Annotated in this window: 94 protein-coding genes and 2 riboswitches (2 of these 96 cut by a window edge); of the genes, 53 read left to right on the forward strand and 41 right to left on the reverse strand. The window is 66.3% G+C overall.

The window, feature by feature from the left end; genetic code table 11:
• Nucleotides 1-1,077 carry the 3' portion of a methyl-accepting chemotaxis protein gene (locus tag NX773_RS06695; protein WP_307728441.1) on the forward strand. The gene continues 597 nt to the left of window position 1, outside the view, so the window shows 1,077 of its 1,674 coding nt (coding positions 598-1,674); the start codon falls outside the window, past its left edge; the stop codon is at nucleotides 1,075-1,077.
• A gap of 118 nt (nucleotides 1,078-1,195) precedes the next feature.
• Here the strand turns inward: NX773_RS06695 and gcvP are convergent, their stop codons facing one another.
• From gcvP to gcvT, 3 genes are all read right to left on the reverse strand, one after another.
• Nucleotides 1,196-4,087, reverse strand: a complete 2,892-nt coding sequence (gcvP, locus tag NX773_RS06700) for an aminomethyl-transferring glycine dehydrogenase (RefSeq protein ID WP_258855536.1) — start codon at nucleotides 4,085-4,087, stop codon at nucleotides 1,196-1,198.
• A 194-nt stretch (nucleotides 4,088-4,281) separates the two neighbouring features.
• The gene (gcvH, locus tag NX773_RS06705; protein ID WP_258820355.1) at nucleotides 4,282-4,665 is read right to left on the reverse strand and encodes a glycine cleavage system protein GcvH; all 384 of its coding nucleotides are present in this window, start codon (nucleotides 4,663-4,665) and stop codon (nucleotides 4,282-4,284) included.
• Between the two features lie 63 nt (nucleotides 4,666-4,728).
• Nucleotides 4,729-5,847 (reverse strand): glycine cleavage system aminomethyltransferase GcvT, encoded by a 1,119-nt coding sequence (gene gcvT, locus NX773_RS06710; protein ID WP_258855537.1) that lies wholly within the window; start codon nucleotides 5,845-5,847, stop codon nucleotides 4,729-4,731.
• Between the two features lie 65 nt (nucleotides 5,848-5,912).
• A riboswitch (glycine riboswitch) is annotated at nucleotides 5,913-6,009 on the reverse strand.
• Between the two features lie 18 nt (nucleotides 6,010-6,027).
• Nucleotides 6,028-6,113, reverse strand: a riboswitch (glycine riboswitch).
• A 149-nt stretch (nucleotides 6,114-6,262) separates the two neighbouring features.
• On the opposite strand from gcvT, the gene NX773_RS06715 reads away from it, so the two are divergent.
• Nucleotides 6,263-6,823 carry an ATP-dependent Clp protease proteolytic subunit gene (locus tag NX773_RS06715; RefSeq protein ID WP_258855538.1) on the forward strand — a complete coding sequence of 187 codons (561 nt, stop codon included), beginning with the start codon at nucleotides 6,263-6,265 and terminating at the stop codon, nucleotides 6,821-6,823.
• 128 nt (nucleotides 6,824-6,951) lie between these two features.
• On the opposite strand, the gene NX773_RS06720 is transcribed toward NX773_RS06715, so the two are convergent.
• Together NX773_RS06720 and NX773_RS06725 are read right to left on the reverse strand one after the other, a co-directional pair.
• Nucleotides 6,952-7,278 (reverse strand): hypothetical protein, encoded by a 327-nt coding sequence (locus NX773_RS06720; RefSeq protein WP_258855539.1) that lies wholly within the window; start codon nucleotides 7,276-7,278, stop codon nucleotides 6,952-6,954.
• A 194-nt stretch (nucleotides 7,279-7,472) separates the two neighbouring features.
• The gene (locus NX773_RS06725) at nucleotides 7,473-8,861 is read right to left on the reverse strand and encodes a methyl-accepting chemotaxis protein (protein ID WP_307728442.1); all 1,389 of its coding nucleotides are present in this window, start codon (nucleotides 8,859-8,861) and stop codon (nucleotides 7,473-7,475) included.
• 308 nt (nucleotides 8,862-9,169) lie between these two features.
• Between NX773_RS06725 and smc the strand changes: the two genes are divergently transcribed.
• From smc to NX773_RS06770, 9 genes are all read left to right on the forward strand, one after another.
• A complete protein-coding gene (gene smc / locus NX773_RS06730) occupies nucleotides 9,170-12,694 on the forward strand; it encodes a chromosome segregation protein SMC (protein WP_258855540.1) in 3,525 nt (1,174 codons plus the stop codon).
• A complete protein-coding gene (locus tag NX773_RS06735; protein WP_258855541.1) occupies nucleotides 12,691-13,815 on the forward strand; it encodes a cell division protein ZipA C-terminal FtsZ-binding domain-containing protein in 1,125 nt (374 codons plus the stop codon). Before smc ends, NX773_RS06735 begins: the two co-directional genes overlap by 4 nt.
• Nucleotides 13,816-13,825: 10 nt before the next feature.
• Entirely contained in the window at nucleotides 13,826-16,177 is a 2,352-nt protein-coding gene (gene ligA / locus NX773_RS06740) for an NAD-dependent DNA ligase LigA (protein WP_502572673.1), read from the forward strand.
• A gap of 19 nt (nucleotides 16,178-16,196) precedes the next feature.
• Entirely contained in the window at nucleotides 16,197-17,090 is an 894-nt protein-coding gene (gene galU, locus NX773_RS06745) for a UTP--glucose-1-phosphate uridylyltransferase GalU (RefSeq protein WP_258855542.1), read from the forward strand.
• Nucleotides 17,087-17,623 (forward strand): peptide deformylase, encoded by a 537-nt coding sequence (gene def / locus NX773_RS06750; protein WP_258855543.1) that lies wholly within the window; start codon nucleotides 17,087-17,089, stop codon nucleotides 17,621-17,623. Before galU ends, def begins: the two co-directional genes overlap by 4 nt.
• Nucleotides 17,620-18,111: a hypothetical protein gene (locus tag NX773_RS06755; RefSeq protein ID WP_258855544.1), complete on the forward strand. Its 492-nt coding sequence runs from the start codon at nucleotides 17,620-17,622 to the stop codon at nucleotides 18,109-18,111. Before def ends, NX773_RS06755 begins: the two co-directional genes overlap by 4 nt.
• A gap of 112 nt (nucleotides 18,112-18,223) precedes the next feature.
• The gene (locus tag NX773_RS06760) at nucleotides 18,224-18,643 is read left to right on the forward strand and encodes a polysaccharide deacetylase family protein (RefSeq protein WP_258855545.1); all 420 of its coding nucleotides are present in this window, start codon (nucleotides 18,224-18,226) and stop codon (nucleotides 18,641-18,643) included.
• Entirely contained in the window at nucleotides 18,644-20,110 is a 1,467-nt protein-coding gene (locus tag NX773_RS06765) for an ATPase domain-containing protein (RefSeq protein ID WP_258855546.1), read from the forward strand.
• Nucleotides 20,111-20,118: 8 nt separating this feature from the next.
• Entirely contained in the window at nucleotides 20,119-21,489 is a 1,371-nt protein-coding gene (locus NX773_RS06770) for a hybrid sensor histidine kinase/response regulator (protein WP_258855547.1), read from the forward strand.
• 2 nt (nucleotides 21,490-21,491) lie between these two features.
• Here NX773_RS06770 and NX773_RS06775 read toward each other — a convergent pair whose 3' ends face one another.
• From NX773_RS06775 to map, 8 genes are all read right to left on the reverse strand, one after another.
• Complete coding sequence (locus NX773_RS06775; RefSeq protein ID WP_258855548.1) at nucleotides 21,492-22,421, reverse strand: DMT family transporter; 930 nt, start codon at nucleotides 22,419-22,421, stop codon at nucleotides 21,492-21,494.
• Between the two features lie 267 nt (nucleotides 22,422-22,688).
• Complete coding sequence (locus tag NX773_RS06780; RefSeq protein WP_258855549.1) at nucleotides 22,689-24,443, reverse strand: DUF885 domain-containing protein; 1,755 nt, start codon at nucleotides 24,441-24,443, stop codon at nucleotides 22,689-22,691.
• A gap of 87 nt (nucleotides 24,444-24,530) precedes the next feature.
• Nucleotides 24,531-26,168 (reverse strand): M28 family peptidase, encoded by a 1,638-nt coding sequence (locus NX773_RS06785; protein WP_258855550.1) that lies wholly within the window; start codon nucleotides 26,166-26,168, stop codon nucleotides 24,531-24,533.
• Nucleotides 26,169-26,199: 31 nt separating this feature from the next.
• Nucleotides 26,200-27,411, reverse strand: coding sequence for a pyridoxal phosphate-dependent aminotransferase (locus tag NX773_RS06790; RefSeq protein WP_258855551.1), 1,212 nt, complete (start codon nucleotides 27,409-27,411; stop codon nucleotides 26,200-26,202).
• A gap of 58 nt (nucleotides 27,412-27,469) precedes the next feature.
• Nucleotides 27,470-30,403 carry an EAL domain-containing protein gene (locus tag NX773_RS06795; protein WP_258855552.1) on the reverse strand — a complete coding sequence of 978 codons (2,934 nt, stop codon included), beginning with the start codon at nucleotides 30,401-30,403 and terminating at the stop codon, nucleotides 27,470-27,472.
• Nucleotides 30,404-30,573: 170 nt separating this feature from the next.
• A complete protein-coding gene (locus tag NX773_RS06800) occupies nucleotides 30,574-31,320 on the reverse strand; it encodes a pseudouridine synthase (protein WP_258855553.1) in 747 nt (248 codons plus the stop codon).
• Nucleotides 31,321-31,339: 19 nt separating this feature from the next.
• A complete protein-coding gene (locus NX773_RS06805) occupies nucleotides 31,340-33,919 on the reverse strand; it encodes a [protein-PII] uridylyltransferase (protein WP_258855554.1) in 2,580 nt (859 codons plus the stop codon).
• Between the two features lies 1 nt (nucleotide 33,920).
• Nucleotides 33,921-34,742, reverse strand: coding sequence for a type I methionyl aminopeptidase (gene map / locus NX773_RS06810; protein WP_258855555.1), 822 nt, complete (start codon nucleotides 34,740-34,742; stop codon nucleotides 33,921-33,923).
• Between the two features lie 301 nt (nucleotides 34,743-35,043).
• Between map and rpsB the strand changes: the two genes are divergently transcribed.
• The 17 genes from rpsB to NX773_RS06895 all read left to right on the forward strand — a co-directional run bounded on the left by rpsB (nucleotide 35,044) and on the right by NX773_RS06895 (nucleotide 51,843).
• Nucleotides 35,044-35,790 carry a 30S ribosomal protein S2 gene (gene rpsB / locus NX773_RS06815; protein WP_258820335.1) on the forward strand — a complete coding sequence of 249 codons (747 nt, stop codon included), beginning with the start codon at nucleotides 35,044-35,046 and terminating at the stop codon, nucleotides 35,788-35,790.
• 132 nt (nucleotides 35,791-35,922) lie between these two features.
• Entirely contained in the window at nucleotides 35,923-36,831 is a 909-nt protein-coding gene (tsf, locus tag NX773_RS06820; protein ID WP_258855556.1) for a translation elongation factor Ts, read from the forward strand.
• Nucleotides 36,832-37,097: 266 nt separating this feature from the next.
• The gene (gene pyrH, locus NX773_RS06825) at nucleotides 37,098-37,814 is read left to right on the forward strand and encodes a UMP kinase (RefSeq protein ID WP_258820333.1); all 717 of its coding nucleotides are present in this window, start codon (nucleotides 37,098-37,100) and stop codon (nucleotides 37,812-37,814) included.
• A 34-nt stretch (nucleotides 37,815-37,848) separates the two neighbouring features.
• Complete coding sequence (frr, locus tag NX773_RS06830; protein WP_258855557.1) at nucleotides 37,849-38,409, forward strand: ribosome recycling factor; 561 nt, start codon at nucleotides 37,849-37,851, stop codon at nucleotides 38,407-38,409.
• 94 nt (nucleotides 38,410-38,503) lie between these two features.
• Nucleotides 38,504-39,253 (forward strand): polyprenyl diphosphate synthase, encoded by a 750-nt coding sequence (gene uppS / locus NX773_RS06835; protein WP_258855558.1) that lies wholly within the window; start codon nucleotides 38,504-38,506, stop codon nucleotides 39,251-39,253.
• Nucleotides 39,253-40,083 (forward strand): phosphatidate cytidylyltransferase, encoded by an 831-nt coding sequence (locus NX773_RS06840; RefSeq protein ID WP_258855559.1) that lies wholly within the window; start codon nucleotides 39,253-39,255, stop codon nucleotides 40,081-40,083. Before uppS ends, NX773_RS06840 begins: the two co-directional genes overlap by 1 nt.
• Before the next feature lie 13 nt (nucleotides 40,084-40,096).
• Nucleotides 40,097-41,275 (forward strand): 1-deoxy-D-xylulose-5-phosphate reductoisomerase, encoded by a 1,179-nt coding sequence (ispC, locus tag NX773_RS06845; protein ID WP_258855560.1) that lies wholly within the window; start codon nucleotides 40,097-40,099, stop codon nucleotides 41,273-41,275.
• Between the two features lie 4 nt (nucleotides 41,276-41,279).
• Nucleotides 41,280-42,620 (forward strand): RIP metalloprotease RseP, encoded by a 1,341-nt coding sequence (gene rseP / locus NX773_RS06850; protein WP_258855561.1) that lies wholly within the window; start codon nucleotides 41,280-41,282, stop codon nucleotides 42,618-42,620.
• Nucleotides 42,621-42,685: 65 nt separating this feature from the next.
• Nucleotides 42,686-45,019, forward strand: a complete 2,334-nt coding sequence (bamA, locus tag NX773_RS06855; protein ID WP_258855562.1) for an outer membrane protein assembly factor BamA — start codon at nucleotides 42,686-42,688, stop codon at nucleotides 45,017-45,019.
• A 38-nt stretch (nucleotides 45,020-45,057) separates the two neighbouring features.
• Entirely contained in the window at nucleotides 45,058-45,579 is a 522-nt protein-coding gene (locus NX773_RS06860) for an OmpH/Skp family outer membrane protein (RefSeq protein ID WP_258855563.1), read from the forward strand.
• A gap of 30 nt (nucleotides 45,580-45,609) precedes the next feature.
• The gene (lpxD, locus tag NX773_RS06865) at nucleotides 45,610-46,659 is read left to right on the forward strand and encodes a UDP-3-O-(3-hydroxymyristoyl)glucosamine N-acyltransferase (protein WP_258855564.1); all 1,050 of its coding nucleotides are present in this window, start codon (nucleotides 45,610-45,612) and stop codon (nucleotides 46,657-46,659) included.
• Entirely contained in the window at nucleotides 46,656-47,156 is a 501-nt protein-coding gene (gene fabZ / locus NX773_RS06870) for a 3-hydroxyacyl-ACP dehydratase FabZ (protein WP_258820324.1), read from the forward strand. The genes lpxD and fabZ overlap by 4 nt, the downstream gene beginning before the upstream one ends.
• Nucleotides 47,157-47,945 (forward strand): acyl-ACP--UDP-N-acetylglucosamine O-acyltransferase, encoded by a 789-nt coding sequence (gene lpxA / locus NX773_RS06875; RefSeq protein ID WP_258855565.1) that lies wholly within the window; start codon nucleotides 47,157-47,159, stop codon nucleotides 47,943-47,945.
• Nucleotides 47,929-49,089 carry a lipid-A-disaccharide synthase gene (gene lpxB, locus NX773_RS06880; protein WP_258855566.1) on the forward strand — a complete coding sequence of 387 codons (1,161 nt, stop codon included), beginning with the start codon at nucleotides 47,929-47,931 and terminating at the stop codon, nucleotides 49,087-49,089. Before lpxA ends, lpxB begins: the two co-directional genes overlap by 17 nt.
• A complete protein-coding gene (gene rnhB, locus NX773_RS06885; RefSeq protein ID WP_258855567.1) occupies nucleotides 49,086-49,733 on the forward strand; it encodes a ribonuclease HII in 648 nt (215 codons plus the stop codon). Before lpxB ends, rnhB begins: the two co-directional genes overlap by 4 nt.
• Before the next feature lie 75 nt (nucleotides 49,734-49,808).
• A complete protein-coding gene (locus NX773_RS06890; protein WP_258855568.1) occupies nucleotides 49,809-50,594 on the forward strand; it encodes a TrmH family RNA methyltransferase in 786 nt (261 codons plus the stop codon).
• A gap of 52 nt (nucleotides 50,595-50,646) precedes the next feature.
• A complete protein-coding gene (locus NX773_RS06895) occupies nucleotides 50,647-51,843 on the forward strand; it encodes an EAL domain-containing response regulator (RefSeq protein WP_258855569.1) in 1,197 nt (398 codons plus the stop codon).
• A 167-nt stretch (nucleotides 51,844-52,010) separates the two neighbouring features.
• On the opposite strand, the gene ppsR is transcribed toward NX773_RS06895, so the two are convergent.
• Nucleotides 52,011-52,859, reverse strand: a complete 849-nt coding sequence (ppsR, locus tag NX773_RS06900; RefSeq protein WP_258820318.1) for a posphoenolpyruvate synthetase regulatory kinase/phosphorylase PpsR — start codon at nucleotides 52,857-52,859, stop codon at nucleotides 52,011-52,013.
• Between the two features lie 184 nt (nucleotides 52,860-53,043).
• Between ppsR and ppsA the strand changes: the two genes are divergently transcribed.
• The 6 genes from ppsA (at nucleotide 53,044) to lepB (ending at nucleotide 59,092) form a co-directional block, all read left to right on the forward strand.
• On the forward strand, nucleotides 53,044-55,485 hold the full coding sequence (gene ppsA, locus NX773_RS06905) for a phosphoenolpyruvate synthase (RefSeq protein ID WP_258855570.1): 2,442 nt from the start codon (nucleotides 53,044-53,046) through the stop codon (nucleotides 55,483-55,485).
• A gap of 251 nt (nucleotides 55,486-55,736) precedes the next feature.
• Nucleotides 55,737-56,159 (forward strand): NfeD family protein, encoded by a 423-nt coding sequence (locus NX773_RS06910; protein ID WP_258855571.1) that lies wholly within the window; start codon nucleotides 55,737-55,739, stop codon nucleotides 56,157-56,159.
• Between the two features lie 39 nt (nucleotides 56,160-56,198).
• Nucleotides 56,199-57,119 (forward strand): SPFH domain-containing protein, encoded by a 921-nt coding sequence (locus NX773_RS06915; RefSeq protein WP_258855572.1) that lies wholly within the window; start codon nucleotides 56,199-56,201, stop codon nucleotides 57,117-57,119.
• Complete coding sequence (locus tag NX773_RS06920) at nucleotides 57,119-57,925, forward strand: SDR family oxidoreductase (protein ID WP_258855573.1); 807 nt, start codon at nucleotides 57,119-57,121, stop codon at nucleotides 57,923-57,925. Before NX773_RS06915 ends, NX773_RS06920 begins: the two co-directional genes overlap by 1 nt.
• A 29-nt stretch (nucleotides 57,926-57,954) precedes the next feature.
• A complete protein-coding gene (locus NX773_RS06925) occupies nucleotides 57,955-58,317 on the forward strand; it encodes a hypothetical protein (RefSeq protein ID WP_258855574.1) in 363 nt (120 codons plus the stop codon).
• 109 nt (nucleotides 58,318-58,426) lie between these two features.
• A complete protein-coding gene (gene lepB, locus NX773_RS06930; RefSeq protein ID WP_258855575.1) occupies nucleotides 58,427-59,092 on the forward strand; it encodes a signal peptidase I in 666 nt (221 codons plus the stop codon).
• Nucleotides 59,093-59,112: 20 nt separating this feature from the next.
• On the opposite strand, the gene NX773_RS06935 is transcribed toward lepB, so the two are convergent.
• The gene (locus tag NX773_RS06935) at nucleotides 59,113-60,204 is read right to left on the reverse strand and encodes a TIGR03118 family protein (RefSeq protein WP_258855576.1); all 1,092 of its coding nucleotides are present in this window, start codon (nucleotides 60,202-60,204) and stop codon (nucleotides 59,113-59,115) included.
• A 166-nt stretch (nucleotides 60,205-60,370) separates the two neighbouring features.
• On the opposite strand from NX773_RS06935, the gene NX773_RS06940 reads away from it, so the two are divergent.
• A complete protein-coding gene (locus tag NX773_RS06940) occupies nucleotides 60,371-61,573 on the forward strand; it encodes a multidrug effflux MFS transporter (protein WP_258855577.1) in 1,203 nt (400 codons plus the stop codon).
• Nucleotides 61,574-61,702: 129 nt separating this feature from the next.
• On the opposite strand, the gene smpB is transcribed toward NX773_RS06940, so the two are convergent.
• Nucleotides 61,703-62,152 (reverse strand): SsrA-binding protein SmpB, encoded by a 450-nt coding sequence (smpB, locus tag NX773_RS06945; protein ID WP_258855578.1) that lies wholly within the window; start codon nucleotides 62,150-62,152, stop codon nucleotides 61,703-61,705.
• 96 nt (nucleotides 62,153-62,248) lie between these two features.
• Here smpB and NX773_RS06950 point away from each other — a divergent pair, with 96 nt between their 5' ends.
• Both NX773_RS06950 and NX773_RS06955 read left to right on the forward strand, forming a co-directional pair.
• Nucleotides 62,249-62,680: a type II toxin-antitoxin system RatA family toxin gene (locus NX773_RS06950; protein WP_258855579.1), complete on the forward strand. Its 432-nt coding sequence runs from the start codon at nucleotides 62,249-62,251 to the stop codon at nucleotides 62,678-62,680.
• A complete protein-coding gene (locus NX773_RS06955; RefSeq protein WP_258855580.1) occupies nucleotides 62,673-62,972 on the forward strand; it encodes an RnfH family protein in 300 nt (99 codons plus the stop codon). Before NX773_RS06950 ends, NX773_RS06955 begins: the two co-directional genes overlap by 8 nt.
• Here the strand turns inward: NX773_RS06955 and NX773_RS06960 are convergent.
• Nucleotides 62,969-63,472 carry a DUF4124 domain-containing protein gene (locus tag NX773_RS06960; RefSeq protein ID WP_258855581.1) on the reverse strand — a complete coding sequence of 168 codons (504 nt, stop codon included), beginning with the start codon at nucleotides 63,470-63,472 and terminating at the stop codon, nucleotides 62,969-62,971. The two genes, NX773_RS06955 and NX773_RS06960, sit on opposite strands and share 4 nt — an antisense overlap.
• Nucleotides 63,473-63,646: 174 nt before the next feature.
• Here NX773_RS06960 and guaB point away from each other — a divergent pair, with 174 nt between their 5' ends.
• From guaB to NX773_RS06980, 4 genes are all read left to right on the forward strand, one after another.
• Nucleotides 63,647-65,107: an IMP dehydrogenase gene (gene guaB / locus NX773_RS06965; protein WP_258820305.1), complete on the forward strand. Its 1,461-nt coding sequence runs from the start codon at nucleotides 63,647-63,649 to the stop codon at nucleotides 65,105-65,107.
• Nucleotides 65,108-65,285: 178 nt separating this feature from the next.
• Nucleotides 65,286-66,896: a glutamine-hydrolyzing GMP synthase gene (gene guaA / locus NX773_RS06970; RefSeq protein ID WP_258855582.1), complete on the forward strand. Its 1,611-nt coding sequence runs from the start codon at nucleotides 65,286-65,288 to the stop codon at nucleotides 66,894-66,896.
• 62 nt (nucleotides 66,897-66,958) lie between these two features.
• Nucleotides 66,959-67,273 (forward strand): hypothetical protein, encoded by a 315-nt coding sequence (locus tag NX773_RS06975; RefSeq protein WP_307728443.1) that lies wholly within the window; start codon nucleotides 66,959-66,961, stop codon nucleotides 67,271-67,273.
• Between the two features lie 111 nt (nucleotides 67,274-67,384).
• On the forward strand, nucleotides 67,385-69,580 hold the full coding sequence (locus tag NX773_RS06980; protein WP_258855583.1) for an OsmC domain/YcaO domain-containing protein: 2,196 nt from the start codon (nucleotides 67,385-67,387) through the stop codon (nucleotides 69,578-69,580).
• 5 nt (nucleotides 69,581-69,585) lie between these two features.
• Here NX773_RS06980 and ftsZ read toward each other — a convergent pair whose 3' ends face one another.
• The gene (ftsZ, locus tag NX773_RS06985; protein ID WP_258855584.1) at nucleotides 69,586-70,761 is read right to left on the reverse strand and encodes a cell division protein FtsZ; all 1,176 of its coding nucleotides are present in this window, start codon (nucleotides 70,759-70,761) and stop codon (nucleotides 69,586-69,588) included.
• Nucleotides 70,762-71,118: 357 nt separating this feature from the next.
• Between ftsZ and NX773_RS06990 the strand changes: the two genes are divergently transcribed.
• A complete protein-coding gene (locus NX773_RS06990) occupies nucleotides 71,119-72,267 on the forward strand; it encodes an MGDG synthase family glycosyltransferase (protein ID WP_441295324.1) in 1,149 nt (382 codons plus the stop codon).
• Complete coding sequence (locus NX773_RS06995) at nucleotides 72,254-72,727, forward strand: hypothetical protein (protein ID WP_258855586.1); 474 nt, start codon at nucleotides 72,254-72,256, stop codon at nucleotides 72,725-72,727. Before NX773_RS06990 ends, NX773_RS06995 begins: the two co-directional genes overlap by 14 nt.
• Nucleotides 72,728-72,733: 6 nt before the next feature.
• On the opposite strand, the gene NX773_RS07000 is transcribed toward NX773_RS06995, so the two are convergent.
• The 3 genes from NX773_RS07000 to NX773_RS07010 all read right to left on the reverse strand — a co-directional run bounded on the left by NX773_RS07000 (nucleotide 72,734) and on the right by NX773_RS07010 (nucleotide 76,381).
• A complete protein-coding gene (locus tag NX773_RS07000) occupies nucleotides 72,734-73,417 on the reverse strand; it encodes an HAD family hydrolase (protein WP_258855587.1) in 684 nt (227 codons plus the stop codon).
• 102 nt (nucleotides 73,418-73,519) lie between these two features.
• A complete protein-coding gene (locus tag NX773_RS07005; RefSeq protein WP_258855588.1) occupies nucleotides 73,520-74,233 on the reverse strand; it encodes a tetratricopeptide repeat protein in 714 nt (237 codons plus the stop codon).
• A gap of 51 nt (nucleotides 74,234-74,284) precedes the next feature.
• Entirely contained in the window at nucleotides 74,285-76,381 is a 2,097-nt protein-coding gene (locus tag NX773_RS07010) for a bifunctional 2',3'-cyclic-nucleotide 2'-phosphodiesterase/3'-nucleotidase (RefSeq protein ID WP_258855589.1), read from the reverse strand.
• Nucleotides 76,382-76,612: 231 nt separating this feature from the next.
• Here NX773_RS07010 and ppk1 point away from each other — a divergent pair, with 231 nt between their 5' ends.
• Both ppk1 and NX773_RS07020 read left to right on the forward strand, forming a co-directional pair.
• A complete protein-coding gene (ppk1, locus tag NX773_RS07015) occupies nucleotides 76,613-78,634 on the forward strand; it encodes a polyphosphate kinase 1 (protein ID WP_258855590.1) in 2,022 nt (673 codons plus the stop codon).
• Nucleotides 78,635-78,652: 18 nt separating this feature from the next.
• Nucleotides 78,653-79,120 (forward strand): SixA phosphatase family protein, encoded by a 468-nt coding sequence (locus NX773_RS07020; protein WP_258855591.1) that lies wholly within the window; start codon nucleotides 78,653-78,655, stop codon nucleotides 79,118-79,120.
• On the opposite strand, the gene NX773_RS07025 is transcribed toward NX773_RS07020, so the two are convergent.
• A complete protein-coding gene (locus NX773_RS07025; RefSeq protein WP_258855592.1) occupies nucleotides 79,117-80,574 on the reverse strand; it encodes a Ppx/GppA phosphatase family protein in 1,458 nt (485 codons plus the stop codon). The two genes, NX773_RS07020 and NX773_RS07025, sit on opposite strands and share 4 nt — an antisense overlap.
• Before the next feature lie 424 nt (nucleotides 80,575-80,998).
• Between NX773_RS07025 and NX773_RS07030 the strand changes: the two genes are divergently transcribed.
• Nucleotides 80,999-82,174, forward strand: coding sequence for a GGDEF domain-containing protein (locus NX773_RS07030; RefSeq protein WP_258855593.1), 1,176 nt, complete (start codon nucleotides 80,999-81,001; stop codon nucleotides 82,172-82,174).
• A gap of 136 nt (nucleotides 82,175-82,310) precedes the next feature.
• On the forward strand, nucleotides 82,311-82,796 hold the full coding sequence (locus NX773_RS07035) for a universal stress protein (protein ID WP_258855594.1): 486 nt from the start codon (nucleotides 82,311-82,313) through the stop codon (nucleotides 82,794-82,796).
• 66 nt (nucleotides 82,797-82,862) lie between these two features.
• Here NX773_RS07035 and NX773_RS07040 read toward each other — a convergent pair whose 3' ends face one another.
• From NX773_RS07040 to NX773_RS07085, 10 genes are all read right to left on the reverse strand, one after another.
• Nucleotides 82,863-83,987: an ABC transporter permease gene (locus NX773_RS07040; protein ID WP_258855595.1), complete on the reverse strand. Its 1,125-nt coding sequence runs from the start codon at nucleotides 83,985-83,987 to the stop codon at nucleotides 82,863-82,865.
• A 1-nt stretch (nucleotide 83,988) separates the two neighbouring features.
• Complete coding sequence (rbbA, locus tag NX773_RS07045; protein WP_258855596.1) at nucleotides 83,989-86,730, reverse strand: ribosome-associated ATPase/putative transporter RbbA; 2,742 nt, start codon at nucleotides 86,728-86,730, stop codon at nucleotides 83,989-83,991.
• Complete coding sequence (locus tag NX773_RS07050) at nucleotides 86,727-87,797, reverse strand: HlyD family secretion protein (protein ID WP_258855597.1); 1,071 nt, start codon at nucleotides 87,795-87,797, stop codon at nucleotides 86,727-86,729. The genes rbbA and NX773_RS07050 overlap by 4 nt, the downstream gene beginning before the upstream one ends.
• Before the next feature lie 23 nt (nucleotides 87,798-87,820).
• Nucleotides 87,821-89,311 (reverse strand): efflux transporter outer membrane subunit, encoded by a 1,491-nt coding sequence (locus NX773_RS07055; RefSeq protein WP_258855598.1) that lies wholly within the window; start codon nucleotides 89,309-89,311, stop codon nucleotides 87,821-87,823.
• Between the two features lie 16 nt (nucleotides 89,312-89,327).
• A complete protein-coding gene (locus NX773_RS07060; RefSeq protein WP_258855599.1) occupies nucleotides 89,328-90,506 on the reverse strand; it encodes an acetate/propionate family kinase in 1,179 nt (392 codons plus the stop codon).
• Nucleotides 90,503-91,909, reverse strand: coding sequence for a bifunctional enoyl-CoA hydratase/phosphate acetyltransferase (locus tag NX773_RS07065; protein WP_258855600.1), 1,407 nt, complete (start codon nucleotides 91,907-91,909; stop codon nucleotides 90,503-90,505). The genes NX773_RS07060 and NX773_RS07065 overlap by 4 nt, the downstream gene beginning before the upstream one ends.
• Before the next feature lie 4 nt (nucleotides 91,910-91,913).
• Nucleotides 91,914-93,722, reverse strand: coding sequence for a PHA/PHB synthase family protein (locus NX773_RS07070; protein ID WP_258855601.1), 1,809 nt, complete (start codon nucleotides 93,720-93,722; stop codon nucleotides 91,914-91,916).
• 100 nt (nucleotides 93,723-93,822) lie between these two features.
• Complete coding sequence (purU, locus tag NX773_RS07075) at nucleotides 93,823-94,710, reverse strand: formyltetrahydrofolate deformylase (protein WP_258855602.1); 888 nt, start codon at nucleotides 94,708-94,710, stop codon at nucleotides 93,823-93,825.
• An 83-nt stretch (nucleotides 94,711-94,793) separates the two neighbouring features.
• Nucleotides 94,794-96,113 carry an amidohydrolase gene (locus NX773_RS07080; RefSeq protein WP_258855603.1) on the reverse strand — a complete coding sequence of 440 codons (1,320 nt, stop codon included), beginning with the start codon at nucleotides 96,111-96,113 and terminating at the stop codon, nucleotides 94,794-94,796.
• Nucleotides 96,114-96,192: 79 nt separating this feature from the next.
• On the reverse strand, nucleotides 96,193-97,425 hold the full coding sequence (locus NX773_RS07085; protein WP_258855604.1) for a family 1 glycosylhydrolase: 1,233 nt from the start codon (nucleotides 97,423-97,425) through the stop codon (nucleotides 96,193-96,195).
• A gap of 98 nt (nucleotides 97,426-97,523) precedes the next feature.
• On the opposite strand from NX773_RS07085, the gene NX773_RS07090 reads away from it, so the two are divergent.
• Both NX773_RS07090 and NX773_RS07095 read left to right on the forward strand, forming a co-directional pair.
• Nucleotides 97,524-98,324, forward strand: coding sequence for a ferritin-like domain-containing protein (locus tag NX773_RS07090; RefSeq protein WP_258855605.1), 801 nt, complete (start codon nucleotides 97,524-97,526; stop codon nucleotides 98,322-98,324).
• Nucleotides 98,325-98,356: 32 nt separating this feature from the next.
• Nucleotides 98,357-100,741 (forward strand): DNA polymerase II, encoded by a 2,385-nt coding sequence (locus tag NX773_RS07095; protein ID WP_258855606.1) that lies wholly within the window; start codon nucleotides 98,357-98,359, stop codon nucleotides 100,739-100,741.
• A 5-nt stretch (nucleotides 100,742-100,746) separates the two neighbouring features.
• On the opposite strand, the gene NX773_RS07100 is transcribed toward NX773_RS07095, so the two are convergent.
• From NX773_RS07100 to NX773_RS07115, 4 genes are all read right to left on the reverse strand, one after another.
• Complete coding sequence (locus NX773_RS07100) at nucleotides 100,747-101,454, reverse strand: hypothetical protein (protein WP_258855607.1); 708 nt, start codon at nucleotides 101,452-101,454, stop codon at nucleotides 100,747-100,749.
• A gap of 91 nt (nucleotides 101,455-101,545) precedes the next feature.
• Nucleotides 101,546-102,928, reverse strand: a complete 1,383-nt coding sequence (locus NX773_RS07105; RefSeq protein ID WP_258855608.1) for a phenylacetate--CoA ligase family protein — start codon at nucleotides 102,926-102,928, stop codon at nucleotides 101,546-101,548.
• Between the two features lie 54 nt (nucleotides 102,929-102,982).
• Nucleotides 102,983-105,445, reverse strand: coding sequence for an FG-GAP-like repeat-containing protein (locus NX773_RS07110; protein ID WP_258855609.1), 2,463 nt, complete (start codon nucleotides 105,443-105,445; stop codon nucleotides 102,983-102,985).
• A 2-nt stretch (nucleotides 105,446-105,447) separates the two neighbouring features.
• The gene (locus tag NX773_RS07115) at nucleotides 105,448-105,984 is read right to left on the reverse strand and encodes a hypothetical protein (protein WP_258855610.1); all 537 of its coding nucleotides are present in this window, start codon (nucleotides 105,982-105,984) and stop codon (nucleotides 105,448-105,450) included.
• Nucleotides 105,985-106,263: 279 nt separating this feature from the next.
• Here NX773_RS07115 and NX773_RS07120 point away from each other — a divergent pair, with 279 nt between their 5' ends.
• From NX773_RS07120 to NX773_RS07135, 4 genes are all read left to right on the forward strand, one after another.
• The gene (locus NX773_RS07120; protein ID WP_258855611.1) at nucleotides 106,264-109,566 is read left to right on the forward strand and encodes an nSTAND1 domain-containing NTPase; all 3,303 of its coding nucleotides are present in this window, start codon (nucleotides 106,264-106,266) and stop codon (nucleotides 109,564-109,566) included.
• Nucleotides 109,553-109,957: a DP-EP family protein gene (locus NX773_RS07125; RefSeq protein WP_258855613.1), complete on the forward strand. Its 405-nt coding sequence runs from the start codon at nucleotides 109,553-109,555 to the stop codon at nucleotides 109,955-109,957. The genes NX773_RS07120 and NX773_RS07125 overlap by 14 nt, the downstream gene beginning before the upstream one ends.
• A 71-nt stretch (nucleotides 109,958-110,028) precedes the next feature.
• Nucleotides 110,029-110,196: a hypothetical protein gene (locus NX773_RS07130; protein WP_258855615.1), complete on the forward strand. Its 168-nt coding sequence runs from the start codon at nucleotides 110,029-110,031 to the stop codon at nucleotides 110,194-110,196.
• A 1,177-nt stretch (nucleotides 110,197-111,373) separates the two neighbouring features.
• Complete coding sequence (locus tag NX773_RS07135) at nucleotides 111,374-112,345, forward strand: ribonuclease Z (RefSeq protein WP_258855617.1); 972 nt, start codon at nucleotides 111,374-111,376, stop codon at nucleotides 112,343-112,345.
• On the opposite strand, the gene NX773_RS07140 is transcribed toward NX773_RS07135, so the two are convergent.
• From NX773_RS07140 to NX773_RS07160, 5 genes are all read right to left on the reverse strand, one after another.
• Nucleotides 112,346-112,813: a hypothetical protein gene (locus NX773_RS07140; protein ID WP_258855618.1), complete on the reverse strand. Its 468-nt coding sequence runs from the start codon at nucleotides 112,811-112,813 to the stop codon at nucleotides 112,346-112,348.
• Nucleotides 112,814-112,869: 56 nt separating this feature from the next.
• Nucleotides 112,870-113,223, reverse strand: a complete 354-nt coding sequence (locus NX773_RS07145) for a hypothetical protein (protein WP_258855619.1) — start codon at nucleotides 113,221-113,223, stop codon at nucleotides 112,870-112,872.
• An 89-nt stretch (nucleotides 113,224-113,312) separates the two neighbouring features.
• Nucleotides 113,313-114,164: a metallophosphoesterase gene (locus NX773_RS07150; RefSeq protein WP_258855620.1), complete on the reverse strand. Its 852-nt coding sequence runs from the start codon at nucleotides 114,162-114,164 to the stop codon at nucleotides 113,313-113,315.
• Nucleotides 114,161-115,009, reverse strand: coding sequence for a MaoC/PaaZ C-terminal domain-containing protein (locus NX773_RS07155; RefSeq protein ID WP_258855621.1), 849 nt, complete (start codon nucleotides 115,007-115,009; stop codon nucleotides 114,161-114,163). Before NX773_RS07155 ends, NX773_RS07150 begins: the two co-directional genes overlap by 4 nt.
• Nucleotides 115,010-115,086: 77 nt before the next feature.
• Nucleotides 115,087-115,343, reverse strand: the 3' portion of a protein-coding gene (locus NX773_RS07160) for a hypothetical protein (RefSeq protein WP_258855622.1). Its footprint extends 148 nt past the window's final position; the window shows 257 of its 405 coding nt (coding positions 149-405); its start codon lies beyond the right edge, outside the window — the gene reads right to left on this strand; the stop codon is at nucleotides 115,087-115,089.

Here is a 115,343-nt window from a genome sequence, read left to right on the forward strand (position 1 = left end):
CTGTCGATCGCGCTGTCGCTGGCGATCACGATGGCGGTGCGGCGCTCGCTGCTGCACGAGATCCGCGGGATCGGGGCGGCGGCGATCGACCTGGCCAGCGGCGACCTGACGGTCAAGCAGCGCGTGTACGGAAACGACGAGATCGCCCAGACCTCGCGCACCCTGGACGCCAGCATCCGCAACCTGAACGGCACCTTGCGCACGATTCTGGAGTCGGCACGCACGATCGGCTCGGCCTCGCGCAACATCGCGCTGGGCGACCTGAACCTGTCGACCCGGGCGGTGTTCCGTGCCAGCTCGCTGGAGCAGGCGGCGTCCTCGATGCAGGAGCTTGCGGCCACGGTGAATCTCACGGCGGACAGCGCGCAGACGGCCAACCGGCTGGTGGAAAACGCCTCGACGGTGGCGCAGCAGGGCGGCAGCGTGGTGGACCAGCTGATGCACACGATGGAATCGGTCAAGGGCAGCTCGCGCCGGGTGGCGGAGCTGGTGGGTGCGATCGACGAAATCGCCAACGAGACCGGCACGCTGGCGCTGAACGCGGCGGTGGAGGCGGCGCGCGCGGGCGAGCACGGGCACGGCTTCGCGCAGGTGGCCAGCGACGTGCGCCAGCTGTCGCTGCGGGCCAGCGCGGCGGCGCATGAGATCCGCGCGCTGGCGGTGCAGTCGGTGGCGCAGATCGAGGGCGGCACCGCGTGGGCGGCCGAGGCCAGCCACCGGATGGCACACATCGCCAGCTCGGTGCAGCAGGTGGGCACCATCATCAGCCAGATCAGCAGCGCGAGCGTGGAGCAGGCCAGCGGCCTGTCGGAGGTGAACCAGGCGATCGTGCAGATGGATCAGATGACGCAGCGGAACTCGGCGCTGGTCGAGGAAGCGGCGGCGGCCGCGCGCACGCTGCAGATGCAGGCGCTGACTTTGTCGAAGGCGGTGTCGGCGTTCCGGCTCGATGAGGCGCTGGAGGAAAAGGGCGCCGCCGCCGGCAGCACGGACGAGGATGAGCCGCCGCCGGTGATCCACAACCGGCGGCGCACACCGGGGCATCCGCACTTGCGGCTGGCCTCGCGTCGGGACTAGAAAACCGTTAGCCGAAAAACCGTCGTCGCCGCGGAGGCGGGGACCCATAGATCGCGTGAATGCACGCTCAGCATGGGTCCCCGCCTGCGCGGGGACGACGGTTTGGAGCTAACGAAGATTACTCGTAATCGCTCACCGGCGCGCAGCCGCAGAACAGGTTGCGGTCGCCGTACACGTTGTCGGCACGGCCGACCGGCGGCCAGTACTTCTGCTTGCGCAGCGAGGCAACCGGGAACGCCGCCGCCTCGCGGCTGTAGGCATGCTTCCACTCGTCGGCCGTGATGACCTCGGCGGTGTGCGGCGCGCCCTTGAGCGGGTTGTCCATCTTGTCGTACTCGCCGCGCTCGACCTTGGTGATCTCGGCGTGGATCGTGATCATCGCCTCGATGAAGCGGTCCAGCTCGGCCTTGGACTCGGACTCGGTCGGCTCGATCATCAGCGTGCCCGGCACCGGGAAGCTCATGGTCGGGGCGTGGAAGCCGAAGTCCATCAGGCGCTTGGCCACGTCCTCGTTGCTGATGCCGGTCTTGTCCTGCAGCGGGCGCAGGTCGATGATGCACTCGTGCGCCACCAGGCCGTCGTGGCCGGTGTACAGCACCGGGTAGTGCGGCGCCAAACGGCGCGCCACGTAGTTGGCGTTCAGGATCGCCACTTCGGTGGCCGCGGTCAGCCCTGCGCCGCCCATCATCGCGATGTACATCCACGAGATCGGCAGGATCGAGGCCGAGCCGTAGGCCGCGGCGCTGACCGCGCCGATGCCGTCCTCGTTGCGCGCGTAGCCGGTCGAGCGGTGGTTCGGCAGGAACTGCGCCAGGTGCGCGCCCACGCCGATCGGGCCCACGCCCGGGCCGCCGCCGCCGTGCGGGATGCAGAAGGTCTTGTGCAGGTTCAGGTGGCTGACGTCACCGCCGAACGAACCCGGGGCCGCCACGCCGACCAGCGCATTCATGTTCGCGCCGTCGATGTACACCTGGCCGCCATGCGAATGGACGATGTCGCACAGTTCCTGGATGCCTTCCTCGAACACGCCGTGGGTGGACGGGTAGGTCACCATCACGCACGCCAGGTTGGCGCTGTGCTGCTCGGCCTTGGCCTTCAGGTCGGCCAGGTCCACGTTGCCGTTGGCGTCGCAGGCGGTCACCACCACCTGCATGCCGGCCATCGCGGCCGATGCCGGGTTGGTGCCGTGCGCCGACGATGGGATCAGGCAGATGTTGCGATGGCCTTCGCCGCGCGACTCGTGGTACTTCTTGATGACCAGCAGGCCCGCGTACTCGCCCTGCGAGCCGGCGTTCGGCTGCAGCGACACGGCGGCGTAGCCGGTGGCGGCGCACAGCATGTCTTCGAGCTGGCCGATCATCTCGCGGTAGCCGACGGTCTGCTCGTTCGGCGCGAACGGGTGGATGTTCGAGAACTCCGGCCAGGTCACCGGGATCATCTCGGACGTCGCGTTCAGCTTCATCGTGCACGAACCCAGCGGGATCATGGTGCGGTCCAGGGCCAGGTCCTTGTCGGCCAGCGAGCGCAGGTAGCGCAGCATCTCGGTCTCGGAGTGGTAGCGGTGGAAGGTCGGGTGCTGCAGGTAGGTGCTGGCGCGCGCGAGCTGGCCCGGGAACTGGTCGGCCATCTTGGCGTCGAGCGCGTCGATGTCAAGCGCCGGGGCGCCCGCCACGCCGGCCGCGAACACCTTGTAGAGCGCGGCGATGTCGTCACGGGTGATGGTCTCGTCGATCGACACGCCAACGTGGCCGGCGTCCACGCGGCGCAGGTTGAAGCCGTGCTCGATCGCGGTGGCGTGCAGTTCGGCGGCGCGGTCGGTCTTGACGGTCAGGGTGTCGAAGAAGGTGCCGTTGGCGAACTGGTAGCCCAGCTGCGACAGGGCAGCGGCCAGGACGCTTGTGAGGCGGTGTACGCGGCGCGCGATGCGCTCCAGGCCCTGCGGGCCGTGGTACACGGCGTACATCGAGGCCATCACGGCCAGCAGCACCTGCGCGGTGCAGATGTTCGAGGTGGCCTTTTCGCGACGGATGTGCTGCTCGCGGGTCTGCAGCGCCAGGCGATAGGCCTGGTTGCCCTGCGCGTCCACGGTCACGCCCACCAGGCGGCCCGGCATGCTGCGCTTGTATTCGTCGCGGGTTGCCATGTAGCCGGCGTGCGGGCCGCCGAAACCGAGCGGCACGCCGAAGCGCTGGCTGTTACCGACGACCACGTCGGCGCCCCATTCGCCCGGCGGCGTGAGCACGGCCAGGGCCAGCAGGTCGGCGGCCACCACCACCATTGCGCCGGCGGCATGCAGCTTCTCGACAGCGGCGCTGTAGTCGCGTACTTCGCCGTTCACGCCCGGGTACTGCAGCAGCACGCCGAAGCAGGTGTCGACCTCGCCCACCTTGTCGGCGGCGACCGTTTTCACTTCCACGCCCAGCGGCCGGGCGCGGGTCTGGACCACTTCCAGGGTCTGCGGCAGCACGTCGTCGGCCACGTAGAACACCTTCGATGCCGATTTGCCGACGCGCTGGATCAGCGTCATCGCTTCGGCGGCCGCGGTGCCTTCGTCCAGCATCGAGGCGTTGGCGATGCCCATGCCGGTCATGTCGGTGATCACCTGCTGGAAGTTCAGGATCGCTTCCAGTCGGCCTTGCGAGATCTCGGGCTGGTACGGGGTGTAGGCGGTGTACCAGGCAGGGTTTTCAAAGATGTTGCGCAGCACGACCGTCGGCGTATGGGTGCCGTAGTAGCCCTGGCCGATGACCGACTTCATGACCTTGTTCTTCGCGGCCAGGCCGCGCAGCTTGGCCAGCGCCGCTTCTTCCGGCATCGGATCGAGGAACTGGCCCAGCGCCAGCTCGCTCTTCTTGCGGATATTGGCCGGGACGATGGCATCGATCAGGGCAGCGCGCGAAGCGTAGCCGAGGGTCGAGAGCATGGCGGCCTGTTCGGTGTCGGACGGGCCGAGGTGGCGCGGGATGAAGCTGTCGCGCGCTTCAAGTTGGGTCAGGCTGGTGCGGGTCATGATAGGGGACGAAAACAAAATTGTGAGCCGTCGTCCCCGCGCAGGCGGGGACCCATACTGAGGTCGCTGGCCTGCGGCGGTCGGATGTTCGACGGCGCGATCGGTCTATGGGTCCCCGCCTGCGCGGGGACGACGGTCATACGTTGCTGATGCTTGAAACAACACCGGCGCCATCGAAGCGCCGGCCGTGTTCATTAATGGTTCTCGGTCACTTTGCCGTACGCTGCGGCGTCGAGCAGGCCGTTGACGGCATTCGCGTCGGCCGGCTTGAGCTTGAACAGCCAGGCGGCGTAGGCGTCGGCGTTGATCGAGTCCGGCGCGTCGGCGGCCGACTGGTTGACGGCGGTGACGGTGCCCGACACCGGGGCGTAGATGTCGCTTGCGGCCTTGACCGACTCGACCACGGCGGCGTCGTCACCGGCGGTGAACGACTTGCCGATCGCCGGCAGTTCGACGAACACGATGTCGCCCAGCGCGTCCTGCGCGTACTCGGTGATGCCGACGGTGAGGGTGCCGTCGGATTCGACGCGGACCCACTCGTGGGACTCGGTGTATTTCAGGTCGGCTGGGATGTTCATGTGTGGCTCCTGGTTGTTAGGTGTCGCAAAAGTATAAATTGTTTGTTCTTCGGGCCGGGCAAATCAGGCGGCCAGGATCTTGCCGTTGCGGACGAACGGCAGCTTGACCACCGAGGCGGCCAGCTTCTTGTCGCGGATCTCGACGTGCACGGTGTCGCCGACGTTCACGTCCAGCGGCACGCGCGCCAGCGCGATTGCCTGCTGCATGGTCGGGCTGAAGGTGCCGCTGGTGATTTCGCCGGTGTTGCCCGACGCTGCCACCACTTTCTGGTGGGCGCGCAGGATGCCGCCTTTTTCGCGCAGGATCAGGCCGACGAAGTTGGCGCGCTGGCCCATCTGCTGCAGCGCGGCCTTGCCGATGAAGTCGCGCTCGGACACCAGATCGATGGTCCAGGCCAGGCCCGCGTCGAGCGGGTTGACGGTTTCGTCCATGTCCTGGCCGTACAGGTTCATGCCGGCTTCCAGGCGCAGCGTGTCGCGCGCGCCCAGGCCAGCGGGCTTGATGCCGGCGGCGGCCAGCGCGTTCCACAGCGCCTCGACCTGCGATGCCGAAACACCGAGCTCGAAGCCGTCTTCGCCGGTGTAGCCGGTGCGCGCCACCATCACTTCGCCAAACTGCGTGTCCTTGACGATGACCGCGTTGAAGGGCTTGAGCGGCTCGGACGGCGCTTTGGTCGCCGGCAGCACTTCCCACACCTTGGCGCGGGCGTTCGGGCCCTGCACCGCGACCAGCGCGATCGGGTCATTGCCGTCCCGGCGCTGGGTGATGGTCAGGCCGCTGCCGGTGTCCAGGTTCTGCTTGTTGATCCAGGCGACGTCCTTCTCGGCGGTGCCGGCGTTGACGACCAGGCGGAACCAGTCCTCGCTGAAGAAGTACACGATCAGGTCGTCGATGACGAAGCCTTGCGGATTGAGCATGCACGAGTACAGGGCCTTGCCCGGCGCCTGCAGCTTGTCCACGTTGTTGGCCAGCAGGCCGCGCAGGAAGGCGCGCACGTTGGCGCCCTTGATGTCCACCACGCACATGTGCGACACGTCGAACATGCCCGCATCGGTACGCACCGCGTTGTGCTCCTCGATCTGCGAACCGTAGTTGACCGGCATGTCCCAGCCGCCGAAATCGACCATCTTGGCGCCGGCGGCGCGGTGTACGGAATTGAGCGGGGTCGCTTTGAGCGTCATGGAATCCTCAGGGCAGGTGAATAGGGTACATGCACGACACACCGCGCGATGCGGCCCGCGTGCCTTAGCGCCCCTCTGTCCTTGGTACCTGAGAGATAGCGGCTCGCTGCCGCCTGCCCCTTCGGTGGGCCGCGTTCGCGGCCGCTCTCCAGAGTTAAGCCGGCCGCGCGCTGCGCCGCCGTCCCTTGACCGGTCCTTTTGCCTGAGAGTTTTTGGGTGATGCCCCTTCGGCGGCCGCGTGCGCGACCCTCTCCCGGTCAAGACTGTGGAGGATATGCCAGCATGACCCTACTGTCAACTCGGAAAGCCGAGTTGCCGTGAGGTCAGTACCAGCGCACGAATGAGGACGGGCAAAACCGGCGTCGGGACGTCGTTTGTTAAACTACCGTCTAACACTTTTCGAGCAGGGAAAATGATGAGCGAAGAGCAAGCAAAGCAGTGCAAGGAAGGCTGGTACACCTTGTCCGGCGACGTCAACAGCGACATGGTGCACCGGGTGTTCGAGTCGGTGGCGATGATGACCGAGGATGGCATCGAACGGGCGCACATTTTGGTGCAGTCCAACGGCGGCTACGTCAGCGACGGGTTGTGCCTGTATAACTTCCTGGGCAATTCGCCGATCGAGTTCGTCATGTACAACGGCGGCGCGGTGGCGTCGATCGCCGTGATCATGTACCTGTCGGGCACGCGCCGTTACTGCAGCGAAACGGCGCGCTTCATGGTGCACAAGTCGCACGCCACGGCCTCGCCCGGTTCACGGCCGGACGCGCTCAATATCATCGTCGAGGGCCTGCGCGCCGACGATGCGCGCACCGAATCGATCCTGCGTAAGCACATCGAGCTCACGCCCGAGCAGTGGGGTATCCACCAGTATTCCGACCTGCACCTCAATTCGCGCGACGCCAAAATTGCCGGAATGGTGGACGACATCATGGATTTTGCGCCGCCAAAAGGGGCGGTGCTGCGCAATATCTGAACCGCTGGGTTATTTTCACGTAATCCGTGAAATAACCAGGGTTTGATTTATTGTTGAATTAACCCGGCAATAAAGATGTAAAAAGCCCGCCGAAGATTCGACGGGCTTTTTGCCAAGTAACGACCAGCTTAGCGCTTGTTGTCGTTCTTGTGGCTTTGACGGCCGGCTTCCGCATGCTGCTCGCGGGTGCCGCCACGCATGCCCGAGCCGGAGCCGCCGCCCGATTTCGAGCCGCCCGAGCCCGACTGGCTGTTGCCGTCGTTCTTGTGGCTCTGACGACCAGCCTCGGCGTGCTGCTCGCGGGTGCCGCCGCGCATGCCCGAGCCCGAGCCCGAGCCCGAGCCGGAGCCCGAGGAAGCCGACTGACGGTTGCCGTCATTCTTGTGGCTTTGGCGGCCGGCTTCCACGTGCTGCTCGTGAGTACCTCCCTGGGTGCCCTTGCTGTTCGAGTTCATGATCATTCCTTTCAAAAATGGAAAATGTCTTACTCGCCAATTTCTGCCGGCGAAAATAAATCGCCAGCAGTTTTCGGTGATCAAATGATGCGAGCCGAGCCGTTAAATCGGTATCGGATCATTTCTTGAACCCGTGTAGGACATTCTCTATCGATCACTCGCTCGTTATTAGAGGCAATTGATAACAGGAATAATTAAAACTCTTCCCAATCCGATTCCTGGATCGTCGCCTGGGCGGCGCCGTTGGCCCGGCGCCGCGGCGCAGCGCTACGGGCCGGACGCGGCCGCGTGCTGGCCTCGGCGGCTCCGGCGGATCGCGGACGGGCCGGCGCTTGCTGGACCGGCGCCTTGGCACCGGCAGGAGCTGCTTGCGTGGCCGGGACGGGGAGCCTGGCGCGGGCCGGCGCGGCCTGGCCGCCGAAGGCCGTCACCAGCCGGGTCAGCGTGTCGGCCTGCTCGCGCATGGATGCGGCGGCGGCGGCCGATTGCTCGACCAGCGCGGCGTTCTGCTGGGTCGCATGGTCCATCGCGGTGATGGCCTGGTTGACCTGGTCGATGCCGCTGGTCTGCTCGGCGCTGGCGTCGGCGATCTCGCCGATGATGTCGGTCACGCGCTTGACGCTGGCGACCACCTCGTTCATCGTGTTGCCGGCCTTGTCCGCCAGCTCCGTGCCGGCGTTGACCTTCTCCACGGAGTCGTCGATCAGTTCCTTGATCTCCTTGGCCGCCGCCGCCGAGCGCTGGGCCAGGCTGCGCACTTCCGAGGCCACCACGGCAAATCCGCGCCCCTGCTCGCCGGCGCGGGCCGCCTCGACCGCCGCGTTGAGCGCGAGGATGTTGGTCTGGAAGGCGATCCCGTCGATCACGCCGATGATCTCCGCGATGCGCTTGGACGATTCGTTGATCGAGGCCATGGTGCCGACCACTTCGGACACCACCGCGCCGCCCTTGACCGCCACTTCCGATGCCGACACGGCCAGCTTGCTGGCCTGGTGCGCGTGGTCGGCGTTCTGCTTGACGGTCGCGGTCAGCTCTTCCATCGACGAAGCGGTCTCCTCAAGCGACGCGGCCTGCTGCTCGGTGCGCGCCGACAGGTCCAGGCTGCCGTCGGCGATCTCGCCCGTGCCGCGCACCAGCGATTCGGCGCCGGTGCGCAGCTCTTGCATCATCGCCGCCAGCTTGTCGTTCAACTGCTGCAGGTGGCACAGCAGCGTGCCGGCATCCCCGCCCTGGTCGGTTTCCAGCGTGCCGCCGAGCTGGCCGCTGGCAAGCCGTCCCGCATACCGGGCCGCTTCGCGCAGGGTATTGGCAACCTGGGCCGCGAGCCACAATCCGAGCAGGGTGCTGACCACCAGCCCAAGGCCAATCGCAACGGCTGCGTAGACCTGGATGCCAACGATCTCGGCGTGCAACTGGTCTGGCGCATGCGCCGCGGCGCCGGCCCGGCCAGCCTGCAGCCCCAGATCCCCGATATTGGCTAGCTGCCCGATCAGCCAGGCCGAGAGCACGGCGCCCAGGCTGAACGCGAGCAGCACGCCGCCGCAGATCTTTATTTTGTTGTCAATTTTGCGGATCGATGTCATCGCAGGTTTCCTTCAGGTCGAGGAGGGGACCATGTTATGTTAAGGAAACGCGACTTCTTGCCATTGCGGCTAGTCAATGCGGTGGCTGGCACGCCGGGGAGCGCGCGCTTGGGCAAATCGGCCGCCTCAGGTATAGTCCGGTTCGCTTTGGTGTTCGGCCGGGCGGCACACGGCAGCGGGGGGGGCGGTCTAACGGGTCGTTCGAACGGGTCAGTTGAGAGGGGCTGCGCCCCTCTGTACTTGGCCGAAGAGCAAGCAACAGATGGTATGATAGGTCTTTTAACGATTCCCAGGCTGCCTTAGACAACGTGCGACTATCCTCCATTAAATTGTCGGGATTTAAGTCATTCGTCGATCCGACCAATTTCCAGGTGCCAGGCCAGCTGGTGGGCGTGGTCGGACCGAACGGATGCGGCAAGTCGAACATCATCGACGCCGTGCGCTGGGTGCTGGGCGAATCGAAGGCTTCCGAGCTGCGCGGCGAGTCGATGCAGGACGTGATCTTCAACGGCTCGACCCACCGCAAGCCGGCCGGGCGCGCCTCCGTCGAGCTGGTGTTCGACAACAGCGCCGGCAAGGCGTCCGGCCAGTGGGGCCAGTATGCCGAGATCGCGGTCAAGCGCACGCTCACGCGCGACGGCACTTCTTCGTATTTCATCAACGGCCAGCCGGTGCGCCGGCGCGACATCCAGGACATCTTCCTGGGCACCGGCCTGGGGCCGCGCGCCTACGCCATCATCGGCCAGGGCATGATTGCCCGTATCATCGAGTCGCGCCCGGAAGAGCTGCGGGTGTTCCTTGAAGAGGCGGCCGGCGTCTCGAAGTACAAGGAGCGCCGGCGCGAGACCGAGAACCGGCTCGCGGACACGCGCGAGAACCTGACGCGGGTCGAGGACATCCTGCGCGAGCTGAACGCCAACCTGGAAAAGCTGGAGGCGCAGGCTGCGGTGGCCAATCGTTTCCACCAGCTGCAGGCCGACCAGGAAGAAAAGCAGAAGCTGCTTTGGTTGCTGCGCAAGAACGAAGCGCAGGCCGAGCAGAAGCGCTATTTCGGCGAAGTGGAGGCGGCCCAGACCGCGCTGGAAGAGCAGACGGCCAAGCTGCGCCACGTCGAACTGGAGCTGGAGCAGATGCGCCAGGCCCACTACGCGGTGGGCGACCGCCTGCATCAGGCGCAGGGCGCGCTGTACCAGACCAATTCCGAAATCGGCAGCCTGGAAGCGCAGATCAAGTACGTGATCGAATCGCGCACGCGGCTGCAAAACCAGCTCGGCACGCTCGCGGCGCAGCGTGACCAGTGGCTGACGCAGGGCCAGGAGTTCCAGGAGCAGCTGGAAGAGGCCGAGATGCGCCTGGAGGAGTTGGCCGCGCGCGCGGAAGGCGCCCAGATCGCGGTGGAGGTGCACAACGAGCGCCTGCCCGAACTGGACGCGGTGTGGCGCGCGGCGCAGGACAAGACCAAGGAGTCGCGCGAGCGCATCATGCAGCTGCAGCAGCGCATCGAGCTGTCGTCGGCGCACCAGCGCAACGCCTCGAACATCCTGGCCAACCTGGCCGGCCGGCGCGAGCGCCTGCAGCAGGAAAAGAACGGGCTGAACCTGCCCGACAGCGCGCACCTGGAAAACCTGCGCATGCAGCTGGAGGAAAAGCAGCAGGCGCTGGAAGAACAGACCATGCTGCTGGAAGAAGCGGCCGAGCAGCAGCACCGGGTCGAGGAAGAACGCGCGGCCGCCCACCAGGCCGCGCAGCAAGAGACGGCAGCCAATGCGCAGCTGGAAGCGCGCCTGTCCGCGCTCAAGCAGCTGCAGGAGCGCGTACAAACCCAGGGCAAGGTGCAGCCGTGGCTGCAGAAACACGAGCTCGACAAGCTGCCCAAGCTGTGGCAAAAGCTGCAGATCGAGGACGGCTGGGAGACCGCGCTCGAATCGATCCTGCGCGAGCGCACCGGCGCGCTTGAAATGTCCAACATCGACTGGGCCAAAGCGTTTTTCAGCGACGCGCCGCCGGCGCGCCTGGCCTTGTACGCGCCGCTGCCCGCCGGGCCGCAAGCGGCGCAGGTGCCGGGGCTCAAGCCCTTTGCCGGCCTGCTCAAGCTGAACGACCCCGGCCTGCGCGGGCTGCTCAACGACTGGCTGCACAATGTGTTCGTGGCCGACGATGCGGCCGCCGCGTTTGCCGGGCGTTCGCAGCTGCCGGCCGGCGCTTGCTTCGTCACGCGCCAGGGCCATGTCATCGCGCAGTCGAGCGTGCGCTTTTATGCCGCCGACGCGGAGCAGGACGGCATGCTCGGCCGCCAGCACGAAATCGACAACATTTCGCGCCAGCTGCGCGCGCAGGCGCTGCTGGCGGACGAGGCGCGCGCACGCGCCGTACGCGCCGACGCGGCCGTGGCCGACCTGTCGCGCCGCCTGCAGGAAGCGCGCGCGAAGGTCACGGGCCTGACCCAGCAAGTGCATGCGCTGCAGATCGACGTGGTCAAGCAGAGCGAGATCGAGGCGCGCTTCAACCAGCGCAGCACCCAGATCGATAGCGACCTGGCCGAGATCGCCGCGCACGAGGCGGAGCAAAAGCAGATCCAGGCCGAGGCCGAAGCCGAGTTCGAACAGCTGGATATGGAGCTGGCCGAGCTGCAGGGCGCGCACGAGGACCGCCAGACCGAGTTCCTGCAGAAGGAACAGGCGCTGACCGACGCGCGCGACAAGCTGCGCGAGCTCGAACGCAGCGCGCAGGAGGCCGCGTTCGCCGAGCGTTCGCAACGCAGCCGCATCGAGGAACTGCGGCGCAACATCGCCACCGCCAGCCAGCAGGCCGCGCAGGTCGCCGCCAGCATCGAGTCGGGCAAACAGGAACTGGAAGCGCTCGAATCGGGCAGCGCCAACGAGGGCCTGCAGGAACTGCTGGAGCGCCGCACGCAGCAGGAAAAGGCGCTGTCCGAGGCGCGCCACGAACTGGACCAGATCACGCAGCAGCTGCGCCAGGCCGAAGAGTCGCGCATGGCGGCCGAACGCAGCCTGCAGCCGCAGCGCGACAAGATCACTGAAATGCAGCTCAAGGAGCAGGCCGCGCGCCTGAACCAGGAGCAGTTTGCCGAGGCATTGGCGGCAACCGGCGCGGTCGAGGCCGAGCTGCTTGAGAAGCTCAACCCGGACATGAAGCCGTCCTGGCTGCAGGGCGAGGTGACGCGCCTGACCAATGCGATTTCGGCGCTGGGCGCGGTCAACCTGGCCGCGGTCGACGAACTGGCCCAGGCCACCGAGCGCAAGCGCTTTCTCGACTCGCAGAACGCCGACCTGCAGGAGGCCATCGCCACGCTCGAGGATGCGATCGCGCGCATCGACAAGGAGACGCGCGACCTGCTGCAGGACACCTTCGATCGCGTCAACCAGCACTTCTCCGAGCTGTTCCCGATCCTGTTCGGCGGCGGCCAGGCCAAGCTGGTGATGACCGGCGACGAGATCCTGGACGCTGGCGTGCAGGTGATGGCCCAGCCGCCGGGCAAGAAGAACGCCACCATCCACCTGCTGTCCGGCGGCGAGAAGGCGCTGACCGCGACGGCACTGGTGTTCTCGATGTTCCGCCTGAACCCGGCGCCGTTCTGCCTGCTCGACGAGGTGGACGCGCCGCTCGACGACGCCAATACCGAGCGTTTCTGCCGCATGGTCAAGCGCATGTCGGACCAGACCCAGTTCCTCTTCATCTCGCACAACAAGATCGCGATGGAGATGGCCAACCAATTGATTGGTGTGACGATGCAGGAGCAAGGTGTATCGCGCATCGTGGCGGTGGACATGGAGTCCGCCGCGAACTTCGCACAAGAGGCACAAGCAGCATGACTGATTTTCAAATGAGCCTGATCGCGGCTGGCGGCGTGTTCGTCGTTGGCGTCATTAGCTACAACAAATGGCAGGAGTACAAGGCCAGGAAGAGCGTGGAGCGGGCGTTCTCGTCCGACCACGACGACGTGCTGATGCGCGCGGACGGCACCTTGACGTCGCGCCAGGAGCCGGTGCTCGACCTGGGCGTGGCCCCGGCAGGCGAGGGCGTGGTGCTCGAGCCTTCGCTGGGCACCGCCGGTATCGCCGACGAGGCGGCGCCCGCCGCTCCGGCGGCGCCGGTGCACCTGCCTGGCGCGGCGCCCGATACGCCCCCGGCCGAACTGGCCGAAAGCCTGGTGGACCCGCTGATCGACTGCCTGATCCCGCTCGCGCTGGAGCTGCCGGCGCGCGGCGACAAGCTGCTGCCGGTGCTGCAAAAGCTGCGCCGCATCGGCAACAAGCCGGTGCACTTCATCGGTTTGCACGTGAACGGCGACTGGGAGCCGATCGTGCACGGCGGCGTGTACACCAAGCTGCAGGCCGGCGTGCAGATGGCCACCCGCACCACTTCGCTCAACGAACTCGAATACTCCGAGCTGGTCACGCGCCTGCGCCCGCTGGCCGACGAGATCGGCGCCGAGCCCGAGCTGCCCGACATGATCGAAGCGGTGGGCGAGGCGCGCAACCTGCACAAGTTCGTGGCCGGTCACGACGCCCAGTTGGGCGTGAACCTGCGCTCGAACGGCGCGCCGTGGGCCATGGCCACGCTGATCGGGGCGCTGGAGAACCAGGGCTTCGACGTGCGCCCCGATGGCCGCTTTGCGATGCCGGACGGCGAGGGCGGCGTGCTGTTCACGCTGTCCACCAACGTCACCCTCGGCTCGGACACCACGTCCAAGCTCACCCTGCTGCTGGACGTGCCCTGCGTGGCCCCGGCCCGCGACGGCTTCGGCAAGATGGTGGCGTGTGCCAAGGCGCTGGTGCAGCGCCTGGACGCGACCATCGTGGACGACTACGACCAGCCGCTGCTCGATGCGGCGCTGGACGAGATCAGCGGGCAGGTGCAGGAGTTCTACCAGGAGATGGAAGCGGCCGACATCCCGGCCGGTTCGACGCGCGCGCTGCGCCTGTTCAGCTGAGGAAGCTGGCGTGCACAAGGAAGACGACAAGAAGCGCATGGCGTGGCTGGTCGAGGAGCTGAACCGCCACATCTACAACTACCATGTGCTCGACGCGCCGACGATTCCCGACGCCGAGTACGACCGGCTGTTCCGCGAACTGCAGGAACTGGAAGCGAAGCATCCGGACGCGGTGTCGGTCGATACGCCGACCTCGCGCGTGGGCGCGGCGCCGATCCCGGAATTTTCCCAGGTGACGCATGCGCTGCCGATGCTGTCGCTGAACAACGGCTTTTCGGACGAGGACATCGACAACTTCGACCGCCGCGTGCGCGACGGCCTGGGCCGGGCCCAGGTTGCGTATGCCGCCGAACTGAAGTTCGACGGGCTGGCGATCAGTCTGCGCTACGAGGATGGGGTGCTGCTGCAGGCCGCCACCCGCGGCGACGGCTACACCGGCGAGGACGTCACGGCCAACATCCGCACCGTGAAGGTGATCCCGCTGCGCCTGCACGGCCGCAGCGTGCCCGATGTGCTGGAAGTGCGCGGCGAGGTCCTGATGTTCAAGCAGGACTTCGAACGCCTGAACCAGCGCCAGCGCGACGCCGGCCAGAGGGAATTCGCCAATCCGCGCAACGCCGCCGCCGGCAGCCTGCGCCAGCTCGACGCCCGCGTCACGGCCCAGCGCAGCCTGCGCTTCTTCGCCTATGGCATCGGCGTGCTCGAAGGCGCCGACATGCCGCAGTCGCACTCGGCGGTGCTGGACTGGTTCGAGCAACTGGGGCTGCCGGTGTCGAAGGAGCGCGCCGTGGTCAACGGCTGCGAAGGGCTGCTCGGCTACTACCGGGCGATCGGAGAAAAGCGCAAGTCGCTGCCCTACGAGATCGACGGCGTGGTGTACAAGGTGAACAGCCTGGCCGACCAGGCCCGGCTCGGCTTCGTGTCGCGCGCGCCGCGCTTTGCGCTGGCCCACAAGTTCCCGGCCGAAGAGGCGCTGACGCTGGTGCAGGCGATCGACGTGCAAGTGGGCCGCACCGGGGCGATCACGCCGGTGGCGCGGCTGGTGCCGGTGTCGGTCGGCGGCGTGACCGTGACCAACGCCACCTTGCACAACGAGGACGAGGTGCGCCGCAAGGACGTGCGCGTGGGCGACACGGTGGTGGTGCGCCGCGCCGGCGACGTGATCCCCGAGGTGCTGTCGGTGGTGCTGGAACGCCGTCCGCACCCGGCGCCCGCGGTCTATGCCTTGCCGAAGGCGTGCCCGGTGTGCGGTTCGCACGTGGTGCGCGAAGAGGGCGAGGCGGTGGCGCGCTGCTCCGGCGGGCTGACCTGCGCGGCGCAGCGCAAGGAAGCGATCCGGCACTTTGCGGGCCGCCGCATGATGGACATCGAAGGCCTGGGCGACCGCTACATCGACAGCCTGGTCGAGTGCGAGCTGATTCACGGGGTGGCCGACCTGTACCGCCTGACGCTGGACGACCTGCTGGCCATGAAGCGCGCCGCCGACGAGCGGGACGGCACCACGCCCGAGACGGTCAAGCAGGGCAAGATCGCCACCAAGTGGGCCGACAACCTGCTGGCCGCGATCGAGGCCAGCAAGCGGCCGCCGCTCGAGCGCCTGCTGTTCGCGCTGGGCATCCGCCACGTCGGCGAGTCCACCGCCAAGACCCTGGCCGACTGGCTGGGAAGCCTGGCGCTGGTGCGGCGCGCGCCGGCCGCGCTGCTGCGGGTGCTGCCGGACATCGGCGGCACCGTGGCCGAGGCGATTGCCGACTTTTTCGCCGAACCGAAAAACCAGCAGGCGCTCGACGCGCTGCTTGAGGCGGGGGTGGAGCCGCAGGGTGAGCACCCGCCGAAGGCGCAGCTGCGCGAGCGCCTGGACGAGGTCACGCTGCTGGCCGCGCTCGACATTCCCAAGATGACCGAACCGCGCGCGCGCCAGCTGCTGCAGGACGGGCGTACGCTGGACGATCTTGCGCACCTGAAGATTTTCAGCGTGTTCGGCCTGCCCGACGCGCTGGTCGAATCGCTCGAGCTCTGGATGGCTACCCCGGGCAAGCGCCAGTTGCTGCAGGCCACAGCCGGGCTGCGGCGCGAACTGCTTGCCCAATTGCCGCTGCAAGCGGCGGCAGGCGACGAGGGCCCGCTGGCCGGCAAGACCTTTGTGCTCACAGGGACGCTGCCGACCCTGTCGCGCGACGAAGCCGGCGCGATGATCGAGGCGGCGGGCGGCAAGGTGTCCGGCTCGGTGTCGAAGAAGACCAGCTTCGTGGTCGCCGGCGCGGAGGCGGGCAGCAAGCTCGCCAAGGCCGAGCAGCTCGGTGTGCCGGTGCTCGACGAGGACGCGCTGCGCGCCATGCTCGCCCAAGGCGAAGAACAATGAAAGAAAAAGGACAACACCAATGACGACAATCAGGAAGGCCGTATTTCCGGTCGCCGGCCTGGGCAGCCGCTTTCTGCCCGCCACCAAGGCCCAGCCGAAGGAAATGCTGCCGATCGTGGACAAGCCGCTGATCCAGTATGCGGTCGAGGAGGCGGTCGCGGCCGGCATCACCGAGATGATCTTCATCACCGGCCGCAACAAGCGCGCCATCGAAGACCATTTCGACAAGGCCTACGAGCTCGAGTCCGAGCTGGAGGCGCACGGCAAGCAGGCGCTGCTCGACGTGGTGCGCGGCGTGATCCCCAAGAACATCACCTGCATCTATATCCGCCAGTCCGAGCCGCTGGGCCTGGGCCACGCGGTGCTGTGCGCGCGCCCGGTCGTGGGCAACGAACCGTTTGCGGTGCTGCTGGCGGACGACTTCATGGATACCGACGCCGGCAACAAGCCGGTGCTGGCGCAGATGACCGAGCTGTACGAGTACGAGCGCTGCAGCCTGCTGGCCGTGCAGGACGTGCCGCGCGAGCACACGCGCCAGTACGGCATCGTCAGCGCCTCGGCCTATCGTCCCGACCTCGAAGTGGTGTCGGGCATCGTCGAAAAGCCGCAGCCGGAGCTGGCGCCGTCTACGCTGGCGGTGGTGGGCCGCTACGTGCTGTCGGGCGCGATCTTCAATCACCTGGAGCACCTGGGCCGTGGCGCCGGCGGCGAAATCCAGCTTACCGATGGCATCGCCGCGCTGATGGCGCAGGAGCGCGTGCTGGCCTACCGCTATTGCGGACAGCGGTATGATTGCGGCTCCAAGCTCGGATACTTGAAGGCGACCGCCGCCATCGGTCTCAAGCACGCGGAAACTGCCGAGGGATTCCGGGCCTTCCTCGACCAGCTGCAAAAGGAGCAGGGCCGGCCATGACTGTCCGCGAGATCCTGAAGATGGGCGACCCGCGCCTGACGCGCGTGTCCGACAAGGTCGCCAGGTTCGGCACGCCCGAGCTGCACGCGCTGGTCGCTGACATGTTCGAGACCATGCACGCGGCCAATGGGGCCGGGCTGGCCGCGCCGCAGATCGGCATCAATCTGCAGCTCGTGATCTTCGGGTTCAAGCACAACCAGCGCTATCCCGATGCGCCCGAGGTGCCCGAGACGGTGCTGATCAACCCGGTGCTGCGGCCGCTGTCGGACGAGATGGAAGAGGGCTTCGAGGGCTGCCTGTCGGTGCCCGGCCTGCGCGGCAGCGTGCCGCGCTACACGCGGCTGCATTACGAGGGCTTCGACCAGCACGGCAACTGGATCAGCCGCGACGCCGAGGGCTTTCACGCGCGCGTCGTGCAGCATGAGGTGGACCACCTGCTGGGCATCCTGTACCCGATGCGGATCAAGGACTTTTCCCGCTTCGGCTTTACCGACGTGCTGTTCCCCGACCAGGCGCCAGGAGACGACGATTGAACCGATTGCTTGAGCGCGGCGCGGCCGCCTTGTTGTGCATCCTGGCCCCGCTGGCGCATGCGGGCGAGCCGTTCACCGCAATCGAGGCCGAACCGAAGAGCGAGGTCTGGCTCGACAGCGGTTTTCTCACCGGGCACTTCAACCGCGACAAGGACCTGAACGGCGCCAACCGCGGGCTGGGCGCCGAGTATCGCTTCAGCGGCACGGCCTCGGCGGCGGCGGGCCGCTTCTACAACAGCGATCGCGCCTGGTCGAGCTATGCGGGCGTGATCTGGCAGCCCCTGGCGGTGGGCCCGGTGCGCCTGGGCGCGGCACTGGCGCTCTTCAATGGCTATCCGCACATGCGCGATGGCGGCTGGTTTCCGGCCGCGGTGCCCACCGCAACCGTCGAGTACCAGCGGGTTGGCGTGAACGTCGGCTTTGTTCCCAGCTACAAAGACCGGCTCTACGGAGGCATTTCGGTGCAGCTCAAGCTGAGGCTGTGGTAAGTCCTGTAATGTAAATTGTTTCTTTTTTGTCGTTCAAGCATAACAATCGGGCTATAATCGCCCGACTGTGTGGCCTATGGCTGCCCGGCCGTACCATCTATTCTTTCCCCACATGGACAAACACGACGACAAGCGGCAGCAACTGCTCGTTGCAATGACGGCGAGCTGCGGCGCGAGCACCCGCGATGGCACGCTCTCGCTGCTGCAACCATGGTCGCGCCTTGCGCGCCACCTCAGCCCGCTCATCGGGGAGAGCGGCTTCTGCGCCCTGTTCGGCAGGGCGGCACGGCTCGTATCGGCGCGCTTCGACTGGGTCGCCGGTCCCTCTTTCAAGACGATCGAGTCGCTGCTTGGGGCGCTGGGCGAGCGCCTGGCCAGCGTCGGCGCCGAGCAGGCGCGCGCCGCCAACACGGCCCTACTCGACACTTTCACCCGGCTGCTCGCCGACCTCATTGGCGAAGCGTTGACGATCCGCCTTTTACACTCGGCTGCGCTAAGCACGGGTGAGCAGAATGCACAGGAGCAGAAGTAAATGACCGACAAAGTAATGCTGCGAACCTTGAACACAGGCGTGCCCGGTCTCGATCTGCTGCTCGGCGGGGGACTGATCGAGTTCTCTTTCAACCTGATCGCGGGCTCGCCCGGCTGCGGCAAGACCACGCTGGCGCACCAGATCATGTTCTCGCTGGCCGGTCCCGACTGCCGCGCGCTGTTCTTCACCGTGCTCGGCGAGCCGCCGCTCAAGATGCTGCGCTACCAGCAGCAGTTCGGTTTCTTCGACCTGGACAAGGTCGGCAGCTCGATCCGCTACATCAACCTGGCCGAGGACCTGCGCGCAGGTGACTTCTCCGGCGTGCTGGAACGGATCATGAAGGAGGTGGAGGACTTTTCGCCGTCGCTGGTGTTCGTCGACTCGTTCCGCTCGGTGGTGCAGACTGCCAAGGGCGGGCTGGAAGGCGTGGCCGACCTGCAGGCTTTCGTCCAGGAGCTGGGTACGCGCATGACGAGCTGGCAGGCCACCACCTTCCTGATCGGGGAATACACCCAGTCCGATGCCGAGGCCAACCCGATCATGACGGTGGCCGACGGCATGATCGCGCTGTCCCAGTGGCAGGAACAGAACTCGGTGGTGCGCAAGATCCGCGTGGTGAAGATGCGCGGCCAGGCCCACATGGCGGGCTGGCATCCGCTGCGCATTACCGACGACGGTTTGCGCATCTATCCGCGCCTGCTGCCGCCGCTGGCCGACGACCGCGTACCCGGCGCTTGCATCGAGCGCGAGCCACGCCGCATCTCGACCGGTGTGCCGGACCTCGACCAGCTGCTGTGCGGCGGCCTGCCACAGGGGCACACCGCGCTGGTGGTCGGCCCGACCGGAACCGGCAAGACCATCCTTGGCACCCGCTTCCTGCAGGAGGGCGTGCAGCAGGGCGAGAAAGGCGTGGCCATGCTGTTCGAAAAGGGCACCGCCCGCCTGCGCAATGCACAGCTGGCGGAAATGGTCCAGGCGGGGCAGGTGCGCGTGATCGAAAGCCGCTCGCTCGACCTGACCGTGGAGGAGCTGCTCGACGACCTGGTCTGCGCCATCGCCGAGACCGGCGCCACGCGCGTGGTGATCGATTCGCTGTCCGAGTTCGGGCTGTACCTGGCGCCGGAGGTGCGCGGCGACTTCCGGCGCGCCGTGTTCCGCGTGCTGGCCTCGCTGGCCAAGGGCGGCGTGACCGCAATCGTCACTGTCGGCATGGAAGACCGCTTTACCGACATGCGTTTTTCGTTTGATGACATCTCGTTCCTCACCGATGCGGTGATCGCCATGCGCTACGCGGAAGTCGAGGGGCGCTTGTGCAAGCTCGTCTCGGTGGTCAAGGTGCGCGGCAGCGCGCACAGCAACGAGCTGCGCGAATACCGCATCACCGACCAGGGCATCGAGATCGGCGTGCGCCCTGGCTACACCGGGCTGCTGTCAGGCTCGCCAACCAGGACCGGCGACGGCCATTGAGAGAAGGCATGGGACACGTGAACGACGAAGACTCCGGCTCGCAACAGCGCGTCCCTGCCGGCTCCAGAGGGGAGCCACCGCAATCGCATGCCGCGCTGCGCGCGCAGGTCGAATCGCTCCAGCAGGAGCTGGCAGTCTTGCGCGTGGTGGCGCGCGAAAAGGCGGAACTGGAACTGACGGCCGCCCAGCTGCGCGAGGCGAACCAGAACCTGGTGCTGGCCACCGTCACCGCCCAGAGCGGGCGCGACGATGCCGAGGAAGCCAACCGGCGCCAGACCGAGTTCCTGGCCATGCTCGCGCACGAGTTGCGCAATCCGCTCGCGCCGATCGGCACCGCGGCCGCGCTGCTGCCGCGCACTGCCGGCGACGATGCCAGGGCGCTGGAGCTGGCACAGGTAATCGGCCGCCAGGTCGCGCACATGGCTCACCTGCTGGACGACCTGCTGGATGCGGCGCGCATCAGCAGCGGCAAGATCACGCTGTCGCTGCAGAGCGTGCGGCTGGATCAGGTGATCGAGCAGGCCGTGGAAACGGTGGCCCCGCGCGTGCGCGAGCGCGCGCAGGAGCTCGCGCTGACGCTGCCGCGCGAGCCGCTGGTGCTGCACGGGGACAGGGTCAGGCTGACCCAGGTCTTCACCAACCTGCTGTCCAACGCCTCCAAATACACTCCCGAGGGCGGCACGATCCGGCTAACTGCCGTGGCCGATGCCGAGCAGGCGGTGGTCACGGTGCAGGACAACGGCACGGGCATCGCGCCCGGGTTCATGCCGCACGTGTTCGACCTGTTCACGCAAGGGCCGCGCGCGCTGGCGCGCACGGAGGGCGGCCTGGGCGTGGGCCTGAACGTGGTGCGCAACCTGGTCGGCATGCACGGCGGCCGGATCGACGCCTACAGCGCGGGGGAAGGGGAGGGCAGCCTGTTCACGGTGACGCTGCCGCTGCCCGAAGGCACGCTCGCGCCGCCGCGCGAGGCGCGCACCGTGCGGCGTGGGCGCGCTGCGCCGCTGCGCCTGCTGCTGGTGGAGGACAACCGTGACGCCTGCGAGACGCTGAGCCACCTGTTGGCGCTGGAAGGGCATGAGGTGCAAGTGGCTTACGACGGCAAGGCCGGGCTGGCCGCAGCCACCGGCGGCGAGTTCGACGCGCTGCTGTGCGACATCGGACTGCCAGGCCTGGACGGGCTGGAACTGATCGCGTGCCTGCGCCGCGCGCGCGGCGGCAAGCCGCTCTACGCGGTTGCGCTGTCCGGCTACTGCCAGGCCGAGGACCGCAGCCGCGCGCTGGCCGCGGGTTTTGACGAGTATTGCGTCAAGCCGGTGAACACCGAGGCCTTGCTCGGCCTGCTGGGATCGCGCGGGCGCGCGGCGGCTCCCGGCTGACCTCAGGCGGGAGCCGCCGCCGGGGTGCGGTGGGCCGCGGTGCACGACAGCACCCCCGCCACCAGCAGCGCCACCGCCGCCAGCTCCGCCGGCGCGGGCGCGCGCCCTTCCCAGATAAAGCCGTACAAGAGCGCAAACAGCGTCTCGAACAAAATCATCTGCCCGGTCATCGTCAGCGGCAGCAGGCGGCTGGCGCGGTTCCAGAAGGCGTTGCCGAGCACCGAGGCGCAGATCGCCACGCCGGTCACGATGGCGCCGAAATACAGCCATTCGTTGGCGCCGTGCGCGCGCGGCGCCAATGCGAAGGCAGGGACGGCGAGCAGCAGCGATTCGGCGCCGGTGACCACGCCGGTCAGCAGGCTCCATTCATGCGACGTCACATGGTCCAGCCGCCCGAGCCAGCGGCTGTTCTGTACCGCGTACACGGTCCACGAAGCCAGCGCGCCCAGCGCGCACAGCAGGCCTTCGAGCGAGCCTTCGCTTGACGCTTGCAGCGAGTGCCAGCCGATGCACACCATGCCGGCGGAGGACAGCATCAGCGAGGGCAGCAGGCGCGCAAACGGCACCGCGCCGTGCTCGCGGCTGGCGACGATGGTCACCGTCACCGGCAAAAAGCCGACGATCAGCGAGGTCATCGCAATGCCGCCGGTCTGCACGGCGCGCGCCAGCAGCACGAAGTACAGGATGTTGCCCCAGAAGCTGAGCCAGGCAAGGGCGCGCCATTCGGTGCGGGTCAACACGCGCGCCAGGCGCGGCCATGCGGGAGCGATGAGCGCCACCGACAGCAGGCCGTAGGCGAGGTAGCGGCCGGCCGACAGCTGCAACGGGGTAAAGCCTTTTGCCAGTGCGGGCGCAAGGAAAACCAGGCCCCAGAATGCGCCGGCCACGGCGCCGCAGCCGATGCCGAGCCAGGTGTTTTTTGAAACTGTCACGTACGCGAATCTCCAGAAATCGCCGGTCTGTCCTCACCTGGCGAAATCGTGTTGAGATCTGCTGCAGTTCGGCCTGTAACGCGGGCTGGCAAAAAGTGTATCAGAGGGCGCGCACGTTTGCTGGCCGCGGATCAGGCACTTGGGGCGCCGGCTACCGTGCCACGGACACGCCGGCGTTCCCTGGTACCGCGGGCCGAGCTCCTCGCCAGTGAACTGCACCTTGCGCACGTTGATCGAGCCGGGCTGGCCGAGGATCCTGAGCATGGACTACCTCTGCTGCGTATAGGGGCTCTTGCCGCCTTGCGCGATGAAGGTGTCGATGCGCGCTTCCAGCACCGGCAGCGGCACGGAGCCCAGCTGCAGCACCGTGTCGTGGAAGTTGCGGATGTCGAACTTCGGTCCCAGCGCCTGTTCGGCCTTCGCGCGCGCCTTCTGGATCGCCATCTCGCCCAGGTAGTACGACAGGGCCTGGCCCGGCCACGATATGTAGCGGTCCACTTCGGTCTCGATCTCGTGGTCGGCCAGTGCGGTGTTCTCGTGCATGTAGGCTTGCGCCTGTTCGCGCGTCCACCCCTTGGCGTGGATGCCGGTGTCCACCACCAGGCGCGCGGCGCGCCAGGCCTGGTAGCTCAGCATGCCGAAGGTCTCGTAGGCGTTCTCGTAGATGCCCATCTCCACGCCCAGGCGTTCGGTGTACAGCGCCCAACCTTCGCCAAAGGCCGAGATGTAGGCGCGCCGGAACGGCGGCAGGCCTTTCTGCTCCAGCGCCACCGGCATCTGGAACGCGTGGCCCGGCGCCGATTCGTGCAGCGTCAGCGCGGGCAGGGAATACAGCGCACGCGCCGGCAGGTTGTAGGTGTTGACGAGATAAACGCCGGGGCCGCCGCGGCCGGCAGTGTAGTAGGGCGCCTGGTCCGGCGGCACCGGCACGATCGCAAAGCGCTTGCGCGGCAGGTAGCCGAAGTACTGCTCGGCCTTGCCGTCGAATTTCTTGGCGACCCAGGCGGCGCGCATCAACAGCTCCTCCGGGGTCTTGGCGTAGAACTGCGGGTCGGTGCGCAGGAACGACAGGAAGGCCGCAAAGTCGCCCTTGAATCCGGTGGCGCGGATCGTTTGCTCCATCTCGGCGCGGATTTTGGCCATCTCGGACAGGCCGATCTGGTGGATCTGGTCCGCGGTCAGCGAGGTGGTCGTGTATTCCACGATCTTGGATTGGTAGTAGGCCTTCCCGTCCGGCAGGCTCTCGGCCGCGAGGGCGGTGCGCGCATGGGGCATGTACTCCTCGCGCATGAAGGCGAGCATGCGGCGATAGGCCGGTTGCACGTCGTCGCGGATCGCGGCGGCGGCGTCAAGGCGCAACTGCTCCTGCTCGGCCGCCGGGATCGAGGCCGGCATTGCTTTGAACGGGGCGTAGAAGATGGTGTCCTGCGGCGTCTTCGCTTCGGCAACTGTCGCCAGCGGCGCGTCGCGTCCCGCCAGCGTCACCTTGGGCGGGGTGAAACCGCGCGCCAGGCCGGCGCGCATGTTCGCGGCTTCTTCGCCGAAATAGCGCGGGAATTCGTGGAGCTGGCTGATGTAGTTGCGGTACTCCTGGGCGCTCTTGAGCGGGTTGCGCGTCATGTAGGCCAGGTTGGTCCAGAAGCTGCTGTCGGCGTTGACCGGCTGCTCGTACTCGCGAAACCGCAGCGCCTCGGCCAGCGCCGCTATCTGGGCGCGGTACACCGCATAGTTGACGCGCTCACCCTCCGACAGGTCGGCCGGACGGATCGCATCGAGCTGCTTGAGCACCCCGGTCCAGTAGGCGAGCCGCTCCTGTTGCGAGCGCGCGTCCACGTGGGGCAGGGTGGGCTGCACGCCGGTGGAGTCTTCCGAGCGGGCCAGGCGCTGGGACTGGCGCCACTTCCATTCGGCGGTGTAGATCGACTTGAACCGTGCGTCGGCGTCGGTTGCGGCATGCACCGGCAGCGTGGCCGCCGACAGCACGCCAGCCGCGAACAGCGCGGCGAGCAGCTTCTTTTCCATTGTCCCCTTCCGTGCCGCACCGCGGCGAGTGATTGTTCGGACAATTGTTGCCCGGCCGGGCAAAAGAAGCAAGCCGCCGCGTGTCGGTCAGCGCTTCACACGCGCCAGCGGGTCGTTCGCGTTCCAGGTCGGCATCGCCGGCGCGTTGGCAACGGCGTAGCCCAGGTTGAGCGTGAACTGCGCCTGCTGCACCATGCCCGACAGGTCCCACTTCGGGTTGTATTCGTCGGTGATCTGGTGGTAGCGCTTGGTGAAGCCGACCATCTCTTCGTGCGAATGGCCCTGGTCGTGCGCGAACTCGAAGCTGCCGTCGCCCGAGAACACGGCCGAACCGACGTTAAACGCGGGCACGCCAGCCTTGGCGAACGCGAAGTGGTCGGCGCGGAAGTAGGCGCCGCCCAGGTCCGGCACCGGCGGCGCCAGCTTCAGCCCCATCGCCTTGGCCACTTGCGCGGCGGAGGCGTGGAGCGAACTGCGTTCGCTGCCGGGCACCCCGATGTCGCGGGTCTTGCCGACGAAGTTCATGCTGTCCAGGTTCAGGTCGGCGGCGGTTTTCGCCAGCGGCCACAAGGGATGCTGGACGTAGCCGTGCGCGCCGATCAGGCCCTGCTCCTCGGCGCAGGGCCACAGGAAGATCTGGGTGCGGCGCGCCGGATGGGCAGCTGCGGCCTGCGCCATCGCCAGCAGCGCGGCCGCGCCCGAGGCGTTGTCGATCGCGCCGTTCCAGATGTGATCCGGCTTGCCGTTGCCGGTGTCGATGCCCAGGTGGTCCCAGTGCGCCGAATAGACCACCGCCTGGTCCTTGAGTTTGGGGTCGGTACCCGGCACGATGCCGGCCACGTTGTACTCGTCCACGTTGCGCACCGCGCTTCTCACGTGCACGCGCGCGCTTGCGCCCAGTTCGACCGGTTTGAAGCCACGCACCTCGGCCTGCGCGCGCAGTGTGTCCAGGTCCTTGCCGGCGGCGGCGAACAGGGCGCGCGCCGCATCTTCGTGGATCCAGCCCTGCAGCGCATTGCCCGGGCCGGCCAGGTGGAACTGCTCGTGCGAGAAGCCGTTGGCCGGCACGCTCCACGGGTACGAGGCGGAAGCGTCGGTGTGGATCAGCAGGATGCCGGCCGCGCCCTGGCGCACCGCCTCTTCGAACTTGTACATCCAGCGGCCGTACCAGGTCAGCGACTTGCCGCCGAAGCGGTTGGGCTCGGCGGCGGTCGGCTGCGGGTCGTTGACCATTGCAACGAGCAGCTTGCCCTTGACGTCCGCGCCGGCGAAGTCGTTCCAGTGTTCTTCGTCCGCGTGGATCCCGTAGCCGACGAACACCACCGGCGCCTCGAAACTGGTCTCGTTCTGGCCGTTGGCGTTGCCGAACACGACCTCGGTGCCCAGGGCCGGCGCGAGCGTCTTGCCGCCGACCGAGAAGCTCACCGCGCTGCCCGGCAGCGTCTTTTCGCCGACCATGGCAACCTTCTGGCGATAGCTGTCGCCGTTGGCCGGTTTCAGGCCGACCGCCGCCGCCTGCGTCTCGAGGTAGCGCACCGCGAGTTCGCCGCCGCGCTGCCCGGTGCCGCGGCCTTCGAGCAGGTCGTCCGCCAGGAAGGCCAGGTGGGCGCGCAGCGGCGCCTCGGCCACCACGGGCTGGCTGGACGCCGGCGCGGCGAAAGCGGGCAGGGACAGCGCCAGCGCGCAGGCGGTGGCGGACAGGCGAAGCGGGAGCAAGCGGGTCATGCGTTACCTTTGTTGTTGTGGATGTGGGAAATCAGCGACTCAGCACCCGGGCCAGCCGGTCCACGGCTTCCTGGATGCGTTCGTATTTGGTGGCGTACGAAAAGCGTACGTGCTTGCGCGGCGCGGCAAAGCCGAAGTCGTCGCCCGGCACGATCGCAACGTGGGTGTCGTTCAGCACCGACCATGCGAACGCGGTGCTGTCGCCGGCGTCCTTGTGCGCCAGCTTGTCGATTTCGGCGTACACGTAAAAGCCGCCGTCGGGCATGACCGGCACGCCGAAGCCCAGTTCGCGCAGCGCCGGCACGAAATAGTCGCGGCGGCGCTTGAGCTCCAGCCGGCGCGCTTCGCAGATGGCGAGCGCTTCTTGCGAAAAACACGCCAGCGCCGCGTATTGGGCGATGGCGGACGGGCAGATGAACAGGTTCTGCGCCAGTTTTTCCAGCACCGGCACCAGGGCCTCCGGCACCACCAGCCAGCCCAGGCGCCAGCCGGTCATGTGGAAGTACTTGGAGAAGCTGTTGACGGTGATGACGTCGTCGCCATAGGACAGGGCGCTGACGGGCGCGCCGTCGAAGCACAGGCCCGAATACAGCTCGTCCACCACCGAAAAGCCGCCGCGCGCGCGCACGGCCTGGATGATCTCTTGCAGCTGCGCCGGGGTCATCGAGGTGCCGGTCGGGTTGGATGGCGAGGCGACCACCACCCCGCGGGTGCGCGCATTCCAGTGCTCGGCCACCTGAGCCGCGCTGAGCTGGTAGCGCGCGTCGGCGCCGCACGGCAGCAGCACCGGCTTGCCGCCGAAGGCCGACACGAAGTGGCGGTTGCAGGGATAGCAGGGGTCGGGCATCAGCACCTCGTCGCCCTCGTTGACCAGCGCGGCGCAGGCCAGCAGCAGCGCGGCCGAGGCGCCGGCCGTCACCACGATGCGGCGCGGGTCGATCGACACGCCGTAGGCGCTGGCGTAGTGCCCGGCGATCGCCTCGCGCAGGGCGGGCAGGCCAAGCGAGACCGTGTATTGGGTGTGGCCGGCGCGGATCGCTTCGATCGCGGCCTGCGCCACCGGCTCGGGCGCGGTGAAATCCGGTTCGCCCACGCTCATGCTGATGATGTCGGCGCCCGCGTGTTTCAGGTCGGCCGCGGCCTTGACCATTTCCATCACGCGGAAGGGCTCGATCGCGTCCACGCGCTGGGCCAGCTGCAGCGCGCGGGCGGCCTGCAGTTCAGGGTTGTTCGGTGCGTTCATTGGGTCTTGCTGGATTGGGAATCCTGCCATCTTAACCGAAGCGGGTAGGCGCCGCAGCTCACGCGGCAGCGGCGCTGCCGTCGGCCGCGCCGTGCCCGGCTTCGTCGCTGGCCACCAGGCGCATGGGCGGTGCGGCCAGCAGCGCGCGATCGATCAGCTGCCCGCGCGCCAGCAGGGCGGTGCACTCGGCTGCCGGCAGCGGGCGGCTGGCATAGTAGCCCTGGATCTGGTCGCAGGCGTAGCCGTGCAGGGTACGCGCCTGCTCCAGGGTCTCCACGCCTTCGGCCACCACCTTCAGGCTCAGGTGGTGGGCAAGGCTGATGACGGCTTGGGTGATGGCGGCGTCGTCGCCGTCCTCGGGCAGGTCGCGCACGAAGGCACGGTCGATCTTGAGCGTGTCGAGCGGGAAGCGCTTCAGGTAGGCCAGGCTGGAATAGCCGGTGCCGAAGTCGTCGATCGACAAGTGCATGCCGAGGCGCTTGATCGCGGCCAGCGTGGCCGCCGCGCTTTCCGGATCGGCCATCAGCAAGGATTCGGTGAGTTCGAATTCGAGCAGCTGCGGGTTGGCGCCGGAAGCGCCGACGATGCGCTCGATCACCTGCGCCAGGTCGGCTTGCTGGAACTGGCGCGCCGACAGGTTGATCGCCACCGGCACCGGGGCCGCGCCCTCGCGTTCCCACAGCAGCAGCTGGCGGCACACCTGGCCGATGATCCATTCGCCCACTGGGATGATGATGCCGGTGTCCTCGAGGATGCCGATGAATTCGAGCGGCGGCACCAGGCCGCGCACCGGGTGCTGCCAGCGCAGCAGCGCCTCGAAGCCGGCCAGCTTGCCGGTGGCCAGGCTCACCTTGGGCTGGTAGTGCAGCACGAACTCTTCGCGCCGCAGCGCTTCGCGCAGCTCGGCTTCGGTGCGCAGGCGCCGGGTCGCGTCCTCGTTCATCACCGGCATGTAGAACGAATGGGTGTTGCGGCCCGCCTTCTTGGCGCTGTACATCGCGTTGTCGGCGTTGCGGATCAGGGCCTCGGCCGCCTCGCCGTCGCCCGGCCAGGTGGCAATGCCCACGCTGGCGGTCGCGTACACCTGCTGGCCCTGCACGCGGTAGGGCCGGCCCAGGGACTCGACGATGGCGGCGGCCACGGCGCGGCTCTCGCGGCGCTGGGCCGCGGCCGGCAGCACCACGGCGAACTCGTCGCCGCCCAGGCGGCCGACCACGTCGCCCGCGCGCACGCAGTCGAGCAGGCGGCGCGCGGCCTGCACCAGCAGTTCGTCGCCGGCGGTGTGGCCCAGCGTGTCGTTGACGTCCTTGAAGCGGTCCAGGTCGATCAGCAGCACCGCGCAGCTGTCGGCGCGGCTCTTGGCGCGCGCGATCGAGTCGTCCAGGAAGCGCGTCAGGCGCCGCCGGTTGGGCAGGCTGGTCAACTGGTCGTACTGGTCGAGGAAGGTCAGGCGGCTCTTGGCCTCGTGGCGCTCGAGCGCGGTCGCCACCAGCGTCGCGATGCTCTTCAGGAAATCGGTTTCCACCGGCGTAAAGGTGCGCTCGCCGATGTCGTACACGCCGATTGCGCCGAACAGGCGCGTGCCGCGGAAGATCGCCACGTCCAGCCCGCAGCCGACCACGCTGGAGGCGCGCAGCGGCGCCGACCATGGCAGCAGGCCGGGCTGTCCCTGCGTGCGGACGGCGGCCTGGCAGTCGTACACGGTGCCGTTCATCTGCGACGGCCAGCCCGCGACCGCGCGTGCGATCGCCACATTGCGTTCGGTGTCCGCTTCCAGCAGCACCGCAAAGCGCGTGTTCAGGCCCTGGGCGGCGGTGGCCGCGGCCTGCGCGAACAGTTCGTCCAGCATCGAGGCGTGCAACGCCTTCTGCCCCAGCGCCGCGATCAGGGTCTGGCGCCGCGCGTTGTCCAGGATCGCTTGTTCAAAGTCCTTGCGCGCGGTGATGTCGATGTCGATGCAGATGTACTTTTCGACCGCCTTGTCCGCGCCCAGAATCGGCACCACGGTGCGGAACCACTGGGTTTCGCCCTGCGCGCCGGATACCGTCACCTCGCCGGTCCAGACCAGGGGCGAGGGCACCCATGGCAGGCCGCTGGCATTGGCCGGGCGCCCGATGGTGGCCAGTTCCATCCCGGCCAGCGCCTCGCGCGCGATCCCGCAGCAGCGCACGAACTGCTCGTTGGCGTCCACGATGCGGCCCAGCTTGTCCACCTCGCACATGCTGGCCACCTGGTCCATCGCGCGCTTGTGCTCGAGCAGCGTGTGCATCAGGTGCGCGATGCGCTCGCCATACTGGTTGCGCAGGCTGGCGGTGGTGCGGTTGATGGCGTGGATCGCGTCCTGGATCTCGACCGGCGCATCGTCCAGCAGCGGCGCCTCGGCCGTCACTTCGCCAGCCGATACTTCGTTCTCGAAGTGCTGCAGGCGCTGCAGGTTGGCGAGCCAGCGGCGCAGCGTCGAGCGCATCAGGAGGTAGCAGGCCAGCGCAAACGCGGCCACCAGCGCGGCGGTCTGCACCGCCACGTCCCACAGCTGCGCGGCGATCGCCGCTGCGTCGATGGCCAGGCCCAGCACGCCGATGCTCTGCCCGCCAGCCTCGACCTTGCGCACCACGTCGGGCATCCTGCGGTCGATGGCGTGCACCAGCCACGCGGGCGCGCCCGGCCCTTTGGCCGGCGGCGCGGCGAGGACGGTCATGCCGTGCGGCCCGCGAAACGCGGCGCTCTTGAGCGGCGAGCCTGCCAGCGCCAGGTGCATCACCTGCTCGACGCGGGTGGCGTCGCCTTCCAGGCTCTCATGGGCGATGGCTTGCGCGGTGATGTCGGCGATGGTGTTGGCCGCCTGGTCGGTGTCGGCAAGGCGCTGGCTGAACTGGTAGCGGTAGAACATCCCGAGGCCGAACAGCAGGAACACCAGCATGCACAGCCCGAACATGGCAAATACCCGGCCGCTGAGGGAGCGTGGCAGGAACTTGTGCGGGAATAGGGTCATGGGAAGTCGCCCCGGTGCCGCGCTATCGGCCCGGGCGGAGTATTGCTACATTTGTTGCAACAATATAACACATTCTCACGTGCATCCCGCCCCGGCCGCAGCCAGAATCCCCCAAAATACGACGGTCTGTGGCGTGCGCCTTTACAAGACTTGACAGTTCACGCGGGCGTTCAGAACTGCTCATCCGGCGCCAGGTAGCGCCACTGGCCGGGCGGCAACTCGCCCAGCTTGACGCGGCCGATGCGCACGCGCTTCAGGCCCACGACCTTCAGCCCGACCATCTCGCACATGCGGCGGATCTGACGCTTCTTGCCTTCGCGCAGGGTAAAGCTGAGCTGGTCATCGTTCTGCCAGCGCACCTTGGCCGGCAGCAGCGGTTTGCCGTCCATCCACAGGCCATGGTTGAGCTTTTTCAGGTCGGCATCGGGCAGGCGGCCCGGCTTGGTGTACTGGACCCGCACCAGGTATTCCTTCTCGATCGAGGTGTCCTCGCCGATCAGCTTTTTCGCGATGCGGCCGTCCTGGGTCAGCACCAGCAGGCCTACCGAGTCGATGTCCAGGCGCCCGGCCGGGACCAGGCTTTTCAGCTGCGCCGGGTGGAACTGCTCGGGCGAAGGGTCGGCGCTCCAGCGGTTCTCCGGCTTGACCAGCACCACGGCCGGCTTGTAGCCGTCCTCGGCCTGGCCGCTGACGTAGCCGACCGGCTTGTGCAGCAGAACGGTCACGCGCCGGGCCTGCTGGGCCTGGGCCTGGCGCTCCACCGTGATGCGCTGCGACGGCAGCACCTTGCTGCCCAGTTCCGACACCACCTGGCCGTCCACCCGCACCCAGCCGCGGGCGATCCATTCGTCGGCCTCGCGGCGCGAGCACAGGCCAAGTTCGGACATGCGTTTGGAAAGGCGGAGTGGTTCAGTCATCGGTTCTTGCAGGGGAAGGTTAAATCTTGAGTGCTTCGAGCAGGTCGGTCTCGAGCTGCACCTGGGTGCGCGGGTTGGACAGGGCTGCGCCGTCGATCAGGAACACGTCCTCGACGCGCTCGCCGAGGGTCATGATCTTGGCCGTGTGCAGGTTGATACGGTAGCGCGTGAGCACCAGCGCGACCGAATACAGCAGGCCGGTGCGGTCGTTGGCCGCGATCGACAGCACGTAATACTGGCCGCGCTCGTCCGGGCGCAGCTCCACGGTCGGCTGGATCGGGAAGGTCCGCGACAGGCGCGACAGGCGGCCACGCACCGGCGCGCCCAGCGGGCTCTGGCGCGTGAGCAGCTCGGTCAGCTCGTGCTCGATCAGGTTGATGATGTCGCGGTAGCTGCCGGCGAAGGTCTGCTCGGTCACCAGGAAGGTGTCCAGCGCGTACCTGGTGCGCGTGGTGTGGATCTTGGCGTCCAGGATCGAGAAGTTCTTGCGGTCGAAGTAGCTGCAGATGCGCGCGAACAGGTCGGGCTGGTCCTTGCAGTACACCGTCACCTGCAGCCCTTCGCCGATCGGCGCCAGGCGGCACTTGACCACCGGGCGCGCGCTGTCCACCTTGTCGTGCAGCGCGCGCGTCTGCCATGCGATGTCGGAAGCGTCGTGGCGCAGGAAGTAGGCCACGTCGAGCTGGTCCCACAGCTGTTCGTGCGCGGTGGCCGACAGGCCGAACAGGCGCAGCGTGGCCAGCGCCTCTTGCTGGCGCGCGCGCAGCTCGCGGTCCGCGCTCGGCGGCTCGCCGCCCAGCACGCGCAGCGTGATCTTGTACAGGTCTTCCAGCAGCTTGGCCTTCCAGGCGTTCCACACCTTCGGGCTGGTGCCGCGGATGTCGGCCACCGTCAGCAGGTACAGCGCCGAGAGGTGGCGCTCGTCCTTCACCAGCGCGGCGAACGCGGCGATCACGTCCGGGTCGGACAGGTCCTGCTTCTGCGCCACCTGCGACATCGTCAGGTGATGCTCGACCAGGAACAGCACCAGCTCGGTGTCCTGCTCCGACAGGCCATGCTCGAGGCAGAACCGGGCGGCGTCCACGCGCCCGAGGGTAGAGTGGTCGCCCCCGCGGCCCTTGGCGATGTCGTGAAACAGCGCGGCCACGTACAGCAGCCAGCGGTCGCGGAAGTTGGCGATCAGCTGGCTGCAGAACGGGTATTCGTGCGCGTGCTCGGGCATGGTGAAGCGGCGCAGGTTACGCACCACCATCATGATGTGCTGGTCCACCGTGTAGGCGTGGAACAGGTCATGCTGCATCTGGCCGATGATGTTGCGGAAGGTCGGCAGGTAGCGCCCCAGAATGCCCAGGTCGTTCATGCGCCGCAGCGCGTGCACCAGCCCCTGCGGCGCCTGCAGGATGCGCAGGAACAGGCGGCGGTGCGCGGGATCGGCGCGGAACGCCTCGTCGATCTGCTTGCGCGCGTGCCACAGCGCGCGCGTGGTGCGCGCGGTCATGCCCTTGATGTCGGGGCGCTCGGTCATCACCACGAAGATCTCGAGCACGGCCGACGGGTTGGCCTGGAAGGTATCGTCGCGCACGATGTCGATGAAGCCGTTCACCTCGTTAAAGCGCGGGTTGACCGGCATCGGCACCGTCGGCTGCGGGAACAGGCGCGCCTCGATGTTCTGCAGCAGGATGGTGTTGAGCTGGGTGACGGTCTTGGCGGCCCAGTAGTAGCGCTGCATCAGAAATTCGCTGGCGCGGCGGGCGTCCGCCCCGTCGGAGTTGGTCAGGCCAAAGGTCTCGGCGATCGCGGTCTGCACGTCGAACAGCAGGCGGTCTTCGCGGCGCCCGGTCTGCAGGTGCAGGCGCACGCGGATGTCCTTGAACGCGCGCTCCTTTTCCATCAGCTGGCGCGCTTCCTCGCGCGTGATCAGGCCGCGCGTGGCCAGCTGGCCCCACGAGTTGGCCAGGCCCGCCGCCTTGGCCACCCACAGGATCACCTGCAGGTCGCGCAGCGCGCCCGGGCTCTCCTTGCAATTGGGTTCGAGCGCGAATGCGGTGTATTCGTACTTGGCGTGGCGCAGCCGCATTTCGGCGGTTTTGGCCTGGAAAAAGGCCTGCGGGTCCATCGCCTCGCGGTAGCGCCGCTGCAGCTGCGCGAACAAGGCCTGGCTGCCGGTGACCAGGCGCGCTTCCAGCAGGCTGGTTTGCACCGTGATGTCGGCCTCGGACTCGACCATGCATTCGTCCACGGTGCGGATGCTGTGGCCGATTTCCAGTCCCAGGTCCCAGAGCAGCTGCACCAGTCCCTCGACGCGCGCCTGGGTCAGGGCGTCCAGCGGCGCGCCCAGCAGGATCAGGACATCGACGTCGGAGTAGGGGAACAGTTCGCCGCGGCCGTAGCCGCCCACGCCCACCAGCGCCGTGTCGGCTGGCAGCCCGGCGGCCTGCCAGGCCTCGGCCAGCACCGCGTCCACCACGCGGCGCAGGCCGCGCAGCAGCTTTTCGGGCTTGCCGTCATGGCGGAACTCGGCGATGACGTGCTGGCGCTCTGCCTTCAGCTTTTGCTTGAGCCGGGGTCGCGCCTGGTCGAGCAGCGCGGCGACTGGCATGTCAGGCCGCCGCTTGTGCCTTGGGCTGGACGATGGCCGGCGGCGGCGGGGTGCCGGCCGACTTGGTCAGGATTTCGTAGCCGGTTTCGGTCACCAGCACCGTGTGCTCCCACTGGGCGGACAGGCTGCGGTCCTTGGTCTTGATGGTCCAGCCGTCCGGCATTTCGCGGATCTCGCGGCGGCCGGCGTTGATCATCGGCTCGATCGTGAAGATCATGCCCGTTTCCAGCTTTTCGTGGGTGCCCGGGCGGCCGTAGTGCAGCACCTGCGGCTCTTCGTGGAACACGCGGCCGATGCCGTGGCCGCAGAACTCGCGCACCACGCTGTAGCCGTTCTTTTCGGCGTGCTGCTGGATCGCGTGGCCGATGTCGCCCAGGTGGATGCCCGGCTTGACCATCGAGATGCCGATCCACATGCACTCATAGGTCACGTCGGACAGGCGGCGCGCCAGGATCGACGGCTCGCCGACGAAGAACATGCGGCTGGTGTCGCCATGGAAGCCGTCCTTGATGACGGTGATGTCGATGTTGAGCGCGTCGCCGTTCTTGAGCACCTTGTCGCCCGGGATGCCGTGGCAGATCACGTCGTTGACCGAGGTGCAGATCGCTTTCGGGTACGGGGTGTAGCCCGGCGGCGCGTAGTTCAGCGGGGCCGGCACCGTGCCCTGCACGTTGACCATGTACTCGTGGCACAGGCGGTCGAGTTCGCCCGTGGTCACGCCCGGCTTGATGAAGGGCGTGATGTAGTCGAGCACTTCGGAGGCCAGGCGGCCGGCCACGCGCATGCCTTCGATTTCTTCCGGGGTTTTGATGGAAATGGGCATAGGGGTCACAATCAGGAAAAGGAAAGGCACGGCCGCGCGCCGGGGGGCCGCACCGTGCTAAAAATTCATGCCATTATACGGCATCTTGTCCGCGGCTGCCCCGGGGCGCGGCTGGCGGCCGGGGCAGGGGCGCGCGCATGCTTGAAAAAGACCCCGAATCCGGCTAGAATCTCGGGTTGCTTGATTTCACTTCGAGCAACGCCCTCAAAAGCGTCTTTTTATCAAATCGCGAACAGCGTCCGACAAAGGGTGCCTGCAAAGGTGACTGGGCCTGTTCAAGACTTAACCCTGGAGAAATTCAATGTCCGTTACTATGCGCGAAATGCTGGAAGCCGGTGTTCACTTCGGCCACCAGACCCGTTTCTGGAACCCGAAGATGGCCCCGTTCATCTTTGGTCATCGCAACAAAATCCACATCATCAACCTGGAAAAAACCATGGCGATGTACCAGGATGCGATGAAAACCATCAAGCAGATCGCTGCCAACCGCGGCACCATCCTGCTGGTGGGCACCAAGCGCCAGGCCCGCGACATCATCGCCGCTGAAGCGCAACGCGCCGGCGTGCCCTATGTTGACCAGCGCTGGCTGGGCGGCATGCTGACCAACTTCAAGACCATCAAGACCTCGATCAAGCGCCTGAAAGACATGGAAGCTGCCATCGAGTCGGGCGAAGTCGACAAAATGTCGAAGAAAGAAGCCCTGATGTTCAACCGCGAGCTGGACAAGCTGCAAAAGTCGATCGGCGGCATCAAGGACCTGAACGGCGTGCCGGACGCGATCTTCGTCGTGGACGTCGGCTACCACAAGGGCGCCGTCACCGAAGCCGGCAAGCTGGGCATCCCGGTCATCGGCGTGGTTGACACCAACCACTCGCCGGAAGGCGTGACCCACGTGATCCCGGGCAACGACGACTCGTCGAAGGCGATCACCCTGTACGCACGCGGCGTGGCCGATGCGATCCTGGAAGGCCGTGCCAACGCGACCAACGAAGTGGTCGAGATGGTCAAGGGCGGCGACGAATTCGTCGAAGTTTCCGAGCAAGCATAATTGCAGGGCAGGCCGCGCGCCTGCCCACTGACCGAAGGGGGGCCTTGCCTCCCCTTTTTTTAAGCAGAACAAACGCGGCACGCGCCCCGATGCGCGATCCGCACCCTGGATTCTAATTTAGGAGAAAACAACATGGCAGCGATTACTGCAGCGATGGTTGGCGAACTGCGCGCCAAGACCGACGCCCCGATGATGGAATGCAAAAAAGCACTGACCGAAGCCGAAGGCGACATGGCGCGTGCCGAAGAGATCCTGCGCGTCAAGCTGGGCGGCAAGGCATCGAAGGCCGCCGCCCGCATCACCGCTGAAGGCGTGGTGGCCGCTTACATCGCCGGCAACATCGGCGCGCTGGTCGAAATCAACAGCGAAACCGACTTCGTCGCCAAGAACGAAGAGTTCCTGGCCATGGCCAACCTGGCTGCCAAGCTGGTCGCCGAGAACAACCCGGCCGACGTCGCTGCCCTGGCTGCCCTGCCGGTGGACGGCAAGACCTTCGACGACGTGCGCACCGCGCTGATCGGTAAAATCGGCGAGAATATGACCGTGCGCCGCTTCAAGCGTTTCGACACCAGCGCCAAGCTGGCTTCGTACCTGCACGGCGCGCGCATCGGCGTGATCGTCGAGTTCGAAGGCGCCGACGACCAGGTCGGCAAGGACGTGGCGATGCACATCGCCGCCATGAAGCCGGTCTCGCTGTCGTCGGATCAAGTGCCGGCCGAGCTGATCGAGAAAGAGCGTTCGGTTGCCCAGCTCAAAGCCCAGGAAGACGCCGACAAGGCCGTCGCCGAAGGCAAGCAGCCGCAATCGGCCGAGATCGTCGCCAAGCGTATCGACGGTTCGGTGCAGAAGTTCCTGAAAGAAGTGTCGCTGCTGAACCAGGCATTCGTGAAGAACGACAAGCAGTCGGTCGAGCAAATGCTGAAAGCGGCCAACGCGAACGTCAAATCGTTCGTGATGTACGTGGTAGGCGAGGGCATCGAAAAGAAAGTCGACGACTTCGCAGCAGAAGTCGCAGCACAGATGGCTGCTTCCAAGCAGTAAAATGGAAAACGGGCCGCGAGGCCCGTTTTTTTGACCCGTGGCCCTGGGGCCGTCGTTCCCGCGCAGGCGGGAACCCATGCTGAGTATGCCGCCCTGTGGCTGGCGCGAATACTGCAGATGGTCTATGGGTCCCCGCCTGTGCGGGGACGCCGGAGCGGCAGGCGCGGGCCAAGGCAATACACTCCACCTGCGCCCGCCGCAGGTGAGGCCGCCGCCAGCGGCCAGACCCGAATTTCGTAACAACACATTAAGGAGAGCGCACCATCATGACCAAACCCGCCTATCAACGAGTCCTCCTTAAACTGTCCGGCGAAGCGCTGATGGGCGACGACCCGTTCGGCATCAATCGCGCCACCATCGAGCGCATGGTCGCCGACGTGGCCGAAGTGGCAAACATGGGGGTGCAGTTGGCGGTCGTGATCGGCGGTGGCAACATCTTCCGCGGCGTGGCGCCCGGCGCGCAAGGCATGGACCGCGCCACCGCCGACTACATGGGCATGCTGGCCACCGTGATGAACGCGCTGGCCCTGGCCGACGCCATGCGCCAGCAGGGCATCACCGCGCGCGTCATGAGCGCGATCGCCATCGAGCAGGTGGTCGAGCCCTACGTGCGCCCGAAAGCGCTGCAGTATCTGGAAGAAGGCAAGGTCGTCGTGTTCGCCGCAGGCACCGGCAACCCCTTCTTCACCACCGACACCGCGGCCGCGTTGCGCGGCTCGGAAATCTCCGCCGAAATTGTTTTGAAGGCAACCAAGGTCGATGGCGTATATACTGCCGATCCGAAGAAGGATCCGCACGCTACCCGCTATGAATCGATTTCGTTCGACGAGGCGATCTCGAAGAACCTGCAGGTGATGGATGCGACCGCGTTCGCCCTGTGCCGCGACCAGAAGCTGCCGATCAAGGTGTTTTCCATCGTCAAACCTGGTGCGCTCAAGCGCGTGATCATGGGCGAAGACGAAGGTACACTGGTACACGTTTAACAGAAAATTTAAGTTTAGAACTCAGGAGAGCAGCATGTCTGTAGCTGACGTGAAGAAGAACGCCCAGGATCGGATGAACAAGTCGATCGAGACCCTGAAGAATGACCTGGCGAAGGTCCGCACCGGCCGCGCCCATACCGGCATCCTCGACCACGTGATGGTGGACTACTACGGTTCGCCGACCCCGCTGTCGGGCGTGGCCAACCTGACCCTGCTGGACGCGCGCACGATCGGCGTGCAGCCGTGGGAAAAGAAGATGCTGGCCGTCATCGAAAAAGCGATCCGCGAATCGGACCTGGGCCTGAACCCGTCGTCGTTCGGCGAGATGATCCGCGTGCCGACCCCGCCGCTGACCGAAGAGCGCCGCAAGGAAATGGTCAAGCTGTGCAAGTCGGAAGCGGAAGACGCCAAGATCGCCGTGCGTAACATTCGCCGCGACGCCAACGAACAGCTCAAGAAAATGGTCAAAGACAAGGCGATCTCGGAAGACGAGGAACGTCGCTCCCAGGACGAGATCCAGAAGCTGACCGACAAATTCGTGGCCGATATCGACAAGCTCGTTGGGGAAAAAGAAAAAGAAGTCCTGACCGTATAATCCTGGCGCCTCGCGCGTCCGCAGCGGACCGGCCTGGCCAGTATGGCCCGCCCGGTCCGTCCTTTCTTTTTGTATCGCCTCCGGGTCCCGATATATGATTTTCAAAAGTTCGACGACCGCAGTTCCCGACACGCCGCTGGTGCCGCGCCACGTCGCCATCATCATGGATGGCAACGGGCGCTGGGCAACCAAGCGGCTGTTGCCGCGCGTGGCGGGCCACGTCAAGGGCGTGGAAGCGGTGCGCACCGTGGTCGAGGCGTGCGTGGAGCGGGGCATCGAGTACCTGACCCTGTTCGCGTTCTCGTCCGAAAACTGGCGCCGCCCGCAGGAGGAAGTGTCGCTGTTGATGCGCCTGTTCGTCACCGCGCTCGAGCGTGAGGTGTCGAAGATGCACGCCAACAATATCCGCCTGAAGGTGGTGGGCGACCTGTCGCGCTTCGACCCCAAGCTGCAGGAGATGATCGCCGGCGCCATGCGCAAGACCGCCAACAACACGCGCCTGACGGTGACCGTGTGCGCCAACTACGGCGGCCGCTGGGACATCATGCAGGCAACCGGCAAGATGGTCGCGGCCAATCCCGGCGCCACCGACTTTACCGAAGAGATGCTGGCGCCGCACCTGGCCATGGCCTACGCGCCCGAGCCCGACCTGTTCATCCGCACCGGCGGCGAGGAGCGCATCTCCAACTTCCTGCTGTGGCAGCTGGCGTACTCCGAGCTGTATTTCACCGACACCTTCTGGCCGGATTTCGACAGCCAGTCGCTCGACGCGGCGATCGCGTCCTACCAGAGCCGCGAGCGCCGTTTCGGCCGCACCGGCGAACAAGTGGCAAAGAAAAGCTGATGCTGAAAACCCGGGTCATCACGGCGGTCGTGCTGCTGGCAGTGCTGCTGCCCATCCTGTACTTCAACAGCTACACGGCGTTCGCCGTGGTGGCCACGGTATTTTTCGGCGCGGCGATCTGGGAAGCCTTCCGGCTGTTTAACCCTGCCTCCAACAGCGCACTGGTGGTGGCCGGTTTCTGGACCGCGGCGTTTGCCTACGGCTTCTTCGTGCAGGGGCCCGGCAACCTGACCTTCTGGTTCGCCATCAGCGTGCTGATCTGGCTGCTGCGGCTGGCGCCTTCGCTCAAGATCGGCCTGCCGCCGCTCGATGCCGGCGGCAACACGCTGCTGTCGGTCACCTACGCGATCGCCATCGTCGGCTGCTTTGCCGCGATCGTCGCGCTGTTCCAGCATTCGCCGCTGTACCTGCTGTCGGTGATGGCGCTGGTCTGGATCGCCGACATCGGCGCCTACTTTGCCGGCAAGGCGTTCGGCAGGCGCAAGCTGGCGCCGTCCATCTCGCCCGGCAAGTCGTGGGAAGGCGCGGTCGGCGGCGGCATCGCGGTGCTGGTCATCGCCTCGCTCACCGTGCTGTTCGGCGGCCAGGCGCTGGCCGACACCTTCGCCGCGCGCACCGTGGCCCGGCTGGGCTGGGCCGCGCTGCTGGCGGTACTCATCCTCATCGTCGCCGCCAGTGTGGTGGGCGACCTGTTCGAATCACAGCTCAAGCGCCGCGCTGGCATGAAGGACAGCAGCAACCTGCTGCCCGGCCACGGCGGGGTGCTGGACCGGATCGATGCACTGATCCCGGTATTGCCATTGGCGGCGTTGATCGGCGCCTGGCTCTAAAAGGAGCTTCACAATGCAACGCATCACCATTCTCGGCGCCACCGGCTCGATCGGCGCCTCGACACTCGACGTGCTCGCGCGTCACCCCGAAAAATACCAGGTCCATGCGCTCACCGCGCACGGCCGCGTGGACGAACTGGCCGCGCAGTGCCGCGCGTTCCGTCCGGCGCGCGCGGTGGTCGGCACGGCCGAAGCCGCGCAGCGCCTGGCGCAGCTGATCGCCGACCTGCCCACCAGCGTCGAATACGGCGCGCAGGCGCTGTGCGACGTCGCCGCCAGCCCGGACACCGACACCGTGATGGCGGCCATCGTCGGCGGCGCCGGCCTGGCGCCCACGCTGGCCGCCGCGCGCGCGGGCAAGAAGGTCCTGCTCGCGAACAAGGAGGCGCTGGTCATGTCCGGCCAGCTGTTCATGGACGCGGTCAAGGAGCACAAGGCCACGCTGCTGCCGATCGACAGCGAACACAATGCGATCTTCCAGTCGCTGCCGCAGTCGTACGCGCGCCAGCCGGGCGACTCGGGTGTCGCGCGCATCCTGCTCACCGCTTCCGGCGGCCCGTTCCTGAACCGCGCCGTCGACACGCTCGAAGACGTGACGCCCGAGGAAGCGTGCAAGCACCCGAACTGGGTCATGGGCCGCAAGATCTCGGTGGACTCGGCGACCATGATGAACAAGGGCCTGGAAGTGATAGAGGCGCACTGGCTGTTCGGCGCGCCGGCCGAGATGATCGAGGTCGTGATCCACCCGCAATCGGTGATCCACTCGATGGTCTCGTACGTTGACGGTTCCGTGGTTGCACAGCTGGGCAACCCGGACATGCGCACTCCGATCGCGCACGCGCTGGCGTTCCCCGAGCGGATCGAGTCGGGCGTTGGCCAGCTCGACCTGACCCGGATGGCTTCGCTGCAGTTCCACCGTCCCGACTACCAGCGCTTCCCGTGCCTGGCGCTCGCCTTCGAAGCGCTGCGCGACGGCGGCACGGCGCCGGCGCTGCTCAATGCCGCCAACGAAGTGGCGGTGCAGGCCTTCCTCGACCGCCGCATCGGTTTTCGTGACATCGACCGCGTGATCGGCCGCGTGATGGACGAGATCGCGCATGGCGCAGCCGCGTCGATCGAAGCCGTGATGGAACAGGATGCGCGCGCCCGTGCCGCTGCCGAGCGCGTGGTTGCGGGTCTTGCGAGGGCTTGATGCCATGAACCTCATTTATACCGTACTGGCCTTCCTGCTGGCCCTGGGCCCCCTGGTGGTGTTCCACGAGCTGGGGCACTACGCCGTCGCCCGCCTGTGCGGCGTGAAGGTGCTGCGTTTCTCGGTCGGCATGGGCAAGATCGTCTGGATGCGCCGCTTCGGCCGCGACCAGACCGAATGGGCGCTGTCGGCGCTCCCGATCGGCGGCTACGTCAAGATGCTCGACAAGCGCGACCCGTCCACCGCGCCGCGCGACGAGGCGGAGCTGGCGCGCGAATTCACGTCGCAAAGCGCGGCCAAGCGCATGGCCATCATCGCCGCCGGGCCGCTGGCCAACTTCCTGCTGGCGATCGTGCTGTTTGCCGCGCTGTTCATGCATGGCGTGCAGGAGCCGAGCGCGCGCCTGTACGTGAACCCGAACGCCAGCGCGGCGTACCAGGCCGGCATGCGCGCCGGCGACACCGTCACCGCGGTCAACGGCGATCCGGTGCGCTCGCTGTCCGAGCTGCGCTGGGAAATCCTCAACGCCGCCGTGGACAAGCGCGAGGCGCAGCTCGAACTGCGCGGCGCCGGCGGCGGCAGCTACCGCGCCACCATCCCGGCCGCCGCGATGGCCAAACTGGACGTGGACAACGACGTGCTGGGCGCATTGGGCATGGACATGTGGCGCCCGCCCGCGATGCTGGGCGAGGTGGTGGCAGGCGGCGCGGCCGCCAAAGCCGGCCTGCGCAAGGGCGACCTGGTCACCGCCATCGACGGCAAGGCAGTTTCCGACTGGATTGCGCTGACCCAGGTGGTGCGCCAGTCCGCGGGCCGTGTGCTGCGCCTGTCCGTTACCCGCGATGGCGTGCCGATGGAAGTGGCGGTAACGCCCGACCGCGACGAGGCATCGGGGCGCGGCATGATCAAGGCCATGGTGGGCGTGCAGCCGGAGATCGTGACCGTCGCCTACGGGCCGCTTTCGGCGCTGCGCCACGCGGCCAGCGAAACCTGGGGGCAGGCCACCATGATGCTCAAGATGATCGGCAAGATGATCACCGGCGAAGTCTCGTGGAAGAACGTGGCCGGCCCGATCACCATTGCCGATGCCGCGGGCCAGAGCGCACATGCCGGATTGTCGGTCTTCTTGCGCTTTATCGCCTTCATCAGCATCAGTCTGGGTGTAATGAATCTGTTACCAATTCCGGTTCTGGATGGTGGCCATTTGCTGTATTATTCGCTGGAAGTTTTGACAGGGCGCCCCGTGCCCGAACGGATCGGAGAGATGGTCCAACGCGCGGGGGTAGGCCTGCTGTTCATGCTGATGGCGCTCGCCGTTTTCAACGACCTTGCGCGGCTGCTGTAGGGCTGCACCAGCGCAGGCGTTAGAATACGCCGTTTGTCCGATGACTGACCCATTGAATAACCCCAATGAAATTACAATCGAATAGTTTTGCCCCGCCGTTCATCCGCCGCAGCCTCATTGGCGCCGCCGTGCTGGCCGTGTGCGCCAGCCAGGCGCAAGCCGCCGCCCCGTTCAAGGTCAAGGACATCCGGGTCGAAGGCATCCAGCGGACGGAAGCGGGCACCGTGTTCAGCTATCTGCCGGTGCGCGTGGGCGAAACCTTCGATGACGACAAGGCCACCGCCGCCATCAAGGCGCTGTATGCGACCGGCTTCTTCAAGGACGTGCGCCTGGAAGAGGAAAACGGCGTGCTGGTGGTGCTGGTCGAGGAGCGCCCGGCGATCGCTTCGGTGGACTTCACCGGCACCAAGGAATTCGAAAAGGACATGCTGGTCAAGGCGCTCAAGGAAATCGGCGTGGGCGAGACCAAGATCTTCGACAAGGCCTCCGTGGACCGCGCGGAGCAGGAGCTCAAGCGCCAGTACCTGTCGCACGGCCTGTATGGCGTGAAGATCACCACCACCGTCACCCCGATCGAGCGCAATCGCGTGAACATCATGTTCAACGTGGACGAGGGCGACGTCGCCAAGATCCGGCAGATCAACATCGTCGGCAACAAGGCCTTCAGCGACAAGCAGCTGCGCGAGCTGCTGCAGCTGTCCACCTCCGGCTGGTTCACCTGGTACTCCAAGGCCGACCAGTACTCCAAGACCAAGCTGACCGGCGACATCGAAGCCATCAAGTCCTGGTACCTGGATCACGGCTATCTCGAGGCCAACGTCGAATCGACCCAGGTCGCGATCACGCCGGACAAGAAGGACATCTACCTGACCATCAACATCACCGAAGGCGAGAAGTACACCGTCTCCAGCGTGAAGCTCGATGGCGAGATGTTCGGCCGCGAGGAAGAGCTGCGCCAGCTGATCCTGCTGCGCCCGGGCCAGACCTATTCCGGCGCCGCGCAAGAGGCGTCGAACAAGCGCATCGCCGCGCGCCTGGGCACCTTTGGCTATGCCTTCGCCAACGTGACCGCCAACCCCGAGATCGACCGCGCCAAGCGCCAGGTGGCCTTCACCTTCTTCGTCGATCCGGGCAAGCGCGCCTACGTGCGCCACATGACCATTTCGGGCAACACCACCACCCGTGACGAAGTGATCCGCCGCGAATTCCGCCAGTTCGAAAGCTCGTGGTACAACGCGGACAAGGTCAAGCTCTCGCGCGATCGCGTGGACCGCCTCGGCTACTTCAAGGACGTCAAGGTCGACACGCCCGAATCGCAGGGCACCTCGGACCAGGTGGACGTGAACTTCGAGGTCACCGAAAAGCCGACCGGTAACTTCATGATCGGCGGCGCGTTCTCGCAGGCCGAAAAGTTCACCTTCACGGCCTCGGTGCAGCAGCAGAACTTCGCCGGCAGCGGCAACACGGTCGGCGTCGAACTGAATACGTCGAAGTACAACCGCACGATCGCCTTCTCGCAAACCAACCCGTACTTCACCGACGACGGCATCTCGCGCGCGTTCCAGCTGTACCTGCGCACTTCGCGTCCGCCGGCGGCCTACGTCGGCTCGTTCACCGTGCGCCAGCAGGGCGGCAACATCACCTTCGGCGTGCCGTTCTCCGACACCGACACCGTGTTCTTCGGCATCGGCGCTGAAAAGACCCTGATCGAGACCGACGAGACCAGCCCGCCGCTGTACCAGCAGTTCGTGGCCCAGAACGGCGGCCCGGCAAGCGGCGTGGGCACGGCTCGCACCTACGCGATCCCGCTGACCGTTGCGTGGGGCCGCGATTCGCGCGACAGCGCCATCACCCCGACCACCGGCCGCTACCAGCGCGCCAACCTCGAGGTGGACGCGATCGGCGACTCCAAGTACTACCGCGCGATCTACGAACACCAGTGGTACCGGCCCCTCACGCGCTGGATGACGCTGGCCCTGCGTGGCGAGGCCGACTACGGCCACGGCATCGGCGGCCACCCGTACCCGATCTTCAAGAACTTCTATGCGGGCGGCATCGGCTCGGTGCGCGGCTATGAAAGCTCGACGCTGGGCGTGGTCGACCAGTTCAACAACCCGCTGGGCGGCACCAAACGCGTGATCGGCAACGCCGAGCTGCAGTTCCCGTTCCCGGGCAGCGGCACCGACCGCAGCCTGCGCTGGTTCGTGTTCGCCGACGGCGGCCAGGTGTGGCAGGAGAAAACCAAGCCGCGCTTTAACGAGCTGCGCTACTCGGCCGGTATCGGCCTGTCGTGGATTTCCCCGGTCGGCCCGCTCAAGTTGAGTTATGCTAAACCCTTGAACTCGCTGCCGGGCGACCGCCTGGAGCGCTTCCAGTTCCAGATGGGTACCGGCTTCTGATCCGACGGCACCGTCTGATCCTACGTTTGCGGAGAACTATGTTGAAAAAATCGATTGCCTCGCTGCCCAGGAGCCTCGTGTTCGCGGCGTTGTGCGCGTGCTCGCTGGCCCAGGCGCAAACCGCGGTCGCCCCGAGCCGCATCGGTGTCGTGTTCACCGAGCGCCTGATGACCGAGTCCAAGATGGCGAAGGCGGCCGACGCCAAGATCCAGGCCGAATTCTCCAAGCGCCAGAAGGCCAACGAAGAGATGGTGGGCAAGCTCAAGGCCGCGTCCGAGAAGTTCGACGCCGATGCCCCGCGCATGAGCGACCTCGAACGGACCAAGCGCTCGCGCGAGCTGTTCGACATGGAAAAGGACGTGCAGCGCATGCAGCGCGAGTTCCAGGAGGACCTCCTGCAGCGCAAGAACGAGGAGCGTGCCGCGATCGCCCAGCGTGCCTACAAGCTGATCGAACAGATCGCCGAGCAGGAACACCTGGACGTGGTGCTGCAGGAAACCGCGTGGTCGAGCCCGCGCGTGGACATCACCGACAAGATCCTCAAGCTGCTCGACAAATAATACGATTTACACTGAATTGGAATAACCAGGATGGGCACTCGACTGGCTGAATTGGTCGAACGCTTCGGTGGGCATTTGGCGGGTGACCCGAATATCGAGGTGACCGGCATCGCGCCGCTCTCGGACGCGGGCGCTACGCACATCAGCTTTCTCTCGAACAGCAAACTGCGCGCACTGGCCGCGCAGAGCAACGCCGCGGCGCTGATCCTCTCGCCGCTGGACGACCCGACCGTGGCCGCCACCTACACCGGTGCGCGCATCGTCACCAGCAACCCGTACGCCTACTTCGCCCGCGCGGCGCAGTATTTCGTTGCGCTCGAGGCGATCGAGCCCGAGCCGGGCATCCACCCGAGCGCGGTGGTCGCCGCGAGCGCCAAGGTCGATCCGTCGGCGCACGTCGGCCCGCACGCCACGGTCGAGGAGGGCGCGGTCATCAAGGCCGGCGCCGTCATCGATGCCGGCTGCTTCATCGGGCGCGAGGCCGAGGTGGGCGAGGACACGCACCTGTTCGCCAACGTCACCTTCCATGCGCGCTGCAAGATCGGCGCGCGCGGCATCATCCACTCCGGCGCCGTCATCGGCGCGGACGGCTTCGGCTTTGCCAACGAGGCCGGCGTGTACATCAAGATCCCGCAGACCGGGCGCGTGCTGATCGGCGATGACGTCGAGATCGGCGCCAACACCTCGGTGGACCGCGGCGCGCTGGCCGACACGGTGCTGGAAGACGGCGTCAAGCTGGACAACCAGATCCAGATCGGCCACAACTGCCACATCGGCGCGCACACCGCCATGGCCGGTTGCGTGGGCGTGGCCGGCAGCGCCAGGATCGGCAAACACTGCACCTTTGGTGGCGCCGCGATGGTGCTGGGGCACCTGGAGATCGCCGACAACGTGCATATCTCGTCGGGCACCATGGTGTCGCGCTCGGTGCTCGAACCCGGGCAGTACACCGGCTTTTACCCGCTGGCCAAGAACGCCGAATGGGAAAAGAGCGCGGCCATCGTGCGCAACCTGGCGTCGATGCGCGAGAAGATCCGCACGCTGGAAAAAACGATTAAAAAACTCACAGAAGACAAATGACCACTACCGAAAGCAAGACTCTCGACATCAACCAGATCAAGGAATACCTGCCGCACCGCTACCCGATGCTGCTGGTGGACCGCGTGGTCGACTTTGAACTGGGCAAGCGCATCACCGCGATCAAGAACGTGACCGCCAACGAGGAGTTCTTCAACGGCCACTTCCCGCACAAGCCGGTGATGCCGGGCGTGCTGATGATCGAGGCGATGGCGCAGACCGCGGCCATTCTCTCGTTCATGACCATGAACGTGAAGCCGGACGCCAATTCGGTGGTCTACTTCGCCGGCATCGACGGCGCGCGCTTCAAGCGTCCGGTGGAGCCGGGCGACCAGCTCAAGATGGATGTCGAGATCCTGCGCGTGGCGCGCGGCATCTGGAAGTACAAGGCCGTGGGCAGCGTGGACGGCAAGGTTGCGCTGGAAGCGGAACTGATGTGCACCATCCGCGGCGCCGCCGAAACCCAGATGGCGCGCCCTGAACAGCCGGCGGGACAGTAAATGACCAGGATTCACCCGAGCGCGATCGTCGATCCCAAGGCGGAGCTGGACAGCTCGGTCGAAGTCGGCCCGTATTCGATCATCGGCCCGCACGTGCGCATCGACGCGGGCACGGTGGTGGGCCCACACGTGGTCATCGAAGGCCACACCACGATCGGCCGCGATAACAAGTTTTTCCAGTTCTCCTCCATCGGCGCCGCGCCGCAGGACAAGAAGTGGAATGGCGAGCCGACGCGGCTGGAGATCGGCAACGGCAACACGATCCGCGAGTTCGTCACCTTCAACCTGGGCACGGCGCAGGACAAGGGCGTCACGCGGCTTGGCGACGACAACTGGATCTCGGCCTACGTGCACCTGGCGCACGACTGCCAGGTGGGCAGCCACACGATTTTCTCGAACAACGCGCAGCTGGCCGGCCACGTCGAGGTGGGCGACTGGGCGATCTTGTCGGGCTATTGCGGCGTGCACCAGTTCTGCAAGATCGGCGCCCACGCCTTCATCGGTATGTACACCAGCCTGACGCAGGACGTGCCGCCGTTCGTCATGGTCGCCGGTAACCCGGCTGCGGCCAAGGGCATCAACGTCGAGGGCCTGAAGCGGCGAGGCTTTACGCGCGAGCAGATCGACGGCATTCGCGCCGCCTACAAGTCGATCTACCGCGCCGGCCTGACGCTGGAAGAAGCCAAGGCAGCGCTCGAAGAGCAGGAAGCGGCTTCGCTCGAGGCGGCGCCGCACGTGCGCGCGATGCGCGGTTTCCTCGACGCGGCGGCCCGTGGCATCGTCCGCTGACATCTCGCTGGCACTCGTCGCCGGCGAGGTCTCCGGCGACATGCTCGCAGGCCGCCTGATGGCCGGCCTGCGGCCACATCTTCCCAACGCACGCTTCTCCGGCATCGGCGGCCCGCGCATGATCGAGCAGGGCTTGGTATCGAGCGTGCCGATGGACACGCTCACCGTGCGCGGCCTGTTCGAGGTCATTCCGCGCTACCGCGAAATCAAGGGCATCCAGAACAAGCTGCGCGACCAGCTGATCGCCGAGCGCCCGGCCGCCTTCATCGGCGCCGACTACCCGGGCTTCAATCTTGGCCTGGAAGAGCAACTGCGCGCCGCCGGCATCCCCACCGTGCACTTCGTGAGCCCGCAGATCTGGGCCTGGCGCGGCGGGCGCATCAAGAAGATCAAGCGCGCCGTCTCGCACATGCTCGTGATCTTCCCGTTCGAGGAGCAGATCTACCGCGACGCAGGCGTGCCCGTGACTTACATCGGTCATCCGCTGGCGGAGATGATCCCGCTGCAGCCGGACGTGGCGGGGGCGCGGCGCTCGCTTGGACTGGCCGGCGACGCGCGCGTGGTCACCGTCATGCCCGGCAGCCGGATGGGCGAGATCAAATACCTCACCGAACCGTTCATGCGCGCAGTGCGCATCCTGGCCCAGCGCGACCCGCAGCTCAAGTTCGTGATGCCGATGGCGGGCGAACGGCAAAAGGCCCTGTTCACCGAACTGGCGGCCAAGGCGGGCCTGTCCGACGTGCCGGTCCAGCTCGTGGACGGCCAATCGCACACGGCCATTGCGGCTGCCGACGCGGTGCTGGTTGCCTCCGGCACGGCCACGCTGGAAGTGGCGCTGTTCAAGAAGCCGATGGTGATCGCGTATAAAGTGTTCGAAGCGTCGTGGCAGATCATGCGTCACATGGGCTACATGCCGTGGATCGGGCTGCCGAACATCTTGTCGCGCGAGTTCGTCGTTCCCGAGTTCCTGCAACACGCCGCCAGGCCCGAAGCGCTGGCCGACGCCGTGTGGCGGCAGCTGGAGGACACGGCCGGCCGCGAGCGGCTGGCGCAGCGCTTCACCGACATGCACCACAGCCTGCTCAGGAACAGCGCGGCCGAGAGCGCCGAAGCGGTCCTGCGGGTGATTGGCAAAGCAACATGAGCAAGAAGAAGATCAATTTCTACCCCGGCCTGCCGCCCCGGCTGCGCCCGTTCACGCTGGACGACGTCGTGTGCGGCGTGGACGAAGCGGGCAGGGGGCCGCTGGCCGGCCCGGTGTTTGCGGCGGCCGTCATCCTCGACCCCGCGCGCCCGATCGAGGGCCTGAAAGACTCCAAGCAGCTGACCGAAGCACGCCGCAACGAGCTGGCGCCGCAGATCAAGGAATGCGCGCTGGCGTGGGCGATTGCCGAGTGCTCGCACCAGGAGATCGACAGCCTGAACATCCTGCAGGCGACCATGCTGGCCATGCGCCGCGCGGTCGAGGCGCTGGCCACCGTGCCGACCATTGCCCTCATCGACGGCAACCGCTGCCCGCCGCTCTCGATCAAGGCCCATGCCATCGTCGAAGGCGACGACAAGGTGCATGCGATTTCGGCCGCCTCGATCCTGGCCAAGACCGCGCGCGACGCGGCGCTGGTGGCGCTGCACGAGGTGTACCCGCAATACGGCTTCGACCAGCACAAGGGCTACTCGACCCCGCTGCACCTGGAGCGCCTGCGCGAGCACGGCCCGTGCCCGGTGCACCGCCGCTCGTTCGCTCCGGTGCGCGCGCTGATGGAGCCAGATCTGTTCGATAGCCTGTGATGCCTACCATGGCCACCACCCCGTCATCCCGGCTTTCGCCGGGACGACGTGCGGACCATTGATGATGACTCAATCATGAAAACCATCACCTCGCGCGACAACGCGTTCTACAAGGAGCTGAAGGCGCTCGCGACCAGCTCGCAGGCGCGGCGCAAGGCCGGCCAGAGCCTGCTGGACGGCGTGCACCTGTGCCAGGCCTGGCTCGACCTGCGCGGCGCGCCAGTGCACTGCGTGGTGTCCGAAGGCGTGCTGGCCAACCCCGAAGTCGATGCCGTGGTGCGCCGCTGCGAGAACCTGCGCGCACCCGTCACCGTGTTTCCGGATGCGCTGTTCGCGGCCATCAGCCAGGTCGAGCACGGCATCAACCTCGCCTTCATCGTGGCCACGCCGCGTCCGGCGCAGCCCGGCGCGCTGATGCAGTCGGCCGTGCTGCTGGACGGCGTGCAGGACCCCGGCAACGTCGGCTCGATTCTGCGCAGCGCCGCGGCGGCCGGCATCAAACAGGTTTTCTGCAGCGCCGGCACCGCGTTCTGCTGGTCGCCCAAGGTGCTGCGCGCCGCGATGGGCGCCCACTTCGTGCTCGAAATCTTCGAGAACGTGGACCTGCCGCAGCTGGTGCGCGACGCGCGCGTGCCGGTGCTGGCCACCAGCGGCTACGCCGCCGAGCGCCTGTACTGCCTGGACCTGAAGCGCGACGTCGCCTGGGTACTTGGGCACGAGGGGCAGGGCGTCAGCGCCGAGGTGCTGGAACTGGCCACGCACCGGGTCGCGGTGCCGCATGCCGGCAAGGTCGAGTCGCTCAACGTGGCCGCCTGCGCCGCCGTGTGCTTTTTCGAACAACTGCGCCAGAACCAAAGCTAGACGGCAGCTTGCTGCTCGGGTTACTCTTGCGCCTAGGCAATCTGGAGCATCGATGGATATCGCGCATTTGCATTTTCTGGTAGCGGAAGCAGACCCGGCGCAGCGCGCGGCGCTGAAGGACATGCTCGGCCATCTCGGCGCGAGCCGGGTGACCGATGCGCCCGATGGGCACACGGCGCTGCGTTTCTTCCAGGGCGGCTTTTCGCCGGCGGCGGACGTCGCGATCATCGACCTGGACCTGCCGGGCATGGACGGCCTGGAGCTGATCCGCAACCTGGCCGGTCTGGACTGCCACACCAGCGTGATCATGACCGGCAAGCAGCCGCCGGCGCTGATGTTCTCGGTGGAGACGCTGGCCCAGGTGTACGGACTGGAACTGCTCGGCGCCATCGCCAAGCCGGTCACCCAGGCCAAGCTCAAGACGCTGCTGGACAACTACACGCCGCCCGCGCCGCCGGCCGAGGCGGCGGGCGGTCCGCGCTTTACGTTCACGGACATCGGCGTGGGCCTGCAGCGGCGCGAATTCGAACCCTTCTTCCAGCCCAAGATCGAGCTGGCGACCGGGCAGGTCAAGGGCCTGGAAGTGTTCGCGCGCTGGCGCCACCCGGAGCACGGCGTGCTCACGCCTTCGTCGTTCATCCACGCGCTGGAAGAGAACAACCGCATCGATTTCCTCGACTGGAGCATGATCGAGCTGTCGCTGGAACGCTGCCGCAAGCTGCACGACCAGGGTATCCCGATTTCCATTTCGATCAACCTGGCGCCGGAAACGGTCGCGCACCCGGCCTTCATTCGCCAGGTGAGCGCAGCGCTCGGCCGCCACCGCCTGCTCCCGGATTACCTGACCTTCGAAATGCCGGAATCGTCGGTGCTCACCAGTGACCCGGACTTCATCGAACGGCTGGTGCGGCTGCGCATGATGGGCTTTGGCCTGGCGATCGACGACTACGGCACCGGCCGTTCGAACCTGCAGCTGCTGGCGCGCATACCGTTCTCCGAGCTGAAAATCGACCGCAGCTTCGTCGATGGCGCGTCCAAAAAGCGCCCGCTGGGCACGGTGCTCAAGTCCTGCCTGGGCCTGGCTCATAACCTGGACCGCATGTCGGTGGCCGTGGGCGTGGAAACGCGCCAGGACTGGGACTTCCTGCAAGGGCTCGGCTGCACCTATGCGCAGGGCTACCACATTGCCAACCCCATGGAAGCGTCGGCCTTCCCGGGGTGGCTGGAAGACTGGCGGCATTTCTTCTGACAGGCGGAGCCCGTGCGAGCGTAGCGTGGGCAGCTCGTTCGGCCGGGCACTGCCCAGCCTCACCCCACGCGTTCGAATACTGCGGGCATGAGCGACCATCCAATGATCGTTGGACGCGTGGGCAGGAAACCTGCCCACCCTACGTTCCTACGATGCTCGCGCGCCGCTCAGGAGTTGTTCCGATCCGGCTTGATCTCCTGCAGGATCGTGGTCGCGATCTCCTCGATCGACTTGGTGGTCGAGGACAGCCAGCGTATCCCCTCGCGCTGCATCATCTGCTCGGCCTCGTTGATCTCGTAGCGGCAATTCTGCAGCGATGCGTATTTACTCCCTGCGCGCCGCTCGTTCCGGATCTGCGACAGGCGTTCCGGCGATATCGTCAGCCCGAACAGCTTGTGCCTGAACTCCGGCAGCGCCGACGGCAACCTGCCGCGTTCAAAGTCGTCCGGAATCAAGGGGTAATTGGCCGCCTTCAGACCATATTGCATGGCCAGATACAGGCTGGTCGGCGTCTTGCCGGAGCGCGACACGCCCACCAGGATCACGTCGGCCTCGGCCAGGTTCTTGTGCGACTGCCCGTCATCGTGCGCCAGCGAAAAGTTGATCGCCTCGATGCGGTTCTTGTACTCCTCGGTGTCCACCGTGTTGTGGATACGCCCGATCGTATGGGTCGATTTGACGCCAAGCTCCTGCTCCATCGGCGCCACGAAGGTCTGGAACAGGTCCATGTGCATGCCATTGGCGGCCCGGATGATCGCCGACAGCTTGGGCGTGACCAGGGTCGAGAACACAATCGGTCTCTGCTGGTCTACCGAAAAGACCTCGTTGATGCGGCGCGCAGCGTCGTGCGCCTTGTCGATGCTGTCGATGAACGGCAGACGGATTTGCCGGAACCGCATCTCGAACTGGCTCAACACTGCGTGGCCGAATGTTTCTGCTGTGATACCGGTTCCGTCCGATACAAAAAAGACAGTTCTGGTGGACGTGGGGAGCGCTTGGGGGGTATCGGCCGTCATTTTCAAAATTTTGTTTGTTCAATGCGCACCAAATCTCCAGACTTGTGCGCTGTAAATCCTAGCTGCCCGGAGTACAATGCTGGGCAACGGTTTTTGCATTGTGCTGCACGACGCGAAGAATAACAAGAAAACACCGTCGTTCGGCCAGGCACGAAAGATTTCCATCATCATAAGGTGTTTAACCATGACTAACTTGTCAAATGCAGCACTGCAAGTGCCGCAGGCGGCGGACGGCAGCAACGTCTACGTCGCCTCGTTCGAGGACCTGCGCATGACCGACGTCGAGTCGGTCGGCGGCAAAAATGCGTCCCTGGGCGAGATGATCAGCCAGCTGGCGCATGCCGGCGTGCGTGTGCCGGGCGGCTTTGCCACCACGGCGGCGGCTTTCCGCGACTTCCTCGGCCACAGCGTCGATGGCGGCGCATCGCTGGCCGACCGCATCGCCAAGCGCCTGGAAAACCTGAACGTGGACGACGTGCGCGCGCTGGCTGCGGCCGGCGCCGAAATCCGCCAGTGGATCGTCGACACCCCGTTCCAGCCGCGCCTGGAGCAGGAAATCCGCGCCTTCTACGACCGCCTGGTGGCCGGTTCGACGACCGAAATGTCGTTCGCCGTCCGTTCGTCGGCCACCGCCGAAGACCTGCCGGACGCCTCGTTCGCGGGCCAGCAGGAGACCTTCCTGAACGTGGTGGGCATCGACAACGTGCTCGAAGCGATGAAGCACGTGTTCGCTTCGCTGTACAACGACCGCGCGATCTCGTACCGCGTGCACAAGGGCTTCACCCACGCCGAAGTGGCGCTGTCGGCCGGCGTGCAGCGCATGGTGCGCTCCGACCTGGGCGCCTCGGGCGTGATGTTCACGATCGACACCGAGTCGGGCTTCAAGGACGTGGTGTTCATCACCTCGAGCTATGGCCTGGGCGAGACCGTGGTGCAGGGCGCGGTCAACCCGGACGAGTTCTACGTGCACAAGCCGATGCTCGCGCAGGGCAAGTGCCCGGTCATCCGCCGCAACCTGGGCTCCAAGCTCATCAAGATGGAATTCACGCCGGAAGCCAAGGCCGGCCGCTCGGTCAAGACCGTGGACGTGCCCATCGAGCAGCGCAACCGCTACTCGCTCAAGGACGACGAGATCATCGAACTGGCCAAGTACGCGGTCATCATCGAGAACCACTACGGCCGTCCGATGGACATCGAGTGGGGCAAGGACGGCCGCGACGGCAAGCTGTACATCCTGCAGGCGCGTCCGGAAACCGTGAAGTCGCAGCAGAAGGCCGGCGACGCGCAGCAGCGCTTCACCCTCAAGGGCAAGGGCACCGTGCTCGCTTCGGGCCGCGCGATCGGCCAGAAGATCGGCGCAGGCCCCGTGCGCGTGATCCACGACCCGTCCGAAATGGAACGCGTCCAGCCGGGCGACGTGCTGGTGGCCGACATGACCGACCCGAACTGGGAGCCGGTGATGAAGCGCGCTTCGGCCATCGTCACCAACCGCGGCGGCCGTACCTGCCACGCGGCGATCATTGCGCGTGAGCTGGGCGTGCCGGCAGTCGTGGGCTGCGGCGACGCCACCGAAACGCTCAAGGACGGCACTTTTGTCACCGTCTCGTGCGCCGAAGGCGACGAGGGCAAGATCTACGACGGCCTGCTGGAAACCGAGGTGACCGAGGTCTCGCGCGGCGAACTGCCGCCGCTCAAATCGAAGATCATGCTCAACGTCGGCAACCCGCAGCTCGCGTTCGACTTCCAGTCGGTGCCGAACGCCGGTGTGGGCCTGGCGCGCCTCGAGTTCATCATCAACAACAACATCGGCGTGCACCCGAAGGCCATCCTCGAGTACCCGAACATCGACCCGGACCTGAAGAAGGCCGTGGAATCGGTGGCGCGTGGCCACGCATCGCCGCGCGCGTTCTACGTGGACAAGCTGGCCGAAGGCGTGGCGACCATCGCCGCCGCGTTCTGGCCGAAGACCGTCATCGTGCGCCTGTCCGACTTCAAGTCGAACGAGTACAAGAAGCTGATCGGCGGCTCGCGCTACGAGCCGGACGAAGAAAACCCGATGCTGGGCTTCCGCGGCGCCGCCCGCTACCTGGCCGAGGACTTTGCCGAGTCGTTCGAGATGGAATGCGCCGCGATGAAGCGCGTGCGTAACGACATGGGCCTGACCAACGTCGAGCTGATGGTGCCGTTCGTGCGTACGCTGGGCCAGGCCGAGAAGGTGGTCGAGCTGCTGGCCAAGAATGGCCTCAAGCGCGGCGAGAACGGCCTGCGCCTGATCATGATGTGCGAGGTTCCCTCGAATGCGATCCTGGCCGAGCAGTTCCTGCAGCATTTCGACGGCTTCTCGATCGGCTCGAACGACCTGACCCAGCTGACCCTGGGCCTGGACCGCGACTCCGGCATGGAGCTCCTGGCCAAGGACTTCGACGAGCGCGATCCGGCGGTCAAGGCAATGCTGTCGATGGCGATCAAGGCTTGCCTGGCACAGGGCAAGTACATCGGCATCTGCGGGCAGGGCCCGTCCGACAACCCGGACTTCGCGGTCTGGCTGATGGAGCAGGGCATCGAGTCGATGTCGCTGAACCCGGACTCCGTGATCGACACCTGGCAGACGCTGGCCAAGCTGTAAGGCTTGTCCCGGCCCGCTACTTAAAGTCCGTCATTCCGGCTCCCGCCGGAACGACGGCGGGGCGAGCTCAATGGTGAACAAACAACGAATCGGTTGACTCCCAGCCAAAAGGCGTTACACTGGCTGCGTGAAAGTTGTTTGATATAAAAACATCATAAAAAGCATAGCCCATCGTAGCGAAAACCCTCGTAGCCCTTGCGGGCCGCGGGGGTTTTTGTCTTTGAGGGGTGCCTCAACAGTGGGAGGTTGTAATGTCTGATTGGATGAACTGGTTGGTAGCGGCGGGCGTAGTCGTGATCCTGGAGCTGTTCTCGGGCACGTTCTACCTCTTGATGATTGCAATTGGCCTCGTGTTCGGGGCGCTGGCCGCGCTGGTGGGCGGATCGATACCGATGCAGGCGATTATCGCCGGCGTCATTGGCGTGCTGGCCACGGGCCTGTTGCAACGCAGCCGTTTCGGCAAGCCTGCCAAGGCCAATGCCTCGCGCGACCATAACGTCAATCTCGACATCGGCCAGCGCGTGAGCGTGCCCGAATGGGAGGGCGGCAAGGCCCGCGTCATGTACCGCGGCGCGCTGTGGGATGTCGAACTGGGGCAGGGTGCATCGGCGCATCCCGGCGAGTTCAAGATCGTCGAGGTCCAGGGCAGCCGCCTGATCGTCTCCAATCCATAAGAAAACCATATAAATAATAATCATCCATAAGGGAGTCCCATGGAAATCTCGTTCGGAACGGTCGCGCTGGTCATCTTCATCATTGCGCTTGTCTTCGTCTTCAAGACCATCCAGGTGGTGCCGCAGCAGCACGCGTGGGTGGTCGAGCGACTCGGCAAATACCATGCGACGCTGGCGCCGGGCCTGAACATCGTGGTGCCGTTCATCGACCGCATCGCGTACAAGCACATCCTCAAGGAGATCCCGCTCGACGTGCCGCCGCAGGTCTGCATCACCAAGGACAACACGCAGCTGCAGGTGGACGGCATCCTGTACTTCCAGGTGACCGACCCGATGCGCGCTTCGTACGGCGCCTCCAACTACATTCAGGCCATCACCCAGCTGGCCCAGACCACGCTGCGCTCGGTGATCGGCCGCATGGAGCTGGACAAGACGTTCGAAGAGCGCGAGCACATCAACACCACCATCGTGAACGCGATCGACGAGTCGGCCGCGAACTGGGGCGTCAAGGTGCTGCGCTACGAGATCAAGGACCTGACGCCGCCGGCCGAGATCCTGCATGCGATGCAGGCCCAGATCACCGCCGAGCGCGAGAAGCGCGCGCGCATTGCCGCTTCCGAAGGCCGCCGCCAGGAACAGATCAACATTGCCGACGGTGAGAAGAACGCCGCCATCGCGCGCTCGGAGGGCGAGAAACAGTCGGCCATCAACCGCGCGCAAGGTGAGGCGGCGGCCATCGTCGCGCTGGCCGATGCAAGCGCCACCGCGCTGCGCCAGGTGGGCGCTGCGATCCGCGAGCCGGGCGGCGCGGACGCGGTGAACCTGCGCGTGGCCGAGGAGTACGTGAACGCGTTCGGCAACCTGGCCAAGACCAACAACGCGATCATCGTGCCGGCCAACATGGGCGACATGAGCACGCTCATCGCCAGCGCAATGCAGATCGTGAAGGCGCAGAAGTAATGCAGGTGGTGGTCGTCACCGGCGGCTCGGACGGCATAGGCGCCGAGATCGCGCGCCAGCTCGCCGCCCGCCACCGCAGCGACGTGGCGCTGGTGCTGGCTGCCCGCAATCCCGAGCAGCTGGCCGCCGTCGCGCGCGAGTGCGAACAACTGGGCGCGCAGGCGCTCGCGGTGCCAACCGACGTGTCGGTGCGCGCACAGTGCCAGCAGCTCATCGCCGCCACCGTCGAGCGCTTCGGCACGATCGACGTCCTGGTCAATAACGCCGGCCGCTCGGCGCACGCCTTATTCGAGGACGTGGCGGACCTGGGTTGGTACGAGGACCTGATGCGCGTGAACCTGTGGGGCAGCGTGTGGTGCACCCAGGCCGCGCTGCCGTACCTGAAGGCCGCGCGCGGACGCATCGTGGCCGTGTCTTCGCTCGCGGGGCTGCTCGGCGTGCCAGGCCGCACGGCGTACAGCGCCACCAAGTTCGCGATGGCCGGGTTCTTCGAAGCCTTGCGCGCCGAGCTCAAGGGCGCGGGGGTGAGCGTGACGGTCGCCTATCCGGGCGTGGTCGCGACGCGCATCCGACATCGCGGCTTTAACGCGGCCGGCCAGGCGCTGGGCGAAAGCCTGCTCAAGGAAGAGGGCGCGATGACGGCAGGGCAAGCCGCGCGACTGATCATCGACGGCATGCAGCAGCGCCGGCGCGAGGTCGTGATGACGGCCAAGGGTAAACTGGGCCGCTTCATCAAGCTCGTGGCGCCTGGCCTGGTTGAGCGCATGGCGCTTGCGGCCCTCAAGAACGACGCCCGGCCGCGCTGACCGCGCCGGGCATGCACGCATCAATTCGTATGACTCAACGACGCATCCTTGCCGCCATCCTGCTCGTGATGGTATTCGACGGTTTTCTCGACGCGACCTATACGTGGCGGGGCGGTTCGCAGCCGCTGGCATGGAGCGCGCCGCTCACGCTGGTCGTCAGCTTCCTCACCTTCGTTTGGTACCGCCGTGACAGCGATCAGTACGGCTACCGCCGCAGTCTCGGCCTGAACATCGCCATTATCCTGCTCACGCCGGTCGCGATGCCTTACTACCTGCTGCGTAGCCGGCCCTCCGGCCAAAAGCTGCGCGCACTGCTCAAGTGTGTTGGCTTTGCGGTGCTGATCGTGCTGTCGGCGGCGCTGGGCATGGTGCTGAGCGGCCACCCGCTCTGAGGCTTCAGCCGACACCGTGCCGGCAGAGGTCGGGCGATTGCCGTTTAAGCATCCTTAAAGAATGCTCGCGTATAAAGACACCCATACCAACTCAACAGGGAGTCCTGCGATGAAAGACTGGGTCCGCGACAACAAGAGCTTCTTGATGACGCTGTGCCTGATCGGCGTGTTCCGCTCGGCGGTCGCGGAGATCAACGCCATTCCGTCCGGCTCGATGCGGCCCAATCTGCTCGAAGGCGACGTGGTGCTGGTCAACCGCACCGCGTACAACCTGAAGGTGCCGCTCACCGACAAGGTGCTGGCCCGGCTGGGCGATCCGGCCTGTGGCGACGTGGTCACCTTCCATTCGCCCAAGGATGGCGAACGCCTGATCAAGCGCGTGATCGCGCTGCCGGGCGACGTGGTCGAGATGCGCAACGAGCGCCTGATCATCAACGGAAAGGCGGCCGGTTACGAGGTGCAGGGCGTGGCGCGCGAGTCGATCGGCGGCGGCCAGGTCGATGCGGTGCGGCTGGACGAGACCCTGGGCGGCAAGCACCACAGCATCCAGCTCCTGCCCGAGATCGATGCCGCGCGCAGCTTCGGCCCGGTGACGATCCCGCAGGACCAGTATCTCGTGTTGGGCGACAACCGCGACAACAGCGCCGACTCGCGCTACATCGGCCTGGTGCCGCGCGAACTGTTGATCGGCCGCGCCGAGCGTGTGCTGGTCTCGGCCGATTACCTGGGCAACTGGCTGCCGCGCCCGGGCCGCTTCGGCATGTCGCTGCGTTGAAGGACCCGGGCGCCGGCCCGCTAGTCGTGGCCGTGCTCGCCGGGCGCCACGTCGATGCGGCCGTACAGCCCGTGCTGCTCGTCCTGCGGGCCGGACGCAAAGAACAGCGTGTTGGTCGGCTGCTGCTGCACGCCGTTGCCGAAGGCGATCCCCCACAGGCCGTCGATGCGGATCGGCCTTCTGTGCTCATCGAGCAGCCGGCCTTCCCAGTGGCCGGTGTCCAGATCGTAGGCATTGATGATGCCGTTGCCGAAGTTCCCCACCAGTAGCCGGTTGCCGAAATGGCCGAAGCTCGCCGGCGCCAGCGCCATGCCCCATGGCGCATTCAGTTCGCCGCGCGAAATCAGGCGCCGCACGAAGTGGCCCTGCGGGTCGAACACGCTCACGAAGCCGAAGCCCGGCCCGGGCACGTCGTCCTCGGCGTCGGCGTCCTGCTTGGCATAGCTCACGTAGATATCGCCGGCGATGGCCTGGATGCCGAACGGCGCGTAGCCGGACGGGATGGCCGGATCGCGGAACGCGCCCGGCCCCAGCAGGATCGGGTTGAACGCGCCGTCGTACACGTCGACCTTGTTATTGTGGAAGTCGGTCGCGTAGAGCAGGGGACTGCCGCCGTTGCCGCTCAACGCCAGCCCCTTGTAGATGGCGCCGACATTGTTGATGACTCGGATCGCGGTGGTCGGCTCCACGTTTGGCGCCCATGCCGAAATGCCGCCGTCCTCGCTGGCGAAGATGAAGCGTGCCGGGCCCGATACGCGGTCGTGCGTGACCACGAATTCCGGCCCGCCGTAGAACACGATTCCGGTCGGGTTGCCGGTCTTGTTGCCCGGGGCCGGCGGAATGGTCACCACCAGCGGCTGCTTGTTGCCGTTGCCGTCGTACAGCGTCGACACGCCGGTGCCGTTGTCGGCCACCCAGGCCACGGCGAATGGATTGAACGCCAGCCCCCACGCGTTGACCAGTTGCGGGTCGTGGTGCTCGGCGGGAATCGCAACGGTGTCGGAAACGAGGTTGCGCTGGTGGTAGCGGCCCTGCGTGGCGCAGCCGGCAGTCATTGCAACGACGGCGCACGTGCCAAGTGCCAAGGCGAGCCTGCGATGGATGATGTTCATGGTTAAGTCCTCCTGAGCGTGTTCAGACGAGCACATCAGTACTGATCTTCGTACGCCCGGACCGCGTCGCGTTGAGCGAACCCAATGGCGGCCTCAGGTGGAATTGAGCGAATGCCGCTACAATCGCGGATTGCTTTCGAGGAATTTACCCAGAGGACAAGGCTGTATGCATAAGATCCTGACGGTGGTGCTGGCATGCCTGGGCATGGTCGGCGCGCTCGCGATCGACACCTATTTGCCGTCGATGCCGGCGATCGGCCGCGTGTTTGGCGTCGGCCCCGTTGCCGTGCAGCAGACACTGAGCGTGTTCGTGTTCTGCTTCGCGTTCATGATGCTGTTTTACGGCACGCTGTCGGACTCGTTCGGGCGGCGCCCGGTGCTGCTCGCCGCGTTGTCGGTGTACGTGCTGGCCTCGATCGGTGCGGCCTGCGCGCCCACCTTCGGCTGGCTGCTGGCGTGCCGCGCGCTGCAGGGGCTGGCCGCCGGTTCCGGTTCGGTGATCGGCCAGGCGATCGTGCAGGACCGCTTTGCCGGGCCGCAGGCGCAGAAGATGATGTCGCACATCATGATGGTGTTCGGCCTGGCGCCCGCCATCGCGCCGGTGCTGGGCGGCTGGCTGCACGTGACCTTTGGCTGGCGCGCGACCTTCGTGTTCCTGGCCGCGTTCGGCGCGCTGATGGTGGTGCTGTGCCTGCGCCTGGTGCCGGAGAGCCTGCCGGTCGAGAAGCGCCACGCCTTCCACCCGGTCGCCATCGCGCGCAACTACCTGATGGTGCTGCGCCACACGCGCTTCGTGCTGCTGTCGCTGTCGGTGGGCCTGGCCTTTGGCGGGCTGTCGCTGTACATCGGCTCGGCGGCCAACTTTGTGATGGAGATCCTGCACCTGCCGGAGACCGCGTTCGCTTGGCTGTTCATCCCGCTGATCGGCGGCTCGGTGATCGGCTCGGCCTGGGGCGGCAAGCGCGCCGGCAGGTTCACGCCCGAACGCATGAAGGGGATCGGCTATGGCGCGATGGCGCTGGCCTGCGTGCACAATGTCGGCTACACGGCGCTGTTCCCGGCCGCGATCCCGTGGGCGGTGCTGCCGCTGGCGCTGTTCACGTTCGGCCTGGCGGTGGCCGCGCCGGCGCTGCAGGTGATGGCGCTGGGACTGTTCCCGCACCACCGCGGGCTGGCCTCGTCGATGCTGTCGTTCATCCAGATGATGTCGTTCGCGCTGGTGTCCGGCCTGGTCGCGCCGCTGCTGTTCGACAGCGCACTTAACCTGGCATGCGGAGTGACGGTGGGGCTGGTGCTGAGCTTTGTGAGCTGGCAGGTGAGCTTGAAATTGAAGGATGAGCAGCCGGCGCCGGCCCTGGAGACTACCTAAGCACGTCGTTCCCGCGCAGGCGGGAACCCATGCTGAGCTTGAGAAAGATGCACACAGGCCGCGAGTCGGCACACTCGGCATGGGTCCCCGCCTGCGCGGGGACGACGGCGCTTACTTGCGTGGTATGAATCACCGCTTGTGGGTTTTCAGCGCCTTTTCCACTTCGCGCTTGGCGTCGCGGTCCTTCTCGGTGGCGCGCTTGTCGTGCTGTTTCTTGCCCTTGGCCAAGCCGATCTCGCACTTCACCCGTCCCGCCTTGAAGTGCAGGTTCAGCGGCACCAGCGTGTAGCCGGCGCGCTCGACCTTGCCGACCAGCTTGTCGATCTCGGCCTTGTGCAACAGGAGCTTGCGCGTGCGCAGCACTTCGGCATTGCTCCATGCGGACGTGGTACCCAACGGGCTGATGTGCGCGCCGAACAGGAACAGCTCGCCGCCGCGCACGACCACGTACGCTTCCTTGATCTGTACCCGGCCCTCGCGGATCGCCTTGACTTCCCAACCTTCCAGCACCAGGCCGGCCTCGTAGCGGTCCTCGATGAAGTAGTCGAAAAAGGCTTTTTTATTGTCAACAATGCTCATGAAATAGCTAAATGGCGCGGGTCGGTTAAACTAACGTTGTCGCGCGCGCAGAGGCGCACATGGCAACATCCCAACATCATAACAAACGGTTGACCAATGGCAGTAGTACACAAGTCAGTTTTCCTCGGATACAGCGCCGAACAGATGTTTGACCTGGTGGCAAAGGTCGAAGATTATCCCAAGTTCCTGCCCTGGTGCGGTGGCGTCAAGCTGATCGAACGAAGCGACGACAAGCTGGTGGCCTGCCTGCAGATCAATTTCCACGGCGTCAAGCAAAGCTTCACCACCTCCAACCACAACGAGCGCCCGACGCTGATGAAGATGCACCTGGTCGATGGCCCGTTCCGCATGCTCGAGGGCACCTGGAACTTCAAGGCGCTGCGCGCGGACGCGTGCAAGATCGAGTTCGACCTGCACTACGAATTTTCCAGCGCGCTCCTGGAACAGCTGATCGGGCCGGTGTTCGGCATGATCGCCAACAGCATGGTCGATTCGTTCTGCAAGCGCGCGGAGACGGTTTATGGCTGAGGCGGTGCAAGTGTACCTGTGTTACGCCACGCCCGTGCGCGAATACGTCCGCACGATGAAGGTCGAGCCCGGCACGACAATCGGCCAGGCGATCGAGCAGAGCGGGGTGCTGCAAGAGTTCCCGGAAATTAACCTGTCCACCGCGGCAGTCGGCGTGTACGCGAAAAAGAAGACGCTCGACACGGTGCTGCGCGAGCGCGACCGCGTCGAGATCTACCGGCCGCTGGTGGCCGACCCGAAGGACTCGCGCCGCCGCCGCGCCGCCAAGAAGGACGCGGCGCCCAAGGCCTAGCGGCAGTCCGCCAGGATGGCGTCAACCTCGGCTGCGCGCCTGGCGCGCTCGTCGTCGCCCAGGTACCGGCGCTCGCCGTCGGCCCCGGTATCGACCACGCGAATGCCCGAATCGAGCATGGCCTTGTAGCGGCGCGCGTTGTCGCAGCTTTGCGCCTTGGCCTTCGCCTTGGCGGCATCCGCTGCCGCTTTTTCCTCCTGCTTGGCGCGCTCCTGGGCGCGCTTGCGGTAATCCGCTTCGCGGTCGGCCAGCGTGGGCGCGGCGTCGGCTTTCGGGCCCGCTTGCGGCGGCTGCGTTTCGCCCGGCGGCGCCTCGTCGGCCCGCTTGCCCGGCGCCTTCAACACCTTGGCCGCGGGGACGGTGGCTGGCGGCGGACGGTCCGAGTAGTGGCGCACGCCTTTTTCGTCGATCCACGCGTACTGGGCGTGGGCGAGGCTGGCGGCGAGCAGGGTGCCCGCAGCCATCAGGCCCGGCAGGGCGGCGCGGAGTGTCTTGGTCATGGCGGTTTCCTTCGAGAACTACGGGGATTTCGCCATGAAACGATGCCGCTGTCAATTGCGCACGAGCTCCCGCTTGAAGGCAAAAATAACCGCCGGGCGGGCTTTTCGCAGCAATTTCGCGACGCAATCCGTGACTTTCTGTATAATTCACTTTTGCGCCTATAGGAAAATGCTATGCGTCTAATCCAAAAAGCACTCACGTTCGATGACGTGCTGCTTGTCCCGGCCTACTCGAATGTTCTTCCGGCCAACACCTCCCTCCGCACCAAGCTGACCCGGAATATCTCGCTGAACATTCCGTTGCTGTCCGCCGCCATGGACACCGTCACCGAAGCACGCCTCGCGATCGCGATGGCGCAAGAGGGCGGCATCGGCATCATCCACAAGAACCTGAGCCCGAAGGACCAGGCGCGCGAAGTGGCCCGCGTCAAGCGTTTCGAGGCCGGCGTGCTGCGCGACCCGATCACGATTCCGCCGGACATGAAGATCCGCGAAGTGCTGCACCTGGCGGCACAGCACGGCATCAGCGGCTTCCCGGTGGTCGAGGGCAAGAAGGTGGTGGGCATCATCACCAACCGCGACCTGCGCTTTGAAGAGGACCTGGACGCGGAAGCACGCGCCAAGATGACGCCGCGCGAAAAGCTGGTGTACGTCAAGGAAGAGGCGGACACGGCCGAAGCCAAGCGCCTGATGAACAAGCACCGCCTCGAGCGCGTGCTGGTGGTCAACGACGAATTCGAGCTGCGCGGCCTGATCACTGTGAAGGACATCCTCAAGTCGCACGAGCACCCGCTGGCATCGAAAGACGCACGCGGCCAGCTGCTGGTGGGCGCCGCGGTGGGCGTGGGCCCGCGCGACGAGGAGCGCATCGACCTGCTGGTGAAAGCCGGCGTGGACGTGCTGGTGGTGGACACCGCGCACGGCCACTCGCAAGGCATCCTGAACCGCGTGAAATGGATCAAGGATAACTATCCGGGCGTGGACGTCATCGGCGGTAACATCGCCACTGCGGCCGCCGCCCTGGCGCTCGTTGAACACGGCGCGGACGCGGTCAAGGTCGGCATCGGCCCGGGCTCGATCTGCACCACCCGTATCGTGGCCGGCGTGGGCGTGCCGCAGATCACCGCGATCGCCAACGTGTCCGAGGCGCTCAAGGGCACCGGCGTGCCATGCATCGCCGACGGCGGCATCCGCTTCTCGGGCGACATCTCCAAGGCACTGGCAGCAGGCGCGCACACCGTGATGATGGGTTCGATGTTTGCCGGCACCGAAGAGGCGCCGGGCGAAGTCATCCTGTACCAGGGCCGCAGCTACAAGGGCTACCGCGGCATGGGCAGCCTGGGCGCAATGGCCGAAGGCTCGGCCGACCGCTACTTCCAGGAATCGCAGTCCAAGGCCGAGAAGTTCGTGCCGGAAGGCATCGAAGGGCGCGTGGCCTACAAGGGCTCGGTGCTGGCGATCATCTACCAGCTGGTCGGCGGCGTGCGCCAGTCGATGGGCTACTGCGGCTGCGGCACGATCGAAGAGCTGCGCGAGAAAGCCGAGTTCGTCGAGATCACCTCGGCGGGCATGCGCGAATCGCATGTGCACGACGTGACCATCACCAAGGAAGCGCCGAACTACCGTTCGGAATAAACACGACTGCGGCGCTGATGCGCCGCGTTTCGTATCGTTCGTAGGGTGGGCAGGTTTCCTGCCCACGCGTCCAACTGGCTCCCGCAAATCGCGTAGCCTTGCATCTGGCGCTTGAACGCGTGGGCAGGAGACCTGCCCACCCTACGAGACCCGGATTAGCCACTATTTTCAGCACCCCATGCACTCCAAAATCCTCATCCTCGATTTCGGTTCCCAGGTCACCCAGCTGATCGCGCGCCGCGTGCGCGACGCCGGCGTGTTCTCCGAAGTGTTCCCGCACGACGTCAGCGACGACTTCATCCGCAGCTATGGCGCGGCCGGCGTCATCCTGTCCGGCAGCCACAACTCCACGCTGGAAGGCGAATCGCCGCGCGCGCCGCAGGCCGTGTTCGAGCTGGGCGTGCCCGTGCTGGGCATCTGCTACGGCATGCAGACCATGGCCATGCAGCTGGGCGGCAAGGTCGAAAACGGCAAGGTGCGCGAATTCGGCTACGCCGAAGTGCGCGCGCGCGGCCATACCAAACTCCTGAACGGCATCAACGACTTCGTCACCGACGAAGGCCACGGCATGCTCAAGGTCTGGATGAGCCACGGCGACAAGGTGCTGGAAATGCCGCCGGGCTTCAAGCTGATGGGCTCGACCGACAGCTGCCCGGTCGCGGCCATGGCCGACGAAGACCGCGGCTTCTACGCGCTGCAGTTCCACCCCGAAGTGACCCACACCACCCAGGGCGAGGCGATCATCGGCCGCTTCGTGCACGAGATCTGCGGCTGCAAGTCGGACTGGAACATGCCGGACTACATCGGCGAAGCGGTCGAGAAGATCCGCGCGCAAGTGGGCAGCGATGAGGTGATCCTCGGCCTGTCCGGCGGCGTCGATTCGAGCGTGGCCGCGGCGCTGATCCACCGTGCCATCGGCGACCAGCTGACTTGCGTGTTCGTGGACCACGGCCTGCTGCGCAAGGACGAAGGCAAGATGGTCATGGACATGTTCTCCAAGAACCTGGGCGTGAAGGTGCTGCACATCGATGCTTCGGAGCAGTTCATGGGCCACCTGGCCGGCGTGACCGACCCCGAGCAAAAGCGCAAGATCATCGGCCGTGAATTCGTCGAGGTGTTCCAGGAGCAGGCAAAGAATCTGTCGAAGGCGCGCTGGCTGGCACAGGGCACCATTTACCCGGACGTGATCGAATCGGCCGGCAAGGGCAAGAAGGGCCAGACCATCAAGAGCCACCACAACGTGGGCGGCCTGCCAGAGACGCTGAACCTGAAGCTGCTGGAACCGCTGCGCGAGCTGTTCAAGGATGAAGTGCGCAAGCTGGGCGTGGCGCTGGGCCTGCCGCACGCAATGGTGTACCGCCACCCGTTCCCGGGCCCGGGCCTGGGCGTGCGCATCCTGGGCGAAGTAAAGCGCGAGTATGCCGACCTGCTGCGCGAAGCGGATGCGATCTTCATCGAAGAACTGCGCAACACCCCGTTCGAAGCACCGATGGTGCCCGGCATCGACGCAGGCAAGGCGCCGGTGAACTGGTACGAGGCGACCAGCCAGGCGTTTGCCGTGTTCCTGCCGGTGAAGTCGGTGGGCGTGATGGGCGACGGCCGCACGTACGACTACGTGGTCGCGCTGCGCGCTGTGCAGACGCTGGACTTCATGACCGCGCAGTGGGCGCACCTGCCGCACGATCTGCTGGGGCGCGTGTCGAACCGCATCATCAACGAGGTGCGGGGGCTCAACCGGGTGGTGTACGACATCTCGGGTAAGCCGCCAGCGACGATCGAGTGGGAGTGAGCGGCGTTCGGTAACCAGCTCAATCCAAAGGTAGTTCAGCAGGCCGTTGATCATCCCGCCAAATGATCAACGGCTTTTTTGATTTCATGCCACCCGCGGTGACCTGTCCGCTGGGACAGCGCCGAATATTCACGAACCAAGAGGAAGCAATGACTATATTCGCCATGCCCGTATTCGATGCCACCGTCATCTACGACGGCAAGGAACTCTTCAAGGGCCGCGGCGCCGCCAGCATGTGGGCTGAGAAGCTCGCCAGCGAAATCGGCAGCAACGTCACGGTGGAAAAAATAGGCACTGGTTGGGCCTTGTGCGGGCGTGTGGATGATCTCGATTGCAAGTGGGGCATCCACGGCCAGCGGCTCAAGCGCCTGGACTGAGTCCGGCGCAGCAAGCATGTCGACGCCATCGCCCGGCAGCCTATGCCGCGTGGCTGAAACCACCGATAATAGAGGGCTGTATCCTTTTGCGCAGCGGTTTGGAATTCCCCCATGGAAATTAAGGTTAACTTTCTTGACAAGCTACGTCTTGAAGCCAGGTTCGATGACTTCACGGTGATAGCCGACCAGCCTATCCGCTACAAGGGCGACGGCTCGGCGCCTGGTCCGTTCGACTACTTTCTGGCCTCATCAGCCTTGTGTGCGGCTTACTTCGTCAAGTTGTACTGCGATACCCGCAATATCCCGACCGACAATATCCGCCTGTCGCAAAATAATATCGTCGACCCGGAGAATCGCTACCAGCAGATCTTCAAGATCCAGGTCGAGCTGCCGCCGGATATCTCCGACAAGGACCGCCAGGGCATCCTGCGCTCGATCGACCGCTGTACCGTGAAAAAAGTGGTGCAGACCGGGCCCGAGTTCGTGATCGAAGAGGTGGAAAATCTGGATGCGGATGCGCAGGCCCTGCTGACCTTGGAGCCTGCTGCCGGCGCGAGCACCTATATCCCAGGCAAGGATCTGCCCCTGGAGCAGACCATCGCGAATATGTCGGGCTTGCTGGCCGACCTCGGCATCAAGATTGAAATCGCTTCGTGGCGCAATATCGTTCCCAATGTGTGGTCGCTGCATATCCGCGATGCGCACTCGCCGATGTGTTTTACCAACGGCAAGGGTGCGACCAAGGAAAGCGCGTTGGCATCGGCTCTTGGCGAGTACATCGAACGCGTGAGCAACAACCACTTCTATGCCGGCGTCTTCTGGGGCGAGGAGATCGCCAATGCGCCGTTCGTGCATTACCCGGACGAGCGCTGGTTCAAGCCCGGCCCCGGCGATGCGCTGCCGGCCGGGATCCTGGATGCATACTGCCTGGAGATCTACGATCCGGAGGGCGAGTTGCGCGGCTCTCATCTTATCGACACCAATTCGGGCAACGCAGACCGGGGTATCGTGTGTCTTCCGTACGTGCGGCAGTCGGATGGCCAGGTCGTGTATTTCCCGTCCAACCTGATCGAAAACCTGTACGCCAGCAACGGCATGAGCGCTGGTAACACGCTGGCCGAAGCGCAGGTGCAATGCTTGTCCGAAATTTTTGAACGGGCGGTCAAGCGCGAGATTATCGAAGGCGAAATCGCATTGCCTGACGTGCCTCACGAGGTGCTGGCGAAATATCCCGGCATCCTGGCCGGAATCCGGGGCCTGGAAGAGCAGGGCTTCCCGGTGTTGGTCAAGGATGCATCGCTGGGTGGAACCTATCCGGTGATGTGCGTCACCCTGATGAATCCGCGCACAGGCGGTGTATTTGCCTCGTTTGGGGCGCACCCCAGCTTCGAGGTGGCCCTGGAACGGAGCCTGACGGAATTGCTGCAAGGGCGCAGTTTCGAAGGGCTGAACGACCTGCCCCAGCCCACCTTCGCAAGCGAGGCCGTGACGGAACCAAACAATTTCGTCGAGCACTTCATTGATTCCAGCGGCGTCATCTCGTGGCGCTTTTTCAGTGCCAAAGCGGATTTCGATTTCGTCGAATGGGATTTCACCGGCGAGGGCGAGAATTCCAACGCGGAGGAAGCCGCGACCCTGCTCGGCATCCTCGACGAAATGGGCAAAGAGGTCTACATGGCGGTGTACGATCAACTGGGCGCGACGGCCTGCCGGATCCTGGTGCCCGGATATTCGGAAGTCTATCCGGTCGAAGATCTCGTCTGGGATAACACCAACAAGTCGCTGTTGTTCCGCGCCGATATCCTGAACCTGCATCGCCTTGACGATGCCGCACTGGCAGCGTTGCTGGAGCGCCTCGAGAACAACGAGCTGGATGAGTACTCCGACATCGCCACGCTGATCGGCATTAAATTCGACGAGAATACGGAATGGGGGCAGTTGACCGTTCTCGAGTTGAAGCTGCTGATTCACCTCGCGTTGCAGCAATTGGAGGAGGCCCACGAACTGGTCGGGGCCTTCCTGCAGTACAACGACAATACCGTCGAGCGCCGGCTGTTTTATCAGGCGCTGAACGTGGTACTGGAGGTGATGCTCGACGACGACCTCGAGCTGGACGATTACGTGGTCAATTTCCGCCGCATGTACGGCAACGCGCGGATGGACGCGGCGCTGGGCTCGGTGGACGGCAGTGTGCGCTTCTTCGGACTGACGCCGACGAGCATGCGGCTGGATGGGCTCGACAAGCATCATCGTCTGATGGACAGCTACAGGAAGCTCCACAGGGCGCGCTCCGCCGCGACCGTGTAACGCCGTCAGCTCCGCTGCGCATCCTCGTTGCCGGGCGAGGCAGGCTCGCGCGGCGCCGCTCCCGCTTCCGGGGCCTGTTGCATCGGCGCTGGCCGGGCAGGGGCCAGGGAAGCGGGTTGACGCAGCACTGATTGTACTTGCGTCTCCCGCAGCCCGCCGCCGCGGCTCTGATTTGCCGAGCCCGGCACCGAGCGCGACATCAACGGCCGCTTCACGCCGGCAGCGAAGTCGCTGGGCCGGTTCAATCCGGTAGCCACCACGGTCACGCGCATGGCGCCGCCCAGACTTTCGTCGAAGACCGCGCCGAATTTGATGATGGCGTCGTCGCTGGTCTGTGCGCAGATCGTGTTCATCACCAGCTTGGTTTCACGCAGCTTCAGCGTTTCCTCAGATGCGGCGATGTTGACCAGCAGGCCGCGCGCGACGCGAAGGCTTGAGCCATCGAGCAGCGGGCACGAGATCGCCTCTTCGGCCGCCTTGACGGCGCGGTCCTCGCCGGAGTGTTGGGCGGAACCCATCATCGCCATGCCTGTCTGGCGCATTACCGTGCGGATGTCCTCGAAATCGACGTTGATCATCCCGGGCACGGAGATGATTTCCGCGATGCCGGTCACGGCCTTGCTCAGCACCTCGTCAGCGGCGGCGAACGCCTGCTTGTGCGTGATATCGTCACCCAGTACTTCCTCAAGCCGGCTATTGAGGATGATGACGAGCGAGTCCACGCATCTGGCCAAGGTCGCAATGCCTTCTTCGGCCACGCGCCTGCGCCGCGGGCCCTCGAATTCGAAGGGCTTCGATACCACGCCCACAGTGAGGATGCCCAGCTCGCGCGCCACCTCGGCGACCACGGGCGCGGCTCCGGTGCCGGTGCCGCCACCCATGCCGGCGGTAAGGAACACCATGTCGGCGCCCTTGAGCGCGTCGGCGATCACGGTGCGCTCGCGCATGGCGCTTTCACGCCCGACGATCGGGTCGCTGCCGGCGCCAAGGCCGCTTTCGCCAAGCTGGATGCGCTTTTCGGTCTGGGTGTTCGACAGCGCCTGCGCGTCCGTATTCGCGCTGATTAATTCAAAGGCGGACAGTCCGGAGGACGCCATATGGTTGATGGCGTTGCCGCCGGCACCGCCTACGCCGACGATTTTGATCGTCGGCTTCAGTGGGGGATTTTGTGCTTCGGACAAGGAAAACTCCGTTTGAAGTAAGGGCGCCCGGGCAGCCGTGATGCTGGCACCAGGCGCGCTGGCGACTACTGAGCCCATTAGACTACTTGCTGAGGCGCGCACGCGAAAGGTTGTAAACGTTACAATCGAAAGCATTTGTAAGAGCACGTGCAATCGCCGCGAAAGCCTGGCGGCGCAGCCGCTCAAGCTGCCCAGCTCAGGTCAATCCTTGTCCTGATTTGACTGCATCGGATCCTCGGGCAGCGCCGGCGGTTTGGTGTGCGCCGGGCGGCTGGACGCTGTCCGCCGTCACCGGGTTGACACATTCACGCTGTACAGTCAAACGCGTGTAAACAAGCGCGGGCTTCCGCCTTCCGGATGGCGCAGAAAAAGCTTCTACTGTTAAGTGCTTCGGCCGGGGCGGGGCACATGCGCGCGGCCGAAGCCTTGCGGGCCTACGCCTGCGAGGCTGACAGCCGGATCGACGCGGCGCACCTGGACGCGCTGGCCTTCGTCAAGCCGCACCTGCGCAAGGTGTATGCCGACATCTACCTGTCGCTGGTCCGACGCGCGCCATCGGTCTGGAGCCAGTTGTACCGGCTGACGAACGAGGCCAGTCCGGGCGGCTGGCCCCACCGCGTCCGGCGCCGGATCGAGGAAAACGCCAGCCGGGGACTGGTCCGTAAGATCGTCGCGATGGCGCCCGACATGATCGTGTGCACGCATTTCATGCCGGCCGAGCTCCTGTCGCGGCAGCTCGCCGCAGGCGGCCTTGAATGTCCCGTGTGGGTGCAAGTGACCGATTTCGACCTGCACCGGATGTGGGTGCACCCCAACGTCACGGGGTACTTTGCGCCCAATGACGAGGTGGCCGCCCGGCTGCGGGCGAGCGGCGTCGCGCGCGATGCGATCCACGTGACCGGGATACCGATCATGCCAGCCTTCTCCCGCCCGCTCGATCGCAACGCCTGCGCGCGCGAGATCGGGCTCGACCCGGACATGCAGACCGTGCTGCTGATGGGCGGCGGCGCCGGGCTCGGTGGACTGTGCGCGATCGCGCGGCAATTGCTTGGCTTGCCCTGGAACCTGCAGGTGATTGCCATGGCCGGCAAGAACGCTGCCGAACTGGCCGCGCTGGAAGCGCTCGCGGCGCAGTATCCCGGGCGGCTGGCGCCGCAAGGCTACACCGACCGGGTCGAGCGGCTGATGGCGTGTTCCGACCTGGCCGTGACCAAACCGGGCGGCGCCACCACGGCCGAATGCCTGGCGATGGGCTTGCCGATGGTGCTGGTTGCGCCGATCCCCGGACAGGAGGACCGCAACGCCAACTACCTGCTCGAACACGGAGCGGCGCTGCGCGCGTATGACGCGGCGGCGCTGGATTACCGCATCCTGCGCCTGCTGCGGGACCGCGCGGCGCTGGAGACCATGCGCCGCAGGGCCCGGGCCCTGGGCCGGCCGCACGCGGGGGCCGCGGCGACCGCCGCCATGTTAAGAAAGTCGAACCCAGAATATGTTCTTCGCTGATGCCGCGCTCGCGGCCCAAGTCTTGCTGCCGCTGGGCGCGGTCGCCGTACTCGCCTGGCTGTTCGCGAATGCCGAAATCCATATCGAAGGCGATGCCGGCTGGGCCGCGGCCCTGCCTACCTGGCGCATCGAGGAGCACTGGCTGCTCGATATTTTTTGGGGTGGCCGCCCGCTCACGGGTTATCACGTGTGGGTGTTCTCGTTCGTGGGTTTCGTGTTCCACTTCCCGCTGTTCTTCATGGCGCAGTGGTCCCCGCAACTGGAAGCGCGCGTCGCGGCCTGCGTCATGTTCTTCTGGATCGTCGAAGACTACCTGTGGTTCGTCCTCAACCCGGCCTTCGGCTGGCGCCGCTTCAAGCCCGCGTACGTGTCCTGGCATAAGCGCTGGGTGCTCGGGGCCCCGGTCGATTACTGGATGTTCGCGGGACTGGGCGCGCTGCTCTACTGGCTGTCGTTCTGACCCGCTTCAGTCGAGTGCCAGCGCATGCCGCACCCGGCGGCACAGCTCGTCGGGAGTGCGCGAGATCACCTCAACGGGAATGTCGAACCTGGACGTCAGCCGGTTGTGATCTTCAAACCCGTAGGACACCATGAACGGGTGCATGCCGGTCTTGACTGCCGCGACATAGTCCTTGTGCTCGTCGCCGCACACGTACGCGAGCGCCGGATTGATGTCGAAGCGCTTGCGCAGCGCGCGGAACTGGTCGGTCTTGGTTTCGCTCAGGGGGACGTGGGCGATGAAGTCGAGCGCCTCGAGGTCGACATCGTGCCGCCGGAACAGCTGCCCAAGCGTTTGCAGCGGCTGCCGGGTAATGTTGCGGGTGACGAGGCCCACCATGACGTCCGGCGCCGCGATCAGCGCACGGATCAAGTCGGCAATGCCATCGTACAGGCGCGCTTCGGAACGATAAACCTCGGTCAGGGTATCGACGATCTTCGCGCGGCTGCCCGGGCGGATGTTTTTCCTGACGATCGACGGGAACTCCTTCACCCCGCCCAGGTACTTGAACAGATGGTGGCGCTTCTGGAAATTGATCTCGTCACCGAGCGTCAGCCCGTGCTGGGAGAAGGCGGCTTCGATCGCGGGAAAGGCGTCGATTGTGGTGCCGTCCGCATCCAGGATGACAAGGCGTTTGCGGCTGTTGAACATGGCCTGATCCGTGCTTGTTGTTGTCGAATCGCTGCGGGTGCAACCCGCCTGGTATCGATCATGGAGCACGGCTGTTACAGGCGTATGACAAAGCGCCGGCAATCAGAACCGGCGCGCGTTGCTTTTCCTGTGTTCGGCTGCCTCCTGCAACAGCGCGGCGGCCTCGGCGCTGTCCCTGGCGGTCAGGCTGTCGCCCGTTTGCTTGACCAGGGCCAGCTGCTGGATCGCGGCCGGATATTCCAGGTCGGCCGACCGCTCGAGCAATTGGCGCGCCTTTTTCGGATCGGCCGGGACGCCGTCGCCGTCGGCGTACACGTTCGAGAGCAGGAACATCGCGTGCGCGTTGCCCCCGTTTGCCGCGACTTCGAGCCAGCGAATGGCCTGATGCTTGTCCAGCGCGACGCCGTTGCCGTTCTTGTACATCAAAGCCAGGGCAAGCGCGGCCTTGGGGTGGCCGGTGGCGCCCGCGGCACGGTACCATTGCGCGGCCATGTCCAGCCCATTGCGGGACCGTTCCAGCTCGCCCATCTGGAAGGCGGCTTCGGCGTCTCCGCTTTGCGCCGCCTGGCGCAGCAGGCCCACCGCCGCCTCGGCCATCTCGGGGCGGTTGCGGTACAACAGCGCCAGTTCGCGCTGCGCGACCGGCAGGCCCTGGCTGGCCCAGTTGGCAAGGCGCTGCTCGGCCTGGTAGTCGCCGCGCTGGCTGGCGCCCATTGCCAGCAATTCGATCTGGGCGGCCGAGGGCTTGCCGGCGCAGCCCGCAAGCGCGAGCTGAAGCGAGCAGGCCGCAAGCAAAAGGCCGGTTCGGATTCTCATCAGGTTTTCCTTGGGAATGAGGCGGGGAGCGACGGCTCCCCGCCGTGAGCCTTACTTGCTCAGGTCGATGGCGTACTTCGCAAAGCCATTCGCATCCAGGCCGCCTTCAGCCGTCACGAGCGCCAGGCCCGCCGCCCTGGCCAGGCCCAGGTGGCCAGGCGCCGAGCGCAGGACCACCGGGCCGGCGGTCGCCACCTTGACGAAGCTCCAGCTGCGCGCGCTGCCGTTGGCGCCCAGGGTCACCTTGCCGCTGGTCTTGCCCAGCTGTTGCAGGTAGTTGCTCACCACCGACTGGTTCGCGTCCGGCGACTTGATGATGGTCTTGCTGCCGTCGATGCCCGGGAAGTTGCCGCCACCGCCGGCGCGGTAGTCGTTGGTGGCGACCACAAAGTCGTCGCCATCCTGTACCGGCTTGCCCTGGTAGGTGAGGTTGACGATGCGGCTGCCGGCCGGCTTGGTCACGTCGATCTGGTATTGCAGGGCGTTGTTCTCGGCGTAGAACACGTCGTAGTTGTAGATCGTGCCGTACGAGGAAACCAGGTCCTGCTCGGCGGCCTTGGCCGGGTCGATTTGGGCGAACTGCTTGGCCGCGGTCTCCAGCCAGGCTTTCAGGTCCGCGCCCTTGATCTTCACCGCCTGCAGGTTGTTGTTGCTGTACAGGTAAAGGTCGCCCGGGTTACGCACCTGCAGCCCGACCGGCGATGCCGGGGTCGCGCCCGGGGCCACGTCGGTGAAGTCCGACGGTCCGTTGCGGCCGGCCTTGAACGGGGCGCTGCACGAGATCACCGGGATGTTCCGGTAGCTCGCCAGCTCGGCGCTGGTCGCGATCATGTTCTTCACGTAGTCGAGCTGGGCCTGGTTCACGAGCTCGATGGCGGTCACGTCACCGACCAGCGAGAAGTACGACGACATCTCGAAGTCGGTGGACACGCCGAGCGGCTGCCTGGCGTAGGCGATGGTGGCGGCGTGTTCGGCCGAAACGGTGTTGGCGATGACCGGGTCCGCAGCCACGCTGGTGGTGCCGTCCTTGTACTTGTAGCCGCGCGACTCGACCGTGGTCTGGCCCTGCTGCACCACCCACTTGCCGCCCTGGTAGGTGAGGGTCATCCTGATGATGCCCAGGCGCCGGCCCCAGCTTTGCGCCATCACGGTCGGCACGCCGTTGACGAAGCCCTTGATGGCGTCGATGTTGGCCGACGCCGGCAGCGCCGCGAACGACGGGTCGAGCGCGGGTGCGCCTGGTTCTTTACCCTTGGGGAAGACCAGGTGCGAGTGACCGATCAGCAGCGCGTCGATGCCGGTGCCGGCCAGGTGATAGCTCTGGTTCTCCATCTTGGGGCTGTACGGGCTGGGGTCCAGGCCGCCGTGCGACAGCGCCACCACCAGGTCGGCGCCCCTGGAGCGCATTTCGGGGATGTACTGCTGGGCGGCTTCCTTCGAGCCGGTGACGGCCACCTTGCCGGCCAGGTTTTTCTGGTCCCAGTCCATGATCTGGGGCGGCACGAAGCTCATCACGCCAACGTTGATCTTCACGGTGGTCGTGGTGCCGTCCGGCTTGGTGGCGGTGAAGTCGCGCGGCAGGATGGTGTAGGGCTGGAAGATCGGCTTGTTGCTGGCCGCGCCGGTCACGTTGGTCAGCACCAGCGGATACGACGGGGCGCCGCAGGTGCCGGCCGGCTTGGTCACGCCCGGAATGCCGAAGTCGGTGTTGGTGACCTGGCTCAGGAACGGCAGGCCATAGTTGAATTCGTGGTTGCCCAGACCGCCGGCGTCGTACTTGATCGCGTTCATGGCCTTGTGCACGGCCAGCGTCTGCGAGCAGGTCACCGGCGAGGCCACCGCTTGCAAGTCGGCCAGCAGCGTGCCCTGGATGACGTCGCCGTCGTCGAGCAGCAGGTTGTTCGGGTTCTCGGCGCGCGCCTGCTGGATCAGGGTCGCGGCACGGTCCAGGCCAAGGGTTGCGTCGTCGTTCAGCGAATAGTAGTTGTAGCCGAGGACGTTCGAGTGAATGTCGGTGGTCTCGAGCAGCGCGAGGGTGACGGTCGTACCTTCCGCGATCGCGGGCGGCTGGTTGGGCGAGGACGAGTCGCCGCAGCCGGCAAGGCCAGCGGCGGCCAGTGCCGCGAGCAGGACGTGATTCGTTTTCAAGTGCAATCCCTGTGGTGTTGTTAAGAACGGCAGGGACTGTAGCTTCGCTCTGTGACGATGTGATGACGAAATGCAATGTCATTTGGAGAACCTCAGGTCACGGCGGTGTCATATTCCGGGGCTACAGTCCGGCGCATGGAACACGCGACAGTACTGAAAACGTCATCGATTTCCCCCGCGATCGCTCGCCCCGGGCAGCGGGCCGAGGCCTATTTGAATCGCGAGCTGTCGATGCTCGAATTTAACCGGCGCGTGCTGGCCCAGGCCGAGGACCCGGCAACGCCGGCGCTGGAGCGGCTGCGCTTCCTGTGCATCGTCAGCAGCAACCTGGATGAATTCTTCGAGGTGCGCGTGGCCAGCCTGCTGGCCCAGCACCGGATGGAGGGCGCCGGCCCCGTGCCGCCGGAACTGGTCGCCACCATCGAGCGTGCCGCCGCGGAGTGCCGCGCGCTGATCGAGCGCCAGTACGCGTTGCTCAACCAGGACATCCTGCCGACCTTGGCAGGCGAGGGCATCCAGCTGCTCAACCGCAGCGCACGCAATCCCGCGCAGCGGGCCTGGGTCAAGCAGTTCTTCGACAAGGAGGTGCGGCCGTTGCTCACACCGGTGGGGCTCGATCCGGCCCACCCGTTCCCGCGCGTGATCAACAAGAGCCTGAACTTCATCGTCGAGCTCTCGGGCAAGGACGCCTTCGGCCGCGGTACGGGCATTGCGATCATGAAGGCGCCGCGCGTGCTGCCGCGGGTGATCCGGTTGCCGGACGAGCTGTCGTCCACGCCCGGCGCCAGCTACTGCCTGCTGTCGTCGGTGATCCAGGCGCACATCGCGGAACTGTTTACCGGGCGCGAGGTGCTGTCCTGTTCCCAGTTCCGCGTCACCCGCAACAGCGACCTGTGGGTGGACGAGGAAGAGGTCAAGAACCTGCGCCAGGCGCTGCAGGGCGAGCTGCACGGCCGGCAGTACGGGTTTGCGGTGCGGCTGGAGGTGGGACGCACCTGCCTGCCGCACCTGGCCGATTTCCTGCTCGAGCAATTTGGCATCGACCGCTCGCGGCTGTTCATTGCGGACGGCCCGGTGAACATGGTGCGCCTGCTCGAAATCGTCAACGGCCCGGCCAAGCCGGCGCTGAAGTACCCGCCGTTCGTGCCGGGTTTTCCGGCCAAGCTGGGCAGCCGCGACATCTTCACGCTGCTGGACAAGCAGGACGTGCTGCTGCATCACCCGTTCCAGTCGTTCCAGCCGGTGATCGATTTCATCCACAGCGCGGCGCTGGACCCGAACGTGGCGGCGATCAAGCAGACGGTGTACCGCGCCGGCATGAACTCGGAGCTGATGGAATCGCTGATCGGCGCAGCGTTGCGCGGCAAGGAGGTCACCGTGATCGTGGAGCTGATGGCGCGCTTTGACGAGGAGGCCAACATCAACTGGGCCGAGCGGCTGGAGCAGGCCGGCGCGCAGGTGGTGTACGGCGTGGTGGGCCTGAAGACCCACGCCAAGATGGCGCTGGTGATGCGGCGCGAGGCGGGCGGCCTGCGCAAGTACGCGCACCTTGGCACCGGCAACTACAACCCGGCCACCGCCCGGCACTACACCGATTTCGGCCTGCTGACCGCCGATGCGGCCGTCACCGACGAAGTGAACGAGGTATTCCTGCACCTGACCAGCATGACGCGGCCGCGTCAGCTGTCCAGCCTGTGGCTGGCGCCGTTCTCGCTGCACAAGGAACTGCTGCGCGCGATCCGGAACGAAGCGGCCATCGCGCGCGATGGCGGACGCGGGCACATCATCGCAAAGATGAATTCGCTGACCGATGAAACGGTCATCCGGGCGCTGTACGCCGCGTCCGGCGACGGCGTGAAGATCGACCTGATCGTGCGCGGCGCCTGCGCGCTGCGGCCGGGTGTGCCCGGGCTGTCGGAGAACATCCGGGTACGCTCGATCGTGGGCCGCTTTCTCGAGCATAGCCGCGTGTACTACTTCCGCAACAACCTGGCGCACGACGTGTACCTGAGCAGTGCGGACTGGATGAACCGCAACCTGTTCCGGCGCGTCGAAGTCGCCTTCCCGGTGCGCGCGCCGGCGCTCAAGCGGCGCGTGATCCGCGAGGGCTTGCAGCCGTACCTGAAGGACAACGTGAATGCATGGGACCTTGGCGCCGATGGCCAGTACCGGCGCCGCAAGCCGCGCGCCAAGCAGGCGCGCTACAGCGCCCAGCTGGTACTGGCGGAACTGCTCGGCAACCCGGGCACGTAAGTTGGCGAAAGGGGCGGCATGGAACTGATCTTGTGGCGTCACGCGGAAGCCGAGTTGGCCGCCGCCGGGCAGCAGGACGCGCAGCGCGCGCTGACGGCAAAGGGCCGGCGCAACGCCGCGCGCGTCGGCGCCTGGCTGGACCGCCAGCTGCCGGCGCACTGCCGTATCCTCTCCAGCCCGGCCGTGCGCTGCCGCCAGACCGCACAGGCGCTGGGGCGCAAGTTCAGTTGCGACCATGCGCTCGCGCTGGACTCGAGCGCTGAGCAGATCCTCGCCGCGAGCGGGTGGCCGGCGCACCGGTTGCCGGTAGTCGTGGTGGGACACCAGCCGCTGCTGGGGCAACTGGCGGCGCTCATTCTCACCGGCCAGGAGCACGACTGGAAGATCCGCAAGGGCAGCGTGTTATGGCTGAGCCGCAAAGGGGAGGCCCAGGCGCCGTACATTCGCTTGTCTGCCGGCCCCGACCTGATCGGCCGGCTGCGCTAGACCATCCGCACGGAACAGGGACGACCGACCTCGTTCCACGCCGCGCGCTCCTTGCCGAGCCAGGTTTCAACGGTCGGGTGGCGCGCCGACCAGCTGGCCGGCGCGCAGATCTCGATGTCCGCTTCCATGCGCAGCTTGAGCTCCGCAAGCTCGCGCTTGTCGACGTGGGCGTGCATCAGCATGGTGGCCAGGCGCAGCGCCAGCACCGCGCGCGCGGTTTCCGGGGCCGCCAGTTCGGCGCGGATCTTGCGCAGGTTGCCTTTCTGGCCGAGGACCAGGGTCGCCATCGCGCGCTGCTCGCTGGTCGTAAAGCCCGGCAGGTCGGCGTGCTCGACGATATAGGCAGCGTGCTTGTGGGCGCCGCTGTGCGAGACGGCCAGGCCCACTTCGTGCAGCATGGCGCTCCAGGCCAGCTGGCGTTGCAGGTGTGCCTCGCGCGGCCCCAGCCTGGCATGCAGTTCGCAGGCGAGGGTGGCTGCACGCGCGGCGCGCTCCTCGTCCACGCCAAAGCGCCGCATGCACGCAAGTACGGCCTGGTCGCGGCGGTCATGCTGGTTGGCGCGCAGTTCAAGGTCGGACAGCACGCCAAGCCGCAAGCCGGCGTTGATCGCGTTGACCCGTTCGATGCCCAGTTCCTGCATCACCCCGATGAGCACGGTCAGGCCGCCCACCATCACCGGCACGCGCTCCTGCTTGATGCCGGGCAGGTCGAACGCGGCCACATGGCCCAGCTCCACCAGCACGTCGCGCAGGGCCTTCAGGCTGGGCATGCTCATGGTGCCGTCGCCCATGCCGTTGCGGGCGATGACCTCGGCGATCGCGCGCATCGTGCCGGACGAGCCATACACGGCATCGCGCGGCTGGGCACGGTACCAGTCGGCGGCGTCCTCGAAGCGCGCGCGCGCTGCCAGCACGGCGGCCTTGAAGGCGGCGGCGGTGATGCGGCCGTCCGGGAAGTACGCGGCGCTCTGGTCATGGGTGCCGACGGTGAACGATTCCACCGCCTGCACCTGGGCACCCTGGCCCAGCACGACCTCGGTGGAGCCGCCGCCGATATCGACGACGAGGCGGCGCTCGGCGGCGTCGTCCAGTGCGCGCGCCACGCCCATGTAGATCAGGCGGCCTTCCTCTTCGCCGGAAATGATCTCGATCGGGTGGCCGATCGCCTGCTCAGCGCGCGGCAGGATGTCGGCGGCATTGCGCGCCAGCCGCAGCGTGTTGGTGGCCACCACGCGCACGGCGTCGAGCCGGTATTCGCGCAGGATGGCGCCGAAGTCGGTCAGGCAGCGCAGCGCGCGCGCAATGGCCGCGTCGTCGAGCATGCCTTGTGCGTCCAGGCCGGAAGCGAGGCGGATCGGGTCGCGCGCGCTGCGCACGATACGCATCCGGGAGCCGTCGGGCTCGCCGATATGCAAGCGAAAACTGTTGGATCCAAGGTCAACTGCAGCAAACATGAGTACTCTTTCTTTATCGGCGCAACCGTCGCGCCGGGGACAGCGATGGGGCTCGCCGCCAGTATGACATCGGAATATGACAGGAATGCGCCGCCGCCCGGCCCCGGACGAATGCGACCGGCCGGGCCATATGTGTCGCGACAGCGGGCCGGTTTCATACTCTGTCGTTTGCATGCCACTAAGTCAACGCTGTTTGCATCCTTACAATTTCCAAAATGCATTCAAATTGACTACAATCGGCAGCCGTATCATCCATGTGCACGGCGCTGGGTGTTGTTCGAGCGCTCAATCCGCATGTCGCCGGCTCTCCCACGCGGCCGGGCGACGCCAACGCAAGGTTCCGCCGGACGACCTTTTCTCACCGTTCTTTGGTGTCATGCTTAGTACCCAGGTCATTTTCCTCATCGCTGCGCTGTTATGCTTCATGACCTTCCTGGTCTTGCTGGGCGTGTCGACCAATCGCATCGACGGCATGCGGCAGATCCGGCTGGCGGCGTTGCTTGGGATTGTCGGCAATATCCTGTATGCATTTGGCAGGGAATTGCCGCCCTTGCTGGCGTACGAGGCAGCCAATGCGGTTTATGCCGCAGCCTCGGCCTCGCTGTTCGTGGGGTATCGGCTGCTGTTCAAGCGGCGGGCCTACGCGCGGGCGGCAGCCGTATCGGTGCTGGTGTTCACGGCGCTGATCGCCATCTTTCACTACTGGTTCGATTCGTTCGTGGCGCGCAGCTCCGTGGTGTCGCTCTACCACGCGGCCGTCGGCGCCGGGATCGCGCTGACCCTGATCCGGTGCCGGTCGCAGTGGGACAGGCCGTTCTACGTGAAGCGGTTCATCCTGTTCGTCTGCAGCATGAAGGTGCTCGGCCACGTCACGCGCGTGGCCTGGCAACTCCTGGGGCCGGCACAACCGACATCGTTACTGCAGCCGAGCCCCGGGGCGATCTTTTTTCTCAGCGTGGCAACCGTCGGCTTGCCGGCACTGGCCTTCGGCGGCATGCTGCTCGCGCATCGCAGGATCGTCGAATTCGCCCAGGAGGCCGCCGACCACGACTACCTGACCGGTGTCCTGTCGCGCCGCGCGTTTTCCAAAATCGGCGAGCGCGAGCTGGGCCGGGCGGCGCGGACCGGGCGCCCGTTGGCGCTGCTGCTGATCGACCTGGACCACTTCAAGCCGATCAACGACAACTACGGGCATGACGCGGGTGACCGGGCCCTGGTCGCGTTCACGCTCAATGCAGAAAAAGTCTTGAGGGGCATGGATTTCCTCGGGCGCATCGGCGGCGACGAGTTTGCCGTCTGGATGCCAGAGACGGACCTCGCGGCGGCCACCGTTGCAGCGCATCGCCTGCGGCGGCGCGTGGCTGCCTTGGGCCGGACAGGCGCGCTTCCAGGTGTCACGCTCAGTATTGGCGTGTCGGTGCTGCACGACGGCGACTCGCTGGAATCGGTGATGAAGCGCGCCGACGTGGCGCTTTACGAAGCCAAACGAAATGGCCGCGACCAGGTGGTGACCGAGCCGGAAGGCGGACAGCCCGCTGGCATCGGCGAATGCGCGACACTGCAAATGACGCGCACGAAAACCGGGTCAACGGCCACTTGAGTGCTCCCTGCCCCAAGCGGGCCCGATGCGCGTTCGCCGTGGCAGCAAACAGGGCCGCCATCGACCGCCGGTTTGCTGATGTGTGATAATCAAAAAGTCCGGCCGTTGGTGCTTGCGGCGACTTTTTGGAGAACCTATGTATTCACGAATTCTTGTACCGCTCGATCGCAGTGCGACAGCGCTTTGCGCGCTGGAGCAGGCGGCCGTGCTGGCGCGCCTGAGTGGCGGTACGATCGTCCTGTTGCACGTCGTCGAGGAGCTAGATCACGCCACCGGCTTCGAGTCCGCCAAGGTGTACACCGAGGATGTGGAGCCCACTTTCCTGGCGGCCGGACAGGCGATGCTCGAGCAAGCCGCGGCCCCCCTGCGCAAGGATGGCGTGACCGTGGAGACGCTTCTGCGGCAGAGCAGGGGTGAACGCGTGGCGACCCTGATCGTCAAGGAGACCGCTGCCGCCAACTGTGACATCGTCATCATGGGCACCCATGGCCGTCATGGCATTGGCCGCGTGCTGCTGGGCAGCGATGCGGAGCAGGTGGCGCGCCTGTCTCCCGTGCCCGTGATGCTGGTGCGGCATGCGCAGGCGGGGGGCGCGCGGCCCGACTCGGGCGCAGGCGGCTGACACACCAGCGCGCAGCAGCCCGCCCAACTGACCGCTGCGCCCGGCCAGCGCGCTGGCCAAAGAGACTCACACCATCTGCACGATCGTCTTGCGGAACCGCGCCAGCGACAGCCCGAACAGCACCGAACCGATCGCCGCCAGCGCCAGCATCGAGGGCCAGGCGATCGCGAAGCCGGCGCCGCGGAACAGGATGGCCTGGCTCAGGCTGACGAAATGGGTGGTGGGCGCGAGCGACATCAGGTAGCGCACCGCGTCGGGCATGCTTTCGCGCGGGGTGATCGCGCCGGACAGCAGTTCCAGCGGAATCAGTGTCAGCATCAGCAGCAGGCCAAACTGCGGCATGCTGCGCGCGAGCGTGGCCATGAAGATGCCCATCGACGTGGTGGCAAACAGGTGCAGCGCCGCGCAGCACAGGAACAAGCCCAGCGACCCCTCGATGCGGACCCCGAGCGCGCCTTTTATCACCACCGTGAGCGACACCAGGGTGGCGAGCATGACGATCAGTCCCATTGCCCAGACCTTGGACAGCATGATCTCGGTGGGCGTGACCGGCATGACCAGCAGGTGTTCCACCGTGCCGTGTTCGCGCTCGCGGATCAGCGCCGCCCCGGTCAGGATGATCGACAGCATGGTGATGTTGTTCGCCAGTTCACTGATGGAGCCGAACCAGGTCGGATCGAGGGCCTGGTTGAAGCGCTGGCGCACCGTCACCTCGACCGGACTGGCCGCGCTGCCGCGGTAACGCTGCAGGAATTCGCCGACTTCCCCCAGCACGATCTGCTGGATCCAGCCGCTGCCGGTGAAGGCCTGGCTCATCCGGGTTGCGTCCACTGCCAGTTGCACCTGCGGCCCTCTTCCGGCCAGCACGTCGCGCTGGAAGTCCGGCGGAATATCGAGCACGAAGGTGTAGGTGCCGGCGTCAAGCGTGGCGTCGACCTCGGCCGGCGTGATGCGCGCGGGCGGCGCGAACTGGGGCGGGTAGAACGCGGTCACGATGCGCGCCGACAGCGCCGAATCGTCCTCGTCCACGATCGCGATCGCGGCGCGGTGCAGTCCCTCGGGCGCGGCCGTGGCGGCGATGTACAGGGCCGCCGTGAAGGTATAGACGATCAGCAGCAGCAGCCCGGGGTCGCGCCACAGGCTCCACAGTTCCTTCACGCCCAGGCGGTAAATGTTGGAAAGGCGCGGCATCTCACTTCTCCTGCTTCTTGAGCAGCGCAATCGCGGCGGCCAGCACCACCGGATAGGCCAGCGCCATCGGCCACATCGCGTGGTACAGGTCGGCCAATCCGAGCGCTTTGTTGAACACCCCGCGGCTAATGTTGAACATGTGGCTGGCCGGGTACAGCTCGCCGATCACCCGCCCCGCGCCCTCGAGCGAGGAAACGGGGTTGATCAGGCCGGAGAACTGAATCGCCGGCAGCATGGTGCCGATCAGGGTAAAGAACATGGCGGCAATCTGGCTGCGTGTCAGTGCCGAGGCGAGCAGGCCGATCGCGGTGGTGCCCAGCACGTACAGCAGCGTGGCCAGCGTCAGCGCGCCGAAGCTGCCGCTGACGGGCACGCCGAACACGGTCACCGCGGCTGCGCACATCAGCAAAAAATTCAGCATGGCCAGGGCGACGTAGGGCATCTGCTTGCCGATCAAGAATTCGGTGCGCGTGGCCGGCGTGACGTACAGGTTGATGATGGAACCGAGCTCCTTCTCGCGCACCACGGCCAGCGCGGTCAGCATCGCGGGCAGCATCAGCAGGAGCAGGGGGATGACGGCGGGGACGATCGCAGGCAGGCTGCGCACGTCCGGGTTGTAGCGAAAGCGCGTCTCCACGGTCGCTGGCATGGCCGGCGTGGGCATGCCGCGTTCGAGCGCCTGTCGCATCAGCCAGTGCTGGTGCAGGCCCTGCACGTAGCCGGTGATGGTCTCGGCCCGCTGCGGCATGGCGCCATCGACCCAGATCCCGACCTGTGCCTGGCGGCCGTGGGTGAGGTCGCGCGCAAAGCCGGGCGGGATTTCGACTGCGAGCGACACGTCGCCGCTGCGCATGCGGTGGTCAAGGTCGGCATAGTCGCGCAGCGGCGGGGTTTGTGTGAAGTAGCGCGAACCGGCGATGTTGAGCACGTAGTCGCGGCTCAATGCGGTCGCGTCGCGGTCCAGTACCGCAAAGCGCAGGTTTTCCACGTCCATGTTGATGCCGTAGCCGATCACGAACATCAGCAGCAGTGAACCGACCAGCGCCAGGGCGCGGCGGATTTTGTCGCGCTTGAGTTCGAGCGCCTCGCGCCACAGGTAGCTGACCATGCGGCCAAAGCTGCGCTGCGCTGCGCCATGCCTGGGCGGGGCGGCCGGGGCGACGACGCTTTCCGTCGGGGCCTCCGGCGTGTCGGGTGCGCCGCCAGCCTCGCGCAGGAAGGCGATGAAAGCATCTTCGAGCGTGGCGGTGCCGCGCGCTGCGACCAGCGCGGACGGCGCATCGCAGGCCAGCACGCGGCCAGCGTGCATCAGCGAGATGCGGTCGCAGCGCTCGGCCTCGTTCATGAAGTGGGTGGAAATGAAGATCGTGACCCGGTCCTTGCGCGCCAGGTCGATCATCAGGCGCCAGAAGGCGTCGCGCGCCAGCGGGTCAACGCCGGAGGTCGGTTCGTCCAGGATCAGCAGTTCGGGCTTGTGCACCATCGCCACCGCCAGCGACAGGCGCTGGCGGATGCCGAGCGGAACGCGGTCGGGGAGTGCATCGAGCACGTCCTGCAGGTCGAAGCGCTCGGCCATCTCGGCCACCCGCGCGTCGATCTGCGCTTCCGGAACGTGGAACAGGCGCGCGTGCAGCACCAGGTTCTGGTGCACCGTCAGTTCGCCATACAGCGAGAACGACTGCGACATGTAGCCGACGCGGCGCCGCGTTTCCAGGTCGCGCGCGTCCACCGGCTGGCCGAACAACAGGGCCTGGCCGCCGCTGGCCGGCAGCAGGCCGGTCAGCATTTTCATGGTGGTGGTCTTGCCGCAGCCGTTGGAGCCGAGGAAGCCGAAGATCTCGCCGCGCCGGATGCGAAAGCTCACGTGGTCCACGGCGGTGAAGTCGCCGAAACGCATCGTCAGCTCCTTCGCTTCGATGGCGATTTCATCCTCGCCGCCGGCAACCATCGGCGGCACGTGCAGCGGCGCGTAGCCGGCGCGCTCCTCTTCCGGCAGCAGGGCGATGAAGGCCTGCTCCAGCGTGGCGCTGCCGGTGCGCTCGAGCAGTTCGGCGGGCGTGCCGGTCGCCAGCACGCGGCCCGCGTCCATCGCGACCAGCCAGTCGAAACGCATGGCCTCGTCCATGTAGGCAGTTGCCACCATCACGCTCATGCCCGGGCGCTCGGCGCGGATGCGCGCGATCAGGTCCCAGAACTGGGTGCGCGCCAGCGGATCCACCCCGGTGGTCGGCTCGTCCAGGATGAGCAGGTCGGGGTCGTGGATCAGCGCGCAGCACAGGCCGAGCTTCTGCTTCATCCCGCCCGAGAGTTTGCCCGCCGGCCGGTCGAGGAAGGGGAACAGGCCGGTGCTGCGCGTGAGCTGGTCGATGCGGCGCCGTCGCTCGGGGCCGTCGTGCCCGAACAGGCGCCCGAAGAACTGCAGGTTTTCTTCCACCGACAGGGTGGGGTACAGGTTTTTGCCCAGCCCCTGCGGCATGTAGGCGATGCGCGGGCAAACCTGTTCGCGGTGGCGCCGCTCGGCCATGTCGCCGCCCAGCACCTCGATCCTGCCGTGCTGCATGCGGCGCGCTCCCGACAGCAGGGCGAGCAGGGTGGACTTGCCGACGCCGTCAGGCCCGATCAGTCCGACCACGCAGCCGGACGGCACCTCCAGCGTCAGCCGGTCCAGCGCCCGGGTCTTGCCGTACTCGATGCTGACGTCTTCCAGCCTGGCGACGCAAGCAGGCTGGTTGGCGTGCGTCATGGCGTTACCTTGGCCGCCACTTCAGCAGGCCATGGTGCTTTCGGGTCCAGGCGGACCCAGGCTACGCCCGGCAGGCCGGTTTTCACCTGCTGCAGGTGTGCTTCGAGCAGCTTGCGGTCGATCCGGGCCTTGACCCGGAACATCAGCTTCTGGCGTTCGCTGGCGGTTTCCACCGTCTTGGGCGTGAACTGGGCGGTGCTGGCTACGTACGATACCCTGGCCGGGATCGCGTATTGGGGCACGGCGTCGAGCACCACGCGCACCTCGGCGCCAAGGCCCACCCGGCCGGCCACGGTTTCGGGCAGGAAGAAGGTCATGTACACGTCGGCCAGGTCGACGAGGTTGAGCACCTTGCCGCCGGCGCCGAGCACTTCGCCCGGCTGGGCCACGCGGTACTGCACCCGGCCGGCGCGCGGCGCGATCAGCACCGTATCGGCCAGTTCGGCGTCGATGCGCGCGATGGTTGCGGCGGCGGCCTTTTCGTTGGCCTGTGCGCTGAGCACCTGGGTACGGGTGGCGTTCACCGCGGCCTGGGCAGCGCGCACCTGGGCCCGCGCGGCGGCCAGCGCGGCCAGCGTGCCGTTCACCCGGGCGCGGTCGTCGTCCAGCTCCTGGCGCGACGATGCGCCTTCGTTGGCCAGCGTCTCGGAGCGGGCCAGGCGGCGGCGTGCGGCGTCCAGGTCGCTTTCGCGCTGGCCCACCAGCGCCTGCGCGGCCAGCTGGTCGCTTTCGCGCAGCGTCACTTCGGCGCGCGCGCCTGCCAGCGCGGCGGCCGCCTGCTGCTGGCGCGCCACCGCTTCCTCGCGCTGGGCCTGCATGCTGCGGGTATCCATCCTGGCGAGGACTTGCCCGGCCTTGACGAACTCGCCTTCCTGCGCGGTGATCTCGCTGATCCTTCCCGGCACCTTGGTGGCGACGTCAACCTCGGTGGCTTCGATGCGGCCGTTGCCCTTGGCGAAGCCGTCGGTCTTGTCGCGCTGCGAGAACGGCCCCCAGTTCACGAAGGCCCACGCGGCCAGTGCGGCGACCAGCGCTACCGGCACCCACAACTTCAGTTCTTTTTTCATGGTGTTGTATTGTAGAAGACTAGTCATCGGATGGCGCCAGCGTCAGTGCCTGGCAAGCGCCGCGCACCGCCGCCGAGCGCGCGGTACAGCGCCACCTGCGCCGACAGTTGCTGCCTGCGCAGCTGCACCAACTGCTGCTCGGCGCCAAAGCGCTCGCGCTCTGCATCTAGCACCTCGAGGTAGGCGGCGGCGCCGCTCTCGTAGCGCAGCTGTGCCAGGCGGGCGCGCTCGGCCTGCAGCACCAGCGTGGCGCGGGTTGCCTCGGCCTGGGCGGCCAGTCCGCGCCGCGCGGCGAGCGCGTCGGCCACGTCGCGGAAGGCGCCCTGGATCGCCCGCTCGTATTGGGCCACCGCCTCTTCGCTGCGCAGCTGGGCCACCGACAGTTGACCCTTCAGGCGCCCGCCATTGAAGATCGGCAGCGCGAGCGAGGGCGCAAAGTTCCAGGCGCGGCTGTCATCGTTGAACAGCTCGTTGAGCGAGGTGCTGGCCGCGCCCGCGGTGGCGGTGAGCGCGATGCGCGGGAAGAACGCGGCGCGCGCGGCCTGCACGTTGGCGTGGGCGGCACGCAGTTGCTGTTCGGCGGCGGCGATGTCGGCGCGCTCGAGCAGCAGGTCCGACGGCAGGCCGGTTGCGGGCTCGCGTGCCAACGGCACGGTGCCCAAGCCATCCAGTGCCGGCGCGAGCGTGACCGGGGCGCCGGCCAGCAGGTCGAGCACCGCACCTTGTTGCGCGCGCGCCTGCTCCAGCTGGGCCACCTGGGCAATCGCCTGCTGTTGCAGCAGCTCGACCTGGGTCAGGTTCAGGCGCGAGGCGGCGCCCAGTTGGTAGCGGCGCCGGAAGATGCGCACCGTCTCGTCGCGCAGTTCGCGCGTGCGCCGGGCCAGCGCCAGCCGTTCGTCGATCTCGCGCAGGCCGAGGTAAGCGTCGGCCACCTGAGCGATCAGGCTGACCGTAATGGAACGGCGCGCCTCGTCGCTGGACAGCCAGCTTGCGAGCGCGGATTCGTTCAGGCTGCGCAGGCGCCCCCACACATCCAGTTCCCATTGCGAGAAGCCGATGCCCGCCTGGAACTGGTTGCCCATGATGGGGCGGCCGATGAAGCTCTGCGCCGGCGGCACCAGCGCGCGGGTGGCCTGCAGGCTGCCGTTCACCACCGGCAGCTGTTCGGCGCGCTGGATGCCGTAGGCGGCCGCCGCCTCCTGCACGCGCAGTGCCGCTGTGCGCAGCTCGCGGCTGTTCTCCAGCGCCACGCCAATCACCCGACGCAGCTCGGGGTCGAGGAAGAAGTCCTGCCAGCCGGGCTGCGCAGCGGCGGCCGTGGCGTCGCTGGCCTGCCCCGGATAGGCGGCGGGCACGGGAAAGCCCGCCGTCGGCGTGGCGCGTGGCAGCGGCGCACACGCGGCAAGGCTCAGGCAGACCGGCAGGGCCGCCATGGCCGCACGCAAGCGCCGGCGCGACTGGCGGTGCGCCAGGCTCTGTTTTGTTATTTGATCCATCTGTTTTTGTTCAATCATGGGTGTGTGGCAGCGCTCAGGATTTGAGCTCGTCCGCCGCAGCGCGGGTTTGCTGCGCGATCACTGCTTCTTCGTCGGCCGGCAGTACCCAGACCGAAACCGCGCTGTCCGCCGCATGCAGCCGCGGACCGCCGGCCGCGTTGGCGGCGGGGTCGAGGCGCACGCCAAGCCAGGCCGCCTGCTCGCAGACGCGCGCGCGGATCTCGGGCGCGTGTTCGCCGATGCCGCCGGTGAAGACCAGCACGTCGAGCCCGCCGGCGGCAGCGGCAAGCGAACCGAGTTCGCGCCCGATGCGATACACGAACACGTCCAGCGCCTCGCGCGCGGCCGGCTCCTGGCTGGCCGTCAGCTCGCGCATGTCGCCGCTGATCCCGGACAGGCCCAGCAGGCCCGACTCCTGGTACAGCAAGCGCTGCATTGCCGCCGGCGTCATGCGCTTGTCCTGCAGCAGGTACAGCAGCAGGCCGGGGTCGATGCTGCCGCAGCGCGTGGCCATGGGCAGGCCGTCGAGGGCGGAAAAGCCCATCGTGCTGGCCACGCTCCTGCCGCCCACCATGGCGCACATGCTGGCGCCGCTGCCCAGGTGCGCGGCGACGACGCGGCCGCCGGCGCGCGGTTCCAGCGCCGGCAAGGTATTGGCCACGTGCTGGTACGACAGGCCGTGGAAGCCGTAGCGCAGCACCTGCTGCTCGGCCAGCGCGCGCGGCAGCGCGTACAGGCGCGACACGCGCGGGTTGTCCAGGTGGAAGGCGGTGTCGAAGCAGGCCACTTGCGGCAGGTCCGGATGCAGTTTGGCCATGGCCTGCATCGCCGCCAGGTTGTGCGGCTGGTGCAGTGGCGCGAGCGGGTTCAGCGCGGCCAGTTCGGCCAGCAGGGCCGGCGTCACCAGCGCAGGGCCGGCGTGCGCGTTACCGCCGTGGACCACGCGGTGGCCGATGGCGGCCAGCCGCGCCGGGGCAAGGTGGCCCTCCACCCAGGCGATCACCGCCGCCAGCTGGTCGGCATAGCCGTTGATCCCTTCCAGCGGCCGGTCTTCGGTAAGCTCTCCTTGCGGCGACCAGGCGAGAAGGCGGTGCTGGTGGCCGCCGCTGTCGATCTCGCCGCGGCTGGAAAGCGCGAGCGCATCGCCGCGCTCCACGAACACCGCGAACTTGATGCTGGACGAACCGGCGTTGAAGCAGGCGTAACCCTTCATGGCGTACCGATCATGCCCGGCGTGGCCTGGTGGCGCGCGAGCAGCGCCGCCAGTGCGCACGAGGCCAGGCGCGCCAGCGGCCCGTCGGCGCGGCTGGTGAGCATGATGGGCACGCGCGCGCCGAGCACGATGCCGGCAATCTGGGCGTCCGCCAGGTATTCGAGCTGCTTGGCGAGCATGTTGCCCGCTTCGAGATCGGGCACGACCAGGATGTCGGCGCGCCCGGCCACCGGCGACACGAAGCCCTTGGTGGCCGCCGCTTCGGCCGACACCGCCAGGTCGAACGCCATCGGCCCGTCCACGATCGCGCCGCTGATCTGGCCGCGTTCGGCCATCTTGCACAGCGCCGCCGCCTCGATGGTGGACGCGATCTTGGGATACACGGTCTCCAGCGCCGACAGGATGGCCACGCGCGGCGCCGCGATCCCGAGTGCGTGCGCCAGGTCGATGGCGTTCTGCACGATGTCGCGCTTGTCCTCCAGCGTGGGATAGACGTTGATTGCGGCGTCGGTGATCAACAACGGGCGCGGATAGGTGGGCACATCCATGGCGAACACGTGGCTGATGCGGCGCGCCGTGCGCAGCCCGCTGTCCTTGGCGACCACGGCGCGCATCAGCTCGTCCGTGTGGAGCGCGCCCTTCATCAGGGCCTGCACTTCGCCGGCGCGCGCCATGGCGACCGCGGCCTCGGCCGCCGCGTGACTGTGTTCGGTCGACACGATGCGCAGGCTCGCCAGGTCGATGCCAGCGTCGGCCGCGGCGCGCCGGATCTTCGCTTCAGGACCAACCAGCACCGGCTCGATCAGGCCCTCGCGCGCCGCCTCCACCGCGCCCAGCAGCGAGACTGCGTCAACCGGATGCACGACCGCGGTGCGCACGCGCGGCGCATTGCGCGCTGCCGCCAGCAGCTCGAGGTAGCGTCCGCCGCGCTCGTGCACCCGCACCTCGGGCAGCGCCACGCGCGCGCGCGCGACCTTGTCGGCGGGGGCAATGACCTCGGCGGTGCCGGTGACCACCGGGTCGTGATGCTGGTTGGTCACCACGCAATCGAGCGTGACGCGGCGCCTGGCTGGATCGAGCGCGGTCACGGTGACGGTGACGGTGACGCTGTCGCCCAGCCCGACCGGCTTGAGGAAGCGCAGCGACTGCCCGAGATAGATCGTACCCGGTCCCGGCAGCTGCGTGCCCAGCACGGCCGAGACCAGCGCGCCGCTCCACATGCCATGCGCGACCACCTTGTGGAAGGTGTCGCCGCGCGCGTATTCGTCGTCCAGGTGGGCCGGGTTGACGTCGCCCGACATCACGGCGAACAGTTCGATGTCCCTGCGGGTGAGGGTGCGCGTCAGGCTGGCGCTGTCGCCAACCGCCAGCTCGTCGAAGGTGCGGTTTTCGATCATGTCCATGGTTTCAGCGCTCCAGCACGTACTGGCCGGGCGCGGCGCAGATCGGCACATAGCCCAGGCCAGCGGCCCCCATGGTCGGCGGCGCGATCCGGCCGCTGGAGGACGATTCCAGCCAGTCGGTCCAGGCCGGCCACCACGAGCCGTCGCGCTGGGCGGTTGCGGCCACCCAGTCGTCCGGCGCCAGGTAGGTGTCGCCATTGGTGCGGCGAGCAAGCCGGTAGTGGCGGTTGCGGTGGCCCGGCTCGCTGACGATGCCCGCATTGTGGCCGCCGCTGGTCAGCACGAAGGTCACGTCGGCGCCTGCCACCAGGTTAATCTTGTACACCGACTTCCACGGCGCCACGTGGTCGGTCTCGGTCGCGACCACGAACATGGGAACGTGGATGTCGGCCAGCGCCACCGGGGCGTCGTCGATGCGGTAGCGTCCTTCGAACAGGTCGTTCTTCAGGAACAAGCGGCGCAGGTATTCGCTGTGCATGCGGTAGGGCATGCGCGTGGCGTCGGCATTCCATGCCATCAGGTCGTTCATCGGCTGGCGCTTGCCGAGCAGGTATTCGTTGACCACGCGCGACCACACCAGGTCGTTCGAGCGCAGCAGCTGGAAGGCGCCTGCCATCTGGCGCGTCTGCAGGTAGCCCTGGCGCCACATGATGTCCTCGAGGTAGTTCAGCTGGCTGTCGTCGATGAACAGGCGCAGTTCGCCGGCCTCGGTGAAATCGGTTTGCGCGGCGAGCAGCGTCATCGAATGGATGCGCTGGTCGCGCCGGCCGGCCAGCCAGGCCGCGGCGATCGCGAGCAGCGTGCCGCCCAGGCAGTAGCCGACTGTGTTGATGCCGCGGTCCGGCACGATGGCGGCCACCGCATCGAGCGCGGCCAGCACGCCCATGCGCAGGTAGTCGTCCATGCCCAGGTCGCGGTCGGCTTCGACCGGGTTGTGCCACGAGATCATGAAGACTGTGTGGCCCCGGTCCGCCAGGTATTTCACCAGCGAGTTCTGCGGCGACAGGTCGAGGATGTAGTACTTCATGATCCAGGCCGGCACGATCAGGATCGGTTCGGCGTGCACGTCGGGCGTGGTGGGCGAGTACTGGATCAGCTCGATCAGGCGATTGCGCAGCACGACCTGTCCGGGCGTGACCGCCACCTGCTGTCCCGGGACGAATTGGTCGGCCCCGGCCGGCGGCTGGTTGAGCAGCATGCGGCGCCAGTCGTCGGCCAGGTGGGTGGCGCCGCGCACCAGGTTCTGGCCGCCTTCCTGCAGCGTGGCCTCGAGCACTTCCGGGTTCGTGGCGATGTAGTTCACCGGCGAGAACATGTCGAGCGCCTGGCGGGCGACGAAGGAAACGACCTGCTCGTGGTGCGGCGACACGCCGCCTATACCGGTGGTCACGTTGTACCACCACTGCTGGTTCAGCAGGAATCCCTGCTGCATCACATTGAACGGCCAGCGCTGCCAGGCCGGGCCGCTGAAACGGTGGTCCTGCGGCAGCGGCGCAATGCACGGCTCGGTACCGCCGATGGCCGCACGGACGGCATACTCGCCGAAGCGGCCGGCCTTGGTGGTGGCCTTTTCGCACAGGCGCGCCCATTTGCCGGGCGACTGCGACAGGTGCAGCGCCCAGTCGGTCCAGGCCAGCGCCATGGCGGCCGGCGAAATGCCGGAGGTGAGCCGGCCGAGCGCGGCATGCAGCACGCGATCGGTACGGCTGGGCGTTTCGATGTCGTCACCGGAGCCCGTGTGGGGCGCGGTGGCGGGGAGGGCGGTGTGAGCGGGCGGGAGTACGGCAGCGAGATTCAGCTTGAGCTTGTCCATGCGTGTACCTTACGTTCTTGATCCGCGTCAAATCATTGACATGGATCAAGATCCTACCACTTACAGTATTAATGCCTAGAAAAAGTCCTCTAAATTGCGCCTAACTGCCGCGAAAAACGATGGTCTTGTTCCCATCGACGAAAACGCGGCGCTCGATGTGGAACTTGACGGCGGCGGCCAGCGCCAGGCATTCGTTGTCGCGGCCCACCCGCACCAGCTGTTCCGGCTTGTAGCTGTGATCGACGCGGGTGACGACCTGTTCGATGATCGGGCCTTCGTCCAGGTCCGGGGTGGCGTAGTGGGCGGTGGCGCCGATCAGCTTCACGCCGCGGTCGTAGGCCTGGTGGTAAGGCTTGGCGCCCTTGAAGCCAGGCAGGAAAGAGTGGTGGATGTTGATGCAGCGGCCGGCCAGCTTGCGCGACAAATCGTCGGACAGGATCTGCATGTAGCGCGCCAGGACCACCAGTTCCGCGCCGGTTTCCTCCAGCAGTTCAAGAATGCGCGCCTCCTGCCGCTGCTTGGTTTCGCGGGTGACAGGCAGGTGCACGAAACGGATGCCCTCGCGCTCCACCATCGGCCGCAGGTCCTGGTGGTTGGACACCACCGCCGTGATTTCCATGTTCAGCTCGCCATTGCGGCGGCGGTACAGCAGGTCGTCCAGGCAGTGGTCGTATTTCGAAACCATGATGACGGTCTTGACCGGCTCGGACGGGTCGTAGATGGCCCATTCCATCTCGAGCCTGCCGGCCACTTCGGCCGGGAACTCGGCGCGGATGCGCTCGATGCCGATGTCGGCGGACATCGGCCGGAAGACCGCGCGCATGAAAAAGCGCTGGGTCGAATCGTCGTCGAACTGCTCCAGCGCGCAGATGTAGCAGTCGCGCCGGGCCAGAAAGCCCGATACGGCGGCGACGATGCCAATGGCCGCCGTGCAGCTGGCGGTAAGGATGTATTGCTTCTGTGTCGGTTGTTGCTCGATGGTGCTCATGCTCGGTCCAGGGTCCAGGTGTCTTTACTGCAATGCAGCAAGATTACCATGACGCCTGCCGAGCATGCTTCCCAGTTGCGATCTCAGCGTCCGAGCGTCCCCAGCACAGCCAGGCTCATCGCCTGCGCGGCGGTCTTGATCGAGGGCTCGGGCACCGGCGCATAGTAGGGCGAGTGGTTGAACGCGACGGGCTTGCCGTCGGACCGTTGCGCCTCTGCCACTGCCTGCGGGTCATAGATGCCGGTGAAGAAGAACATCGAGGGCACGCCTTCGTTGACGAACTGGGAGAAGTCCTCGCTTGCGGTCATCGGCGGCATGCGCTGCGCCTTGTCGCCGAACGCGGCCTTGAACACCGCCTCGGTCTTTTGTACCAGCGCTTCGTTGTTGACGACGGCATCGCCGCCGCGGCCTTGCAGCGACACCTCGGGCGCGGGTGCGCCGGCCATGGCCGCCGATGCATTGGCGACGCGGCGCACGCCATCGAGCAGTCTGGCGCGCACCTCGGGCTTGTACGAGCGGATCGTGCCGCGGACCACGACGGTATCGGGAATGATGTTGCCGACGGTGCCGCCCTGGATCGCGCCGATCGTCACCACGCCGAACTCCTTCGGGTCCTTCTCGCGGCTGATCACGGTCTGCACGTCGGTCACGAAGCGCGCCGCGATCGCGATCGGGTCGATCGTCTTGTCCGGCGCCGAGCCGTGCCCGCCGCGGCCCTTGAACACGATTTCCAGCGCGTCCGAGTTGGACGAGACCGGGCCCGCGTTATAGCCCACGGTGCCATAAGCGAGTGGCCAGGAATGCAGCGCAAACGCGTAGTCCGGCTTGCCGAAGCGCTTGAACAGGCCATCGTCCAGCATGGCGCGCGCGCCGGACACGATCTCCTCGGCCGGCTGGCCCACGAACATCAGCGTGCCGCTCCATTGCGACTTCAGTTCGACCAGCGTGCGCGCGGCGCCCAGCCAGCTGGCCATGTGGATGTCGTGGCCGCAGCTGTGCGCCACAAAGGTGTCGCGGCCGTCGCTTTGCGCGCGCGCGTGGCTGGCGTAGGAAAGCCCGGTCTTTTCTTCCATCGGCAAGCCATCCAGTTCGGTACGCACCAGCACCAGCGGGCCCGGGCCGTTGCGGTAGATTGCGACCACGCCGGTCTTGCCGACCTTCTCGGTCACCTCGAAGCCCAGCTTGCGCATCTCGGCCGCCAGCTTGCCGGCCGTGCGCGCTTCCTGGAACGCGATCTCCGGATGCGCGTGCAGGTCCTTGTACACCCCGTCCAGCCAGGGGTACATGGCGTCGATGCGGGACGTGACCTGGGCGGAGAGCGCCGCGGGAGCCGCTGCATGGGCGGCGGGAAGGGCGGAAAGCAGGATGGCTGCGATGGCGAGGCGGGAGAGTCGCGTTTTCAAGGAGGTCCCTTTCTGTGTTGGCTGGCTGCGGATCGAGCAGCGGTTAGCCTAACACAGCAGGACAGGGAATTGCCGCTGCTCAGAATCGCAGCTCGCGTTCGGCCAGCGCGCGCCCCCAGTCGCGGATGATGCGCCGGTACTCGACCCCGACCTTGCGGATGCGCCGCTCCAGGTCGAACAGGCCGCAGCTGTTGACATGGCCCAGCTGCTCGCGCAGGTCCATGTCCCAGTCCACCTGGTCGGTCAGGCTGTACCAGGTGAAGCCGATGATCGGAAAGCCCTCCTGGCGCAGGCGCAGCACGTTGCCCCATTGGCGCTCGAGCCAGTGGGCCGCGTTCAGCAGCTGGAAGTGGTTGGTCTCGGTGTGCATGATCGGCAGCCGGAACCGGCTGTAGTACTGGCGTGTCAGCCCGTAGTAGCCCAGCACGTTGACGCGCCGGGTGCTGCCGTCCGCGAACACGGCCATTTCGCTGGTCTCGTAGTAGTCTGTGCCCATCACGCACCAGGGACGAATGGTGCGGTTCATGAAGTAGTCGAACTTGTCCAGCGATAGCCCGTTCTCGACCAGGTAGCGCAGCATGACCGCGGACGGGGGATGGCTGTAGTTCAGGTCCAGCGACAGAAAGCGGCGCTCGTTCAGGTGGGCGGTGCGCTCGACGGCCGTAGGGTCGTGCGGGTGGTAGTAGCGCGTCGATTCGCTCTGCACGAACCACACGGTGCGCACCGCGCGGATCGCCTCGCTGGCGCGGATGTTCGCCTCCACGCAGTTGGACAGCGCCGTGACGAACGCGCGGTGGTCGCGCAGCTGCTCGTTCCAGTAGCCGAACAGGGCCGAGTACTCGGCGGTGATGAGCATCTCGTTGACCGGCGTGTACATCCACACCCACGGGTAGCGGCGCGCGAACGCCTCGGCGTATTCCGCGAAGTAGCGCGGGAAGTCCGGGTTCTGGAAGTTGCCGAGCCAGTCGGGCAGGCCGAAGTGGCACAGGTCGGCGATCGGCTCGATGCCGAGCCGGCTCAACTCGGCAAAGGCTTCGTCCGCAAATGACCAGTCGTACTGCCCGGGCGCGACGTGGGTGCGGTAGTAGGGCGGACCGAAGCGCAGGCAGCGCAGGCCCATGTCATGCACGAGCCGGAAGTCCTCGCGCCAGCGCTGGTAGTGGCCGCAGGCGGCCATTTCATCCACCCGGCGCGGCTTGCCGTCGTGGCCGGTGACGATGGGGGCGCTGTTCTCGATGCCTGTACTGAACGAGAACGAACGCGTCAGGTTGTCGGGGTTGGGATGCGCAGGCAGGCGCGACGTGCTGGACATGGGCACACCTCGGAGTCGTTTCGTCAGACCGCTTGTGGCCGCAGTGGTTCAGCCGGCGTGATTTGGTACACTGCCGCTTTTGTTGGGCGGGACTGAACATGGCGGTATCTAGCGAGCTGCGCGCACGCGCGCTTGAATGTCTGGTGGAGACGGACCCTGCTGCAAAGACGGCGGGCGTGGCGGCGCTGGCTGCGGCCAGCGCGAGCGGCGCGGCGCGCCTCGACAGCGCGGCCGTCCTGCAGAGCGGCGCCGCCATTCCTGGGCGGCCGGCGCGCCCTGAGCTGGTGCCGCCGCGGCTGGTGGGGCGCCGCTCGATGGCAACCGTCGAAGGCCGCGCCATGCTCATCCATGCTCTGGCGCACATTGAATTCAATGCAGTGAACCTGGCGCTGGACGCGATGTGGCGCTTCCCCGGCATGCCGCCGCGCTTTTACACGGACTGGCTGCGTGTGGCCAAGGAAGAGTCCGCGCATTTTTCAATGCTGGCCGCGCACCTGCAAACGCTGGGCCACCGGTACGGCGACTTTCCCGCGCACGACAGCCTGTGGGAGATGGCCGAGAAGACCCGCGGCGACATTCTCGCCCGCATGGCGCTGGTGCCGCGCACGCTCGAGGCGCGCGGGCTGGACGCGATTCCGCCGGTGCGCGCCAAGCTGGCCCAGGCCGGCGACCTGGCGGCCGCCGCAATCCTGGACGTGATCCTGCGCGAGGAGGTTGGTCATGTCGAGATCGGCAACCGCTGGTACGGCCACCTGTGCGCGCTGCGCGGGCTGGACCCGGTGCCGACCTACACAGAGCTGGCCGCGCGCTACGAGGCGCCCGTGCTCAAGGGCCCTTTCAATATCGAAGCGCGCCGTCAGGCGGGCTTTACCGAAGCCGAGCTGGCGCGCTTCGCGTAAGGGCGGCTGCTTTGCGATAAGCTGTCGCAACGATGAGCGAACAAGCAGACGCGAATGGCAGCGGCGCCGGCTTCCTGCTGACCCGGCACTGGCGCGACCTGGACGATGGCGTGCAGGTCGAATTCTGGCTCGCGACCGACGAGGGGCCGCGCCTGGTCCGGCTTGCGCCGCAGGCCGCGGTCGCATTCATCCCACAGGAGCAGCGCGCAACGGCCGAACTGCTGCTGGCGCGCGAGCGCGGCTGGGAGCTGCGCGAGCTGGCGCTGTCCGACTTCCGGCACCGCCCCGTGGCAGGCCTGTACTGCCGCCAGTACCGCCAACTGCTGCGGCTTGAAAAGCGCCTGCGCCAGCACGGCATCGACGTGTACGAAGCTGACGTGCGCCCGCCCGAGCGCTACCTGATGGAGCGCTTCATCACCGCGCCGGTCGAGTATTCCGGTCAGGCCGTCCCCGCCGATACTGCGCTGCGGGACGCCGGCCAGTTGAAGCCCGTTGCCGGCTACCGGCCGCGCCTGCGCACTGTGTCGCTCGACATCGAGACCACATTTCAGGGCGAGCTCTATTCGATCGCGCTGGAAGGGTGCGGCCAGCGCCAGGTGTACATGCTTGGCCCGCCGAACGGGGATCACGGCGCGCTCGACTTCACGCTTGACTACTGCGAGACCCGGCGCGACCTGCTGGTCCGCCTGGAGGAGTGGATGGAGCGGCACGACCCGGATGCGATCATCGGCTGGAACCTGGTGCAGTTCGACCTGCGCGTGCTGCAGCAGAACGCCGAGCGCGTGCAGCACACGCTGCGCCTTGGCCGCGGCGGCGCGCCGGTCGAGTGGCGCGAGCACAGCAGGCAGGAGCACTTCTTCGTGTCGATCCCGGGCCGGCTGGTCATCGACGGCATCGAGGCGCTGCGTTCGGCGACCTGGAGCTTTCCCTCGTTTAGCCTGGAGCACGTGGCGCAGACCCTGCTGGGCGAAGGCAAGGCGATCGACAACGCCTACGACCGCATGGACGAGATCGACCGCATGTTCGCCGAGGACAAGCCGGCGCTGGCGCGCTACAACCTCAAGGACTGCGAACTGGTCACCCGCATCTTCGACAAGACCGGGCTGATGGCCTTTTTGCTCGAACGCGCGAGCGTGACCGGCCTTGCGGCCGACCGCAGCGGCGGGTCGGTGGCCGCGTTCGAGCACCTGTACATGCCGGTGATGCACCGCCAGGGCTACGTGGCGCCGAATATCGGCGACGTGGTGGGCGGCGAGAGCCCGGGCGGGTTCGTGATGGATTCACGCTCCGGGCTGTACGATTCGGTGCTGGTGCTCGACTACAAGAGCCTGTACCCGTCGATCATCCGCACCTTCCTGATCGACCCGGTGGGCCTGGTCGAAGGCTTGTGCGAGGACGAAGCCGGCACCGTGCCCGGCTTTCGCAACGCGCGCTTCTCGCGTACCAAACACTGCCTGCCCGCGATCGTGCGCCAGGTGTGGGAGGGCAGGGACGCCGCCAAGCGCGAGCGCAACGCGCACCTGTCGCAGGCGCTCAAGATCATCATGAACTCGTTTTACGGGGTGCTCGGTTCGCCCGGCTGCCGTTTCTTCGACCCGCGGCTGGCCTCGTCGATCACCCTGCGCGGCCACCAGATCATGCACCGCACGCGCGAGCTGATCGAGGAGCAGGGCTACCAGGTGATCTATGGCGACACCGATTCGACCTTTGTCTGGCTCGGGCGCGCGCACGAGAACGAGCACGCCGCACGGATCGGGCGCGCACTGGTCGCGCACGTGAACGACTGGTGGCGGCGCCACCTGCGCGAGGAATATGGCCTGGACTGCGCGCTCGAGCTGCAGTTCGAGCGGCACTTCCGCCGCTTCCTGATGCCCACCGTGCGCGGTTCCGAAGAAGGCAGCAAAAAGCGCTACGCCGGACTGGTGACCAGGCCCGACGGGCTGGAGGAGGTGGTGTACAAAGGGCTGGAGACCGTGCGCACCGACTGGACGCCGCTGGCCCAGCAGTTCCAGCAGGGGCTGTACGAGCGCATCTTCAAGGGCGAGCCATATCAGGACTTCGTGCGCGACTATGCCCAGCGCACGCTGCGCGGCGAACTGGACGAGCTGCTGGTGTACCGCAAGCGGCTGCGCCGTAAGCTCGACGATTACGAGCGCAACGTGCCGCCCCACGTGCGCGCCGCGCGTGCCGCCGACGAGTTCCACCTCAGCCAGGGGCGACCGGCGCAGTATCGCAACGGCGGCTGGATTCGCTACGTGGTCACCACCGCCGGGCCGGAGCCGCTGGAGACGCGCCGCTCACCGATCGATTACGAGCACTACCTGAGCCGCCAGCTCGAGCCGGTGGCCGACGCCATCCTGCCCTTCCTGGGCGACTCGTTCGCGCGCCTGACCAGCCGGCAGCAGGAGCTGTTCTGAGCCGACTATCGCTTCCACCACTCGCCAAAATTAGGCCAAGCTTTGCGTGCCGCGGCGTTGCAGGTCCTCGAGCGTTCAAATTCGGCCTGCGAGATTCGCGTTCCCGTGGCCGTCTCGGTCGTGAGCGCGGCCACGTGAAACCCATATCCATGGCGGAACGTGATTGGCTTGGCGCCTTTGGGAGTGACAACCAGCGGGTGCAGGCCGGGCGCATCGGTGTACGCGGCAAAGCAGTGCCCTGACTTGAAGAAGCTTCCTGTTGCGCCGTCGGCCCAAGCCACCGAAAAATCCTCGGCCGGTTCGTAGTTTGGGCCTGCGTATTGGACGGTGCCGACAATGCCCTGCTGCGGATGCGCCGGCGGCGTGATCGGACAGACCCCGTCGCTCTGGCAGCTGCTGTCGCCGCGGGTGAACTGCGCAGTGCCGTCCACGTCGACCATGACAATCTCTTCCGGCAGCCGCACCTGGTAGCGGGTGAGGCCGAACAGCTTTTCCAGCAGGCCGTTCTCCACGTCCCACGACCAGCTGCCCCAGTACCGCACTTCCGGGTTGAAGTTCGGGTAGTCGGCGCGGAACTCGTCGAGCCCGGAATAGACGCGGCCATAGACATGCCCGATGGCGGCGTCGACGATCTCGCGCCGGTCCACCCACTTCATCCGCGTCCACGAAAAGCCGGTGAGGTTGGCGCTTTCGATGAGCAGGATGGGGAGCAACAGCATTGTCCGGATGCGCATTGCGGGCCTGGGGGCATGGATGACCTGTCCAGTCTAGATAAGAACCGCGGCGCGAGCAATGAATGTCGCTTCAGCCGGCGGCCCGGAAGTCGTTGATCACGAACTGGCGCTTGCCGCCCGGCGCACGCGCCAGCTCCGGCACCTCGGCCACGTCCATCTCGAAGCGCGTGCCCCAGTGCTCCAGGGGCGCGGCGAGCAGCTCGGCCTTTTGCTCCGGTGTCAGCGGGCCGTTGCGCGGCACCACGGCAATGGTCAGCTTGCCCGGCTCGCGCTGGCGGATCTGGCACGACCGCACAAAGTCCCAGGTGCCCGCCTCCAGCGCAATGGTCAGGCCGGGCAGGCGGTTGCCGTCGCGGTCGAGCACGAACTCGTGCACGCGCCCCAGGATTTCGGGGCACTGGCCGTGCTCGTCGATGTCGGCAAAGTCGCCGGTGCAGTAGCGGATCAAGGGCATCACCTCGTTCCATGCAGAGGTGCCAACGATCTCGGGCTGGCCGTCGCTGGAGTGCCGGGTCTCGGTCCAGCCGTAAAGGGACTCGAACTGATAGGCGCTGGTGTGGCCGCGCTGGTGGTGCGCGAACGCGAGGTTGGTGCGTTCGGTCAGGCCGTAGCTGATCGAGACCGGGCAATCGAACACGCGGCCGATGAGCGCGAGCTGTACCGGCGTGGCCGGCTCGGAAGCGAGCAGCACGCCCTTCAGCCGGAACTGCAGGTCGCCGGGCGCAAGCAGTTCGGCGAGCGACAGGGCCGCGCTTGGGTAGGCGTGGATGAATTCAGGGCGAAACCGGTTCAGCGCCTCGACGATGCTCGCCTTGTGCGCCGCCTGCAGGTGGTTGGGCGAGACCATCAGCCGGTTGCCGAAGCGGTAGCAGGGCGCGTCGTCCAGCGGCCGCGCCGAATCGGCGCCCAGGCGGGCGTAGCGCGATTTGTCGAAACTGAAGCCGAGCCGCCCCCAGGCGTGGAAGTAGAACGCCTTTTCGATATCGCCCTGGCGCTTGTCGCGCCACACGCCAATGCCCGTGCCGGACGAGCCGTGGCTCTGCGCGTACACAAGGAAGCGCGGGTTCACGCGGTCGTCCACGAAGTCGCGCTGGCATTCCATCACGTCCTGCTTGCCGATGTAGGGGAAGCGTTCCAGCAGTTCCCCCACCGGCGCATGCGCCAGCTCGACCGGCCGCAGCGCCACGCGGCGGCGGTACCACGGCACGTGGGCCACCGCGCTGCCCAGCACGTGGCGCAGCCGGTGTTCGGCCGCCGCGCGCTGCACTTCGGGCGGCGCGGCAAGCAGGCGCCGCACCGCGAAATGGTCGGAGTGGTACAGCAGCGTGGCCGGCACCACGCCGCGCCAGCGATGGTAGAGACGAAGCAGTGTTCCCTTCGCGCGCTCGTAATCCATGCCGTCCACCTCTCCCGCAAAAGCCAAAGTCGGTCCAAGCTCAGTCGTCGAAATCATGGTAGTGCCTGTCTTGTTTGCGTGTCGCACGAATGGCCGAGTCCGCTTGAAGCATCAAGGAATCAGCATCGTCATCTCGGCAAAGCCGAGCCAGCCGCGGTCGAGCAGGTCGTCGACGCGGGCATCCGAATAGGTAAAGCTGAACTGCTGGGTATGGGTGCGGTTGTGCGGTTCGGTTCCGCTGCGCTGGGTGTACTGCGCCACCACGTACACGGCCTGTCCCAGCACCGCCTCGACCGGGAACTGCGCCGGCGACAGCGCGTTCGGGTAGCGCCGCGCCGCGCTTTCGGGATAGCTGTGCGGCTGCTGGACCCTGTACACACCAGGATCGGACAGCGGTGCATAGTCGATGTCCGTCACGCCGCCGAGCTGGTCGGACACGCGGCTGACCAGGTCAGGATACGGGCCGCGCGACAGGTAGGTGTGCACGACCGGCACGCCATCGCCGTCCGGCGCGATGCGCACCAGGTCGCCCTTGCCATCGCCGTTGACGTCGCCCACCAGCACCAGTCCCGCGTCGCCCATCATGCCGGCGCCGTTTTCGCTGTGCCGCCTGAACAGGCCCGTTGCGGAAGCGGCGTACACGGTAAACATGAGTTCACCGTCACCGGCGCGCCAGGCGTTGAGCAACTGGGTCTGGCCGCCGCCGGTAAAACCGATCGGATGGAACTGGCCCGGCGCGAAGCCCTGGCCGTGAAAGCTGCTGTCGGGGCCTGCGACGAAGCCACCCGCGCCGTCGGCGAAAAAGGTCCGCAGGTGCAGCAGCGGGCCGTCCTCCGTTTGCTCCTGCCACGCCTGGACCAGATCCATCATGCCGTCGCCATTGACGTCCAGCGGCAGGAAGGCGAGGTGGCTGGCCAGATCGATCGTGGCCAGCACGGTGTCGCGTCGCGCCGTGAAGTGCACCCGGTCCACCGCGCTGGAGACGGAGAGGTAGGCGGTGAGGTGCGTCCTGCCTTGCTCGTCGGCCCAGGCGCGCACCAGGTCGACCATGCCGTCGCCGTTCACGTCCATCGGCCACAGCGCGAGCTGGCGCGCGGGCTGGGCCGGGTCATCAGTGGCGCTCACCAGTGCCTGGCTGAACACCGCGGTGCCGGCTGCGCCAGGCAGGGAGAGGTAGCTGCGGAAGTAGAGCAGCTGGCCGCGCCGCGGGTCGGCGTGGCCGTAGGCTTCCACCAGGTCGAGGCGTCCGTCGCCGTTCACGTCCATCACGAAGAAGCCGAGGTGGTGCTCGCTCCATGCGTCGCCCGTATCGTGCACGGCCAGCGCATCGAACGACGCGCCGTTGGACGCAAAGGACGCCAGCACCAGGTTGCCGTTGTGCGGGTCGCGGTAGGCCACCAACAGGTCGGCGCGGCCGTCGCCGTCCAGGTCCGCCGCCAGGATCCGGTGCTCGTTCGGGAACACGCCGAGCGGACAGATCGCGCCGCAGTCGTAGGCGCCGTTGCCATCGGCCAGCCAGGTGGTGGCGTTGAGCCGGCCGCGTCCGTCGATCCAGAGCTGGACCAGGTCGGTGCAGCCGTTCCCGCTCACGTCCATCGGCAGGAACCCGGTTGTCTGCGCATGGCGGCCGAGCGTCACCAGCGCGGCGGCGTCGAAACCGGGGGCTGGCGTGTCCTGCCAATCGATGGTGATGAGCTGCTCGAAGCGGCGCGCGCCATCGGACGAGCTGCGCTCGGTGACGCTGCACAGGCGGCTCTGGCGCGTGGCGGCGCTGCAGCCGTAGTCCAGGTCGTAGCTGTGCACCAGGGTCGAGGCGTCGAGCCAGGTGTTGATCTGGGCGAGGCGATACAGGGTGGCTACGCCACAGCCGGCGGCAAACGCCGTGATCGGGTCCGGCCGCTCCTCGTAGGTGAAGGTGATGATGCTGCCTGGCGCCGCCTCGTCGGATGCACGGTAGCTGATGCGGTCCAGGTAGTACTGCCCGCAGTCCGCCGCACCCTCCACCGGCGTGGTGGTGTAGTGGTACTCGACCCGGTTGCCGTGCAGGTCTTCCACCGAATGCAGCGCCCACACGCGCACCTGAGCGCCGCCGTGGGCCTTGATGCGGCTGTCCGCCGACGCCCCGTAGGTCCAGATTTCGCCATCCATCATGACGGTAATGAACCCGTCCTCCACGGTGCCGCCGGCGCGGATCTGCTTCCACTCGTGCATCTGCGTGTGGTACAGCGTGCCGGGCTGGCCGTAGTCGCCGTCCACGCTGATCAGGCGCTGGCCGTCCAGCGCCAGGCGGTCGCGCGCGTCGTAGTTGACCGAACCGTTGAACCCGTCCACGGCGTACGTGGCCTTGGTGCGGGTGATGGACGACAGACCGCCAATGCTCCAGCCCACACCCAGCGCCCCATTCGGCTGGCGGTGGCTGTACACCAGTTCGAGCCCGGGCCGCATGCCGGTCAGGCTGGCCGGAGTTGGCAGCACCAGGCGGTAGGTGGCCTGGCCGCTCGCATCGACATTGAAGACGCCTTGCGGCAGGGCGCGGCCGGACAGGGGAAAGTCGGAGTGCATGTTGGTGGACACGATTACCTGAGCGAGAAGTGGTTCTGGATGGCGCGGCAGATCGAGAGCGCCAGAAATTCCTGCTGCGCGATGCCGAACGGGAGACCGGCGTCGAATTGCTCGGACAGGGGGATGCACAGGGACAGCCGGTCCACCAGCCGCACGGTCGTTCGCAGCCGGTCGCCATCGACGCGCAGGCAGGCTTCGATCACGTGGGTCGCGCCCGCGGCGGCGGGACCGTAGGGAACGACCTGGGCGCCGAAGACGCCATGCAGGCGGTGCTCCAGTTCGGCCTGCAGGGCCTGGGCGCACTCGGTCGCGGCGCGGTCCGAACCCACGCTGCGCAGCGGCGCCACGGCCAGGCGGCGCACGTTCAGCGGTGTCGCGGGGAACTGGTCGTGGCTGGCGGGCAGGGCTTGCAGGGTGTCGGCGAACGGGGTGCCCGCCGGCGGGCAAAGGGTACGCAGGCGCTCGCGCAGGCGCTCGGCCAGGGCGCTCTGCCCGGCATCGGGCCGATTGGGCCGGCCGCCGTTTGCACGCTCGACTGGAAATGGGGACACGGTGGCGCCTCCCGGCGGGACGTCCAGTGCTTGCGGTCGCCTGGCCGTGGGACGCCGCGCATCCAGCGCGACGACAGCGCTCTCAGGCTCAAGCGAACCGTGACTAAAATTCAATGTTTTGTGCATTTTGGAAATTATTTTGTTGGCAAGCTGTCTGATGCCGGATAAACTCTAGCCCTAAAGAAATAAATTAACCTTCCGGTTTCCTTCCGGTTTTTAAGTCCTTGATTTGCTTGGGTTTCTCGCCACGCTGCGCAGGCTTCCAGGCGTTCGGAGAAGATGACGACAGAGCAGTTCCGCTTCGGGGAATGGGACGTCAGTCGCGCCGGCAACAGCCTGCAGCGCGGCGACGAACGGTTCCAGATCGAGCCGCGTGCGATGGACGTGCTGTTCGCGTTATGCGCTCGTGCGAACGAAGTGATCAGCACCGAAGAGCTCCTGCTCGAATGCTGGGGCAGCACGGTCTACGGCGACAATCCGGTCCACAAGACCATCACCCAGCTGCGCCGGGTGCTGGCGGACAGCGCGGCCAATCCCTCTTATATACAAACCATTCGCAAGCGCGGGTACCGGGCAATCGCGCCGGTCAGTTTCGGCGATCCTGCGGCCCAGGTGCAGCCCGGGAGCTGGCGCGATGGTTCCCCGTTCCGCGGCCTGCAGCCGTTCGACGCGGACCATGCGGCCATCTTTTTTGGCCGGGACACCGCGGTCAATGCGCTGCGCTCCTCGCTGGCCGGGCAGGCGCGCGCGGGGCGGCCGCTGGTGGTGGTGCTGGGGCCGAGCGGCTCGGGCAAGACGTCGCTGATCCTGGCCGGGCTGGTGCCGGCGCTCATGCGCGAACAACGGGCGGGGGAGCCGCATGCGCTGTCTTCGGCCTTCATCGACCTGGGCGAATTGCACGATGGGCAGGTGTTCGCAGGGCTGGCCTCGGCCATGCTGGACTGGCAGTTGGGGGACGATGCTGTGTTCGGCGGCGAGAGCGGGGTGTCGCTCGGGCGCTTGTTGCAGGCCGACCCCGACGAGGTGGCCGCGCGCATCGACAGGGCGCTGGACGCCCATGGCGCAGGACGGGACGACCGGCTCGTTCTGGTCATCGACCGCTTCGAGGCCTTGTTCACCCATCCCCAGGTGACCGCAGCCCAGCGCGAGGCGGCGGTGTCGGCGCTCGATACGCTGGCGCGCGCGGGCCGGGTGATGGTGATCATCGCCTGCCGCAACGACTTCTATCCGCGTATTGCCGAATTCCCGGCGCTGCTGGAAGGGAAGGCGCAAGGCGCCCATTTCGACGTCGAGCGCCCAAGTCTTGCCGAAATCACGCAGATGATCCGGCTGCCCGCACTGGCCGCCAACCTGACCTACGGCGTCGATCCGCAAACGCAGGAACGCTGCGACGAGCTGCTGGCGCGCGGCGCCGCCGCAAGTCCCGATTCGCTGCCGCTGCTGCAGTACACGCTGCAGGAACTGTATCGCCTGCGCAGCCCGGAGGGCGAGCTGTCGGTGGAGGCATACCACCGCATCGGCGGGCTGGAGGGCGCGATCGGCGCGCGTGCCGAGGAAGTGATTGCCGGGCTGACGGCGGCACAGGTGGCGGCGCTGCCGCGCGTGCTGTCGCTGGTGGTGACGGTATCTGCGGACAGCGACACGGTGACCAGCCGGCGCGCGCCATGGTCCGCGCTCAGGTCCGACACCGAGCGTGAGCTGGTCAATGCGCTGGTCGATGCGCGGCTGTTCCAGAGCGAGCTGGTCGACGGCGAAGGGGGCTTTGGCGTGGCGCATGAGGCGCTGCTGCGGCGCTGGCCGCGCGCGGCCAACTGGATCGCCTCGCACCGTGGCGGCCTGCAGGTGCGCTCGCGCATTGCGCAGTGGACGGCGCGCTGGGCGGTCGAGGGGCGCAGTTCGGACCTGCTGCTCCCGCCCGGCAAGCAGCTGGACGAGGCGCGGGAGCTGCTCAGCATGAGCGAATTGTCGCTGTCGGCGCTGGAGCGCGAGCTGATCGACGCTTCAGCGAGGAAAGCCAGGCGGCGCGATCAGGTCAGGCTGATGGTCATGGTGGCGATCGTCATGCTCGCAATAATCGCCGGCGCCGCGTCACTCGTCGCATATTCCTCAAAGCGTGTCGCGCAACAGCGACGGGCGGAGGCCGAAGGGCTGATGGGCTTCATGCTTGGCGATTTCGCGGACAAGCTGCGGCCGCTGGGGCGCCTTGATCTGTTGGATTCGGTGAGCGGGAAAGCGCTCGAATACCTTGCGATCAATGACGACAGCAACGCCGCCTCGCTGACCAACCGAGCGAAGGCACTTCAAGTTATCGCGGAAGTGAGCTTTGCGCGAAGTGACTCGAAGGCCGCGTTATCGGCGCTTGATTCCGCGCGCGCGATTTTGCTGCATCAATTAGGAGCGAGTCCCCAGAACTGGGAGGTCGTCAAGGGACTTGGTGCCAACGCGTTCTGGCGCGGGCGAATATATTTGAGCCAGGGGGACCTGGCGCGGGCAGAGGAGCAAATCAAGCTATATCAGCAGTACAGTGAACGCCTCTACAAGATCGATCCAGAGAACGTCGAAGGCTGGATCGAGCAGTCATATGCGCACACCAATTTGGGGCAGTTCCGTCTCAAGCGCGGTGACGCTGTTGCTGCCGCCAGCGACTTTGCGGCGTCAATTGCGTTGAAGCAGCGGGCGCTCCTGCGGAGGCCGAGCGATAAAGTGTTGTCCGCGGAACTGGCCAACAGTCTTTCGTGGCTGGCGAGCACGCGTGAGTCCTTGGGGGCACTGGATGATGCTCTGAAGCTGTATGACAAAGAAGTCAAGGTCGTGTCCCAGCTTTATGAGAGCTCCCCAAGTGATTCGTTGTGGGCTAAGAACACCGCAGTCGCCCTGCAGCGCCGAGGCTGGCTCAAGGCGATGATGGGGCAGACCAAAGAAGGGGAAGCTGACCTCGCGCAGGCCGAACAATTGTTAAGCGCCGTGGTGATACGGGAGCCGAACCACCGGGTGTGGAAGGTTCTTCTGGCGGGCGTTGAGCTGAACCGTCTGCGTCTTCAGTTAACTCACGCAGGCCGCTTAGTGCTTCCTGCATTGCAAACAGCTGTCGAGAACGCCAGCAAACTTGTTGTGCTGAGTCCGGACTCGCGTGAGTCGGCCCTAGCTCTTGCAAGTGCGTATCAATACATTGGTATCGTACTACTAGAGGTCGGGCGGGATGAAGAGGCGCGTACAGTCCTTTCCAAGAGTTTAGAGAGGCTGCAAGCGCTTTTCGCTAACAACCCTGGCGAAGTCCGTTATGCCGGCGATCTAGCGCAAACAATGGTGCTCCTTAGTCAAGCATATGCCGGGCTCGGCAATCCTGTTGATGCAAAGCGAAGCTGCTCCTCCGCACTGGACGTACTTGGACAGATATCCGTGCGCTCGGACTACCGTCTGTTGGACCCTTTTGTCCGGGCACACCTTTGTCTCGGTAATGTCTCGGCAGCAGTTGCTGGGCACGCTCGCCTCGCGTCGATCGGTTACCACGAGGCTTCGTACAGCCGTTTTTTTTCAAGCCACCAGAAGATGAGGGAGTCATTAGCTAATGTCCGACACTAACAATCCGAATTCGACCTCCACGGTCGCGGCACCATCATTTCACAATATTACTGTGGTCGTTGTGCCGACGCCTGATGGCAGCGGTAATGCCGGCGGCGGTAAGTGGAAAGTAACCTGTTCACCGTACTCCTGTCCCGTGTTCACCGGCGATGCCATTCTGAACTACCAGCTGGTGGCACCGACACCCTCGGGTATTGTGTTCGCGGGTTATGAGGCTTGCGCACCGCTCCCAGGGCGTGAGTTAAGCCGCCCGTCAATTTCCGTCGACGGCAAAATGATGACCTTTAGCGACCGAAACTCAAAGGGCGAGACGATCCTTGTGACGCTTCGCTTTAAGGATATCATGGAAATTCTATATGATCCTGAGATTCCAAACGATGGCATTCGTTGATCTGTACGAGCGAGTGTTTAAACAATCTGAGAGCAGCAAGAAAAGCAGTCCAAAACTGAGAGGAGAAGAATATGCCAGAAGTTCCGAACGATGGAACGCATTTGACTAGCGAAACTGCGCCGGTGATCGACGTGACAGATAGCGCGTCGGTGTTTGCCGCACAACCCACCGAAATACAAACAGACCCGACCGAGGCTGAGCTGATAGGCGTGCCGATCGCGCCGGCGGCAGCCGGCTAAGTGAACAGGGCCAAGTTATCGGTGAGTGCAGGTGGCGCTGTGGGTACCTACGTTTGAGGCTAGCCGCAGCCTGCCCCCTTGAATGATTGGGCGGTAAGAAAAGTAACTTAAAGGGAGAAGAAGATGCCAGAAGTGCCAAATGATGGAGTGCTTTTGACTAGTGCAGCTGCGCCAGTGATCGCGGCGACAGTTAGCGCACCAGCGCTTGCCGTGCAAGCCGTCGAAACGCAGGCAGATCCGATTGAGGCTGAGCTAATCGGCCTTTCGCTTGTTCCACTCGCAGGCGGATAAGCACTGCGGTAGTTATCTCGGCGTCAGGCATGTAACGCTATGCAGCACTAACCAATTGTTTTAAGGAGAAATGAAATGCCGGAATTACCAAACGACCCTCAGCCTGGCATCATCAGCCCAACTACAACTGTCCAGGAAGCAGTAGTGCAGGATGCAATTTTGCAGTTCGTGCCGGTTTGGGAGGGGGGGGCAGCCAGCGTCGACTGCTCCGATGCAACACTTGTCGGGGTACCGACCAGTTAGTGCGCCAGTTGGGAAGTATTTTCTATCTTGTCTATATTTCACTAAGGAGAACTTAAATGCCAGAAGTGCCAAATGAACCGATCCCGGGAATCGTGAGTCCGGTTTCCACGGTCTCGGAAGCAGCCATTTATGACACCACTCTGGTGTCGGCTCCCCTTGATGGCGGCCAAACGATTGACACTGAGGCCGTTGCTGCCACGCTAGTCGGAGTGCCGACCACTTAGCAAGGCGGAGGCTGCGACCTGGTGCAGTTTTTCTAACAATATTCACGAATATAAGGGTGAAACACATAATGCCAGACCTACCAAACGATCCGATACCGGGCATCGTTAGCCCGGATGTCACGATCGCGGACGCAAGTAGCGCGAACCCTGCCTTCGGATCCGATCTCATCATTGAGCAGTTGATGACACCCGGCGAAGATTCCGCTGTGGTACTTGTCGGCGTGCCGACCAGCTAAGATGCATTGCGCTGTGCGTCCGGTTTTGTGAGCAGTACCACCTCATCGACGTGGACGCAAAAGTGAACCAGCACTGTTGGTTGCACAGCAGTGCTGATTCCTCGGTAATATCCTACCCCTCCCGCTGCGCCGGTTCGCGCCGTGTTTTCAGCCTTCACGCGTCGGATCGTCGATAATCCCCGGATGGAACTCGAATTCCTCGGCACCTCATCCGGCACGCCCACCAAGACCCGCAACGTCTCCGCGCTCGCGCTGCGTTCGCCGCTGGCGGCCCGCTGGTACCTGGTCGATTGCGGCGAAGGGACGCAGCACCGCCTGCTGCACACCAGCCTGTCGTTGATGGGCCTGCGTGCCATTTTCATCACGCATGTGCACGGCGACCATTGCTACGGCCTGCCGGGTTTGCTGGCGAGCGCTGGCTTGCTCAACCGCACGGACGAACTGCTGCTGGTCGGGCCCGCAGCCATTGCTGCTTTCGTCCAGGGCGTGATGGAAACGACGCAGCTCGCGCTGCCGTACCCAGTCGCCTTCCTGCCGGTCGAACAGGGCATCCCGGACGGCCTGCTGCCGGACTTCGAGGTGCGCGTCACGGCGCTGTCGCACCGCGTTCCCTCGTACGCCTATACCTTTATCGAATCCAAACTTGAGCGCAAACTCGACGCGGGCCGGCTCAGGGCCGATGGCGTGCCGCGCGGACCCGCATGGGGCGAGTTGCAGCGCGGGGGCGATGTGATGCTGCCCGACGGGCGAGTTCTGCGTGCGCAGGACTACCTTCAAGCGCCGCGCAAGCCGCGCAAGATCATCGTCGGCGGCGACAACGACACGCCTGAACTACTGGCGGACCAAGCTGGCGGCGCCGACGTGCTGGTACACGAGGCGACCTACACCGAGGACATCCTGGAAAAGGTGGGGCCGGCACCGCAGCACAGCACGGCGCGCCGAACAGCGCGTTTCGCTGCCGACGCGAACATTCCGAACCTCGTCCTGACCCATTTCAGCCCCCGCTACCAACAGCACAACGGGCCGCAGACGATCGCCGACGTCGAGCGCGAGGCGCGCGCGGCCTATCGCGGCAACCTGTTCCTGGCAAACGACCTGGACAGGTTCAGCCTGGACCGGCAAGGGCGCCTGTCGCGTATTGCCCCAGCCGGATGATTACTGGACCCGGCGCACCTTCGGCGACTGGTTGGTGCCTTCGATCTCCAGGAAAATGGTGCCGAAGAAGTTGCGCGACACCTTGACCTTGGGGTTTTGCAGCGGCGCCAGCACGGCTTCGCTGCCATCGACCACTTTCCAGACCTGCCCGTTGGCCAGTTTGATCTGGGAACCGGGGCGCCAGCCGTCGAAGGTGCCGGCGATGGCGCTCTCGATCGACTTGGGCTGTTCGTCGGCCTGCTTCTTCACCGCTTCCATGCCAAAGGCTTGCTCGGGCGTCCTTGCCGGCACGGCAGCCGGCGCTGCGGCCACGCCGGCGGCAGCCGGGGTTGCCTGGCCAATCGGGATCGCGTCATAGCAGCTCAGGCGGCTGGCGGCGTCGGCCAGCAGGCGGCATTTCTGCAGCGCGGCGTCATCGGCAAACGCGGCGCCGGATACGAGCAGGAGCAGGTACAGGGCTTTTTTCATCGTCTTTCCAACCAGATGCGCGTGCCACCTTGGCACGGCTGGGGACGATTATAGCGTCAAGGCAACCTGTCGTTGGCGAGGAAGGCCCAGGCGACCGTGATGACGATGGTCCCGGTGAGCGTGACGCAGGACCAGGTGAAGAACCACGCCGATACCATGCTGGCCTGCAGCGCGCGCTCGAACAGGCAACCCATGCCGAAATCGAACGCGGTCAGGATCGACCAGCGCCGCAGGTACACGGGCAGAAACTTGCACATGCGCCGGTTGTGCTGGCGCGCGGCATGTCGCTCGATGCGGTTGCGCGCGGCGCTGACGTCCGCGAACAACCAGTCGAAGAACATGAAACGGTAGAGGAGCCGCCAGAACGGCAACTCCGGCTTTTCTGCGGTGGGTGTCGGCTTGTCGGTCATCGTGCTGCGCCTGAATGCTTTTCCTGCATACTAAGCCGAAGCCGCGCCCAGCACGATGACAAATGGCCAATCGTGCGTTGCGCGCGGCATCATTGCAGTGTGCACAGCACCAGTTCGGGATCGGCGTTGATGCGCAGTGGCAACGCGCTGCAGCCGATGCCGCGGCTGACGATCAGCGGGCCGTTGGCGAACTCGTACTTGCCGTAGCAATGGTTGCGCGACAAGGGGCCGCGCGGGCGCCTGACCGGGGTGCCGTTCGCGAATGCGATCTGGCCGCCATGGGTGTGGCCGGCAAAGCCGACATTGAAGGTCTCTGCCAGGTTGCACAGGCCGTCGGGGGAATGCATCAGGTAGATACGTACCGGCCTGGCCCCTGCGAACGCGGCGCGCGGAGAGGGCGCGCCGGTCCAGGGATCGTCCACGCCGCAGATGCTGACCATGTCGAATGGGGCCGGCAGCGCAAGGTTGCGGTTCACCAGCAGGTGCACGCCGGCGTCCTGCAGCGCGGCCTCGATCGGCTCGCGGCCGTGCCAGATGTCGTGGTTGCCGATGACCGCGTACGCGCCAAGGGGCGCCAGTTCGGCGGCGCGGGCGAACAGGCCGCCCAGCTGGCCGATGTGGCGCGCGCCGAGCGAGACATAGTCGCCACCCAGCAGCACCACGTCCGGACGCGCTGCTTCGAGCTGGCGCGCGAGTGCGTCGAACAGGGCCGGGTGCGTGGTCGGGCCGGCGTGCAGGTCCGATGCGAACGCGATGACCAGCGGCGCAGGCAGGCGTTGTGCCGGGTCCAGCGCCAGTGTGTGCCGGGTGATGCCGAGGTTCCCGTGCCAGCCGCGGCGGTAGCTCCACGCGGCTACCTTGCCGTCCATCAGCAACTTGTCGATCAAGCGCTCGACGCCGTAACGAATCGGACGGCGACGTTGGCGGCCGGGCGCGCTCATGGCGGTTGCACCGTGAACGCGCCTTCGACGGCGACGCGGCCAGCGCAGAGCGCGGTGTAGGCGCTGCCCGCGGGATTGGCGAACAGACGCACCTCGCTCTGCAGCGGCACCGGCGCGCGGAAGCGGGCAGAGATGGCGGTGAGCCTTGCGCCACGGTCTTGCTCCAGCGCGGCACAGGCCCGGGCGACCGTGTGCATGCCGTGGATGATCGGTGAGCGCAACCCCATCAGGCGGGCTGACCAGGGCCACAGGTGGATCGGGTTCCAGTCGCCGGAAATGGCCGCATAGGCGCGGCCGGCGGATGCGTCGACGGTCCAGCTGGCAATCTGCGTGCCGTGGACGGGTTCCTCGTGCCGGGTGCCATTGCGCGTGACGCGCGCGCCGCGCACGGCCACGTAGTCGCTGCGGCAGGTGAACATCGTCTTGCCTTCTTGTTCGCCGGCTGTGTCGAGCACGACGTGAATGGCGCCGCTGGGCTTGGGCGGCTGGATTGCGACGCTGGTGGTGATGACGAGCGGCCTGCCGGCATCGACCCGGCATTGCTCGGTGATATCGTTACCGGCGTGGATCATGCCCGCAATGCGGAAAGGAAAGCGCGGGTCGAGCATGGTCGCCATGTGTGCGCGCTGGGCGACCAGGTAGTAGAACGTCACCGGCAAGGCGTTCGCGGCAAAGCCGAGGGCGGCGTTGTAGCGCTGCAGGCGGGCGGTGTCCAGGTGCCCCGCGTCGTAGCGCGTGCGCAGTGCGCCAGCCGCCCGTTGCGAACCGGCGCGCTTGAACAGCGCACGCGCCAGCAGCAGGGCGTTCAGCGGTGGAAGCGGGGTGGTCTGTGTCGGCGTGGTCATCCCGGGCAAAAGAGGTGCGGACAACCGCATCGTACCCGACCCGGCTGCGAACCTCCAGTTTGCCCGGGCATACCGGATCAACGCGAGCGCGTCCCGCCCTGGATGTTGGGGTTGGCCGCGGTCTGGTTGTCCTCGCGCTGCTGCTCGGCCTCGCTCTGGCCGGACAGCGATCCGCCCTGGCCGCTCTGCTGGCTTTGCTGCCCGCCCTGGCGACCCTGCGCGTTTTGCTGTCCCTGCTGGCCGCCCTGGCGGCCGTGCGGTCCGCGTACCCGGCTGCCCAGCGCCGGCGTGTCGCCGTGTTCACCCAGGTCCGCGTTCTGCAGGTTGCCCGCGT

It is taken from the genome of Massilia solisilvae (assembly GCF_024753215.1).
Lineage (GTDB): Bacteria > Pseudomonadota > Gammaproteobacteria > Burkholderiales > Burkholderiaceae_D > Telluria > Telluria solisilvae.

Excerpts from the sequence above, each read along its gene's own strand:
- smpB (WP_258855578.1), bottom strand. The coding sequence starts at position 62,152 with ATGAGCATTGTTGACAATAAAAAAGCCTTTTTCGACTACTTCATCGAG.
- lpxA (WP_258855565.1), top strand. The coding sequence starts at position 47,157 with ATGACCAGGATTCACCCGAGCGCGATCGTCGATCCCAAGGCGGAGCTG.
- NX773_RS06980 (WP_258855583.1), top strand. The coding sequence starts at position 67,385 with ATGGAAATTAAGGTTAACTTTCTTGACAAGCTACGTCTTGAAGCCAGG.
- NX773_RS06760 (WP_258855545.1), top strand. The coding sequence starts at position 18,224 with ATGGACAAACACGACGACAAGCGGCAGCAACTGCTCGTTGCAATGACG.
- NX773_RS07035 (WP_258855594.1), top strand. The coding sequence starts at position 82,311 with ATGTATTCACGAATTCTTGTACCGCTCGATCGCAGTGCGACAGCGCTT.
- NX773_RS06790 (WP_258855551.1), bottom strand. The coding sequence starts at position 27,411 with ATGAACGCACCGAACAACCCTGAACTGCAGGCCGCCCGCGCGCTGCAG.
- NX773_RS07105 (WP_258855608.1), bottom strand. The coding sequence starts at position 102,928 with ATGATTTCGACGACTGAGCTTGGACCGACTTTGGCTTTTGCGGGAGAG.
- NX773_RS07090 (WP_258855605.1), top strand. The coding sequence starts at position 97,524 with ATGGCGGTATCTAGCGAGCTGCGCGCACGCGCGCTTGAATGTCTGGTG.
- NX773_RS06895 (WP_258855569.1), top strand. The coding sequence starts at position 50,647 with ATGGATATCGCGCATTTGCATTTTCTGGTAGCGGAAGCAGACCCGGCG.
- NX773_RS06770 (WP_258855547.1), top strand. The coding sequence starts at position 20,119 with ATGGGACACGTGAACGACGAAGACTCCGGCTCGCAACAGCGCGTCCCT.
- NX773_RS06800 (WP_258855553.1), bottom strand. The coding sequence starts at position 31,320 with ATGACTGAACCACTCCGCCTTTCCAAACGCATGTCCGAACTTGGCCTG.
- NX773_RS06840 (WP_258855559.1), top strand. The coding sequence starts at position 39,253 with ATGCTGAAAACCCGGGTCATCACGGCGGTCGTGCTGCTGGCAGTGCTG.
- rnhB (WP_258855567.1), top strand. The coding sequence starts at position 49,086 with ATGAGCAAGAAGAAGATCAATTTCTACCCCGGCCTGCCGCCCCGGCTG.
- bamA (WP_258855562.1), top strand. The coding sequence starts at position 42,686 with ATGAAATTACAATCGAATAGTTTTGCCCCGCCGTTCATCCGCCGCAGC.
- NX773_RS07020 (WP_258855591.1), top strand. The coding sequence starts at position 78,653 with ATGGAACTGATCTTGTGGCGTCACGCGGAAGCCGAGTTGGCCGCCGCC.
- NX773_RS07040 (WP_258855595.1), bottom strand. The coding sequence starts at position 83,987 with ATGCCGCGCCTTTCCAACATTTACCGCCTGGGCGTGAAGGAACTGTGG.
- NX773_RS07085 (WP_258855604.1), bottom strand. The coding sequence starts at position 97,425 with ATGTCCAGCACGTCGCGCCTGCCTGCGCATCCCAACCCCGACAACCTG.
- NX773_RS06735 (WP_258855541.1), top strand. The coding sequence starts at position 12,691 with ATGACTGATTTTCAAATGAGCCTGATCGCGGCTGGCGGCGTGTTCGTC.
- NX773_RS07030 (WP_258855593.1), top strand. The coding sequence starts at position 80,999 with ATGACCTTCCTGGTCTTGCTGGGCGTGTCGACCAATCGCATCGACGGC.
- map (WP_258855555.1), bottom strand. The coding sequence starts at position 34,742 with ATGCCCATTTCCATCAAAACCCCGGAAGAAATCGAAGGCATGCGCGTG.
- rpsB (WP_258820335.1), top strand. The coding sequence starts at position 35,044 with ATGTCCGTTACTATGCGCGAAATGCTGGAAGCCGGTGTTCACTTCGGC.
- NX773_RS06950 (WP_258855579.1), top strand. The coding sequence starts at position 62,249 with ATGGCAGTAGTACACAAGTCAGTTTTCCTCGGATACAGCGCCGAACAG.
- NX773_RS06920 (WP_258855573.1), top strand. The coding sequence starts at position 57,119 with ATGCAGGTGGTGGTCGTCACCGGCGGCTCGGACGGCATAGGCGCCGAG.
- purU (WP_258855602.1), bottom strand. The coding sequence starts at position 94,710 with ATGAGCACCATCGAGCAACAACCGACACAGAAGCAATACATCCTTACC.
- ppsR (WP_258820318.1), bottom strand. The coding sequence starts at position 52,859 with ATGACGGCCGATACCCCCCAAGCGCTCCCCACGTCCACCAGAACTGTC.
- NX773_RS06890 (WP_258855568.1), top strand. The coding sequence starts at position 49,809 with ATGAAAACCATCACCTCGCGCGACAACGCGTTCTACAAGGAGCTGAAG.
- NX773_RS06725 (WP_307728442.1), bottom strand. The coding sequence starts at position 8,861 with ATGACATCGATCCGCAAAATTGACAACAAAATAAAGATCTGCGGCGGC.
- NX773_RS06955 (WP_258855580.1), top strand. The coding sequence starts at position 62,673 with ATGGCTGAGGCGGTGCAAGTGTACCTGTGTTACGCCACGCCCGTGCGC.
- NX773_RS07155 (WP_258855621.1), bottom strand. The coding sequence starts at position 115,009 with ATGACCACGCCGACACAGACCACCCCGCTTCCACCGCTGAACGCCCTG.
- NX773_RS06805 (WP_258855554.1), bottom strand. The coding sequence starts at position 33,919 with ATGCCAGTCGCCGCGCTGCTCGACCAGGCGCGACCCCGGCTCAAGCAA.
- NX773_RS07145 (WP_258855619.1), bottom strand. The coding sequence starts at position 113,223 with ATGACCGACAAGCCGACACCCACCGCAGAAAAGCCGGAGTTGCCGTTC.
- NX773_RS07055 (WP_258855598.1), bottom strand. The coding sequence starts at position 89,311 with ATGATTGAACAAAAACAGATGGATCAAATAACAAAACAGAGCCTGGCG.
- NX773_RS07120 (WP_258855611.1), top strand. The coding sequence starts at position 106,264 with ATGACGACAGAGCAGTTCCGCTTCGGGGAATGGGACGTCAGTCGCGCC.
- NX773_RS06860 (WP_258855563.1), top strand. The coding sequence starts at position 45,058 with ATGTTGAAAAAATCGATTGCCTCGCTGCCCAGGAGCCTCGTGTTCGCG.
- NX773_RS06995 (WP_258855586.1), top strand. The coding sequence starts at position 72,254 with ATGTTCTTCGCTGATGCCGCGCTCGCGGCCCAAGTCTTGCTGCCGCTG.
- tsf (WP_258855556.1), top strand. The coding sequence starts at position 35,923 with ATGGCAGCGATTACTGCAGCGATGGTTGGCGAACTGCGCGCCAAGACC.
- ispC (WP_258855560.1), top strand. The coding sequence starts at position 40,097 with ATGCAACGCATCACCATTCTCGGCGCCACCGGCTCGATCGGCGCCTCG.
- NX773_RS06915 (WP_258855572.1), top strand. The coding sequence starts at position 56,199 with ATGGAAATCTCGTTCGGAACGGTCGCGCTGGTCATCTTCATCATTGCG.
- NX773_RS07050 (WP_258855597.1), bottom strand. The coding sequence starts at position 87,797 with ATGAAAAAAGAACTGAAGTTGTGGGTGCCGGTAGCGCTGGTCGCCGCA.
- NX773_RS07150 (WP_258855620.1), bottom strand. The coding sequence starts at position 114,164 with ATGAGCGCGCCCGGCCGCCAACGTCGCCGTCCGATTCGTTACGGCGTC.
- NX773_RS06715 (WP_258855538.1), top strand. The coding sequence starts at position 6,263 with ATGAGCGAAGAGCAAGCAAAGCAGTGCAAGGAAGGCTGGTACACCTTG.
- NX773_RS06975 (WP_307728443.1), top strand. The coding sequence starts at position 66,959 with ATGATCAACGGCTTTTTTGATTTCATGCCACCCGCGGTGACCTGTCCG.
- fabZ (WP_258820324.1), top strand. The coding sequence starts at position 46,656 with ATGACCACTACCGAAAGCAAGACTCTCGACATCAACCAGATCAAGGAA.
- galU (WP_258855542.1), top strand. The coding sequence starts at position 16,197 with ATGACGACAATCAGGAAGGCCGTATTTCCGGTCGCCGGCCTGGGCAGC.
- gcvT (WP_258855537.1), bottom strand. The coding sequence starts at position 5,847 with ATGACGCTCAAAGCGACCCCGCTCAATTCCGTACACCGCGCCGCCGGC.
- guaA (WP_258855582.1), top strand. The coding sequence starts at position 65,286 with ATGCACTCCAAAATCCTCATCCTCGATTTCGGTTCCCAGGTCACCCAG.
- NX773_RS06925 (WP_258855574.1), top strand. The coding sequence starts at position 57,955 with ATGACTCAACGACGCATCCTTGCCGCCATCCTGCTCGTGATGGTATTC.
- ppsA (WP_258855570.1), top strand. The coding sequence starts at position 53,044 with ATGACTAACTTGTCAAATGCAGCACTGCAAGTGCCGCAGGCGGCGGAC.
- rseP (WP_258855561.1), top strand. The coding sequence starts at position 41,280 with ATGAACCTCATTTATACCGTACTGGCCTTCCTGCTGGCCCTGGGCCCC.
- NX773_RS07125 (WP_258855613.1), top strand. The coding sequence starts at position 109,553 with ATGTCCGACACTAACAATCCGAATTCGACCTCCACGGTCGCGGCACCA.
- guaB (WP_258820305.1), top strand. The coding sequence starts at position 63,647 with ATGCGTCTAATCCAAAAAGCACTCACGTTCGATGACGTGCTGCTTGTC.
- NX773_RS07000 (WP_258855587.1), bottom strand. The coding sequence starts at position 73,417 with ATGTTCAACAGCCGCAAACGCCTTGTCATCCTGGATGCGGACGGCACC.
- lepB (WP_258855575.1), top strand. The coding sequence starts at position 58,427 with ATGAAAGACTGGGTCCGCGACAACAAGAGCTTCTTGATGACGCTGTGC.
- ppk1 (WP_258855590.1), top strand. The coding sequence starts at position 76,613 with ATGCTCGAATTTAACCGGCGCGTGCTGGCCCAGGCCGAGGACCCGGCA.
- NX773_RS06960 (WP_258855581.1), bottom strand. The coding sequence starts at position 63,472 with ATGACCAAGACACTCCGCGCCGCCCTGCCGGGCCTGATGGCTGCGGGC.
- NX773_RS07005 (WP_258855588.1), bottom strand. The coding sequence starts at position 74,233 with ATGAGAATCCGAACCGGCCTTTTGCTTGCGGCCTGCTCGCTTCAGCTC.
- def (WP_258855543.1), top strand. The coding sequence starts at position 17,087 with ATGACTGTCCGCGAGATCCTGAAGATGGGCGACCCGCGCCTGACGCGC.
- NX773_RS06795 (WP_258855552.1), bottom strand. The coding sequence starts at position 30,403 with ATGACCCTATTCCCGCACAAGTTCCTGCCACGCTCCCTCAGCGGCCGG.
- NX773_RS07095 (WP_258855606.1), top strand. The coding sequence starts at position 98,357 with ATGAGCGAACAAGCAGACGCGAATGGCAGCGGCGCCGGCTTCCTGCTG.
- NX773_RS06785 (WP_258855550.1), bottom strand. The coding sequence starts at position 26,168 with ATGACCCGCTTGCTCCCGCTTCGCCTGTCCGCCACCGCCTGCGCGCTG.
- NX773_RS07070 (WP_258855601.1), bottom strand. The coding sequence starts at position 93,722 with ATGGACAAGCTCAAGCTGAATCTCGCTGCCGTACTCCCGCCCGCTCAC.
- NX773_RS07065 (WP_258855600.1), bottom strand. The coding sequence starts at position 91,909 with ATGGACATGATCGAAAACCGCACCTTCGACGAGCTGGCGGTTGGCGAC.
- NX773_RS07025 (WP_258855592.1), bottom strand. The coding sequence starts at position 80,574 with ATGTTTGCTGCAGTTGACCTTGGATCCAACAGTTTTCGCTTGCATATC.
- NX773_RS06910 (WP_258855571.1), top strand. The coding sequence starts at position 55,737 with ATGTCTGATTGGATGAACTGGTTGGTAGCGGCGGGCGTAGTCGTGATC.
- NX773_RS06990 (WP_441295324.1), top strand. The coding sequence starts at position 71,119 with ATGGCGCAGAAAAAGCTTCTACTGTTAAGTGCTTCGGCCGGGGCGGGG.
- NX773_RS07135 (WP_258855617.1), top strand. The coding sequence starts at position 111,374 with ATGGAACTCGAATTCCTCGGCACCTCATCCGGCACGCCCACCAAGACC.
- NX773_RS06720 (WP_258855539.1), bottom strand. The coding sequence starts at position 7,278 with ATGAACTCGAACAGCAAGGGCACCCAGGGAGGTACTCACGAGCAGCAC.
- uppS (WP_258855558.1), top strand. The coding sequence starts at position 38,504 with ATGATTTTCAAAAGTTCGACGACCGCAGTTCCCGACACGCCGCTGGTG.
- gcvP (WP_258855536.1), bottom strand. The coding sequence starts at position 4,087 with ATGACCCGCACCAGCCTGACCCAACTTGAAGCGCGCGACAGCTTCATC.
- gcvH (WP_258820355.1), bottom strand. The coding sequence starts at position 4,665 with ATGAACATCCCAGCCGACCTGAAATACACCGAGTCCCACGAGTGGGTC.
- NX773_RS07130 (WP_258855615.1), top strand. The coding sequence starts at position 110,029 with ATGCCAGAAGTTCCGAACGATGGAACGCATTTGACTAGCGAAACTGCG.
- NX773_RS06765 (WP_258855546.1), top strand. The coding sequence starts at position 18,644 with ATGACCGACAAAGTAATGCTGCGAACCTTGAACACAGGCGTGCCCGGT.
- frr (WP_258855557.1), top strand. The coding sequence starts at position 37,849 with ATGTCTGTAGCTGACGTGAAGAAGAACGCCCAGGATCGGATGAACAAG.
- NX773_RS06940 (WP_258855577.1), top strand. The coding sequence starts at position 60,371 with ATGCATAAGATCCTGACGGTGGTGCTGGCATGCCTGGGCATGGTCGGC.
- NX773_RS07140 (WP_258855618.1), bottom strand. The coding sequence starts at position 112,813 with ATGAAAAAAGCCCTGTACCTGCTCCTGCTCGTATCCGGCGCCGCGTTT.
- NX773_RS06780 (WP_258855549.1), bottom strand. The coding sequence starts at position 24,443 with ATGGAAAAGAAGCTGCTCGCCGCGCTGTTCGCGGCTGGCGTGCTGTCG.
- NX773_RS06935 (WP_258855576.1), bottom strand. The coding sequence starts at position 60,204 with ATGAACATCATCCATCGCAGGCTCGCCTTGGCACTTGGCACGTGCGCC.
- lpxD (WP_258855564.1), top strand. The coding sequence starts at position 45,610 with ATGGGCACTCGACTGGCTGAATTGGTCGAACGCTTCGGTGGGCATTTG.
- pyrH (WP_258820333.1), top strand. The coding sequence starts at position 37,098 with ATGACCAAACCCGCCTATCAACGAGTCCTCCTTAAACTGTCCGGCGAA.
- NX773_RS07060 (WP_258855599.1), bottom strand. The coding sequence starts at position 90,506 with ATGAAGGGTTACGCCTGCTTCAACGCCGGTTCGTCCAGCATCAAGTTC.
- rbbA (WP_258855596.1), bottom strand. The coding sequence starts at position 86,730 with ATGACGCACGCCAACCAGCCTGCTTGCGTCGCCAGGCTGGAAGACGTC.